97 protein-coding genes and 2 tRNA genes (1 of these 99 only partly in view) are annotated in these 115,343 nt (G+C 65.6%); 51 read left to right on the plus strand and 48 right to left on the minus strand.

The window, feature by feature from the left end; genetic code table 11:
* Together OCW50_RS05610 and OCW50_RS05615 are read right to left on the minus strand one after the other, a co-directional pair.
* A partial coding sequence (locus tag OCW50_RS05610) for a class I SAM-dependent methyltransferase (RefSeq protein ID WP_262296750.1) occupies positions 1–572 on the minus strand: 572 nt, incomplete at its 3' end.
* Between the two features lie 127 nt (positions 573–699).
* A complete protein-coding gene (locus tag OCW50_RS05615) occupies positions 700–1,284 on the minus strand; it encodes a hypothetical protein (RefSeq protein WP_262269217.1) in 585 nt (194 codons plus the stop codon).
* Between the two features lie 443 nt (positions 1,285–1,727).
* Here OCW50_RS05615 and OCW50_RS05620 point away from each other — a divergent pair, with 443 nt between their 5' ends.
* The 3 genes from OCW50_RS05620 (at position 1,728) to OCW50_RS05630 (ending at position 6,945) form a co-directional block, all read left to right on the plus strand.
* Positions 1,728–3,809, plus strand: coding sequence for a TonB-dependent siderophore receptor (locus tag OCW50_RS05620; protein ID WP_262296751.1), 2,082 nt, complete (start codon positions 1,728–1,730; stop codon positions 3,807–3,809).
* Positions 3,810–3,811: 2 nt separating this feature from the next.
* A complete protein-coding gene (locus OCW50_RS05625) occupies positions 3,812–5,092 on the plus strand; it encodes an MFS transporter (protein ID WP_262296752.1) in 1,281 nt (426 codons plus the stop codon).
* 317 nt (positions 5,093–5,409) lie between these two features.
* Positions 5,410–6,945 (plus strand): calcium-binding protein, encoded by a 1,536-nt coding sequence (locus OCW50_RS05630; protein ID WP_262296753.1) that lies wholly within the window; start codon positions 5,410–5,412, stop codon positions 6,943–6,945.
* Between the two features lie 103 nt (positions 6,946–7,048).
* Here OCW50_RS05630 and OCW50_RS05635 read toward each other — a convergent pair whose 3' ends face one another.
* The 10 genes from OCW50_RS05635 to OCW50_RS05680 form a co-directional block, all read right to left on the minus strand.
* The gene (locus OCW50_RS05635; protein WP_262297016.1) at positions 7,049–7,516 is read right to left on the minus strand and encodes a YbaK/EbsC family protein; all 468 of its coding nucleotides are present in this window, start codon (positions 7,514–7,516) and stop codon (positions 7,049–7,051) included.
* Between the two features lie 198 nt (positions 7,517–7,714).
* Positions 7,715–8,569, minus strand: a complete 855-nt coding sequence (locus OCW50_RS05640) for an oxidoreductase (RefSeq protein WP_262296754.1) — start codon at positions 8,567–8,569, stop codon at positions 7,715–7,717.
* Between the two features lie 116 nt (positions 8,570–8,685).
* The gene (locus OCW50_RS05645; RefSeq protein ID WP_262269238.1) at positions 8,686–9,594 is read right to left on the minus strand and encodes a cyclase family protein; all 909 of its coding nucleotides are present in this window, start codon (positions 9,592–9,594) and stop codon (positions 8,686–8,688) included.
* A 107-nt stretch (positions 9,595–9,701) separates the two neighbouring features.
* Complete coding sequence (locus OCW50_RS05650; RefSeq protein ID WP_262296755.1) at positions 9,702–10,691, minus strand: isoaspartyl peptidase/L-asparaginase family protein; 990 nt, start codon at positions 10,689–10,691, stop codon at positions 9,702–9,704.
* Between the two features lie 5 nt (positions 10,692–10,696).
* Positions 10,697–11,752, minus strand: coding sequence for a DmpA family aminopeptidase (locus OCW50_RS05655; RefSeq protein WP_262296756.1), 1,056 nt, complete (start codon positions 11,750–11,752; stop codon positions 10,697–10,699).
* Positions 11,752–12,648: a polysaccharide deacetylase family protein gene (locus OCW50_RS05660; RefSeq protein WP_262296757.1), complete on the minus strand. Its 897-nt coding sequence runs from the start codon at positions 12,646–12,648 to the stop codon at positions 11,752–11,754. The genes OCW50_RS05655 and OCW50_RS05660 overlap by 1 nt, the downstream gene beginning before the upstream one ends.
* A 49-nt stretch (positions 12,649–12,697) precedes the next feature.
* Complete coding sequence (locus OCW50_RS05665; RefSeq protein WP_262296758.1) at positions 12,698–13,453, minus strand: SDR family NAD(P)-dependent oxidoreductase; 756 nt, start codon at positions 13,451–13,453, stop codon at positions 12,698–12,700.
* Complete coding sequence (locus OCW50_RS05670) at positions 13,450–14,466, minus strand: ketopantoate reductase family protein (RefSeq protein WP_262296759.1); 1,017 nt, start codon at positions 14,464–14,466, stop codon at positions 13,450–13,452. Before OCW50_RS05670 ends, OCW50_RS05665 begins: the two co-directional genes overlap by 4 nt.
* Entirely contained in the window at positions 14,467–15,162 is a 696-nt protein-coding gene (locus tag OCW50_RS05675) for a creatininase family protein (RefSeq protein ID WP_262296760.1), read from the minus strand.
* Positions 15,149–16,234 (minus strand): GntR family transcriptional regulator, encoded by a 1,086-nt coding sequence (locus OCW50_RS05680; protein WP_262296761.1) that lies wholly within the window; start codon positions 16,232–16,234, stop codon positions 15,149–15,151. Before OCW50_RS05680 ends, OCW50_RS05675 begins: the two co-directional genes overlap by 14 nt.
* A gap of 96 nt (positions 16,235–16,330) precedes the next feature.
* On the opposite strand from OCW50_RS05680, the gene OCW50_RS05685 reads away from it, so the two are divergent.
* The 7 genes from OCW50_RS05685 to OCW50_RS05715 all read left to right on the plus strand — a co-directional run bounded on the left by OCW50_RS05685 (position 16,331) and on the right by OCW50_RS05715 (position 25,400).
* On the plus strand, positions 16,331–17,911 hold the full coding sequence (locus OCW50_RS05685; RefSeq protein WP_262269204.1) for an ABC transporter substrate-binding protein: 1,581 nt from the start codon (positions 16,331–16,333) through the stop codon (positions 17,909–17,911).
* Positions 17,912–18,058: 147 nt separating this feature from the next.
* A complete protein-coding gene (locus OCW50_RS05690) occupies positions 18,059–19,033 on the plus strand; it encodes an ABC transporter permease (protein WP_262269203.1) in 975 nt (324 codons plus the stop codon).
* A complete protein-coding gene (locus OCW50_RS05695; RefSeq protein WP_262296762.1) occupies positions 19,030–19,941 on the plus strand; it encodes an ABC transporter permease in 912 nt (303 codons plus the stop codon). Before OCW50_RS05690 ends, OCW50_RS05695 begins: the two co-directional genes overlap by 4 nt.
* Positions 19,938–20,957 (plus strand): ABC transporter ATP-binding protein, encoded by a 1,020-nt coding sequence (locus OCW50_RS05700; RefSeq protein WP_262296763.1) that lies wholly within the window; start codon positions 19,938–19,940, stop codon positions 20,955–20,957. Before OCW50_RS05695 ends, OCW50_RS05700 begins: the two co-directional genes overlap by 4 nt.
* Positions 20,909–21,913 carry an ABC transporter ATP-binding protein gene (locus OCW50_RS05705; RefSeq protein ID WP_262296764.1) on the plus strand — a complete coding sequence of 335 codons (1,005 nt, stop codon included), beginning with the start codon at positions 20,909–20,911 and terminating at the stop codon, positions 21,911–21,913. The genes OCW50_RS05700 and OCW50_RS05705 overlap by 49 nt, the downstream gene beginning before the upstream one ends.
* Before the next feature lie 18 nt (positions 21,914–21,931).
* Complete coding sequence (locus tag OCW50_RS05710; RefSeq protein WP_262296765.1) at positions 21,932–23,455, plus strand: carboxypeptidase M32; 1,524 nt, start codon at positions 21,932–21,934, stop codon at positions 23,453–23,455.
* A gap of 265 nt (positions 23,456–23,720) precedes the next feature.
* Complete coding sequence (locus tag OCW50_RS05715; protein ID WP_262296766.1) at positions 23,721–25,400, plus strand: methyl-accepting chemotaxis protein; 1,680 nt, start codon at positions 23,721–23,723, stop codon at positions 25,398–25,400.
* Positions 25,401–25,460: 60 nt separating this feature from the next.
* Here the strand turns inward: OCW50_RS05715 and OCW50_RS05720 are convergent, their stop codons facing one another.
* Genes OCW50_RS05720 through OCW50_RS05730 form a run of 3 tightly spaced genes read right to left on the minus strand, consistent with a single transcriptional unit; the run spans position 25,461 to position 29,441 of the window.
* Positions 25,461–26,558, minus strand: coding sequence for a DUF2218 domain-containing protein (locus tag OCW50_RS05720; RefSeq protein ID WP_315974398.1), 1,098 nt, complete (start codon positions 26,556–26,558; stop codon positions 25,461–25,463).
* Between the two features lie 17 nt (positions 26,559–26,575).
* A complete protein-coding gene (fhuB, locus tag OCW50_RS05725) occupies positions 26,576–28,531 on the minus strand; it encodes a Fe(3+)-hydroxamate ABC transporter permease FhuB (protein WP_262296767.1) in 1,956 nt (651 codons plus the stop codon).
* Between the two features lie 4 nt (positions 28,532–28,535).
* Positions 28,536–29,441, minus strand: coding sequence for an iron-siderophore ABC transporter substrate-binding protein (locus OCW50_RS05730; protein WP_262269236.1), 906 nt, complete (start codon positions 29,439–29,441; stop codon positions 28,536–28,538).
* Between the two features lie 533 nt (positions 29,442–29,974).
* Between OCW50_RS05730 and OCW50_RS05735 the strand changes: the two genes are divergently transcribed.
* Genes OCW50_RS05735 through OCW50_RS05745 form a run of 3 tightly spaced genes read left to right on the plus strand, consistent with a single transcriptional unit; the run spans position 29,975 to position 34,794 of the window.
* Positions 29,975–32,161 carry a TonB-dependent siderophore receptor gene (locus OCW50_RS05735; protein ID WP_373371313.1) on the plus strand — a complete coding sequence of 729 codons (2,187 nt, stop codon included), beginning with the start codon at positions 29,975–29,977 and terminating at the stop codon, positions 32,159–32,161.
* Positions 32,155–33,015, plus strand: a complete 861-nt coding sequence (locus OCW50_RS05740) for an ATP-binding cassette domain-containing protein (protein WP_262296769.1) — start codon at positions 32,155–32,157, stop codon at positions 33,013–33,015. Before OCW50_RS05735 ends, OCW50_RS05740 begins: the two co-directional genes overlap by 7 nt.
* Before the next feature lie 57 nt (positions 33,016–33,072).
* Positions 33,073–34,794, plus strand: a complete 1,722-nt coding sequence (locus OCW50_RS05745) for an ABC transporter ATP-binding protein (protein WP_262269195.1) — start codon at positions 33,073–33,075, stop codon at positions 34,792–34,794.
* 19 nt (positions 34,795–34,813) lie between these two features.
* Here the strand turns inward: OCW50_RS05745 and OCW50_RS05750 are convergent, their stop codons facing one another.
* From OCW50_RS05750 to OCW50_RS05795, 10 genes are all read right to left on the minus strand, one after another.
* Positions 34,814–35,284 carry an opioid growth factor receptor-related protein gene (locus OCW50_RS05750; protein ID WP_262296770.1) on the minus strand — a complete coding sequence of 157 codons (471 nt, stop codon included), beginning with the start codon at positions 35,282–35,284 and terminating at the stop codon, positions 34,814–34,816.
* A gap of 43 nt (positions 35,285–35,327) precedes the next feature.
* On the minus strand, positions 35,328–36,179 hold the full coding sequence (locus OCW50_RS05755; protein ID WP_262296771.1) for a sulfite exporter TauE/SafE family protein: 852 nt from the start codon (positions 36,177–36,179) through the stop codon (positions 35,328–35,330).
* A gap of 78 nt (positions 36,180–36,257) precedes the next feature.
* Positions 36,258–36,983, minus strand: coding sequence for a DUF1028 domain-containing protein (locus OCW50_RS05760; RefSeq protein ID WP_262296772.1), 726 nt, complete (start codon positions 36,981–36,983; stop codon positions 36,258–36,260).
* Positions 36,984–36,995: 12 nt separating this feature from the next.
* Positions 36,996–38,789: a gamma-glutamyltransferase family protein gene (locus OCW50_RS05765; protein ID WP_262269191.1), complete on the minus strand. Its 1,794-nt coding sequence runs from the start codon at positions 38,787–38,789 to the stop codon at positions 36,996–36,998.
* A gap of 28 nt (positions 38,790–38,817) precedes the next feature.
* A complete protein-coding gene (locus tag OCW50_RS05770) occupies positions 38,818–39,693 on the minus strand; it encodes an ABC transporter permease (protein WP_262269190.1) in 876 nt (291 codons plus the stop codon).
* A complete protein-coding gene (locus OCW50_RS05775; protein WP_262269189.1) occupies positions 39,690–40,637 on the minus strand; it encodes an ABC transporter permease in 948 nt (315 codons plus the stop codon). Before OCW50_RS05775 ends, OCW50_RS05770 begins: the two co-directional genes overlap by 4 nt.
* Positions 40,638–40,714: 77 nt before the next feature.
* On the minus strand, positions 40,715–42,214 hold the full coding sequence (locus tag OCW50_RS05780; RefSeq protein WP_262296773.1) for an ABC transporter substrate-binding protein: 1,500 nt from the start codon (positions 42,212–42,214) through the stop codon (positions 40,715–40,717).
* 42 nt (positions 42,215–42,256) lie between these two features.
* Positions 42,257–43,354: an ABC transporter ATP-binding protein gene (locus OCW50_RS05785; RefSeq protein ID WP_262296774.1), complete on the minus strand. Its 1,098-nt coding sequence runs from the start codon at positions 43,352–43,354 to the stop codon at positions 42,257–42,259.
* Entirely contained in the window at positions 43,354–44,412 is a 1,059-nt protein-coding gene (locus OCW50_RS05790) for an ABC transporter ATP-binding protein (RefSeq protein WP_262296775.1), read from the minus strand. The genes OCW50_RS05785 and OCW50_RS05790 overlap by 1 nt, the downstream gene beginning before the upstream one ends.
* Positions 44,402–45,178 (minus strand): FadR/GntR family transcriptional regulator, encoded by a 777-nt coding sequence (locus tag OCW50_RS05795; protein WP_262296776.1) that lies wholly within the window; start codon positions 45,176–45,178, stop codon positions 44,402–44,404. The genes OCW50_RS05790 and OCW50_RS05795 overlap by 11 nt, the downstream gene beginning before the upstream one ends.
* A gap of 308 nt (positions 45,179–45,486) precedes the next feature.
* Here OCW50_RS05795 and OCW50_RS05800 point away from each other — a divergent pair, with 308 nt between their 5' ends.
* The 10 genes from OCW50_RS05800 (at position 45,487) to OCW50_RS05845 (ending at position 58,577) form a co-directional block, all read left to right on the plus strand.
* The gene (locus tag OCW50_RS05800; protein ID WP_262296777.1) at positions 45,487–46,119 is read left to right on the plus strand and encodes an ANTAR domain-containing response regulator; all 633 of its coding nucleotides are present in this window, start codon (positions 45,487–45,489) and stop codon (positions 46,117–46,119) included.
* A complete protein-coding gene (locus OCW50_RS05805) occupies positions 46,116–47,417 on the plus strand; it encodes a CmpA/NrtA family ABC transporter substrate-binding protein (protein WP_373371326.1) in 1,302 nt (433 codons plus the stop codon). The genes OCW50_RS05800 and OCW50_RS05805 overlap by 4 nt, the downstream gene beginning before the upstream one ends.
* Positions 47,418–47,797: 380 nt before the next feature.
* Positions 47,798–49,090 carry a CmpA/NrtA family ABC transporter substrate-binding protein gene (locus tag OCW50_RS05810; RefSeq protein ID WP_262269182.1) on the plus strand — a complete coding sequence of 431 codons (1,293 nt, stop codon included), beginning with the start codon at positions 47,798–47,800 and terminating at the stop codon, positions 49,088–49,090.
* A 19-nt stretch (positions 49,091–49,109) separates the two neighbouring features.
* A complete protein-coding gene (gene ntrB / locus OCW50_RS05815; RefSeq protein WP_262296779.1) occupies positions 49,110–50,012 on the plus strand; it encodes a nitrate ABC transporter permease in 903 nt (300 codons plus the stop codon).
* Positions 50,013–50,024: 12 nt separating this feature from the next.
* Positions 50,025–50,819 carry an ABC transporter ATP-binding protein gene (locus tag OCW50_RS05820; RefSeq protein ID WP_262296780.1) on the plus strand — a complete coding sequence of 265 codons (795 nt, stop codon included), beginning with the start codon at positions 50,025–50,027 and terminating at the stop codon, positions 50,817–50,819.
* A 12-nt stretch (positions 50,820–50,831) separates the two neighbouring features.
* Positions 50,832–53,282 (plus strand): nitrite reductase large subunit NirB, encoded by a 2,451-nt coding sequence (gene nirB, locus OCW50_RS05825; RefSeq protein WP_262296781.1) that lies wholly within the window; start codon positions 50,832–50,834, stop codon positions 53,280–53,282.
* Positions 53,279–53,611, plus strand: a complete 333-nt coding sequence (gene nirD / locus OCW50_RS05830) for a nitrite reductase small subunit NirD (RefSeq protein ID WP_262296782.1) — start codon at positions 53,279–53,281, stop codon at positions 53,609–53,611. Before nirB ends, nirD begins: the two co-directional genes overlap by 4 nt.
* Before the next feature lie 9 nt (positions 53,612–53,620).
* On the plus strand, positions 53,621–56,281 hold the full coding sequence (locus OCW50_RS05835) for a nitrate reductase (protein WP_262296783.1): 2,661 nt from the start codon (positions 53,621–53,623) through the stop codon (positions 56,279–56,281).
* Entirely contained in the window at positions 56,253–57,728 is a 1,476-nt protein-coding gene (gene cysG, locus OCW50_RS05840; protein WP_262296784.1) for a siroheme synthase CysG, read from the plus strand. The genes OCW50_RS05835 and cysG overlap by 29 nt, the downstream gene beginning before the upstream one ends.
* 21 nt (positions 57,729–57,749) lie before the next feature.
* Positions 57,750–58,577: a uroporphyrinogen-III synthase gene (locus OCW50_RS05845; RefSeq protein WP_262296785.1), complete on the plus strand. Its 828-nt coding sequence runs from the start codon at positions 57,750–57,752 to the stop codon at positions 58,575–58,577.
* On the opposite strand, the gene OCW50_RS05850 is transcribed toward OCW50_RS05845, so the two are convergent.
* Positions 58,561–59,445 carry an SDR family oxidoreductase gene (locus OCW50_RS05850; RefSeq protein ID WP_262296786.1) on the minus strand — a complete coding sequence of 295 codons (885 nt, stop codon included), beginning with the start codon at positions 59,443–59,445 and terminating at the stop codon, positions 58,561–58,563. The genes OCW50_RS05845 and OCW50_RS05850 overlap by 17 nt on opposite strands.
* A gap of 342 nt (positions 59,446–59,787) precedes the next feature.
* Between OCW50_RS05850 and OCW50_RS05855 the strand changes: the two genes are divergently transcribed.
* Entirely contained in the window at positions 59,788–60,936 is a 1,149-nt protein-coding gene (locus OCW50_RS05855; protein ID WP_262269173.1) for an amidohydrolase, read from the plus strand.
* Positions 60,937–61,113: 177 nt separating this feature from the next.
* Here OCW50_RS05855 and uxuA read toward each other — a convergent pair whose 3' ends face one another.
* Positions 61,114–62,310, minus strand: a complete 1,197-nt coding sequence (gene uxuA / locus OCW50_RS05860; RefSeq protein WP_262296787.1) for a mannonate dehydratase — start codon at positions 62,308–62,310, stop codon at positions 61,114–61,116.
* Positions 62,311–62,378: 68 nt separating this feature from the next.
* Positions 62,379–63,107, minus strand: a complete 729-nt coding sequence (locus OCW50_RS05865) for a GntR family transcriptional regulator (RefSeq protein ID WP_262269171.1) — start codon at positions 63,105–63,107, stop codon at positions 62,379–62,381.
* A 123-nt stretch (positions 63,108–63,230) separates the two neighbouring features.
* Here OCW50_RS05865 and uxaC point away from each other — a divergent pair, with 123 nt between their 5' ends.
* From uxaC to OCW50_RS05895, 6 genes are all read left to right on the plus strand, one after another.
* On the plus strand, positions 63,231–64,634 hold the full coding sequence (gene uxaC, locus OCW50_RS05870) for a glucuronate isomerase (protein ID WP_262296788.1): 1,404 nt from the start codon (positions 63,231–63,233) through the stop codon (positions 64,632–64,634).
* A 50-nt stretch (positions 64,635–64,684) separates the two neighbouring features.
* The gene (locus tag OCW50_RS05875; protein WP_262296789.1) at positions 64,685–65,872 is read left to right on the plus strand and encodes an ABC transporter substrate-binding protein; all 1,188 of its coding nucleotides are present in this window, start codon (positions 64,685–64,687) and stop codon (positions 65,870–65,872) included.
* A 249-nt stretch (positions 65,873–66,121) separates the two neighbouring features.
* On the plus strand, positions 66,122–67,207 hold the full coding sequence (locus OCW50_RS05880; RefSeq protein ID WP_262269168.1) for an ABC transporter ATP-binding protein: 1,086 nt from the start codon (positions 66,122–66,124) through the stop codon (positions 67,205–67,207).
* Positions 67,207–68,118, plus strand: a complete 912-nt coding sequence (locus OCW50_RS05885; RefSeq protein ID WP_262269167.1) for an ABC transporter permease — start codon at positions 67,207–67,209, stop codon at positions 68,116–68,118. The genes OCW50_RS05880 and OCW50_RS05885 overlap by 1 nt, the downstream gene beginning before the upstream one ends.
* 5 nt (positions 68,119–68,123) lie before the next feature.
* Entirely contained in the window at positions 68,124–68,966 is an 843-nt protein-coding gene (locus OCW50_RS05890) for an ABC transporter permease (protein ID WP_262296790.1), read from the plus strand.
* A gap of 194 nt (positions 68,967–69,160) precedes the next feature.
* Complete coding sequence (locus tag OCW50_RS05895; protein WP_262296791.1) at positions 69,161–70,681, plus strand: mannitol dehydrogenase family protein; 1,521 nt, start codon at positions 69,161–69,163, stop codon at positions 70,679–70,681.
* 251 nt (positions 70,682–70,932) lie between these two features.
* Here the strand turns inward: OCW50_RS05895 and OCW50_RS05900 are convergent, their stop codons facing one another.
* The 3 genes from OCW50_RS05900 to OCW50_RS05910 form a co-directional block, all read right to left on the minus strand.
* Positions 70,933–71,355 (minus strand): SET domain-containing protein, encoded by a 423-nt coding sequence (locus OCW50_RS05900; protein WP_262296792.1) that lies wholly within the window; start codon positions 71,353–71,355, stop codon positions 70,933–70,935.
* Positions 71,356–71,528: 173 nt separating this feature from the next.
* Positions 71,529–71,915, minus strand: coding sequence for a response regulator (locus tag OCW50_RS05905; RefSeq protein WP_262296793.1), 387 nt, complete (start codon positions 71,913–71,915; stop codon positions 71,529–71,531).
* Positions 71,916–72,457: 542 nt separating this feature from the next.
* Positions 72,458–72,586, minus strand: coding sequence for a hypothetical protein (locus OCW50_RS05910; protein WP_262296794.1), 129 nt, complete (start codon positions 72,584–72,586; stop codon positions 72,458–72,460).
* A 216-nt stretch (positions 72,587–72,802) separates the two neighbouring features.
* Here OCW50_RS05910 and OCW50_RS05915 point away from each other — a divergent pair, with 216 nt between their 5' ends.
* Positions 72,803–73,957, plus strand: a complete 1,155-nt coding sequence (locus tag OCW50_RS05915) for a zinc-binding metallopeptidase family protein (RefSeq protein ID WP_262296795.1) — start codon at positions 72,803–72,805, stop codon at positions 73,955–73,957.
* Between the two features lie 224 nt (positions 73,958–74,181).
* On the plus strand, positions 74,182–74,769 hold the full coding sequence (locus tag OCW50_RS33180; RefSeq protein WP_315974399.1) for a cold-shock protein: 588 nt from the start codon (positions 74,182–74,184) through the stop codon (positions 74,767–74,769).
* A 665-nt stretch (positions 74,770–75,434) separates the two neighbouring features.
* On the opposite strand, the gene OCW50_RS05930 is transcribed toward OCW50_RS33180, so the two are convergent.
* Entirely contained in the window at positions 75,435–76,169 is a 735-nt protein-coding gene (locus tag OCW50_RS05930; protein ID WP_373371314.1) for a PhoH family protein, read from the minus strand.
* Between the two features lie 416 nt (positions 76,170–76,585).
* Between OCW50_RS05930 and OCW50_RS05935 the strand changes: the two genes are divergently transcribed.
* Positions 76,586–77,521, plus strand: a complete 936-nt coding sequence (locus tag OCW50_RS05935; RefSeq protein WP_262296796.1) for a ribokinase — start codon at positions 76,586–76,588, stop codon at positions 77,519–77,521.
* Here the strand turns inward: OCW50_RS05935 and OCW50_RS05940 are convergent.
* The 8 genes from OCW50_RS05940 to xylB form a co-directional block, all read right to left on the minus strand.
* Entirely contained in the window at positions 77,512–78,774 is a 1,263-nt protein-coding gene (locus OCW50_RS05940) for an AGE family epimerase/isomerase (protein ID WP_262296797.1), read from the minus strand. The two genes, OCW50_RS05935 and OCW50_RS05940, sit on opposite strands and share 10 nt — an antisense overlap.
* Before the next feature lie 17 nt (positions 78,775–78,791).
* Positions 78,792–79,742 (minus strand): carbohydrate kinase family protein, encoded by a 951-nt coding sequence (locus OCW50_RS05945; protein WP_262296798.1) that lies wholly within the window; start codon positions 79,740–79,742, stop codon positions 78,792–78,794.
* 54 nt (positions 79,743–79,796) lie between these two features.
* A complete protein-coding gene (locus tag OCW50_RS05950; RefSeq protein WP_262267915.1) occupies positions 79,797–81,401 on the minus strand; it encodes a ribulokinase in 1,605 nt (534 codons plus the stop codon).
* Between the two features lie 47 nt (positions 81,402–81,448).
* The gene (locus OCW50_RS05955) at positions 81,449–82,144 is read right to left on the minus strand and encodes an L-ribulose-5-phosphate 4-epimerase (protein WP_315974400.1); all 696 of its coding nucleotides are present in this window, start codon (positions 82,142–82,144) and stop codon (positions 81,449–81,451) included.
* A 76-nt stretch (positions 82,145–82,220) separates the two neighbouring features.
* Entirely contained in the window at positions 82,221–83,156 is a 936-nt protein-coding gene (locus OCW50_RS05960) for an ABC transporter substrate-binding protein (protein ID WP_262267914.1), read from the minus strand.
* Between the two features lie 131 nt (positions 83,157–83,287).
* Positions 83,288–84,319, minus strand: a complete 1,032-nt coding sequence (locus tag OCW50_RS05965) for an ABC transporter permease subunit (protein WP_262296799.1) — start codon at positions 84,317–84,319, stop codon at positions 83,288–83,290.
* The gene (locus OCW50_RS05970; protein ID WP_262296800.1) at positions 84,316–85,845 is read right to left on the minus strand and encodes a sugar ABC transporter ATP-binding protein; all 1,530 of its coding nucleotides are present in this window, start codon (positions 85,843–85,845) and stop codon (positions 84,316–84,318) included. The genes OCW50_RS05965 and OCW50_RS05970 overlap by 4 nt, the downstream gene beginning before the upstream one ends.
* A gap of 257 nt (positions 85,846–86,102) precedes the next feature.
* On the minus strand, positions 86,103–87,572 hold the full coding sequence (xylB, locus tag OCW50_RS05975; protein WP_262296801.1) for a xylulokinase: 1,470 nt from the start codon (positions 87,570–87,572) through the stop codon (positions 86,103–86,105).
* A gap of 183 nt (positions 87,573–87,755) precedes the next feature.
* Here xylB and OCW50_RS05980 point away from each other — a divergent pair, with 183 nt between their 5' ends.
* Complete coding sequence (locus OCW50_RS05980; RefSeq protein ID WP_262296802.1) at positions 87,756–88,472, plus strand: sigma-70 family RNA polymerase sigma factor; 717 nt, start codon at positions 87,756–87,758, stop codon at positions 88,470–88,472.
* Positions 88,473–88,672: 200 nt separating this feature from the next.
* The gene (locus OCW50_RS05985) at positions 88,673–89,104 is read left to right on the plus strand and encodes a hypothetical protein (protein ID WP_262296803.1); all 432 of its coding nucleotides are present in this window, start codon (positions 88,673–88,675) and stop codon (positions 89,102–89,104) included.
* Between the two features lie 24 nt (positions 89,105–89,128).
* On the opposite strand, the gene OCW50_RS05990 is transcribed toward OCW50_RS05985, so the two are convergent.
* Positions 89,129–90,298, minus strand: a complete 1,170-nt coding sequence (locus OCW50_RS05990) for an RtcB family protein (RefSeq protein ID WP_262296804.1) — start codon at positions 90,296–90,298, stop codon at positions 89,129–89,131.
* Between the two features lie 14 nt (positions 90,299–90,312).
* Positions 90,313–90,603: a hypothetical protein gene (locus tag OCW50_RS05995; protein WP_262296805.1), complete on the minus strand. Its 291-nt coding sequence runs from the start codon at positions 90,601–90,603 to the stop codon at positions 90,313–90,315.
* 191 nt (positions 90,604–90,794) lie between these two features.
* Here OCW50_RS05995 and OCW50_RS06000 point away from each other — a divergent pair, with 191 nt between their 5' ends.
* From OCW50_RS06000 to OCW50_RS06010, 3 genes are all read left to right on the plus strand, one after another.
* Entirely contained in the window at positions 90,795–92,504 is a 1,710-nt protein-coding gene (locus OCW50_RS06000) for an ArnT family glycosyltransferase (protein ID WP_262296806.1), read from the plus strand.
* A gap of 140 nt (positions 92,505–92,644) precedes the next feature.
* Positions 92,645–93,379 carry a glycosyltransferase family 2 protein gene (locus OCW50_RS06005; protein WP_262296807.1) on the plus strand — a complete coding sequence of 245 codons (735 nt, stop codon included), beginning with the start codon at positions 92,645–92,647 and terminating at the stop codon, positions 93,377–93,379.
* On the plus strand, positions 93,379–93,744 hold the full coding sequence (locus OCW50_RS06010) for a lipid-A-disaccharide synthase N-terminal domain-containing protein (protein ID WP_262296808.1): 366 nt from the start codon (positions 93,379–93,381) through the stop codon (positions 93,742–93,744). Before OCW50_RS06005 ends, OCW50_RS06010 begins: the two co-directional genes overlap by 1 nt.
* A gap of 366 nt (positions 93,745–94,110) precedes the next feature.
* Here OCW50_RS06010 and metC read toward each other — a convergent pair whose 3' ends face one another.
* Entirely contained in the window at positions 94,111–95,307 is a 1,197-nt protein-coding gene (gene metC / locus OCW50_RS06015; RefSeq protein WP_262296809.1) for a cystathionine beta-lyase, read from the minus strand.
* Positions 95,308–95,538: 231 nt separating this feature from the next.
* On the opposite strand from metC, the gene OCW50_RS06020 reads away from it, so the two are divergent.
* From OCW50_RS06020 to OCW50_RS06035, 4 genes are all read left to right on the plus strand, one after another.
* Positions 95,539–96,558, plus strand: coding sequence for an amino acid ABC transporter substrate-binding protein (locus tag OCW50_RS06020; RefSeq protein WP_262267902.1), 1,020 nt, complete (start codon positions 95,539–95,541; stop codon positions 96,556–96,558).
* Positions 96,559–96,693: 135 nt separating this feature from the next.
* Positions 96,694–97,905, plus strand: coding sequence for an amino acid ABC transporter permease (locus tag OCW50_RS06025; protein ID WP_262296810.1), 1,212 nt, complete (start codon positions 96,694–96,696; stop codon positions 97,903–97,905).
* A gap of 8 nt (positions 97,906–97,913) precedes the next feature.
* Positions 97,914–99,233, plus strand: a complete 1,320-nt coding sequence (locus OCW50_RS06030) for an amino acid ABC transporter permease (protein ID WP_262267900.1) — start codon at positions 97,914–97,916, stop codon at positions 99,231–99,233.
* Between the two features lie 78 nt (positions 99,234–99,311).
* Entirely contained in the window at positions 99,312–100,028 is a 717-nt protein-coding gene (locus tag OCW50_RS06035) for an amino acid ABC transporter ATP-binding protein (protein WP_262267924.1), read from the plus strand.
* Between the two features lie 62 nt (positions 100,029–100,090).
* Here the strand turns inward: OCW50_RS06035 and sseA are convergent, their stop codons facing one another.
* The 4 genes from sseA to OCW50_RS06055 form a co-directional block, all read right to left on the minus strand.
* Positions 100,091–100,945 (minus strand): 3-mercaptopyruvate sulfurtransferase, encoded by an 855-nt coding sequence (sseA, locus tag OCW50_RS06040; RefSeq protein ID WP_262296811.1) that lies wholly within the window; start codon positions 100,943–100,945, stop codon positions 100,091–100,093.
* 24 nt (positions 100,946–100,969) lie between these two features.
* Complete coding sequence (locus OCW50_RS06045; protein ID WP_262296812.1) at positions 100,970–101,692, minus strand: alanyl-tRNA editing protein; 723 nt, start codon at positions 101,690–101,692, stop codon at positions 100,970–100,972.
* A gap of 159 nt (positions 101,693–101,851) precedes the next feature.
* Complete coding sequence (locus OCW50_RS06050; RefSeq protein ID WP_262296813.1) at positions 101,852–103,330, minus strand: cryptochrome/photolyase family protein; 1,479 nt, start codon at positions 103,328–103,330, stop codon at positions 101,852–101,854.
* A gap of 90 nt (positions 103,331–103,420) precedes the next feature.
* Positions 103,421–103,495, minus strand: a tRNA-Asn gene (locus OCW50_RS06055).
* Between the two features lie 212 nt (positions 103,496–103,707).
* On the opposite strand from OCW50_RS06055, the gene OCW50_RS06060 reads away from it, so the two are divergent.
* The 5 genes from OCW50_RS06060 (at position 103,708) to OCW50_RS06080 (ending at position 109,750) form a co-directional block, all read left to right on the plus strand.
* Positions 103,708–103,781 (plus strand) — tRNA-Cys (locus OCW50_RS06060).
* Between the two features lie 22 nt (positions 103,782–103,803).
* Positions 103,804–104,466 (plus strand): protein-L-isoaspartate O-methyltransferase family protein, encoded by a 663-nt coding sequence (locus tag OCW50_RS06065; RefSeq protein WP_262267896.1) that lies wholly within the window; start codon positions 103,804–103,806, stop codon positions 104,464–104,466.
* 193 nt (positions 104,467–104,659) lie between these two features.
* Positions 104,660–106,069, plus strand: coding sequence for a TolC family outer membrane protein (locus OCW50_RS06070; RefSeq protein ID WP_373371316.1), 1,410 nt, complete (start codon positions 104,660–104,662; stop codon positions 106,067–106,069).
* A gap of 156 nt (positions 106,070–106,225) precedes the next feature.
* Complete coding sequence (locus OCW50_RS06075; protein ID WP_262267895.1) at positions 106,226–106,786, plus strand: PopZ family protein; 561 nt, start codon at positions 106,226–106,228, stop codon at positions 106,784–106,786.
* A 255-nt stretch (positions 106,787–107,041) separates the two neighbouring features.
* The gene (locus tag OCW50_RS06080) at positions 107,042–109,750 is read left to right on the plus strand and encodes a valine--tRNA ligase (RefSeq protein WP_262296814.1); all 2,709 of its coding nucleotides are present in this window, start codon (positions 107,042–107,044) and stop codon (positions 109,748–109,750) included.
* 316 nt (positions 109,751–110,066) lie between these two features.
* On the opposite strand, the gene OCW50_RS06085 is transcribed toward OCW50_RS06080, so the two are convergent.
* Complete coding sequence (locus OCW50_RS06085) at positions 110,067–111,413, minus strand: Nramp family divalent metal transporter (protein ID WP_262296815.1); 1,347 nt, start codon at positions 111,411–111,413, stop codon at positions 110,067–110,069.
* Positions 111,414–111,744: 331 nt separating this feature from the next.
* Here OCW50_RS06085 and OCW50_RS06090 point away from each other — a divergent pair, with 331 nt between their 5' ends.
* From OCW50_RS06090 to OCW50_RS06105, 4 genes are all read left to right on the plus strand, one after another.
* Positions 111,745–113,721: an acetyl-CoA carboxylase biotin carboxylase subunit gene (locus OCW50_RS06090; protein WP_262296816.1), complete on the plus strand. Its 1,977-nt coding sequence runs from the start codon at positions 111,745–111,747 to the stop codon at positions 113,719–113,721.
* A gap of 467 nt (positions 113,722–114,188) precedes the next feature.
* On the plus strand, positions 114,189–114,626 hold the full coding sequence (locus OCW50_RS06095) for a DUF1489 family protein (RefSeq protein ID WP_262267891.1): 438 nt from the start codon (positions 114,189–114,191) through the stop codon (positions 114,624–114,626).
* 27 nt (positions 114,627–114,653) lie between these two features.
* Complete coding sequence (locus OCW50_RS06100; protein WP_262296817.1) at positions 114,654–114,914, plus strand: hypothetical protein; 261 nt, start codon at positions 114,654–114,656, stop codon at positions 114,912–114,914.
* 80 nt (positions 114,915–114,994) lie between these two features.
* A protein-coding gene (locus tag OCW50_RS06105) for a hypothetical protein (RefSeq protein ID WP_173950363.1) crosses the window boundary here: on the plus strand, positions 114,995–115,343 show its 5' portion. Its footprint extends 8 nt past the window's final position; only the first 349 of its 357 coding nucleotides appear in the window; its start codon is at positions 114,995–114,997; the stop codon falls past the right edge of the window.

Raw genomic sequence — 115,343 nt, forward strand, 5'->3', positions numbered from 1 at the left:
CCTCCGCCCAACTTGGGTTTGCCTTTTTGCCCCCCCGAGGCTCTAGGCTTCATGAGAAGGGTGAACTCACTCATCCCATAGCCCTCGATGAGAGAAACTTCCGCGCCGAGACGCGACTCGCAAAAGGCGATCCACCGGTCAGGAGTCGTGCAGTATAGGCCCGGCCTCGCTTCCTGCCCGAACCCGGATTCATGAACGAAGTTCACTGCGTAGCCTTTACGGCTTGTCGCAGCGAGATGCAGCAACGTCGTTTCGATGACGTGCTCCCAGTTCGGGCGCGGCAGATCGAGCATGACGTTGAATATTCCGCTCGCGATGCTGTAATCCGCCGACCGTGGGCTTTCCCAGCCATGATGGAACCGGATCGCATCTCCTGACCAGCGCTTTCTTCCGCTGCGAACCATCGCGAGAGACACGTCGACTCCGAGATAATCGACGACATCCTCAGGATGATAGAGCGCGAGATAGTCGAGAAGCGCCCCATAGCCGCAACCGATGTCATTGATCGAGAATGGCGTGCCGAACTCGCAGACCTTTAGGAGCTTTCGAAAGCGCAGGGACTGCGTCGGCATGCAGCTCCAGTCGACGCCAAGAGGCGTCGGCCCGAAGCGGCGAAGCCTTCTCGTGTAATACGCCGCTACTTGCCCGTAACTCTCCTCAAGTCCGCCCGGCATCCCGTCCACCACGGAGTGTGGCCCTCTACGTCCGCCGGGGCGCCTTGCGGCCGGTCTTGCTCGCGGCCTTGGTCGCCTTGCTTGCGCGAGCGGGCGCCTTTCGCGCGGCTGACGTGCTTTGTCCCGTAATCCGGGGAGCGGTCTTTGGGAGCATCGGGATCGACACGACGATATGGTTCTGCTCGATGTAGAAGCGGCCCGTCGGGGCATTTCTCACAATGACTCTGCGCCCGTCCTCGCTGCGGGAGTCGTGCGCCTGAAACAGGACGGGCAGTGGCCTGCGCGACGCCAGGTTCTCGACCATCATGTCCATGATGCGGTCGTTGCCGTTGACCCCGGGCATATCCGATTCGTAAGCCCCAAGGTCGCCGATCAATTGCAGCCATCTGTTGCGCGCGCGCGGGTTCCAAAACCCACCGAGGTTGAGTACCGCGACGCAGTCCCGGAGAGAGCGGCCGCGCTGGAAAATTTGGAATTCTCTCTGCAACTCGGCCATTTCCTCAATGCCCCCAAAGGCTTCCTTCGGACCTTGAGACGGGCCGAAACGAAGGTTCATGAGGTCGAACAATCCCGAGATGAAGATATCGTCTTCTTTCATGATGCGGCCCATAGGTCCCTCCGATTCCGCAGTGAAGACTTGGCGTGAATGTGTTCACGATGTGGCATCGCATCAGTCGATAAAAGAAGTGTCAAGATTAAATAGCCGATAACCCAGAGGAATGGGAGTATTTATGAACAATCAATTCTGAAGCTGTGTCTTTCATGCCGCATTGGCTGGGACCGATGCGGAAGATCGTTGGCAATAAGCCGCCACGGCAAGGTGCCAAGGGGGCCGCGCCGCGAACCGATCGCGTCGGTACGATGCCAAGCCTCGCGTAAGCCACGTCCCGGTCCACGCAGAAGAGGGTATTGTCGCGTCTCGTGTATTCATAAGTTTAGAATCGTTCTATTGATTGATGTTTCGCATTAAAATAATTAAAAACTAAAGTATTTGACTCGCTCAGAAAAGCTCTGCTAGGCGGAAAACTCCATCGTGATTTGAAAGTTTCTGTCGTGAAATTCTCCCTTGCCTTGCTGACGTCCACGGCCATTATGTTGACTTCAGGTGATGCCTTCGCCCAATCGTCAGAGGCAAGTGCCATTCAGCTCGAGGAGGTCACGGTCGAAGGGAGCAGAAGCGGGCAACAAGGGGACCTCACCGCGAGCGGGTATGTCGCGACCGCGACCCGAAGCGCCACCAAGACGGACACGCCGATCCTCGAAACGCCCCAGTCGATCTCCACTGTCACGCAGGAGCAGCTCGAGGACCGCAAACCTCAGACTTTGCTCGATGCGGTATCCTACACGCCCGGGGTCAGAACCGGGGGCTATGGCTTCGATCCCCGATACGATGCCTTCTCCATCCGCGGCATCGATGTCACCTACACGGGTGTGTTCCGTGACGGCCTGCGTCAGGTCAACAGTCCAAATGGGCTGTTCCGCCTCGAACCTTATGGCTTGGAGGGAATCGCCATTCTGAGAGGGCCCGCGGCTTCCATCTATGGCCCGAGCAGCACGGGAGGCATCGTCGACCTGATCTCGAAGCGTCCGACGTTTCTCCCGTTCCGCGAGGTCGAGGTCCAAACCGGATCCTACGGGCGGCTGCAGGGCAACTTCGATCTCTCGGGTCCGGCCAATGCCGACAATACGGTCTTCTACCGGCTGACCGGGCTCGTGCGGGATGCGGGAACCGAGATCGATGCGGTCAAAGACGACCGGATCTTCATCGCGCCAGCCGTCACATGGAGGCCAAACGACGCCACAACGCTGACGATCCTTGGCGAATACATGGATTCGACGACGGGTGGCACAGCCGCCTATCTCAATGACTATGCGACCGATGCCGCCGGAAATCCGACCAGCCTTTCGATCGGCGCGACCCGCACATTCGCCGGGGACAGGCGCTACAACGATTTCCGGCAGCAACAGGGCCGGATCGGCTACGAGTTCGAACACCGCATCAACGACATGTTCACCCTGCGCCAGCGCACGCGGTTTTCCTCGCTCGGCACCAACCAGGAATACTACTATGGCGGGTCGGGCCTCACGCGCGAGAACAACTGGGGCATCGTGTCCGATACCCACCTGGAAACCCGCCTGAGAACCGGCGCTGCCGACCACACGATCTTGACCGGCTTGGACGTCAGCCGCCTCAGCTATGTCTCCAAGCAGGGGTTCGGCATCGTTCCCATCGGGTCCGACCCGTCGCTCAACTATCGCGAGGAGCAAACGCAGACACTCGCAGGCCTCTACATCCAAGACCAGGTCAAATGGCAAAACTGGCGTCTGACTCTTGGCGGTCGCCACGATTGGCTGTCGAGTGACTTCGACACCGCGGGACTCGAGTTCGACCAGAACGACAGCAAGTTCACGGGGCGCGCCGCTCTGGGCTATGTGACCGATTTCGGTCTCGCGCCCTATGTGAGCTGGGGAACATCGTTCACGCCCAATCCGGGTACGGTCCTCGGCGGAGCGGTGGCCGAACCGACGACGGGAGAGCAGGTCGAGGTCGGCGTGAAGTACGACCTGCCGGGGGTCAATGCCTCCCTTCGGGCGGCCGTCTTCGATATCCGGCAAGAGAATGCCGTGGTCTATCAGGTCATTGACGCCACGAACCGGCAGGTCCAGCTCGATCTGCGTTCCCAGGGCATTGAACTCGAGGGTGTCGCCTCTCTCGCCGACGGATTGAACGTCCAGGCATCGTACTCGTACATCGATGCCCGCATCGAGAAGCTGACCCCGGAAACAATCGGCAATCGGCTGACGAGCGTTCCCTATCATACGGCGGCGCTTTGGCTCGATTATACGGTCCAGGACGGGCCGGCGAGGGGGATCGGCATCGCCGGCGGGGTCCGCTATGTCGGCTCCAGCGCCGGGGACAACCTCAACCGCCCTGTCATCGAGAACGAGCCTCGCGCCTATATCGACGCTGCGATCCGCTACGATCTGGAGAATCTCGACCCCAGCCTCAAGGGCGTGCGCTTCCAGGTGAACGCAACGAACCTGCTCGACGAGGACGGTCAGGTCTGCACATCCAACTACTGCTACTGGGACGAGGGCCGCAAGGTGATCGCCAGCCTGCGCTACCGGTGGTGACGATGACTGCAACAGGAGTGCCGCTCAGCCGGAGTTCCGGCTCCCCGCTCGCCGTCATCCTTGCGATCGGAGGACTCTATGTCGGCCAGAGCATCATCGGAGGCGTGACCTTCAGTGCTCTTCCCACCGTGCTTCGTGACCGCGGGTTTCCTCTTGACCAGATCGGGCTGACCTATATCGCAGTTCTGCCTTGGGTGCTGAAGTTCCTCTGGGCTCCAGCGGTCGAGCGGTTTCGTCTGCCGCCCGCAGGGTCAAGCCGCTCACGATCCATCGTTCTGACCGGAGGGCTGATCTCCGGCATTTGCTTCCTCCTGGCAGCGTTCATCGGCCCGACCAGCTTCGTGCCGCTGATGGCCCTGTTCGTGGTCGTCGCCTTTGCCGCCTCGACGGCGGACATCGCATGCGACGGCCATGCCGTGGAAAGCCTTTCCATCCGATACCATGGCTGGGGCAACGCCGCACAGGTGGGAGGCGCGTATCTCGGCTCCGCGATCGGTTCCGGTCTTTTCCTTGTCCTTGTGGCGCAGTTCGATTGGCCGTTGGCCATGATCGCCATGGCGACGCTGCTCGTGCTGCTCGGTCTGCCCTTCGTCCTGTCACCCGCACCCATCCCGAACGGCGGGCGATCCCACCACCCCTCTCTGCGCGACGCGCTGAACCGCGCCGAGATGCGCAAGGGGCTCGGGCTCGCCGCTCTTTACGCGGTCTCGCAAAAGTGGGGCTTGGCGATGCTCGGGCCTTTCCTGATCGATTCCGGTCTCGATCTCGGCGCCCTGGGAATGATCAATGGAGCCGGAGGGATGATTATCGGATTCGGATGTGCGGTGCTGGGCGGAGGTCTGGTCCGACTCTGGGGCTCGCGATCCGTGATGATCATTGCGCTCGTCCTGCAGGCCATCGCCCTCTCCGGTCTTGCGGCCGTCGCCGTCACAGGAGGAGGCTCGCGCGGCCTTCTGCTCTGCCTCGCGCTCGCAAGTTCGTCCGCCATCATGGCGTTTGGGTTCGTGGCCCTTTATGCCCAGTTCATGGCGCTCGCGGACCCGCGTCAGGCAGGGATCGACTTCACGCTGCTGCAATGCATGGATGCGCTCGTCAGCATGGCCGGCGGCATGGGAGCGGGCTGGATCGCACAACATTACGGCTATGGTGCCTGCTTCGGGCTGTCCGCATTCCTCGCGCTGCTGGCAACACTGCCGGTGAGTCTCCTGAGTGCGAGGCCCAAGAGGCTGGAAGGGGCAACGACCCGTCATCAGCCCGGGCGTCCGCTCACGCAGCGATCCTGACGGCGAGCGCACCGCAACCTGGAGGCATGGTGCTGGAGGCCGTGCGACGATCCTTCGCAGACCCGGGGCGCCTGGGACCGCAAAGGTCCTGCGGGGCGCCGATTGCGCTTGGAGGATATTAGGACTAAATATCTCAACGAACCCTCCGGCCGAATTGCCGCTTCGGCAATGGCGATCAGCCTCAAAGACGACATTCGCCCCGTGTATCGGCAGAGCCGGCAAGAGGCCGCGTCGTTGTGCCCTCCAACCTGAAAGTCTCCCGGTAACGGACAATGGCGGTCGTTGCATTCTATAGCGCTCTGCGTCCGGGATTTCGCTTGAAGGATTTCTTCACGACCATTGTCGGAGAAGTCAGCATTGCAGCAGGGTCGAACTGGGAGACCGCCCGCTTCCAGGTGAATGTGGATCATGTGATGGTCGATGTTCTCTATGGAGATCCCGTCGTGTCTGAAGCGGGGGGACGGGTCGCCTCTATCGAATTCAGTCTGAACGGCAATCTCTGGCTGACTTATGGAGAACGGGGCGGCTTGCCTCTGTTCGAATATACCGGGCTTTCCAGCTTTCAGGAGCAAGGTGCTGCGGTTCTCGATGCAATCATGGCAGGCGCCGACCAACTCACCGGGTCTTCGAACGGTGATTATCTCGAGGGATTCGCCGGAGACGATCGACTCGACGGCGGAGCGGGTGCGGATACGCTGGACGGCGGATCCGGCAACGACACCTACTTCATCGACAGTCGGGACGATCGCATTTTCGAGGCTTCTGGCGGAGGCCGCGACATCGTGTGGAGCACCGTCAGCTACGCCCTGGCGGCGGATGTGGAGATCGAGGAACTGCGTGCGGCGGACGATGTGAGTTCCCTTTCTCTGATCGGCAGCGACTTCGCGAACCTGATCGTCGGGACCTCGGGTGACGACGAGCTCGATGGCAAGGGCGGCACCGACGTCCTGACCGGGCGGCAGGGAAACGATCTGTACATTGTCGACACTCCCTGGGATCTGGTCCGGGAAGAGATCGGCCAGGGATACGACACGGTCATCACGCAGGTCTCGTTCACCTTGAACGCCAATGTCGAAGTCCTGAAAGCCGCCGGCGGCTCCTCTCCCGTCTCTCTCGCAGGCAATGAGCTCTCGAACGAGATTTTCGGCAACAGCGGCGCCAACCTCATCCAAGGCTTCGACGGGGAGGACCGGCTTTACGGCGATGGTGGCGACGACATCATCGATGGGGGCCTGGGGCAGGACCTTCTGTACGGAGGAATAGGCAACGACCTGATGTCGGGGCAGGATGGGAACGACGTTCTCTACGGGGACACGGGCAACGACACGATGGATGGTGGTGCCGGCCATGACCGTCTCTACGGCGGTACGGACAGCAATTGGCTCATCGGACAGAGCGGCGACGATACCCTCTATGGAGGAGTGCACACCGATACCCTGCAGGGTGGCGAAGGAATCGATCGGCTTTACGGTGACGCCGGGAACGATCTTCTCGATGGCGGCGCCGGCAAGGACACCCTCGCCGGCGGTTGGGGCCGAGACACTTTCCTGTTCAGGAACGCGCTCAATGCCAAGACCAACGTGGATACGATCACGGATTTCAACGTGAAGGACGATACGATCCGTCTGGAGAACAGCATCTTCAAGAAGCTGCGGAAGACAGGCAAATTGCACTCGGACCATTTCACCGTCGGGAGCAATTCGCACGATGCCAATGATTACCTGATCTATAACAAAAAGAACGGCTCCCTGTCCTATGACGCAGACGGATCGGGATCCAAGGACAGACCCATCCTCTTCTTCAAGCTGAAGTCAGGTCTCGACATCACGGAGAAGGATTTCTTCGTCATTTAGAGCATCGGACGGACCCAGAGGGCCGCGTCAGCGACCCAGCGGGCCACGCTAGTGAAAAGTGGACCCGTGAACCGCCTGTGGCGCCGTCGCGCGAAGCCATTCGTCATTCCCTCGCTTGGCAGACATCCACCCAGTCGGCGCCGACGAGCTCAGCCATCCTTAAGGGGTTGATGCGGACGGCCGTATGGATCGAGCCGGCCGCCGGAACGACTTCTTCGAAAGTCTTCAGGGAAATGTCGCAATAGACCGGCAGCGGTGTTGCCAACCCGAAAGGGCAGACCCCGCCGACCGGATGACCCGTGAGAGCCTGAACCTGTTCGGCGTCCAGCATGGATGCCTTGCCGCCGAAAGTGGCCTTGACCTTGCGGTTATCCAGTCGAGCCGTGCCGCTCGTGACCACCAGGAAGCTCTTTTCTCCCACTCGCAGGGAGAGGGTCTTGGCGATTTTCTCCGGCTCGACACCGTGCGCCTCCGCCGCCTGAGCCACGGTGGCGGTGCTGGTCTGCATTTCGATGATTCGAAGGTCCGGTGCATGACGAGCCAGAAATGCACGAACGGATTCAAGGCTCATAGACAGGTACTCCATCGATGGAAGACGAGAGGACGGGCATGCCACAGCAAGACACCGGTCGCGAGATGCCAGGACAAGGGACGCTCGACCCGGCGCGTTAGAGCTGTTTCCACTGGCGTGGAATCACCTCTCGTCCTGGCTGTGCCGCATTTTTGACGGCGAACCGGATCCACTTCGCCGAAAAATGCTCTGGAATCTCTACCGGTCTCCATCGGGGTAGTCGGCTGAAAGGCTTGTCTCCGACCAAGCGTCGATCTCTGCGAGCGTCTCCTTCAGCTTCTCCCGAATGCCATCAAGCGCAATCGCGCCCAACACCAGGTGCTTGGGTGGATTGCTCGATTCGACCGCCTTGATGATGGCCTCGGCCGCCCGCACCGGATCGCCGGGCTGCTTTCCGCTGTAATTGGCCGTCGTTTCCAGGCGGACTCCAACCGTATCCCGGTAGTCTTCGAGGGTCGGCCGTCGCTGCTGGAGGGAGCGCCCGGCCCAATCGGTCCGAAAGGGTCCGGGTTCGACACACGTCACCTTGATCCCGAGTGGGGCGACCTCTTTGGCCAGGGCGTCCGACAGGCCCTCCACCGCGTGCTTTGTCGCGGCGTAATAGCCCGAACCAGGATAGCCGATGAACCCGGCTTGCGACGAGATGTTGACGATATGCCCACGCCGCCGGGCTCGCATGCCGGGCAGCACGGCACGGGTCATGGCCGCGAGGCCGAAGACGTTGGTCTCGAACTGGGCGCGGATCTCTTCATCGGTGCCCTCCTCGATGGAAGCCTGATATCCATAGCCGGCGTTGTTCACGAGCACGTCGATCGACCCGAAGCGCGCCTCTGCTTCGCTCACGGCGGCCTTGATGTCTTCATCGCTGGTCACATCGAGCGAGACGGCGAGAGCCTTGTCTTCATAGCCCCGGGTCAGATCCTCGACACGCCCGACGTCTCGCGCCGTTACCACGGCACGCCAGCCCCGCTTCAGCACCAATTGGGCGAGTTCCCGCCCGAACCCGGTGGAGCAGCCGGTGATGAACCAAACGGGATTCTCGGTGAGCGGCATGGATCATTCCTTCTGGAATCGGATCGATCGGGTGGGATATAGGAGCCTTCGGAGGAGAGGGAATAGCGCCGCGCATCGGGCCTGAGCGGCAGCCGGGCCGCCCGGGCGGACGGAGGTCACTTCCCTCCGGCCTGTGGGCGCATCACGCCTTTCTCGTCACGGCGCAAGGGTGCCGCTTGCTTCGGCAACGGAGCCCCGGGAGCATCCGCCACCGTCACGCCGTAGGGCCAGTCGGCAGGAGCGATGGCCACGTAGCGGGCATAGCCGCCCGTGCCGCCGAGGGGCTTGGCGAAGCCGATTGAGATCAGCGCTCCCGTCTCGGGAACCTTGTCCAGATTGGCCACCCCCTCCGCCTGTGTGAAATGGTTGTGCAGAAGCCAGGATTCGCCCTCCAGCGTTGGTGTCGTGTCGGTGTCGAGAGGCTCGTGTCCGTGAAACAGGATCTTGCGCTCCAGGTGCAGAAACTTGAGGGCGTCGAGGCTGACACCTGGATGGGGCTTGCTCGCGAAGCGGGCAGGGTCGCTCCAGCCCTTGTACCAATCGGACCGGACCATGACGACGGCGCCCTCGGGGATGCGGCCGTTCCTGGACTCCCAATCGCGAATATCCTCCAGACTCAGGTGGTATCCGGGGTCGGCTGCCACCTTGTCGTGGATCGGGATCACCACCAGCGGGCGAACCGCATAAGTGGCCGGCAGGTCGCTGATCGTTGCGCCATACTCGTCCCAGTGGGCGGGCGGGTCGAGCTGTGTCCCGTACTGGTCGGTCGTGAGCAGGTAGCCGGTCGCAACGAATCCGTGCTTGGCGTAGGTGTATTCCTCGCCCTTACGAACATAGTTCGGAATGTCGGCGCCTGCCGTCGCGGCCTTGAACTCCGCATGGCCGAATCCCGGCCAGACCGGTTGGGCAGGCGCGAAGGCGTGGGTGAGATCGATATGCTTGGCGCTTTTGATACTGTGTTCGTAGACCGGCCAGAGCCCCGTCTGCCCGGCGGGCTGCTGCGCGAAGGCAACGGATGAGATCAGAGTGCTTGTGAGGAAAACGGCCGCCGAGGCGTAGTTCGAGATCACGTCAGACTCTCCCTTGGCTATGCCTCGCCATCATTCATCCGCGAGCGCCCGAATTCAATGCCTCAGTTCCCTTGGTCGTTGGGATCAGAGACATCGACGAGCGGTTCGTCGTAGATCGCGGTCAGGAGCTTGCCGTCGCCTCTGACGATGCCCCGATACATTCCCGAGCAATTGAAGGGCAGGGACAGGTTGCCTGCACGATCGACCGCGATGATGCCGCCGGATCCGCCGGCCGGCGCCAGCATATCGATCACGACCGCGCGTGAAGCCTCTTCGAGGGACTGATCCGCATAGCGCATCCGGGAGGCGATCTCGTGAGCCGCCGCATAACGGATGAAGATCTCGCCATGGCCCGTCGCCGAGACGGCGCAGGTCTCGTTGTCCGCCCAGGTTCCGGCGCCGATGACGGGGCTGTCGCCGACACGCCCCGGAGACTTGGCCGTCATGCCGCCGGTGGATGTCGCCGCAGCGAGATTTCCGTTGCGATCGCGGGCGACTGCGCCAACCGTGCCATGCTTGCGCGACTCGTCGTGGTCGTCCGTTCCGCTGTGGCGCATGGCCAAAGTTTCCTGCAGGGCGTTCCAGCGCTGCTCGGTGTGGAAGTAGGATAGCTCCTCGAACGGGAGGCCCTGCCTGCGGCAGAATTCCATGGCGCTTTCGCCGATCAGGATGACATGGCCGGAATGCTCCATGACCGCGCGGGCGGCCAGGATCGGATTGCGCGGGCCGCAGATGCCCGCAACGGCGCCTGCGGCCCGGTCGCGGCCGTCCATGACGGCGGCGTCCATCTCCTGCTTGCCGGCCGACGTATAGACTGCGCCCCTTCCGGCATTGAAGAGAGGCTCGTCCTCGAGCGCCATCACGGCGGCCGAGACCGCATCGAGCGCACTGCCGCCGTCAGCCAGGACGACGCGGCCTGCATTCAATGCCCGGCGCAGGCCTGCGTGATAAGCGGCTTCGCGCTCGGGCGTCATCTTGCTGCGAAGAATGGTGCCTGCGCCCCCGTGGACCGCCAAGGCGAAATCGTTCTGGGTGGGTGCATTGCTTGTCATGGGAATCACGTTCCGGGAGAGGGTGTTGCAAGGGTGTCGAGCAGGCCCGGGCGGTGGTGGCCAGATCGGCCCGTCATGGAGCCTGCGGCAACCAGCGCGTCGAGGACAGCCTCCTGCGTGGTGTCGGCCATGGCTTGGAAGAGAAGGTCGATACGCTGCTCGTTCAGGATCCGGATCGCGACAAGATCCGCATTCTCGCCGTGACACAGAATGTTGCCGGTGGTGAAGCCGATTGCGATATCGCCGCTCCCATGGCCCCAGAAGGAGCCGAGCCGGGCCAGCCCCACGCCGGAGCGACGAAGGATCCGAGTGAGCTGTCGATCGCTGAGAGGAATGTCGGTCGCCGCCACGACGATGATGGAACCTTTCTCGGTTCGATCGCGGTCAGGAAGGGAGATGACAGGCGCTATGACCCTGCCGTCGGGCAGGCGCAGGTCGCCCGGCCGGCCGAAATTCGACAGAACGAGGACACCGAGGTGGAAACTCCGTCCGTCGATCTCGAGCCGGCGTGAGGCTGTGCCGACGCCGCCTTTGAATCCGAAGGTGCTCATCCCGCAGCCGGCGCCGACCGACCCGACTGCGACGTCCGATGAAGCGATGTCCAGAGCGGCTCGTGCATCATCCTCCGCAACGACGAGAGCCTGGATATCGTTCAGATAGCCGTCGTTGCACTCGAGCACGACCGGATTGACCGTTGATGTCTCCCTGCCGATATCCGGATTGCTCAAGATCGCGTGGCGCACAAGAGCCGTGCAGCAGGTTCCGACCGAGAGGGTGTTCGTGAGGAGAATGGGCGTTTCAAGGGCGCCCAGCTCTTCCACCTGCATCAGGCCTGCGCTCTTGCCGAAACCGTTCAGAACATGCGCCGCAGCGACCGGCTTCTGACGGTAGAGGTTCCCGCCATGCGGGATGATGGCCGTCACGCCGGTGCGGATGTCGCCGTCATTGATCGTACGATGGCCGACCTTGACGCCCGGGACATCGGCGATGCTGTTGAACGTGCCTGGGGGCAGATCGCCACAGGCGAGGCCAGCATCCCGAGCGCGATGAGCGCGATCCATCAGGGGCATTCCCCTCTGACAAAGGCGGCGATCTCCGCATGGGTGGCAATCCACACGTCCGGACGCTGCGTGATCTCCTCCAGGAGTTTCTCGAGGATCCAGATGCGCGACCGGTAGCCCGTGACATGCGGATGCATCGTCAGAAGGAAAAGGCCGCCCTCTTCGTAGGCCCGCTCGAACTCGCGGAAGAAGATGTCGTAGACAGCCGTCGGCGGGGTATGCGGACGCAGGCCGTTGAAGCGGTGCATGTTGAAGTACACCGCATCGTCGCGAATCCACTCCACGGGGAGCTCCACGATGCCGGTGGGCTCGCCCTTTTCCAGCAACTCGTAGGGGTCGTCGTCGGCCATCAGGGACGAGTCGTAGAGAAGACCGAGCTCCCGCTCGATCCGCAGCGTGCTCGGACTGAAATCCCAGGAGGGAGTGCGCAAGCCTACCGGCCGGACTCCCGTGATCCGCTCCAGGGTCTCGGCCGACCGGAACATGAGATCACGTTCGATCTCATAGGGCAGTTGGCTGTTCAATTCGTGGATCCAGCCATGAATGCCGATTTCATGGCCTTCCGCGACGACCCGCCGCTGCTCATCTTCGTACAGAAGGGCGGCCACGGCCGGGACGAAGAACGTCGCCTTCGCATCGTACCGGGCGAGCGCGTCGAGAATTCTCGGAACACCCTGGCGATTGCCGTACTGCCCCTGAGACATGCGGCCCACGGATCTGCCACCGTCGCGCAACTCGTTCGTTTCGTGGTCTGAATCGAAGGATAGGGCGACAGCGCAGCGGGCTCCGTTCTTCCATTTCGCTGGTTTCATGGACCTTCCGGCGCGCACATGCTCGACCTTGCTACGCCAGATCTGCTCGTCCCAGGTCCAGGGTTGGCTGCCACCATCATCCATGATTCTTCCTCGATATCCTTACTATAAACCTGCTTACCCTCGGCGGATCTCAGGAACGTCCACCGTCCGCCGAAATGATCTGGCCCGAGATCCAGGACGCGGCATCGGAGGCCAGGAACATGACGGCATTGGCGATGTCCTGCGGGTGACCCAGCCGACGCGTATGAATGCTCTCGACCAGCCGAGCCTGTCCCTCGGCGCCGTAGCTCTCCCATTGACGCTGGGTCGCCGGGTTGGACAGCACGAAGCCGGGAGCGACGCTGTTGACCGTGATCCCATAGGGGCCGAGCTCGAAGCTGAGTTGCTTGGTCAGGCCCACCAGGGCATGTTTCGACGCCGTATAGGCCTGGATGCCGGTCAGGCTCGGGCGCAGGCCCGCTCCGGACGAGATGTTGACGATGCGGCCGAACTTCTGGCGCTTCATATGCGGAGCGACAGCCTGCGAGCACCAGAAGGCGCCGTGTACATTGGCTTCGAAGAGGACAAGCCACTCATGCTCGCTGACCTCGTCAATCGGCTTCGCCACCTGGCCACGTACGCCTCCCGCGCAATTGACCAGAATGTCGATATTCCCCAGGCTCTCCGCCATGTCTTCGAACACACGGCCGACAGCGGCACGATCGGCCAAGTCGAGGACGCGCGTCGCCGCGGCGCCCGCTTCTGAAGCGATGCGCAATCCGGCCTCGTCCAGGTCGAGAGCCCAGACATGGGCGCCTTCCGATGCGAGGCATTGCACGATACTCCGGCCGATGCCCTGCGCCGCCCCGGTCACGGCGACCCGACGGTTGGTGAAATCCAGATTCATAGCGTCAGCATCTCGTCGAGAGTGGACCAGGATTGTTCTCTCCGCCCGTCCTCGATGTCATGGATCAGGTCGACGAGCCTGCCGATGGCAGGAGTCGCGATCCCGGCTTCGTGGCCGAGGGTCGCAATGATGGCGATCTGGGCGTCCACTTCGGTCTTGCGCTTGCGCACGGCGAGATCGCGCCAGATGCCGGAATGCGTCTTGGCCGTATGCCGGTTGAACTCCGCCATGTCGGCGACGGAGCGACGGGCAGCATCCTCGCCGGCTCCCGGCATGAAGGCGTCCGGGTTGAACCCGTTGAAGCCCAATGGCTTCACGCCGCGTGCGTTCGCAACCGCCATGACCTCCTGGCCAAGCCGACGGTAGACCGGAAAGTGCCGCTCGGAGGCAAGGTTCTCCGACATCGAGGCATTGGTCAGCGCCGTCGCAAAGAGCAGGGAGCCGTAGCCCAGTTTGCCCCAGAGATAGCCCCAGATGTTGTCGGTCAGGACAGCCTTCGGCTCGAAGATCGACAGAAGGCGATGGTATTCGCGCACGGCGGCGCCGGTCTGGCCGTCGAGACCGCCGACCGCAACCGCCGCCCGGTTGCCGAAAAGGATACGGCCCGGCTCGAGCCAGTCCGCGCCGAAATTGACGAAACAGCCGATGGTCCGCTCGGCTCCGATCTCCGCGGCGATGATGATCTCGTTCAGTCCGTTCTGCGCGGAGAGAACGGTGCCGCCTTCCGCAAGATGAGGCTTCAGCGTGCGGACGGCATCGCGCGTATGATGAGCTTTGACGGCAAGGATGATGCGGTCGAACTGGCCCGTGACGCCGTCGGGCGTTGCGGCTTTGACCGGTTGCCGAAAGGTTTCGACGGGACCCTCGATGAGCAGTCCGTCGGCATTCATGGCGTCCACATGCGGCTCGACGATATCCACGAGCAGCACGTCCTCGCCCGCGCGGGCCAGATAGGCTCCGAGCGTGCCGCCGATGGCGCCGGCGCCCCAGATCAGGATGGTGTTCCGGTTCATCTACCAAGTCTCAATAAGAGCGCGGGTTTCCTCGATCGCCACGGCCCAGATGGCGCTCATGTCTTCGTCCGAACGCTGGAAGTAGCCGCCGAAGTTTCCGTCCTGCAGGATCTCACGGACCCCCTCCGGGCCGAAGGTCCGCATCCGTTCGAGATCCACCATCGGCTTTTGATGCGCCGGTTGCTCGACACCGTCCAGACGGGTCCAGGGGAAGTTTTCCATCCAAGACGCATGGGAGGCAACCGGGTCGATCTGTTTCACTTTCTCGAGCGTGCGGGGCGCATTCCACCAGTTGTGGAACCTCACCCGACAATCCCGGTTCTCACCCATCCATTCGATGGCGGCCGTTTGGCCGGGCGCATTCCCGCCATGACCATTGACGAAGAGGATGCGGCGAAAGCCCGTGCGCTTCAGGGAATCGAGGATATCGGTGACGATGCGCAGATAGGTCTCGGCTTTCAGACAAATGGTTCCGGGATAGGCCATGAAGTATGGCGTGATGCCATAGGCCTGGACTGGGAACACCGGGACGCCGGTCGGTTCCGCGGCTTCCAGGGCCACGCGCTCCGCCAGGATGCTGTCGACGGACAGGCTCAGATAGGCATGCTGCTCCGTGCAGCCAAGGGGAACAATCGCGCGATCATCCGTCTTCAGGTATTCTTCGACCTGAAGCCAGTTCATCTCACTGATTTTCATGAAAGTTTTCCTCTTGCGAAACGATGGACGAGCGCAGCCGCTCGATTGCGGGAAGCAGGGTCGCACGGATGGCATGGGGGTCCGGCACGTAGCGGAACTCCATCGCGCGACGATTCGGCGGAAGCATGCGCCTGACGGTCGCTTCCGCACCGCTGGCATAGATCGCCACATCGACCTCGGACAGGAACGCTTCCAGATCCGGCGCCGTGATCAGGCGCACATCCACATCGGAAACATGAGGCGCGAAGCGCAGGACGCCGGGCTTCATCAGGGCAGTGAACTCGGGAAAAATCGACACGATGCCGATGCGGGCCATAGGGTCGATCATGGCCAGCTGCGCGCGCGTCTCTTCGGCTGGAATGAAACTCAGGCCGACGACCGGAACGCCCGTCGGAACGAGATGCTCGACCTCGCCGCGCCGATGCGCGAGGGTCACGCAGATATCGCAGGGCGAGGGGAAGGGCTCACCCGCGTGCAGGGCATCGACGGTCGTCACCGCGATCGTATCGCCCGCGCCGAGATAGTCCTGGATGCGGTTGGCGTATTGCTGAGTCGTCTCGACGAAGTTGCCCACCATGACGAGGCGCAGTGCCCTGGAGGGCGTCGGACCTCGCGCCGCGCGGGCATTGACCAGCGATGAAACGACGGAAGGAGCCAGTCCGAGCTGCTCCGCCTCCTGGAAGAGGCCCTCGATCCGGCGCTGGATCTTCCGGACGGCGCTCGACCGGAGGCCGTCGCTGTTGTGTCCGTCGCCCACATAGGTGCCCGCTCCAGGCTTTGCCTCGAGGAGACCCGCCTCACGCAACTCCCGGTAAACCGTCGCCACGGTCATGTGGGCGATCCCGGCCCGCTCCGCCAATTCCCGCACGGAGGGCAGGCGCTGTCCCGTCGGCAGTTCGCCCAGGGCAATGCCGAACTCGATCAGCCCACGCAGCTGGATGCCGAGCGGCACCGGCAGGGTGCGGTCGAGCGCTCCCGCAAGGCTGGCAAGGATCCGCTCATCGGGCGTCCGTTCCGAGTCGCTATAACGGGTGCCCTCATAAGCGTCAGATGTTGATTGAGGTTTGGGCAAGGCGCTGTTGACTTTTCTTAACCGAGTGACCTACCGTTCTAATCGATAAGAACACCTTGGACGAAAAGCCAGGGTCTTAGCAAGAGGGGAAGTGAAGTGAAACAAAACTTCAAGCTTGGTGGATCGCTCGCGGCGGCTCTCGTCCTTGGAACCGTTCTTTGCGGCTCGGTTTCCGCGCAGACGCTGACCATGGGACTGCGCGCAGGACCGGACTCGATCGACCCGCATTGGTCGACACTCGGCAGTCAGGCGGAAGCGCTGCGCCACATCTTCGATACGCTCGTGATGTCGGACGAGAACCTGGGCCTGAAGCCCGGTCTGGCGACCTCGTGGAAGCCCGTCGATGACACGACCTGGGAGTTCAAGATCCGCGAGGGCGTGAAATTCCACGACGGATCGGAGCTGACGGCCGAGGACGTGAAGTTCTCGATCGATCGCATTCCGGTCGTCACCGGCCCCATGAGCATGACGATCTACACGAAGCAGGTCGCGGAGACGAAGGTCGCCGACAAGTACACCTTGCACGTGAAGACCAAGGCTCCGGCGCCGACCCTTCCGAACGACTTCATCCGCCTCTTCGTGGTGTCGAAGAATGTCGGCATGGAGGCTCGCAACGAGCAGTTCAACTCCGGCAAGGCGGCGATCGGCACGGGTCCCTACAAGTTCGTGTCCTGGGAGCCCAAGGGCGATCTCGTCCTGGAGCGCTTCGACGGCTATTGGGGCCAGAAGCAGCCGTGGCAGAAGGTCGTCCGCAAGGAAATTCCGAGCGATCCCGCCCGCATGGCGGCCCTGAAGTCGGGTCAGGTGGACCTGGTCAACTACGTGCCGGCCACGGACTATGCTGCGATGCAGAAGGACAAGTCCGTCGACACCTTCGTCGCCGACTCGGTCTATTTTCTGAACATCACTCCGAACGTGAAGGAGACCCTCCCGAGAAAGGTGAAGGTCGACGGCAAGGAGATCGACGCGAATCCGTTGCGGGATCCCAAGGTGCGTGAGGCCATGGATCTTGCGATCGACCGCAAGACATTGGTGCGTGTCGTCCTGGAAGGCCTGGGTCGCCCGGCCAACCAGTTGATGCCCGCCAACTTCTTCGGCGGCAACAAGAACCTGCCCGAGCGTCCTTACGACCTGTCCAAGGCCAAGCAGCTTCTCGCCGATGCGGGCTATCCGAAGGGCTTCGAGATCGATTTCCACTGCACCAACAACCGCCTGCCGGGCGATGGCGCGGTGTGCGAGGCGCTCTCGCAGATGTGGGCCCGGGCCGGCCTGAAGGTGAATGCCAACGCGCTCAACGGCACCGTGTTCTTCCCGGCTCAACAGAAGGGGGAATTCTCGCTGTGGATGAGCGGCTGGGGCACGCTGACCGGTGAGGCGAGCTATACCTATGGCTCGCTCGTTCACACGGCGGACCCGCAGATCGGCCTCGGCGCGTTCAACAAGCAGGGTTACTCCAATCCGGAGGTCGACAAGCTGCTGGAAGAGGGCGCACGCACGATGGATGACCCGAAGCGCCGCGCCCTGTTCGAGAAGGTGACGGAGGTTTCCATGAACGATCGCGCGTTGATCCCGACCGTCCAGATCCAGACAGTCTGGGCGGCCAAGAAGGGCATGCTCACCATCCCGCCGCGGGTCGACCAGGAGACCCTGGCCTATGAGATCAAGCCGAAGAGCTGATCGTACTCACAGGCGGCCGGCAAATGCCGGCCGCCTTCCTTCGGGCGGATGCGGCATCCCCCGGCAACCCCTGATCGATGCTCACCACAGAGCGCCCGGCCCCTCGACCCTCACATCACAACATCCTGGCACCATGCAAGAGACAGCATGATTGGTTTTCTTATTCAGCGCGTCCTTCAGGCGCTCATGGTCGTGATCGCGATGTCCATCATCGTGTTCCTGGGCGTTTACGCGATCGGCAACCCGATCGACGTCATGATCGATCCTGCGTCCGACCAGGCATTGCGTGAGGCCCTGATCCGGCGCTACGGCCTCGACCTTCCCCTCTACGAGCAGTACTTCGTCTTCATGAGCAACATGCTGCATGGGGATCTGGGAGAGTCGTTCATCTACCGGCTGCCTGTTCTGAACCTGATCTGGTCGCGGTTCCCGGCAACCCTGGAGCTTGCGTTGACCGCGATGCTGATCGCCACCTGTCTCGGCATTCCGCTAGGCTTATGGGCGGGCTACAAGCCTGAGTCGCTCTCCGCCAAGGCGATCATGGCGTTCTCGGTTCTCGGTTTCAGCGTTCCGAGCTTCTGGGTCGGGCTTCTGCTCATCATGGCGTTCGCGGTCGAACTCGGCTGGCTGCCGTCGGGCGGCCGCGGCCCGACCACCCACGTGCTCGGCATGAACCTGTCGATCACCTCTCTGGAGGGATGGAGTTACATCATCCTCCCGGCCTTCAATCTGGCACTGTTCAAACTGGGGCTTCTGATCCGGCTCACACGGGCGGGCACGGCCGAAGTGATGAGCTCCGACTACGTGCGCTTCGCCCGGGCCCAAGGGTTGTCGGAGAGCAAGGTCGTCGGCCTTCACGTTCTCAAGAACATCTCGATCCCCATCGTGACCGTGTTTGGGCTGGAGCTCGGCTCCACGCTTGCCTTCGCGGTGGTGACGGAAACCGTTTTCAACTGGCCCGGCATGGGCAAGCTGATCATCGATTCCATCACCGTCCTCGACCGTCCTGTCATGGTCGCCTACCTCATCCTGGTCGTGTTCCTCTTCGTTATGATCAATCTTGTCGTCGATCTGGTCTATGGCCAGCTCGACCCGCGCATCCGTGTAAAGGCGGCGTCATGAGCAGTTCTTCCGCTCTCCCGTTACCCGCTGAGACCAGCTGGAGCCGGGTCTCCAACTTCTGGTCGGACTTCAGACAGAGCCCCGTCGCGGTCGCGGCCCTGATCGTGGTCGTGGTCGTGGTTCTCATGGCGGTTCTCGCGCCGTTCGTGACGCCGCAGGATCCCTACAACCAGGAGGCACTCGATCTCTTCGATGCTCGCCTCGAGCCCGGGGAAGTCGGATCCGGCGGTTACGTCCACTGGCTCGGAACGGATGCCGCGGGCCGAGACATCTTCTCGGCGATCCTCTACGGCCTGCGCACGAGTCTGATCGTGGGCGTGATGGCCGGCACGTTGGCACTCGTTCTCGGCACGACCGTCGGTCTTGTCGCGGCCTATTACGGCGGCCGCATCGAGGCGCTCATCATGCGCGTGATCGACCTTCAGCTCTCGCTTCCGGCGATCCTGCTCGCACTGGTTCTCGTCGCCATGCTGGGGCAGGGGCTCATGCAGCTCGTCGCCGCGCTCGTTGCCGCGCAATATGCCTATTTCGCCCGCACGACTCACGGGGCGGCCAGTGCGGAGAGGCGCAAGGATTATATCGAGGCGGCGCTCTCGACCCCGCTGCCGGCCCGCCACGTGCTGTTCCGCCACCTCCTGCCCAATGCGTTGCCGCCGCTGATCGTGGTCGCGACCGTCCAGGTGGCGAACTCCATCGCCCTGGAAGCGACGCTCTCCTTTCTGGGGCTCGGGCTCCCCATCACGCAGCCGTCGCTGGGCTCCCTGATCTCCAACGGCTTCCAGTTCCTTCTGTCGGGGCGCTACTGGATCTCCATTTACCCGGGGATCGCCCTGATGCTGACCGTCGTGGCGATCAATCTGGTGGGAGATCAGGTCCGTAACGTTCTGAATCCGAGGCGCAGCCGATGAGCGACGCGGTTCTTCGTGTCAAAGACCTTCAGACCCAGTTCCAGTCCCGGGCCGGAGCCCTGAAGGCCGTCAACGGCGTCAGCTTCGAAGTCGGGCGCGGCCGCATCCTCGGGCTCGTCGGCGAGTCCGGATCGGGCAAGAGCGTCACGGGCTACTCCATTCTCGGCCTGATCGAGCCTCCCGGCAGGATCGCGGGCGGTGAGGTTCTCCTGAACGGCAAGGACCTCACGCGCCTGAAAGGCGAGGCCATTCGCCAGGTTCGCGGTGCCCAGATCGCGATGGTCTTCCAGGACCCGATGATGACGCTCAACCCGGTCCTCAAGATCGGGACGCAGATGATCGCGGCGGTCAGGGCTCACGACAGGGTCTCGCGCAAGGCTGCCCGCGCGAGAGCACGCGACGCCCTCGCCAAAGTGGGCATTCCGAGCCCGGAGGAGCGTCTCGACGCCTATCCGCATCAGCTCTCCGGCGGAATGCGACAGCGGGTGGCCATCGCCATCGCGCTCCTGCACAGCCCCGCCGTCATCATCGCGGACGAGCCGACGACCGCCCTCGACGTCTCCATCCAGGGGCAGATCCTGGCGGAAGTGCGACGCCTCGCCGACGAGACCGGGACGGCTTTCGTGTGGATCACCCACGATCTCGCGGTGGTCTCGAGCCTGGCAGACGACATCTGTGTCATGTATGCCGGGAAGGTGGTGGAAAGCGGTCCGGCCGCCGAGGTGATCGCCTCGCCACGCCATCCCTATACGGCCGGTCTGCTCGCATCCGTGCCTGCGGAGCACGAACCTGGAACCAAGCTGCCTCAGGTTCCCGGATCGACTCCCGCTCTGGCCAACCTGCCACCGGGGTGCGCCTTCGCGCCCAGGTGCGCCAAGGCGGGACCCGCCTGCACGACGACACCGCCTGTCCAGACCTTCGAGGACGGACGCACCGCCCTCTGCCATTATCCGATCGAGCCCGTTTCATGCCAGCCGCACTCCTTGACGTCGAACACGTATCGAAGCGCTTCGTAAAGCACCCGAATCTCGGCGAGCGCATCGCCGGGCTTCTCGGTGCAGGACCGAAGGCCGAGACCGTGCGCGCGGTGACCAATGTCAGCCTCACGGTCGCAAAGGGCGAGGTCGTGGGCCTCGTCGGAGAATCCGGCTGCGGGAAATCGACCCTCGGCCGGATGATCGCCGGCATCTACACCCCGAGCGACGGCAAGATCCTGTTCGACAGGGCGCCGGTCGCGAAGTCGCAGGGACGGCGCACGCAGAAGCTGACGACGCGTGTCCAGATGATCCATCAGGATCCCTTCGCGAGCCTCAATCCGCGCATCCGGATCGGCGATACGGTCGCCGAAGGTCCGGTGGCGCACGGCATCGTGAAGCCCCGCGAGGCAGATGCCTATGTGGCGGATCTCCTCGGGCGTGTCGGCCTCGATCCCGGTTACCGCAGGCGGTTCCCGCATCAGTTCTCCGGTGGTCAGCGCCAGCGCATCGCCATCGCCCGCGCGCTTGCCATGAAGCCCGACCTTCTGGTCCTCGACGAGCCCGTGGCGTCTCTCGACGTCTCGATCCAGGCGCAGGTGCTCAACCTGTTCATGGATCTGCGTCGGGATCTGGATTTGACCGGGATCTTCATCAGCCACGATCTCGGTGTCGTGCGCCATGTGTCCGACCGGGTCGCGATCATGTATCTCGGTCGCATCGTCGAGATGGCGCCGACGTCCGAACTCTATGCGAGCCCGAACCATCCCTATACGCGCGCTCTCTTCGAGAGCGTGCCTCGCATCGGCGTGGGCCGGAAGGATTTCCGCCCGATCGCCGGCGAAATTCCATCCCCGCTGCACCCGCCGAGCGGATGCCACTTCCATCCGCGGTGTCCTTTCGCGGGCCCGCGCTGCAAGCGGGAGGCGCCCGCACTGACCGCGATCGCGCCTGGCCGGTCCTCCGCCTGTCATCTCAACACCGGCGGTACGGAATAATCGAGACGATCGAAAGACATGACCCAGCAAGCCTCCCTCGCGGCGCTCCAGGAGCGCGTTGCCGCCGTCAACGACGTCCTCAATGCGGTGTCGGTCCTCACCTGGGATTCCCGCACCATGATGCCGGCCGGCGGAGCGGAAACCCGTGGCCTTCAGATCGCGACGCTGACCCGGATCGCCCGCGATCTGCTTCTCGCGCCGCAGACCGAGAAGGCCCTGGAGGAAGCCGAGCGGGCGACGGAAGGCTTCGGAGAGGATGCCGCCGAACGACGCATGGTGCAGCAGACCCGCCATGCGGTGGAGCACCATAAGCGTGTTCCGGCCTCTCTGATCCAGGAGCGGGCGGCCCTTCGCACGGTCGCGCAGGCGGCCTGGATCGAGGCTCGCTCGAAGAGCGAGTTCACCCTCTTCTCGCCCCATCTTGCCAGGACCGTTGCGCTATCCCGCGCCTATGCCGACTGCATCGGCTGGGACGAGCATCCCTATGACGCGATGGTTTCGATCTACGAGCCCGGCGAGACGGCGGCGAGCCTAAAAAAGCTGTTCACCGCCTTGCGGGCCGGGCTGCTGCCTATCCTGGATGCCGCGAGGGCTCGTCCCCAGCCCCGCTCCGACTTCCTGTTCCGCGCGTTTCCCGAGGAGGGGCAGAGGGCCTTCGGGCTGAGCCTCGCCGAGAAGCTCGGCTACGACCTCCGGCGCGGGCGTCTGGACACCACCGTCCATCCGTTCGAGGTGTCGTTCACCCGCAACGATGTGCGGATTACGACCCGCTATAACCGCAACTACCTGCCTGCCTCCATTTTCGGGACCGCTCACGAGACCGGACACGGCCTTTACGAGCAAGGGGTCGATCCGGCCCATACCCGAACGGCGCTGGCGACCGATCTCGTCGGTCTCTATGCGGTCGGGGGAACGAGCTTCGGGGCCCACGAGTCCCAATCGCGTCTTTGGGAGAACCACATCGTGCGAAGCCGGACGTTCTGGCGCCGGCACTTCTCCGAGTTGCGGCAGCATTTCCCGGATCAACTCGGCGATGTCGGCGCAGACGAGTTCTATCGGGCCGTCACCCGCGTCGAGCCCGGCTTCATCCGGGTCGAGGCGGATGAGCTGACCTACGATTTCCATATCATGCTGCGCGCCGACATCGAATGCGCGCTCATGGACGGCTCGCTTCCCGTCGGCGATCTACCGGAGGCCTGGAACGCGGCCATCAGGCGTGACCTCGACCTTGTGGTTCCCGACGACGCCCGCGGAGTCCTGCAGGATGTGCATTGGTCCACCGGCTATATCGGCTCCTTCCCGACCTACACCATCGGAAATGTCATGGGCGCTCAGGTGATGGACACCTTGTGCAGCCGAAATTCGTCTCTCGGTGACGCGATCGAGGCAGGACATTATGCAGTCCTTGCGGACGAACTCCGCACCCGGATCTGGCAGCACGGTCGCCGGTTCACGCGCGACGAACTGCTGGAGCGCGAAACAGGTCGCCCGCTCGATCCGGGCCCGTACCTTCGATACCTGCGCGGCAAATACGGGGCTTGAGCGGTCCGTTGCCCGGCCCAGGCAAAGTGCATTATTCGGCGAAGTGGATCCGGTTCGCCGTTGAAAATGCGGTAAGCCAAAGAAGAGAGATGATTCCACTCGAGTGGAAACAGCTCCAGCAACACGGAGCAGACTCGGCCACGTTCCGAGAAACAGGTAAATATACTTATACTAAAGTAGGCCTGCATTAACCACACATCATGTATTGCGGAGCAAATCACAATAAACGTGGGGCTCCTCAGTGCTGAATAAGGTTACATTGTCCATGAAGATCATGGCACTCGTCGCCGTGATCATCGTCGCGACCGCCGGGACCATGTGGTTCGCGGCCTCGCGACAGGTCTGGTCCGATCTGGAGGCGCAGCAGCAGCAGAAGGCCGAGCAATACCTGCGCAGCCTTTCTCTGGTCTATGCCGCCCGGGTGTCCGGCGCCGAGGCCAAGATCGAGCAGGGACGGGTCGCCCGCGTCGTGAGCCCCTCGCTGGCCGAGTTCAAGGACTTCGCGGTCGTCGACGATTCGGTGTCCTATGTCGGCGGGAACGCCACGATCTTCACCTTCGACGCAGCTCAAGACGCGTTCATCCGCCGCGTGACGACCGTGAAGAAGGAGAACGGCGAACGGGCGGTCGGAACGGCGCTGGCTCCCGACAGCCCGGCCCAGGCTCATGTCCGCCGGGGAGAGGCCTATTATGGCCCGACCATGCTCTTCGGTACTCGGTTCTACACCGCCTATCAGCCGACCTTCGACAAGGCCGGCAAGGTCAACGGCATTCTTTATGTCGGCGTGCCGGTTGCCGATCTCCATGACGCATATTCTTCGACGATGGCGATGCTGACGATCGCAGCCGGTGTGACTGCCGCTCTCGCGTGCATCGGCGCCCTGCTGATCGCCACACGCCTCTTCCGGCCCCTGAAGGAGATCACTCTTCGTGTCGAGAGGCTGGCAGAGGGTGACCTGGACAGCGCCATCGGCCATCAGGATCGCGGCGACGAGATCGGTGCGGTGGCCAAGTCCCTGCAGGTCTTCAGGAACGCCTTGATCGCGCAGCGGCGGGCAGACGAAGCGGCGGCCCTGGAGCAGGAGGCCAAGACGCGTCGTGCTCAGATGCTGGACGAACTCACGCAGCACTTCGAAGGGAAGGTCTCGTCCCTGACCCGACGCCTGTCCGTCGCCGCATCCGACCTGGAGACCACCGCCCGATCCATGACGTCGGTTGCCGACAAGGCTACGCACCAGTCCGTGGGCGTCGCATCCGCCTCGCAGCAGACCTCCGCCAACGTGCAGACTGTCGCGGCCGCAACGGAGGAGCTGTCGATCTCGATTCGAGAGATCTCCGCCCAGGTCGCTCAGTCCTCGGGCATTGCGGAGCGAGCCGTGACCGACGCGCAGCGTACCAACGGAATCGTGCAGATGCTCGCGGGCTCCGCCGACAAGATCGGTCACGTGGTCCAGCTCATCAACAGCATTGCGTCCCAGACCAACCTGCTGGCCCTGAACGCGACCATCGAGGCTGCCCGCGCGGGCGAGGCTGGCAAGGGCTTCGCCGTGGTGGCCTCCGAGGTGAAGGAACTCGCCAACCAGACGTCGCGCGCCACCGAGGAGATCTCGGGCCAGATTGCCAGCGTTCAGCAGGTGACGGCCGAGGCCGTGCAGGCCATCCAGGCGATCGCCGGCACGATCGGCGAGATGTCCCAGATCTCGGTGGCGATCGCGGCCGCCATGGAAGAGCAGGGGGCTGCCACGGCCGAGATCTCGCGCAACGTCCAGGAAGCGGCCCGCGGCACCGAGGTCGTCACCGGCAGCATTGGGGAGGTTCGCCGGGCTGCTGGAGACACGGGAGCGGCTGCAACCCAGGTCCTCGCGGCTGCCCAGGAGCTGGCGCGGCATTCCGCCAGCCTCGGACAGGAGGTCGATCACTTCCTGTCCGGGGTCAAAGCGGCCTAAGCTCTCCTCGCATTCGCCGTCAAAGAGAGCCGCCGCGGAAGGATCTGCCGCGGCTCTCCGTCAATGCTCGACCTGATCGGCCGAATGGCCGGCGCGCCAATAGGCGACGACCTGGTGCTCCGAGGTCGGCATCTTCCATTCCTGGCGCAGGAGCCTCTTGAGGCATCGGCAGCTCTTCTGCTCGCAGCCGGCCCAGATGAAGCGGCGGCTCCCATCCGAGGGCACGACGATCGCCCGCAAGGCGTCCTCGATGAGCGACGTCGTTCCCGCGGGAGCTCCGTTCCGGTGCATCCAGCGGATGTCCAGCGCGGCCATGGAGCGGAGGGGCTGCTCCTCGCAGGCGTCGGCCACCTCGAGCAGCACGGTGGCTTTGCAGTCGGCGGGGAGCTCCGCCAAGATTCGGCTGATGGCCGGAAGGGCCGTTTCATCTCCCGCGAAAAGGTACCAGTCGGCCGGGGGCAATTCGCCGCCGCCAGGACCCAGGATTCCGACGACGTCTCCCGGGCGCGCCTGTGACGCCCAGGTCGACCCGGGCGTGCTGTCGCCTTCATGCAGGACGAAGTCGATCTCGATCTCGCTGCGCGCCACATCGATCTCGCGGATCGTATAGATCCGCATCACGGGTCGATCCTCCCCGCGCGGCCAGACGGGCCGACCATCTTCTCCCATGACGGGCCATGACGGAGCACGCCCCATGTGCGGAGGAAACAGCAGCCGAACATGCATCCCGCCTGTGGCAAAACGTGCGAGATCCCGTCCCTTGAGGCGCACGCGGCGCATCCGTGGCGTCACGTTGATCGCGCCGACCACCTGCATCTCCCGAAAATACGGGAGCGGCGTTCCGGCCTGGCCATCTCCCTCCCAGGCGATGCGCGGGCTCTCTCCCTCGACGAAGCCGAGGATGTGCTCCGCAAGGCTCCATTTGACATAGGCGAGACCGGTCGGATCGAGTCCTTCCGCAAGGAGGTAGAGAACGCTGTCGCGCGCCTCCACGGATGCAACGCCGTAGTCGAACTCCACTCTGGCGGAGCGTGCGGACCGGTCGACCCGTCCATGTTCGACGAAATGCTCGCAGAGCTTGTCCATGATCTCAACGGGGCATGCGAGCGTGACTGAGGCTTCGGCACGGAGGGAGGTCGATGTGGTCATATGGTCCATGGGCGGTTGGGCTCCATCTATCGGTTCCGGTGCAGGAGCCAGATCAGGTAAGGTCCCCCGATGAGTGACGCGAAGAGACCCAGCGGGACTTGATACGGGAAGGTCACGATCCTGGAGAGCCAATCGGCCCCGATCATCAGGCCTGCGCCGATCAGGACCGCCGCCATGGCCTGGTGGCGCGCGCGGCCGAAGCCGATCAGCCACGCCATATGGGGAGCGACAAGGCCGACGAAGCTCAACGGGCCGACGACGAGCGAGGAGGCGGCCGTCAGGCCGGCGGCGACGAGGGTGAGCGCCCCCCGGCTCGCGCGGACCGGCAATCCGATCGCACGCGCCTGATCGGGGCCGAGAGGCATGATTTCAAGCCATCGGACCATCAAAGGCAGGAGGCCGAGCAGGAATGCCGCCACCGTGACGGCGATCGTGGCCTCACCCCGGGTGATATGGTTCGTCGAGCCGCTGAGCCAGGCCAGGAGCTGGAAGGCGCGAACGTCGCCCGTGATCATTGCTGCGCTGACAAGGGCGTTGCAAAGCGCTCCGACGGCGAGGCCGCCGAGCAGGAGCCGTTCCGGATTTCGGTCCTGGCGATTTGCGACGAAAAGGAGCGCACCCAGCACGACGCCGACGCCCAGGGTCGCCCCGGCCAAGCGGGTGCCCATAGGGGCGTTCGATACCGTGAAGAGAACCGCAGCGAGCCCGATGCCCGCGCCGGCGCTCACGCCGAGGACTTCCGGACTTGCGAGAGGGTTGCCGGTCATACGTTGAAGGATCATGCCGGCGGCGGCCAGCATCCCCCCGGCGGCCGCGGCAGCAGCGATGCGAGGCGCGCGAAACGGAAGAAGGTCGGTGAGAAGCTGGCCGGTCGCCAAGTTCCAGCCGTCCGGTCCGCGCCCGACGAGCAGCGCCAAGGTGGTCATGGCGACGACAAGGAGCGTGAGCACCGCAAGCACGGGGGCCGGATACGCGATGCGCCGCGTGGGCGCGGGCTGCCCGGAAACCGGTGCCTGGCGCGACAGGTTGAGCCTTGGCAGCAGGTACAGGAGAAGCGGTCCTCCGAGGAGGGCCGTGGCGGCTCCGGTCGGCACCATCTCGGCCGATCCATGGGCGGCAAGTTGAACGAGTCCGTCCGTGAGCCACAGGATGACGGCGCCGATGAGCGGTGCGGCCACGAGAGTGTCGCGCTGGGTGCGGGCGCCGCCGAGCCGGGCGAGCGTCGGGGCCGCGAGCCCGACGAACCCGAGCACGCCGACCTCAGCCGTGACCGTGGTGGCGAGCCACACGGCGACAGCGAGGGTCGCAAGGCGCAATGCCGGAAGATTGACCCCGAGGCTGCGCGCGCTCGCGTCGGCGAGACCGAGAAGCTCCAGCGGCCGGATCAGAAGAAAACACGCCACGGAGGAGAACAGCAGTGTGACGGCAAGGGCCTGGGCCGGGCCCCAGCCTTGCTGGGTCAGCGAGCCGCTGCCCCAGATCAGGAGCGACATCATGTACTCGCCATGGGCGAGGATCAGCGTCGCACTCAGGGCCATGGCGATGAGAGACACGACCATACCGGCAAGAACGATGGTGATCGGCTCGAGTCCTCGCCGCCAGCTCAGGGCCATGAGCATGATCGCGACGGTCAGTCCGCCGACAAGAGCGACGGCCTCGCGCGACGTGTCCATGAGCGCGGGCGCGAACAGGGTGGCGGCCGTCATGGCGAATTGCGCCCCTGCTGAAATGCCGAGCGTCGACGGGTCGGCGATCGGATTGCGCAGGATCTGCTGCAGGAGGGCTCCGGACAGCCCGAGCGCGGCGCCCGACAACAGGGCAACGACCGCACGGGGGAGCACACTGTTGAAAAGAAGGATGCTGTCGAGATCGAAGCTCTGTCCGCTCGCCAGAGGGAGAAGGCGCAGGATCTGATACGCGCACAATCCCAGGGCGACGGCAAACACCGCGAACCATGCCAAGGTGAGCGGCCGATGCGTCATGCCGTCAACCAACGCCACCTCCGGCGCCGACGAGCGCGCCGGTCAGGAGACGCGCGAAACGGCGGGCCGCCGGAAGAGCGCCGAACGGGTTGACCGGTGGGAGCGCCACGACCCGCCCCTGCCGGACCGCCGGAAGCGCCTTCCACAGGGGACTGTCGCGCAGGGTGCCGTGCGCATCGGGAGGGATCGGAGAAACGATGACGATCCAGGCCTCGGGCATCTCGGCGAGAGCCTCGAGGGGTACCGGTGCCGCGGCGGCATAGCTGGTGGGCTTCGCCCATGCGTTCCTCAACCCAAGGCGCTGGAGAACGTCGCCGAACATGCTGTCATGGCCGAACGCCCTGAAGTGCCGGGCATCCCCCAGGTTGATGAGGAAAACGGATCGTGCGGTTCTCTCGGCAAGGCGGCGGCTGGCCTGCGCCAGCTCGAGGGACGCGGCATCGAGAGAGGACCGTGCCTGCACCTCCCGACCAAGCCGTTCGCCGAGCGCCATCGTGATCTGCTCGGCCGGTGCGTAGGGAGGGCGGCCGGGCTCGTAGACCGCGTAGGACGCCACGGGAGCGATCGTTTCGAGACGGTCCTGGATCCACGAGAACCAGTGCGAGCTGACGATCAGATCCGGATCGGACAGGCGCAGCATCTCGAAATTCGGTGAGCCGCGAAGACCCAGATCGGCAACGTGAGACGGCACATCCGGCTCGACGGCGACTTTGCGGAACTGGACGAGTTCGGTGGCGGCGACCGGCGTCACATCCAGGGCGAGCAAGGTCTCGAACATGGCCCAGTCCAGAACGGCGACGCGCTGGCGCGGCCGTGCTCTGACACCGCCTGCGAGGGACGAACCGATCGCGGCTCCGAGAAAGCGGCGTCGGCTCACCGTGAAGGCATTGTGACGGGAGGCGGGATGCATCGGCATGCGGCGAACCTGAACTCTCAAAGCTTGATCGGGTCGAATAATTTACTTCGAAATGACATTCTATACTTGCGTGGTTTAGCTCGCATAGGCTGATGACTTGACGCGGGGCTGTGTCGCGACGCGAAGCGCGAAGATCCGACCCGGCCGAGCAGCGCACGGGCGTCATGAACCGCGGCCTCGCTCCCGTCAATACATTTGTTCTGAAAACGTCAGTAAAACTATGAAGTTAGAATGATTCAAGACTGGCCCTTCACGGGCCTGTGCCTCTGCTTCCCTCGGTCGCGCGGTGCTGCAGCGCTCCGTCAGACACCTCCGGGAATGGCCGCATTGTCTGACGCCGCGACCCTAGACAAGATGGTAGTTTAGATCAATTTTAAATAGTATAGCATGAGTTTAAAATCTTTCTAAGTTGCTGTTTAGAGTATTTTTAAAACATAATTCTTGCCACAACTCAGTGGAACACATAGTCAGGCGACCGGGCCAGCGATCCCTCGATTGCGCCTGCATGGGAGACCCGGAGGTCTCCCATGCGATCGAAACCCCTGGGGACATCCATGAAGCGTCGTTGCGTATTGAGTATGGGGGTGAGCCTGGCCTCGCTCGCCATGATGGTGGCGTCGAGCGAGCAATCTGCGGCCCAGACCCGGCCGTCGTCAGGCGAGATCACCCTTGAGATGGTGACCGTCGAAGGGCAGGGCGGGAGCGCCACCGGGCCTGTGAACGGCTATGTTCCCACGCGCACCGCGACAGGCTCCAAGACCGACACGCCGATCGAGGAAATTCCGCAATCGGTGTCGGTCATCGGCCGCGAGGAACTGGAAGATCGCCAGGTCCAGAAGGTCGATGAGGCCCTCCGGTACACCGCGGGCGTGTTCGCGCAGCCTTACGGTCTGGATTCGGATACCGATTGGTTCTTCATTCGTGGCTTCGATGCGGGCCAGACCGGCGTCTTCCTGAACAACCTGCCGCTTTATCAATATGGCTTCGGCGGGTTCTATATCGACCCGTTCGTGCTCGAGCGGATCGAGGTGCTCAAGGGTCCGTCTGCGGCTCTCTATGGCGGATCCTCGATCGGCGGCATCGTCAATCTCATCAGCAAGCGTCCGACGACGGAACCGCTGCGCTACGTGGAGACGGGCGTCAACTCGTGGGGCAATGGCTATGCGGCCTTCGATTTCGGCGGCGCGCTCGACAAGGACAGGATCTGGTCGTATCGCCTGACCGGCAAGATGTCCGGCGGCGGCTGGGAAACGGAGAAGGCCGATGACTTCCGGGGCGTCATCGCGCCGGCGCTCACGTTCCGTCCCGACGCGGGCACGGAACTCACCGTGCTGGCGTCCTACCAGCATATGGACCTGATGCACACGGGTGGGTTCCTGCCTTATGTGGGCACCGTGGTGCTGGCGCCGTTCGGACGGATCTCCCGACGTTTCTACTACAGCGAGCCCGACATCGATCTCTATCGCCGCGAGCAGGCGATGATCGGCTACGAGTTCGAGCACGCGGTCGACGATGTCTGGACGCTGCGGCAGAACTTCCGGTACGCGCATACGGATTCGAAGGAACGCGGACCCTATCCCTTCGGCTATCTCGGAGGGGCGCCGGCCGGTCCGGATTTCCTGCTCTTCCGGGTCGGCTTCAATCACCACACGGTGGTGAACACGCTGTCGCTCGACAATCAGGCGGAAGCGAAGTTCGGCACCGGTCCGCTCGATCACACGCTGCTCCTCGGCCTGGACTACAAGTACTACAATATCGACCAGATCCAGGCGTCCGGCGGCGGCACGCCGATCAGCCCGGTGAACCCGCTTTATGGAGCGCTCCAGGGCCCGACGGTTCCCTATCTCGATCAGGACCTGACCGTGAATCAGGTCGGGTTCTATGCGCAGGACCAGATCCGCTACGGCGCCTGGATCGCGACGCTGAACGGGCGCTACGATCACGTCTCGACGAAGAGCACGGACACGGTCGGCGCCGCCAATTACAGCGACGAAGCGGGCGAGTTCAGCGGACGCGTCGGGCTGGGCTACGAACTCGCCAACGGGATGACGCCCTATGTCGCGGTCTCCCGCACCTTCAATCCAGTCATCGGCGCCGACTTCTTCGGTCAATCCTTCGCGCCCGAGACCGGACGGCAGGTCGAGGTCGGACTCAAGTACAAGCCGGCCTTCGCCGATGCCTTGATCACGGCCTCCCTGTTCGATCTCACGCGTCAGAACGTCAACACGACCGATCCGGAGCATTCATTCTTCGAAGTCCAGCTCGGCGAAGTCCGATCCCGCGGCTTCGAGCTCGAAGCGCAGGCCAACATCACGTCCGGGCTGAAGGCGATCGCGGCTTTCACGGCCTACGACATCGAAATCACCGAGGATACCAACCCGTTGCTGATCGGCAACCGCCCGAACGTCGTCCCGGAGATCCTGGCATCCGGCTGGCTCGACTACACGGTCCAGGACGGTTCGTTCAAGGGACTCGGCTTCGGTGCGGGTGTCCGCTATGTCGGATTCTCGTATGCCGACAACGAGAATAGCCTGAAGGTGCCCGCTGCGACCGTCTTCGATGCCGCCATCCGCTACACCCGGGACAACTTCACGGTGGCGCTCAACGTCAACAATCTGTTCGACAACGAATATGTCTCGTCCTGCGACACGCAGTACACGTGCAACTACGGGGCCGGGCGTGTCGCGACCCTCAAGGCGAGCTACAAATGGTGATCGATGGGGCGCCGCGGCAGGGCGTCCGCACCGGCACGCTGGAGCCGGGGAAGGATGACGGGCGCGGATCCCGCGTCGAGATTCCGTCCTTCGCGCTGACCGACGTGAGCTATGCCATCCCAGGGCGTACCCTGCTGCATCCCCTCACGCTGACCCTGCCCGGTCGGCGCGTCACCGGATTGATCGGTCACAACGGTTCAGGCAAATCGACACTGATCAAGCTGCTGGCCCGCCAGCAGGCGGCTTCCGGCGGTTCGATCGCGTTCGAAGGGCGAGACCTGACCCAGTGGGGCGAGCGGTCCTTCGCGAGACAGGTCGCCTACCTGCCGCAGCAGACGCCGTTGGCCTCGGGCATGCTCGTCAAGGAACTCGTCGCGCTGGGGCGCTATCCGTGGCATGGCGCTCTGGGCCGCTTCGGAACGACCGACCGCCGGAAGGTGAGCGAGGCCATGGCGCTCGCCGATGTGGAAGCATTGTCCGACCGTTTCGTCGACACTCTCTCCGGAGGAGAGCGGCAGCGGGTCTGGTTGGCCATGCTGGTGGCGCAGGATGCCCGCTTCCTGCTTCTCGACGAACCGATCTCGGCCCTCGATGTCGCCCATCAGGTCGAGGTGCTCGCGCTGGTCCGGCGCCTCTCACGCGAGCGTGGCCTCGGCGTGGTCGTGGTCCTCCATGACGTCAACATGGCGGCTCGCTTCTGCGACGAGATCCTGGCCCTTCGGGCGGGACGGCTGGTTGCCCGCGGCGCCCCGGGCGAGATCGTGACGCCCCGGCAGTTGCAGGCGATCTACGGTATCGCCATGGAGGTGTTTCCCCACCCGTCGACGGGCCAGCCGGTGAGCTTCGTCCGTTGACCGCGCCTCAAAGCGGGCGCTTGCTCTCTCCGGCCGGGGGCGGTAGCTAATCCTGCCATGCGACCGCTGCTCCATCGCTTTTTTGCCTATTACAGACCTCATCGCCGCCTGTTCGTGCTGGATTTCTCCTGCGCTGTGGCCTCGGGGCTGCTCGAGCTCGGCTTTCCGATCGCCGTCAAGCTGTTCATCGATACCCTGTTGCCGACCGGCCAGTGGGGCCTGATCGCGCTCGCCTCGGCGGTGCTGCTCGCCGTCTATGTCCTCAATGCCGGGCTGATGGCGACCGTGACCTACTGGGGCCACATGCTCGGCATCAACATCGAGACCGAGATGCGGCGCAAGGCCTTCGACCATCTCCAGAAACTGTCGTTCGGCTTCTTCGACAACCAGAAGACCGGGCATCTCGTGGCGCGCTTGACCAAGGACCTGGAGGAGATCGGCGAGGTCGCCCATCACGGGCCGGAGGACCTCTTCATCGCCGTGATGACACTGGTGGGCGCGTTCATCCTGATGTTCACGGTCAATGTGAAGCTCGCCCTCATCACGGCACTCGTGGTCCCGCTCACCGCCTGGCTCACGACCCGCTATGGCGGCCGCATGACCCGGAACTGGCAGGCGCTCTACAGCCGCGTCGGTGATTTCAACGCGCGCATCGAGGAGAATGTCGGGGGAATCCGCGTGGTTCAGGCCTTCGCCAACGAGGATCACGAGCGGCGGCTGTTTGCGGTCGACAACCAGAGCTATCGCAGAACGAAGCTGGAGGCCTACCGCATCATGGCGGCCTCCACGTCGCTCAGCTACTTGAGCATGCGCCTGATCCAGATGGTGGTCATGATGGCCGGCAGCTATCTGGTGCTTCGAGGCGAGCTGAGCGCCGGCGGCTTCGTCGGTTACCTGCTTCTGGTCGGTGTCTTTTTCCGGCCGATCGAGAAAATCAACTCGGTCATCGAGACCTATCCGAAGGGAATTGCCGGCTTCGAACGCTACATCGCCTTCCTCGATACCCGGCCGGATATCGCGGACCGGCCGGGCGCGAAGGACGTCGGCAAGCTCAAGGGCGACATCCGGTACAGGAATGTCCGTTTCGGCTATGACCTGGATCGCAGCATCCTCGACGGTCTCGATCTTTGCATCCGTGCCGGCGAAACCGTCGCTTTCGTCGGTCCGTCGGGCGCAGGCAAGACGACCATCTGCTCGCTGCTGCCCCGGTTCTACGAGATCGACGAGGGTGAGATCACCATTGACGGGATCGACATCCGCGACATGACCCTCCGTTCCCTGCGCGGCCAGATCGGCATCGTGCAGCAGGATGTGTTCCTGTTCGCCGGCACGATCCGCGAGAACATCGCCTATGGCCGGCTCGAAGCGACGGAGGCCGAAATCCTGGAGGCCGCCCGGCGGGCCCGGCTCGACGAGGTGATCGCCTCCCTGCCGAACGGCCTCGACACGATCATCGGGGAGCGGGGCGTGAAGCTGTCGGGCGGCCAGAAGCAGCGTCTCGCCATCGCCCGGATCTTCCTGAAGAATCCGCCGATCCTGATCCTCGACGAAGCCACGTCGGCCCTCGATACGCAGACCGAGCGGGCGATCCAGCAGGCGCTCGGCGAATTGTCGAAGGGGCGCACGACCCTGGTCATCGCCCACCGCCTCGCCACCATCGTGAACGCGGACCGCATCGCCGTGATCGATCGTGGCGTCATCGTGGAACAGGGCAGCCACGACGAGCTCCTGTCGAAAGACGGGATCTACAAGCGGCTGAGCGCGGCGCAGTTCGCCTGAAGCGAGACGATCCGGACGGTCAGGAGCCTGCTGCTTCGGACCAGTATGCGAGGCTGCGCCCGTTGACGGGCGAACCTGCCGCGGCGTTCATGTCAAGGACGGCGCTGTGAAAGCGCCGCGCTGCGCTCTGGCCGACGAGCAGCCTCAGGCTATGGATGATCCGGGTGATGCGCAGGTGATTGTGATCGAACGTGGTCAGCCACCAGCCCGTATCCCGATAGAAGCGGAGCATCCGTTCGCTTGCCCGTTTCAGGGTATCCTGCGCTTGCCCGTCGGCCCTGATCGCATCGATCTCGGCCTGGGTGAGGATGGGCGCTCCCGGTTGGGCGCCGCTGCGGGTCGGAAGCGGAAACAGCCACTGGATATAGTCGTGCACCTCCTCCAACCGCTCGTCGGAAAAGTCGAGCACGTCGGCTGCGAGGCGTCCACGACCGTCGCGCCCGGTTCCGGCCAGGAAGGCGAGGAGAGGCGCGGCCGTTGAGCTGCTCATTCCTTGACTCCGGTTCGAGAGGAGAGGGCGGTCATTCGCTGGCTCAACCAAGAAGGCTGGCGGCGAAACGCGCGCAGACCAGGAGCAGGAAAACCCCGAATGCCACCTCGAGGCGGCGCTTGGACAGCCGGTGCGCCAGGCGCGCGCCGATCGGGGCCATCCAGGTGCTTGTGGGGATGAAGAGCACCAGACCCAGAAGCGACACGTAGCCCAGTGCCAGCGGCGGCTGGAAGGCGATCACGTTCGGGTAATCGGCCATATGGGGCCAGCCGGCATAGATGTACCCGATGGCGCCGGGAATCGAGATCAGAATGCCGAGCCCCGACGAGGTCGCGACCGCCTGGTGGATCGGGCGATTGTAGAAGGTCATGAACAGGTTGGAGAGCTGACCGCCGCCGATTCCCATCAGGGCCGACAGAACGCCGATGATCCAGCCGTAGACTACCATGATCGGCTTGGCCGGCATGTCGAGGCCGAAGCGCCAGGTGTCCTTGCCGAAGAGCAGACGGATGGCCGAGATGCCGGCCACCACGACGAACACGGTCTTGAACAGGTCTGCCGGGGCGTAGCGGGCGACGATGCTGCCGACGATGACCCCGAGCACGACGGGCACGGCCCAGACCCGAAGGATCGACATGTCGACGGCGCCCTTGGCCTTGTGAGCGTTGAACGAGCGGATCGAGGTCGGGATGATGATGGCCAGCGAGGTGCCGACGCAGAGAGGCATGCGCACCTCCTCGGGCACCTCCAGGATGCGGAAGAGCTCGTAGAGGATCGGCACGGCGACCGCGCCGCCGCCGACGCCGAAAACGCCGGCGAGCAGCCCCGTGATGGCGCCCGCGGCCAGGAGCGCCACCACCAGCCAAGCGAGATCGAACAGGGGAATGCCAAACATCGAGAAGTCCATCGCAACGGAGTGAAAGCGCCGTAGGACCGGTTTGATCCTGGGCAGGGAGGCGAATTCAGGCCCGCCCTATGCTGAGGTGTTTGCCGCGAGCCGTTCCTGGTACGCGCGTGCCCGCTCGTCGATCCAGGATCGATCCGTGATGCCGGCGGGGTTGCTGCGGGTCGCCATGGCGTCCATGAAGGCGAGGAAGCGTTCATGGGCAACCCTGTAGAGGCGGCGCAGTTCGTCCAGGGGCTCCGGGTGGTCGTCTACGCGCAGATCGAGCACGGGATAGGGCTCGTCGCGCCAGATCCTGATGGCGGCCGATTGTTTGCCGCGCTTGTCGCCGCCCTGGGCCTGACCCGCGTCCAGGGCCGTCATGAGACGGTCCGCGAAGGTCAGGTCCAGGCGCCGCTTGTACGTCTCGAGCGTCGCCTCGATGACGGCCGGGCCGGCCAGCATGTTGCCCGCCACGGAGACGCCCTCATCCGTAAGGTGACCGCACCAGTCGATGCAGTCCTCTCCCGTATGGGCCGCCGTGCGCCCGGCCCGGTCGATGACGTGAAGCTGGCGCGAGCCGCGGCCCGGATCCTGAGCCGTGAGAACGGCCACGATCTCCTCGGCGCTCCGGCCCTCGGCCAGGAGCCTGATGCCGTCCGTCCCGTAAAGAGGGTTCACGAGCGCCTGCGTGGCGAGAGCACCGATGCGGGCCGCGCCGTGGGGACACAGCGCCCCCACGGCGAAGAACTTCGTGGTCACCGCAACGCCGAAGGCGCCGGTCTCGGGATCCTTGGCGATGATCGACCATGTCATGGCGTGTTCTCCTCAGCGGCCGACCGCATAAGCCTGCATGAGACGGGGCGTCGCCGCCCCGTGCAGCAGGCCATCCTTGTCGCGGCTGGCGGCCACAAGGCGCCCGACCGTCCAGGCCGGCGCCACCTCGACCTCGTGCCCGCGCGCCCTCAGGTCGTCGAGCACCTCCGCCCCGTAGGTCTCCTCGGCCATGAGGTGACCGGGCTTCTGCTCGCGCGGATAGAACGAGGAGGGGAAATGTGCCGTGTGCGACATGGGCTGGTCGATCGCCTCCTGCAGGTTCAGGCCGTGATGCGCATGCCTCAGGAAGAGGAGGAGCTGCCATTGCTCCTGCTGGTCGCCGCCCGGAGAGCCGAAGACCATGTAGGGCTCGCCGTCCTTCTCCGCGAGGGTCGGGGTGAGCGTGGTCCGCGGGCGCTTGCCCGGGGCGAGGCTCGCAGGCAGTCCCTCTTCGAGCCAGAACATCTGGGCGCGCGAGTTGAGCATGAAGCCCAGTTCCGGGACGACCGGCGAGGATTGCAGCCAGCCGCCCGACGGCATCGCGGCGATCATGTTGCCGAAGCGGTCCACCACGTCGATGTGCACCGTGTCGCCCTTGCGGGCCGACCGCATGGACTGGAGCGTCGGCTCTCCGCCGGACACCTTCCTGTCGGTCGTCGACAACTCGCGCAGCGCCTCGAGGGTCCGCTCCACCTGGGCCTCGTAGCCCTCGACCCGGCCGGGCCGCAGCTCCCGGGAGGCCTTGTCGGTGATGAGCTTCCGTCTTTCGTCGTTGTAGGCATCGGACAAAAGGGTACCGATCGGCACGTCGACGAAGTCGGGATCGCCGTAATAGGCCTCCCGGTCGGCAAAGGCGAGCTTCATGGATTCGACCACCGTGTGAATGAACTCGGCGCTGGTCGGGCCCATGGCGGCGAGGTCGAAGCCCTTCAAGAGGGCCAAGGTCTGCAGGAAGACCGGTCCCTGGCCCCAGGGGCGGATCTTGTTCACGCGGTAATTGTGGTACTCGTAGGTTTGCGGCGCATCGTAGGATGCCTGCCACTGGGCCATGTCGTCGGCGGTGAGGACGCCGCGATGGCGCGAGCCGCTCTGGTCCATGGCCTCCGTCCTGCGCACGAAGGCGTCGATGGCCTCGGCCACGAAGCCCTTGTAGAAGGCGTTGCGCGCGGCCTCGATCTGCGCCTCCCGGTCGCTGCCGCGGGCCTCGCCTTCCCGGATGATGCGCTTCCAGGTATCGGCGAGCTGCGGGTTGCGGAAGAGCTGACGGGGTTTCGGCACCTCGCCGCCGGGCAGGAACACGGCCGCCGAGGTCGGCCACTCGGTTTCGAAGAATTCCTTCAGCCCCTTGATGGTGTCCGATACGCGAGGCAGCAGGGGGTGTCCCTGCTCGGCATAGTAGATGGCGGGCTCCAGCACGTCCCGCAGCGACAGGAGGCCATGGTCGCGCAGGAGCAGCATCCAGGCGTCGAAGGCGCCGGGCACCACCGTGGCGAGAAGGCCGTTGCCGGGGATGAGCTTGAGGCCTTCGTTCTTGTAATGCGCGATGGTGGCGCCCTTCGGGGCCGTGCCCTGGCCGCAGAGCACCTCGACCTTCTTGGTCTTGGCCGAATAGAACACGGCCGGCACCTCGCCGGACGGCCCCACGAGATGCGGTTCCACGACCTGCAGGACGAAAGCGGAGGCCACGCAGGCGTCGAAGGCATTGCCGCCTTTCTCGAGCATCGACATGCCCGCCGCGGAGGCGAGCCAGTGGGTCGACGTGACGATGCCGAAGGTGCCGAGGATCTCTGGGCGTGTCGTAAACATGTCTGTTATCCGAAGTTGGCGGAGATTGTTATTGTTCGCGGGGATCGAGCGCGTCGCGCAGGCCGTCGCCGAGAAGGTTGAATCCGAGCACGATCAGGAAGATCGCCGAGCCCGGGAAGATCGACATCCACGGAGCCTGGTCCATGAAGTTCTTGGCCGTGTTGAGCATGGAGCCCCAGGAGGGATTGGGCGGCTGCTGGCCGAGGCCCAGGAACGAAAGGCTGGCCTCCGCGATGATGGCGGTCGCGATGGTGAGCGTTCCCTGGACCAGGATCGGAGGCAGCACGTTCGGCAGGACGTATCGCGCCATGATCCAGAAATCCGGCAGGCCGATGGCGCGTGCGCCCTCCACATAGTCCTCCGCCTTGACGGTCAGAACCTGCCCGCGGGTGAGACGGATGAAGATCGGCATGGCCGACAAGCCGATGGCGATCATCGCGTTGGTGAGGCTCGGCCCGAGGAACGCCGCCAGGGCAATGGCGAAGATCAGGAAGGGGATCGCCAGCATGGCATCCGTGGCGCGGGAGATCGCCGCGTCGATCCAGCCGCCGAAATAGCCCGCCACGAGGCCGAACGGGACCCCGAGCACGATGGCGATGGTCACGGAGACCACGCCCGCCATGATGGATGCCCGGGCCCCCCACAGCATGCGGGAGAGAAGGTCGCGCCCGAGCTCGTCCGTGCCGAACCAGAACAGGGCCGAGGGTGCCTTGCGGATGCTCGTGAAGCTCGGCTTGACGGGATCGTACGGTGCGAAGTACGGGCCGACCAGGGCGACGAGCACGAAGAACAGGACGATGACGGCGCCGAGCACGGCGCTCTTGTTCTTCAGGAACTTGGCCAGGACGCGGCTGCGCTTCTTCGGCAGTGCGACCTCGTCGGCGATTACGGCTGTGGCGGTCATGCGGCGTGCCTCAGGCGGGGATTGACGAGAACGTAGAGCACATCGGCGAGCAGGTTCATGAAGATGAAGCCCACGGCCGTGCAGAGCACGACGCCCTGCACCACCGCGTAGTCACGGTTGAACACGGCGTCGACGATGAGCTTGCCGAAACCCGGGATCGTGAAGATCTGCTCCGTGAGAACCGCGCCCGCGAGAAGCTCGCCGAACAGGAGCGTGGACAGCGTCACGATGGGAACGAGCGCGTTGCGCAGGGCATGCTTCAGGATGACCTTGCGCGACAGGAGACCCTTGGCGCGGGCGGTGCGGATGTAGTCGGACCGCATCACGCCCAGCATGGCGCTGCGGGTATGGCGCATGAGGCTCGCGGCCAAGCCCGTGCCGAGCACGAAGGCCGGCATGAGCATGGTCTTGATGTTGAGCCACAGATCCTCGGTCGGCGGCACGTAGCCGGAGGCGGGCAGGAGCTTCCAGCGGACCGAGATCAGCATGATGAGCATGATGCCGAGCCAGAAATTGGGAATCGACAGCCCGGACAGGGCAATGACGTTGGCCGTGTAGTCGACGGTCGTTCCCTTCTTCACGGCCGAGATGATCCCCGTAGGGATGCCGATGGCCAGGGCCACGATCATCGCCATGATGGCAAGCTCGATCGTCACCGGGAGCTTGCTCATGATGAGGTCGAGCACCGGGATGTCGGTGCGCAGCGAGATTCCGAGATTCCCCGTGAGCGCCGAGCCGATCCAGGCGAAGTACTGGACGGGGATCGGATCGTCGAGGCGGTACTTCTCGCGCAGATAGGCGAGCACCTGCGGATCGCGCTCTTCGCCCGCCATGGTGAGCACCGGATCGCCGGGCAGGAGCTTCTGCAGGGCAAACACCAGGAGCGACACGATGATCAGTGTCGGGATGGCAATCAGTATTCGTCGTCCGATGTAGCGCAGCATCAGCTCGTGGAACCCGTATCGAGGAAGGGCAGGGGCGTGCCCGGTCTTTCAGCCGGGCACGCTGTTCTCGGATGGCCTCAGGAGGCGAACTTCACGCCCTTCAGGCGGATCATGCCGTCGGGATAGGGCTTGAAGTTCTGAACTTTCTTCGTGTGAACGAAGGGCCAGGGCTGGTAGTAGGTGTAGATGATCGGCAGATCCTGCTTCAGGATCTCCTGAGCGGAGTCGTAGAGCTGCTTGCGCTTGGCCTCGTCGTTGGTGACGCGGGCGTCGTTCAGGAGCTTGTCGACCTGCTCGTTGCAGTAGCGGCCGTCGTTGAGGGCACCCTTGCAGGTGACGAACGGATGGATGTTGCCGTCGGGATCGACGCGGCCGGACCAGCCGATCACGTTCACGTCGAAATTGCCCGCCTGGGCTTCCTTCTGCATGGCGGCGAACTCGGTCGGACGCAGCGAGATGTCGAAGCCCGCCTCAGCCGCCATGGCCTGGATGATCTCGGCGATCTGCTGGGCGGTCGTTCCGGTGCCGAAGGTCAGCTCGAGCTTCACCCGGTCCACGCCGGCCGCCTTCAGGAGCTGCTTCGCCTTGGCGACGTCGCGCTCGTTCGCCTTGAACTTCGGATTGTTGTACGGGCTGGCCTCGGGGAAGGGCTGGCCGGCGGGCGGATAGATGCCCGCGCCCACGACTTCGTTGATCACGTTGCGGTCGATGGAGAGCTCCAGCGCCTGGCGGACGCGCTTGTCCTGTCCGAGGGGCGTCTTGGAGCGCTCGCCGTTGTTGGTGTTGATGGTCAGGCCCTGGTAGCCGATGCCGGAGACCGGCGCGAAGACGAGGCTCGAGTCGCCCTTCACGGCCGGAACGTCGCTCGGCGCCAGGCGTTCCAGCAGGTCGAGGTTTCCGGAGCGCAGGTTCGCGAGACGAACGGTCGTATCCGGGATCGGCTGGAAGATGACGCGTTCGAAGTTGTAGTTCTTGGCGTCCCAGTAATCGGCGAACTTTTCCAGCACGATGCGGTCGTTCTGCACGCGCTCGACGAACTTGTAGGGGCCCGAGCAGACGGGCTTCTGGCCGAAATCGGCCGAGGCCAGCGCCTTCGGCGACATGATCATGCCGGCGCGGTCGGAGAGCTGCGACAGCAGGGTCGCATCGGCCCGGGAGAGATTGACCTTCACGGTCAGGTCGTCCACGGCCTCGACATTGTCGACCGAGGTCAGCTCGCTCTTGCGAAGCGAGTCCGGCAGGGTGCGGGCGCGGTCGATATTGGCCTTCACGGCCGCCGCATTGAGGGGTTCGCCATCGTGGAACTTCACACCGGGGCGGAGCTTGAAGGTGAGCGACTTGCCGTCGTCGCTCCAGCTCCACTCCGTGGCGAGTTCCGGCGTGAACTTCAGGTCGGGCGTGATGTCGACGAGCTTGTTGCACAGGGACGTGAACACGATGCGCCCGACGAAGGTGCGCGCACGGTGCGGGTCGAGCACGTCGGGATCCTCGTTCAGGCCGATGCGCAGGGTCTGGGCGGAGGCTGCGGTGCTCATCAGGAGCCCGGCCGCCACGGCAAGGAGCAGTCTCTTCTTCATTCGGTTGTCCTCCAATCGTCCTCTGGGAGTCGTCCTCTGGATTCAGGCGCTCGTCGCGACGGGCTTATCCTGCCGTTCGCGCCAAGTTCGGTAGAGCGCGAGACGCCTGGCAAGCGCCGGGCTCGGCGGTGCGCTGATGGAGCCGGCGCCGGCGCCCTGGATCTCGCGCCAGAAATGGCACGCCACCTGCCGCCCGTCCGTCGCCGTTTCGAGAGCAGGGTGCTGCTCCTTGCAGACCGCGCGGGCATGGGGGCAGCGGGTGTGAAAGCGGCAGCCCGAGGGCGGCGCGGCGGGACTCGGAACGTCCCCCTGCAGCAGCGCCTTCGGCTGGCGGTTCGTCGGGCTCGGGATCGGGATCGCCGCGAGGAGCGCCTGCGTATACGGATGAAGCGGATTGTCGAACAGGGAGTCCGTGTCCGACAATTCCACGATCTCGCCGAGATACATCACCGCGACCCGGTCGCTCATGTGGCGGATGACGGCAAGGTCATGCGCCACGATGACGAGCGTGAGGCCGAAGCGGTCCTTCAGGTCTTCGAGCAGGTTGATGATCTGCGCCTGGATCGACACGTCCAGCGCCGATACGGGCTCGTCGCCGACGATCAGCTTCGGGTCGCCGGCAAGCGCCCTGGCGATGCCGATGCGCTGGCGCTGGCCGCCGGAGAACTCGTGCGGATAGCGATCCGCATGGGTCGGAAGCAGGCCGACCGTGCGCATGAGATCCGCGACGCGCTCCCGCTTCTCGCGGCCCTTGGCGAGGTTGTGAAGCCAGATCGGTTCGGCGATGATGTCGCCCACGTTCATGCGCGGGTTCAGGGAGGCGAACGGGTCCTGGAAAATGATCTGCAATTCGCGCCGGAGCCCGCGCAGTTCGCCCTTGCCCAGCTTGACGATCGAGCGGCCCTCGTAGCGGACGTCGCCCTCCGTGGCCTCGATCAGTCGCAGCAGCAGGCGTCCCAGGGTGGACTTGCCGCAGCCGGATTCGCCCACCACCGAGAAGGTCTCGCCGCGCCGGATGCCGAGCGACACGCCGTCCACCGCACGGACGACGGTCGGCGAGGACAGCAGACCGCCGCCCCCGAAATGCTTCTTGAGGCCGATGCCTTCGAGGATGATGTCGTCTGAGGGCACCATGCTCATCACGCGGCTCCGCGGTGAAGTTCGAGGGGGGCGTACCAGCACCGGGCCTGGTGGCCGGGCTTGATCTCGGCGAGGGGCGGGGGATCGTTGGCGCAATGGCTGTCCGAGAAGGGGCAGCGCGGCGTGAAGCGGCAGCCCTTGGGCATCAGCTCCGCCGGCGGCACCGTGCCGCGGATCGTGGCGAGGCGCCCCTGGCGACGGCCGAGCGAGGGGACCGATCCCATGAGGCCGATAGTGTAGGGATGCTGGGGGTCCTCGAAGATCGCGTCCACCGGGCCGCTCTCGACCACCCGTCCCGCATACATCACGGCCACCTCGTCGGCGACCTCGGCCACGACGCCGAGATCGTGGGTGATGAGGATCATCGCCGTGCCGGTCTCCTCCTGGAGGCGGCGGATGAGGGTGAGGATCTGGGCCTGGATCGTCACGTCGAGGGCGGTCGTGGGCTCGTCCGCGATGAGAAGCTGCGGATCGTTGGCGAGCGCCATGGCGATCATGACGCGCTGGCGCATGCCGCCCGACATCTCGTGCGGATAGGCGCGCAGTCGCTTTTCAGGAGCCGGGATGCGCACCTTCTTCAGCATGTCGAGCGCCCGCTCCATGGCCTCGGCCTTCGAGACCTTGCGGTGGCGGGCGATGCCCTCCGCGATCTGGTCGCCGATGGTGAAGGCCGGGTTGAGCGAGGTCATCGGCTCCTGGAAGATCATGGCCATGCGGTCGCCGCGCAGATCTGCGCGCTCGCGCTCGGTAAGGGTGAGAAGGTCCCGGCCGTCGAACCGGGCCGATCCGGCGACGATCCGGGCCGGCGGCGTCGGCAGAAGGCCCATCAGGGCCAGGGACGTCACGCTCTTGCCGCAGCCGGACTCGCCCACGATGCAGAGCGTCTTGCCCTTGCTGACGGAAAACGAGACGTCGTCGACTACGTTCACGCCCCTGGGCGCCCCGTCGAAGCGCACGGAGAGCCCCTGGACCGCGAGCAGCGGCGGCTCAGCCGCACGGGCGGCATTGCCCGAAGCGTGAACCTGCGCGGTCGAGTGTCTGGCCGCTTCATGTCCCATGGCGAATCTTGTCCTTGTTCTTGGCCGTCTCGGGGAATGTCGGAATATGTCCGTCGATGCGGTCGGGCAGGGGAGTCGTCATCACCTTGAGGAGACCGTCCCGGACCGATTCGAGATGCTCGCGCATCGCCTGCTCGGCCGCGTGGGCCTCGCGCTGGGCGATGGCGGCGATCACGCGGCGATGCTGTTCGACGTAGATCTTCTGGCGCTCGCTCGACCGCGCCCGCTCGCGCAGGATCTGCCAGGTCGTATCCTGGCGGATGCGGTCGACCATGTCGAAGATCGCTAAAAGAAGGGAGTTGCCGGCCGCCTCCGCGATGGTGCGGTGCAGGGCGCTGTCCCAGAGCTCGCGCCCGTCGGCGTCCGAACTCGAAGCGGCCTTCTCGGCCAGCCGGAGAAGACGCTCGATGTCGCCGTTCGTGGCCCGCATGGCTGCGAGCCGGGCGAGGGCGGGTTCGATTTCCAGCCGCACGTCCATCACCTCGAGCGGATGGGTGCGCTTGGCCAGCTCCTCCAGGTTGGTCGGGGTATGGGCCGGGCGCGGACCCAGGAAGGTTCCCTTGCCCTGGTGGCGCCAGATCCGTCCCTCGGCCTCGAGGACCTCGAGGGCCCGCCGCAGTGCCCGGCGGCCGATCCCGATCTGTGCCGCGAGAAGCCGCTCGGACGGAAGCCGCCGGTCTCCGTCGAGAGAGCTGGCGTCCAGGAGAGCCCGTAACCTCCCCAGGGCGAAGTTCGAACTGTCCAGCAATGAATCGACGTCTGTCATGGCGAGCGGGCCCGTGCGAACCAAACTTGCTGTTGGTACCCTATGGACGATCCGATGTTGCGCGGCGCCCCGTTTCAACGAAACAAGGCTAGCCCAGAGCCGAACCAATTTGCAACTGGTTCAGTGATGGTTCCTTAGTCAAAGAGCGACCGCCCTTTGACCACGGGGGCTGTTCGGGACCTTCGGCCCCGCGGGAGGCTTGGCCTTCAGGTGCCTAAACTTTGCGCAGGAACGGGCGGGTCGCCGGAGACCCGCCTATGGCGTGCCGCTTGGCCCGAAACTTGCATCTGCCTCCCGGTTGGATGGGCATGCGCAGCGAGAGCTTCCAGGACTTGACCAGAGACACACACACCGGTCAGCGGCCGCTTCGCGTTGCGATCATCGAGGAAAACGGCATCAGGGCGGCCATTCTCGTCGACGGCCTGCGCGAGGCGGGCATCAATGACGTGGAGGTCATCGACACGATGACCAACATGCTCCGGCGCCTGAGCACGGTCGATCCCGACGTGATCATCATCGGGATCGAGAATCCGAGCCGCGACGTCCTGGAGCAGATGTTTCAGGTCTCCAAGCTCGTGTCGCGTCCGGTGGCCATGTTCGTGGACCGCTCCGACGGGTCCATGATCCAGGCGGCCGTCGAGGCGGGCGTGTCGGCCTATGTGGTCGACGGCCTGCGCAAGGAGCGGGTGAAGCCCATCGTCGACATGGCGGTGAGCCGCTTCAACGCCTTCGACCGCCTGCAGCGCGAACTACTCGAGGCGCGCAGCGAGCTGGCATCCCGCAAGGTGATCGAACGGGCCAAGGGCATTCTCATGAGAACCAGGCAGCTTTCGGAGCAGGAGGCCTATGGCCTCCTTCGACAGACCGCCATGAACGAGAAGCGCAAGCTCGTCGACATCGCCCAGAGCGTCGTGACGGCGGCTTCCCTCCTGGAGAAATAAGCGTGTTGAATGTGGAACAGGCGGCGAGCGGCCCCATGCGCCAGGCCGGATCCGTGAACGAGACACCCTCGGGCACGAAGGGGCGCCGGGTCCCGGAGCGTCTCGTCCGGGTCGGGTTCATCCCCCTGGTCGACATGGCGGTCCTGGTCGCCGCCGCCGAGCAGGGCTTTGCCCGCCGCGAGGGTCTTCGCCTGCAACTGGTCAAGGACGTGTCCTGGTCCAACATCCGGGATCGCCTGGCGTTCCGCCAGTTCGACGTGGCGCACATGCTGAGCCCGATGCCGATCGCGTCCCAGCTCCACCTCGGGTCCAACCCGTATCCGTGCTTCACGCCCTTCGCGCTCGGGCGCGGCGGCAACGCGATCACGCTCTCGGTCGATCTCTATCGCGAGATGCAGGGGGTCGCCGGGCTCGACGGATCGGAGGACGCGCTCACCAACGGGCTGGCGCTCAAGCAGGTGGTCGAGCGGAGACGGCAAACCGGCCGGAAGCCCCTCGTCTTCGCCATGACCTATCCCTTCTCGTCCCATAACTACGAGTTCCGCTTCTGGCTCGCGGCCGCAGGCATCAATCCCGACGCCGACGTGACCATGACGGTCGTGCCGCCTCCGCTGACGGTCGATGCCATGACGGCGCGCGCCATCGACGGGTTCTGCGTCAACGCGCCCTGGAACATGATCGCGGTGGAAAAGGGCGTCGGTCGCATGGTGGCGACCAAGGCGGACATCTGGCCCTCCGCTCCCGAGAAGGTCCTGGGCGTCAGTCCGGAATGGGCGGAGGAGAACCCCGAGACCCTGTCGCGGCTCGTGGTGGCGCTCGATGCCGCGGCCCGATGGTGCGACGAGAGGCGCAACCACGGCGACCTCGCCGACATGATGGCCCGTCCCGACCATGTGGGGGCTCCGTCCGAGATGATCCGGCGGCTTCTCTCCGGCCAACTGACGATCGACCCCGACGGCAGAACGCGGCAGGTTCAGAGCTACATGACGTTCCACGACCGGAACGCCAATTTCCCCTGGCTCAGCCAGGCCCTGTGGATCTACAGCCAGATGGTCCGCTGGGGGCAGGTTCCCTACGACGAGGCGGGTTTGGCCCGGGTTCGCGCCGCCTATCGCCCGGAGGTGTACCGGCGGATCCTTGCGGCTTCGAGCGCGTCCGTCCCCGCCGGCGACAGCAAGGTCGAGGGCGTGGCGACGGAGCCGTTCATCGACGGGCGTCGCTTCTCGCCCGATGACATCCCGGCTTATGTGGCAGGCTTCGACATTCGGAACGGCCTCGGGTCCGGGGTTGCCGAATAGGCATTGCACCGCACACAACACAGGCGCAGTGCACAAATTATGACCTTGAGCACAATATGGGCAGTCTGTACCTTTTCTAAGTGAGAGACGGGCAGGACAACGAGGTCCGGGTCCCTCTCGACGAGGCCTGTCAACGATGACGGGCCGTTGATGCCTCTCGAAGGCGTTTCCCGACAACGACGTCGCCGGATCAGCTGTACCCGCGCCTGTGCGGCCTTCAGTTCATCTCGCGGCGTTTTTTGCGTTTCAGCCGGGTCGTGCAGACCCGGCAACAGGCGATCCGCGTCCGATCGAGCCTCGCGGCTTCCGGCGGATCGGCCACGACGAGGTTTCAATCGGTCCCGTCCGCGGGAGCTGACGACAGGAACAGGGGAAGCACGATGCCGACACCGAAGTTCACACGCCGAGACGCGCTGCGCGGAGCCGGCGCCGCCCTGACGCTCGCCGCCGCGAAGGCCGCCTTTCCGGGCGGCGCGTTCGCCCAGAGCGCCGAGCCGGAGACGAAGTCGGTGAAGCTCGGCTACATCGCCCTCACGGACGCGGCCGCCCTGATCGTCGCCAAGGAAAAGGGCTTCTTCGCCAAGCACGGCCTGCCCGACGCGGAGGTCCTGAAGCAGGCCTCCTGGGGTGCGACCCGCGACAACCTGGTGCTGGGCTCGGAGGCCAACGGCATCGACGGGGCGCACATCCTGACCCCGATGCCCTACCTGATCTCGACCGGCAAGGTGACGCAGGGCGGCGTGCCCACCCCGATGTACATCCTGGCGCGCCTGAACCTCGACGCGCAGGCGATCTCGGTCGCGGCCGAGTACAACGGGCTCAAGCTCGGTCTCGATTCCTCGCCCCTGAAGGAAGCCTTCGCGAAGAAGCGCGCCGCCGGCGGAGACCCGAAGGTCGCCATGACCTTCCCGGGCGGCACGCACGACCTCTGGATCCGCTACTGGCTCGCCGCCGGCGGCATCGATCCCGACAAGGACGTGTCCACCATCGTGGTGCCGCCGCCCCAGATGGTCGCCAACATGAAGGTCGGCACCATGGACGCCTTCTGCGTCGGCGAGCCCTGGAACGCGCAGCTCATCAACCAGAAGCTCGGATACACGGCGGCCAACACCTACGAGCTCTGGAACAAGCATCCGGAAAAGGCCCTCGGGCTGCGGGCCGCGTGGGTCGACAAGCACCCGCGCGCCGCCAGGGCGCTGCTCATGGCCGTCATGGAGGCGCAGGCGTGGTGCGACAGGCTCGAGAACCGCGAGGAGATGTGCAAGATCGTCGGCACCCGCGCCTGGTTCAACGTTCCGGTCGCCGACATCCTGCCGCGCCAGAAGGGCGAGTACGATTACGGCCTCGACGGCAAGGTGGTGAAGGACTCGCCGGGCATCATGAAGTTCTGGCGCGATCACGCCTCCTTCCCGTTCAAGTCGCACGACCTCTGGTTCATCGCCGAGAACATGCGCTGGGGCAAGTTCGAGACGAACACCGACGCAAAGGCGCTCGTCGACAAGGTCAACCGGGCCGATCTCTGGCGCGAGGCCGCGAAGACGCTCGGCGTCGCCGCGGGCGACATCCCGGCGAGCGACAGCCGCGGCAAGGAAGCCTTCTTCGACGGCAAGGTCTTCGACCCGGAGAACCCCCAGGCCTATCTCGCCAGCCTGCCGATCAAGCGCATCGCTTAAACCCTCGGAGAACCGGCTCATGGTCCATTCCGCCCGCGTCCTCGCTCTCCCGAACCCGAAGCCGACGCCGCCCGTCTCGAAGGCGGCGCTGTACCCCCTGGCGCCGAAGCCCGTCGGCGTTCCCGCGCGAGCCGTCCGCATCGGCAGGAGCATCGTCGCGCAGCTGGCCGCCCCGGTCCTGACCATCGCGTTCCTGCTTATCCTGTGGCAGATCCTGGCGTCGAGCCCCACCTCGGCCCTGCCGAGCCCGCTCAAGGTGATCGACGACAGCTGGGAGATCATCGTCAATCCCTTCAAGGTCGGCAACGGCATCGACCAGGGCCTGTTCTGGCATGTGACCGCATCCCTGGTCCGCGTCGGCTACGGCTATGCGCTCGCGGCCGTCGTGGGCATCGGGTTCGGCGTGCTTCTCGGCCAGTCGACGCTCGCCATGCGCGGTCTCGATCCGGTGTTCCAGGTGCTGCGCACCATCCCGCCGCTGGCCTGGCTGCCGCTGTCCCTGGCGGCCTTCCGCGACGGGCAGCCCTCCGCCATCTTCGTGATCTTCATCACCAGCGTCTGGCCGATCCTGATCAACACCTCGGTGGGCATCCGCAACATCCCGCAGGATTACCGCAACGTCGCGAAGGTCCTGCGCCTGTCGCCGATCGAGTTCTTCATCCGCATCATGGTGCCGGCCACCGTGCCGCACATGTTCACCGGCCTGCGCATCGGCATCGGCCTGTCGTGGCTCGCCATCGTGGCGGCCGAGATGCTGATCGGCGGCGTCGGGATCGGGTTCTTCATCTGGGACGCGTGGAACTCCTCGCTCATCTCCGACATCATCGTGGCCCTGGTCTATGTGGGCGTGGTCGGCTTCCTGCTCGACCGCTCCATCGCGGCCGTCGGCCATCTGCTCACCCGCGGCACCGCCGCGCAGTAAGGAGGCGCCATCATGGCCTATCTCACGATCGATCATGTCGGCATCTCCTTCCAGCGCGCCGGCGCGAGCACCGAGGTGCTGCGCGACGTGAACCTCTCCATCGACAAGGGCGAATACGTCTCCATCATCGGACATTCCGGCTGCGGCAAGTCGACGGTGCTCAACATCGTGGCGGGCCTCCTTGAGCCCACACAGGGCGGCGTGCTCCTGGAGGGCAGGGCGGTGAGCGGTCCCGGACCCGACCGCGCCGTCGTGTTCCAGAACCACTCGCTGCTGCCCTGGCTGACCGTGCGCGAGAACGTCGAGCTTGCGGTCAACAAGGTCTTCCGCGGGAAGAAGTCGAAGGCGGAGCGCCGCGACTGGACGCGCCACAACCTGGAGTTGGTCCACATGGCCCATGCGGAGAACAAGCGGCCGCACGAGATCTCCGGCGGCATGAAGCAGCGCGTCGGCATCGCCCGCGCGCTCGCCATGGAGCCGAAGATCCTGCTGCTCGACGAGCCCTTCGGCGCCCTCGACGCCCTGACCCGCGCGCATCTCCAGGACCAGGTCATGGAGATCCATGGCCGGCTCGGCAACACGATCATCATGATCACCCACGACGTGGACGAGGCGGTGCTGCTGTCCGACCGGATCGTCATGATGACGAACGGGCCGGCGGCCACGATCGGCGAGGACCTGAGGGTCGACCTGGCGCGCCCCCGCCGGCGCCTCGAGCTCGTGGGCAATCCCACCTACAACGACGCCCGTGCGGCCGTGCTGGAGTTCCTCTACGCGCGTCACCGGGCCCCGACCCTCGCAGCGTGAAGGAGAGCGACGATGCCCAAGAAGCTGGTCGTCATCGGCAACGGCATGGCCGCGGGCCGCGCCCTGGATGAACTGTTCGAGCGCGCGCCCGGAGCCTACGAGGTCACGATCTTCGGCGCGGAGCCGCGGGTGAACTACAACCGCATCATGCTCTCGCCCGTTCTGTCCGGCGAGAAGACCTACGAAGACATCCTGATCCACGACGACGCCTGGTACGAGGCGCATGGCATCACGCTCCATCGCGGCAAGCCGGCCGTGACGATCGACCGCCTGGCCAAGCGCGTGATCGCGGCCGACGGCACGGCCGCGGAGTACGACCAGCTCATCGTCGCCACCGGATCGATGCCCTTCGTGGTGCCGATCCCCGGCGCGACCCTGCCGGGCGTGGTCACGTACCGCGACCTGGACGACGTCAACACGATGCTCGAGGCGGCGCAGGGCGGGGGGCGGGCCGTCGTCATCGGCGGCGGCCTCCTCGGTCTCGAGGCGGCGGCGGGTCTGAAAGCGCAGGGCATGGAGGTCACGGTCCTGCACCTCATGCCGACCCTGATGGAACGCCAGCTCGACCCGTCCGCCGGATACCTGCTGCAGAAGGCGTTCGAGGATCGCGGCATCGCCGTGCGGTGCAAGGCCAACACCCACGCGATCCTCGGCGAGACCCGTGTGACCGGCGTCAGGCTCGACGACGGCACCGAGATTCCGGCCGACATCGTGGTCATGGCGGTCGGCATCCGGCCGAACGCGGCGCTGGCGAAGGAAGCCGGGATCGAGACCAACCGGGGCGTCCTCGTGGGCGACGACATGCGCACGAGCGATCCCGACATCTTCTCGGTCGGCGAATGCGTCGAGCATCGAGGGCTCTGCTACGGCCTCGTGGCTCCCCTCTACGAGATGGCGAAGGTCGTGGCGGCGCAGCTCGCCGGCGACGCGACGGCCGCCTATACCGGCTCTGTCACCGCCACCAAGCTGAAGGTCACGGGCATCGACCTGTTCTCGGCGGGCGATTTCAGCGAGGCCATGGACCGGCAGGAGATCGTCCTGCGCGATGCCGCGCGGGGTGTCTACAAGCGCCTCGTGCTCAAGGAGAACCGCATCGTCGGCGCGGTGCTCTACGGCGAGACCGGGGACGGGTCCTGGTTCTTCGATCTCCTGCGCAGGGAGACGGACGTCTCCGAGCTGCGCGACACCCTGATTTTCGGCCAGTCCTATGTCGGGGGCGTTCCCCTGGACCCTATGGCGGCCGTTGCAGCCTTGCCGGATGATGCGGAAATCTGCGGCTGCAACGGCGTCTGCAAGGGCAGGATCGTCCAGGCGATCAACGACAAGGGCCTCAGCACGGTCGGCGATGTGAGGGCGCACACGAAAGCCTCCGCATCCTGCGGCACCTGCACGGGCCTCGTCGAGCAGGTGATGACCCTCACCCTGGGAGACAAGTTCGCGAAATCGGCCGTCGAGCCCCTCTGCGGCTGCACCGAACTCGGCCATGACGACGTGCGCCGGCTCATCCGGGCGGCGGGGCTCAAATCGATCCCGGCTGTGATGCAGGAACTCGGCTGGAAGACCTCCTGTGGCTGCGCCAAGTGCCGGCCGGCCTTGAACTACTACCTCCTCTGCGACTGGCCGGAGGAATACGAGGACGACGGCCGCTCGCGCTTCATCAACGAGCGCGTCCACGCCAACATTCAGAAGGACGGCACCTATTCGGTCGTGCCGCGCATGTGGGGCGGCCTGACCAACCCGCGCGAGCTGCGCGCGATCGCCGACGTGGCCGAGAAATACAACATCCCGACCGTGAAGGTCACGGGCGGGCAGCGGATCGATCTGCTGGGCGTGCGCAAGGAGGACCTGCCGGCGGTCTGGGCCGATCTCAACGATGCCGGCATGGTCTCGGGCCATGCCTATGCCAAGGGCCTGCGCACGGTGAAGACCTGCGTCGGCAAGGAGTGGTGCCGGTTCGGCACGCAGGACTCCACCGGGCTGGGCGTCCGGATCGAGCGGTTCATGTGGGGCTCCTGGACGCCGGCGAAGGTCAAGATGGGCGTCTCCGGGTGCCCGCGGAACTGCTCGGAAGCGACCTGCAAGGATGTCGGGGTGATCTGCGTCGATTCCGGCTACGAGATCCATTTCGCAGGCGCCGCCGGCATTCACATCAAGGGCACGCAGGTGCTCTGCAAGGTGGCCGGGGAGGACGAATGCATCGAGGTGATCGCCGCCCTCACCCAGCTCTATCGCGAGCAGGGGCATTACCTCGAGCGCATGTACAAATGGGCCGACAGGGTCGGGGTGGATTCCATCCGCGCCGCCGTGGTGGACGATCTGGAGAAGCGCCGTGACCTCTACGGGCGCTTCGTGATCTCGCAGCGCGGTGCGCAGATCGATCCATGGGCCGAGCGGGTCGCGGGCCGGGATGCGCACGAGTTCAGGCCCATGGCGAACTTCACCCTGGCGGAGGCGGCGGAATGAGCGAATGGATCGATGTGGGCACGGTCGACGACGTGCCTCTCCTCGGATCGCGCGTGGTGCAGGCGCCGTCCGGCGACATCGCGGTCTTCAAGGCGGCGGACGGAACGCTCTTCGCCCTGCGCGACCGCTGCCCTCACAAGGGAGGGCCGCTGTCGCAAGGCATCGTGCACGGCCATTCCGTGACCTGTCCGCTGCACAACTGGGTGATCAGCCTGGACAGCGGCGAGGCGCAGGGGGCCGATCAAGGCTGCGCGCACAGGATCCCGCTGCGGGTCGAGGGTGGCCGCATCCTGCTCACGGCGTCCGCGCTCATGGCGCGAGCGGCCTGAGGGGGACGGATGGCGACCGGATCCCCGACCCGGACCACATGCCCCTATTGCGGCGTCGGCTGCGGCGTCGTGGCGACCCCGCAGGAGGACGGAACCGTCTCGATCGCGGGAGATCGGCGGCATCCCGCCAATTTCGGCCGCCTGTGCTCGAAAGGTTCGGCCCTGGGCGAGACGCTGAGCCTCGACGACCGTCTGCTCCATCCGGAGGTGAACGGACGGCGGGCCGGATGGGATGACGCGCTCGATCTCGTGGCGCGGCGTTTCTCGGAGACGATTGCCGCCCATGGGCCGGATTCGGTCGCCTTCTACGGCTCCGGGCAACTCCTCACGGAGGATTATTACGTCGCCAACAAGCTGATGAAGGGCTTCATCGGCGCGGCCAATATCGACACCAACTCCCGGCTCTGCATGGCCTCGTCGGTGGCCGGCCACATCCGGGCGTTCGGATCCGACACCGTCCCCGGCACCTACGAGGATCTCGAAGAGGCCGATCTCGTCGTCCTCGTCGGCTCGAACATGACCTGGTGCCATCCGGTCCTGTTCCAGCGGCTTCTGGCGGCGCGCGAGCGGCGCGGCACGACGATCGTGGTGGTCGATCCGCGCCGCACCGTGACGGCGGAGGCGGCCGATCTCCATCTGGCGATCGCGCCCAACTCCGACGTGGCGCTGTTCGCCGGCCTGCTCGATCACCTCGACCGGACAGGCCTGCGTGACCGCGACTACGTGGAACGTCACACCTCGGGTCTCGACGAGGCACTGGCGGCCGCGCGGCGCCGCGGCTTTCCGGGCGCCATGGAGGCGACGCGCCTTCCCGCCGAGCAGCTTCGCGCGTTCTACACGCTGTGGAGCCGCTCGGAGCGCGTCGTCACGGCCTATTCGCAGGGTGTCAACCAGTCGGTGGCCGGCACCGACAAGGTCAATGCCATCATCAACTGCCATCTGTTCACCGGCCGGATCGGACGGCCCGGCATGGGGCCGTTCTCCCTGACCGGCCAGCCCAACGCCATGGGCGGGCGCGAGGTGGGAGGGCTCGCCACCATGCTGGCCGCTCATCTCGACATCAACCGCCCGGACCATCGCGAGCTGGTGCGGTCCTTCTGGGGCAGTCCCGGGACCGCCGCCCGGCCCGGCCTGAAGGCCGTGGATCTCTTCCGCGCAATCGGCCAGGGGCGCGTCAAGGCGGTCTGGATCATGGGCACCAATCCGGCCGATTCCATGCCCGACGCCGATGCCGTCGAGGATGCCCTGCGCGCATGCCCGTTCGTGGTCGTGAGCGACGTCACACGGACCGACACCACCCGGCACGCCGATGTCCTCCTGCCGGCCGCCGCCTGGGCGGAGAAGAGCGGCACGGTGACGAATTCCGAGCGCCGCATCTCGCGCCAGCGCGCGTTTCTGAAGCCGCCGGGCGAAGCGCGACCCGACTGGCGCATCGTCTGCGACGTGGCCGCCCGCATGGGCTTTTCCGAGGCCTTCGACTACCGGTCGCCGGCGGAGATCTTCCGCGAACACGCGGCCCTGTCCGGGCTCGCGAACGACGGAACGCGCGACTTCGACATCTCCGCCTGCGCCGGGCTGAGCGAGAGCGCCTACGATGCGCTGGCGCCGGTCCAGTGGCCGCGCCGGCCGGGCGAGGGGCTCGACGGCACCGCGACGCGCTTCTTCGCCGAGGGCGGATTCTACACGCCCGACCGCCGAGGGCGCTTCGTCCCGACGCCGGTCGCGCCGCCGGAGGTCTCGGAGGAGTTCCCGGTGATCCTCAACACGGGCCGCATCCGCGATCAGTGGCACACCATGACGCGCACGGCGAAGACGCCGCGCCTGACGAGCCATTACGCGGAGAGCTTCTGCGAGATCCATCCGGAGGACGCCGAAGATGCCGGCATCGCTCCCGCCACCCTGGTGCGGATCGTCAGCCCGCAGGGCACGGCGGTCGTGCGCGCGCTGGTGACCGAGCGCCAGCAGAAGGGCAGCGTCTTCGTTCCCATGCACTGGACGGACCAGCACGCCGCGCAGGGACGCATCGGCGCGGCGGTTCTGCCGGCGGCGGATCCCGTCTCGGGGCAGCCGGGTCTCAAGTTCTCGCACGCGCGCATCGAACCTTGCGAGGTCGCCTGGTACGGCTTCGCGGTGGTGCGCAACAGGCCGGAGACGGTCCCGGCGGAGTACTGGGCGCTCGCCCGCACGGACGGGGGCTGGCGCATCGAGCTTGCCGGCGCCGCGCGGGCGCAGGACTGGGCCACGTATGCCGCCGCTCTGATCGGTCGCGGCGAGGATCCCGAGACGCTCTCCTACAGCGACCAGGACCGGGCGAGCTTCCGGCTCGCGACCTTCTCGGGCGATCGCCTGCTGGGCGCGCTGTTCATCGCCCCACAGCCGGTCGCCGTCTCGCGCACATGGGTGGTCGGGCATCTGGCGGCGCCGGCAATCCGTGGCGCGGAGCGCCTGCGCCTGCTGAGCGGGCGACCGGGTGCCGACCAGCCGGATCCCGGCCCGATCGTCTGCGCGTGCTTCTCGGTCGGAGCGAACCGGATCGCGGCCGCCGTCGCGGACGGCGCCGCAAGCGTGGACGCGGTCGGCGAGGCCGTCCGCGCGGGCACGAATTGCGGCTCCTGCCGCGTCGAAATCAGGAGGTTGATCGATGCTGCAACCCTTAAGACAGCCGTCTGAGGCGGATCCGGTCCGCCTCGGCCGGTTGGCCAAGCTGCCGGTCTTCTTCGACTTGAAGGACCGGCGCGCGGTCCTCGTCGGGGGATCGCCCGGCGCGGCCTGGAAGGCGGAGCTCCTCGCGGCCGCGGGAGCCCGCGTCGATGTCTACGCCCCGGACGTCTCCGCCGAGATGGACGCCCTGGTCGCGCGCGGCGCCGCCGACGGGGCTCTCGTCCTGCACCGCTCGGAGTGGTCCCTGGGCATCCTGGAGAATGCGGCCCTCGCGGTGGCCGATCTCGACCGCGAGGACGAGGCGGAGGCTTTCGCGGCGGCGGCGCGGCGAGTGGGCGTTCCGGTCAACGTGGTCGACAAGCCCGGCCATTGCGATTTCCAGTTCGGGTCCGTGGTCAACCGCTCGCCGGTGGTGATCGGCATCTCGACGGACGGCGCCGCGCCGATCCTCGGCCAGGCGATCCGCCGCAGGATCGAGACGCTGCTGCACCCCTCCGTGGCCTCCTGGGCGGCCTGCGCCAAGCACCTGCGCGAGCGCGTCATGGCGCGTCTCGCGCCCGGCATGACCCGGCGCGCCTTCTGGGAGCGCTTCGCCGATCTCGCCTTCCAGGGCCGGGAGCCGGACAGCTTCGGCCGCACCGTCGAGGCCGTGCTGGAGCAGATCGCCTGCGGGCCGGCGCAAAGGGTGGGGCGCGTGACCCTCGTGGGGGCGGGCCCGGGCGACGCGGAGCTTTTGACCCTCAAAGCCATGCGGGCGCTCCAGTCGGCCGACGTCATTCTCTTCGACGATCTCGTGTCCGAGGAAGTCCTGGAACTCGCCCGCCGCGAGGCGAAGCGCCTGATGGTCGGCAAGCGGGGAGGACGCGCCTCCTGCGCTCAGGGGGACATCAATGACCTCATGACCCGCCTGGCCCGCCAGGGAAAGCACGTGGTGCGGCTGAAGTCCGGCGACCCGATGATCTTCGGCCGCGCCGGCGAGGAGATCGAGCATCTCGAGAAGGCCGGCATTCCCGTCGACGTGGTGCCGGGCGTCACGGCCGGAATCGCGCTGGCGTCCGCGCTCGGCGTGTCGCTCACCCATCGCGACATGGCGCATTCGGTCCGCTTCGTGACCGGATGCGCGAAGACCGGACAGCTGCCGGCACGCCTCGACTGGCGCGGGCTGGCCGACCCGAACACCACGACGGTCTTCTACATGGCCGGCGGCACCGCGGGCGCGATCGCCGACCGGCTGATCGCGGCGGGCTGCTCGCCGGAGCTGCCGGCCGTCATGGTGGCGAATGTGTCCCGCGGCGACGAACGCTGGGCCGGCCCGCTTGCTGATCTCGGCCGGGCCAGCGCACGGCGCGACCCTTCGAAGCCCGTCATCATCGCGGTCGGCCGGGTCTTCCGGCGTGCGATCGAAGCCGCGCCGTCACGGCCCGGGCCTCATCGGATGCTGGACGCGACGGCCTGAGAGAACGATAAAGGCAGGATCATGCTGGATGGACGCCGCATCGCCGTACCCGAGAGCCGGGAGCTCGATCTGTTCACGCGGATGCTCGAACGGCATGGCGCCGTCGCGGTGCGCTGCCCGCTCGTGTCGATCCACGACGCGGAGGATCCGGCCCCGGTGGAGGCCTGGATCGACCGGCTGGTCCAGGGGATGCACGATGTCGTGGTTCTCTACACCGGGGAGGGCTTGTCGCGGCTTCTCGGCTTCGCGCGCCGCAGAGGCGTCGAAGCAGACGTGATCGCCGCGCTGGGCCGGACGTGCAAGGTCGCCCGCGGGCCCAAGCCCGCGAAGGTCCTGCGCGGCATCGGCCTCGCGCCGGACGTGATGGCCGAGGAGCCGACGACGGCCGGGCTGATGACGACCCTGTCGGGCCTGTCCGTCACGGGCAGGCGCGTCGGCGTGCTTCTGTATCCGGGCGGCGAGGAGGCCCTGCCGGCCTTCCTCGAAGCCGCCGGCGCCATGGTCGATCCGGTCCTGAGCTATCGCTATGCCTCGCACGAGGAGGACGAACGGGTCGTCGCGTTGATCCGGGAACTCGCGTCCGGCACGATCGACCTGATCGCCTTCACGAGCTCGGCCCAGGTGCGGCGGCTCAAGGAGGTCGCGCGCCGGTTCGGACTGGACCCGGACCTCGACGCGGCCATGCACGCGACCCTGGTCGCGGCCGTCGGGCCGGTCACCGCGGAGGCGGTCGAAAAGGCGGGATGGCCGGTCGATGCGATGCCGCAGGACAGCTACCATCTCAAACCGCTCGTGATGGCCTTCGGGCGCAGACTGTCCCGGGCGAGCGGCGTCAGCGCTCCCGCGTGATCCCGTCCCCGGCCCGCAGCAGGGCCTGCAGACCCTCCCGATAGGTGGGATAACGCAGAGCCACGCCGAGCTCGGTCTTGATGCGCGTGTTCCGGACGCGCTTGTTGTCCGAGTAGAAGGAGCGCGCCATCGGGGTCTGGTCGGCGTCTTCGAACGCCACCTCCGGGGGCGGGTCGCGCCCGAGGAGTTGCGCCGCATAGGCGATCACGTCCTGCGGCGGACCCGGCTCGTCGTCCGCGACGTTGTAAACGGCGTTGCGGTGCGGGCGCTCGATGGAGGCCATCAGCACCTGGGCGATATCGGCCGTGTGGATGCGGTTGAAGACCTGGCCCTTCTTGACGATGCGCTTGGCGCTGCCGTCGGCGATCTTCACCAGGGCGTTGCGGCCCGGTCCGTAGATGCCGGCGAGGCGAAAGACGTGCACGGCGAAGGGCGCGCGCTCGCCGAGGGAGAGCCACTGCTCCTCGGCGGCGATCCGGTGGCGCGAGCGGATCGTGGCGGGGTTGGGCGCCGTCGATTCGTCCACCCAGGCGCCGTCCGCGTTGCCATAGACGCCGACCGTGGACAGGTAGCCGACCCAGCGCAGGTTCGCCGCCGCCGCGATGGCGTGAGAAAATTGCTCCAGCACCGGATCCGTCTCCCCAAGGGGAGGAATCGAGACGAGAAGCGCATCGGCCCGGGCGATCCGATCGGGGATGACGGGATCGAAACCGGCGCCGTCGAAACGGCAGGCCTGGATGCCGTCCGCCGCCATGGCCCGAACCTTCTCCGGCGACCGGACGGTGCCGCCGATCGCGGTGAACCGGTCACGATAAAGGCCGATGAACTGGCGGACGGAGTAGCCGAGACCGAAAACGAACAGGTTCATGAGACGACGGATCGATGAAACGGGAGGGGGCGTCGCAAGGACCCTAGCGCATCGTACGGAAAAGTGGACCCACTTTTCACGTCCGATGCTCTGGCCCGGGCGGGCCGCGCCAGCAATCGTGCATGCTCACCACCGTCATGATCGGCACAGGGCCGGCGACGACGTGAGGGTGGGGTGGACAGCCGCCGAAGACGCCGGAACCTCCTGCCCGTCTTTCGCACCCGACTTTTCGGCAGCTTGATCCGGGCCCGTTCTTCGGGCCATAACATGCGGCCGAAACAGGCCGGGCTGTCGTCGGTCGAGCGGCTGTGCTCCCATCGAGCCCCAGCAGGGAGGCGATCCATGGTTTTGACCAACGAGGACATGGTCGATCTGGTGGCTTTTCGGCGCGCGCTCCACCGCATGCCGGAACTCTCCCGCGAGGAGGTCCAGACGGCCCGGGAGGTGCGGGCGTTTCTGGCCCAGACGCGCCCCGACCAGATCATCACCGGCCTTGGCGGCCATGGGATCGCGGCGGTCTACCAGGGCAGGGCGCCGGGCCCGGCCGTCATGATCCGCTCGGAGCTCGACGGGCTTCCGATCGAGGAGATCTCCGACGCGCCTCACCGCTCGGCCGCCCCCGGCAAGGGACATCTGTGCGGGCACGATGGACACACGGCCATCCTGGCCGGCCTGGCGCGCGCGCTCGGACGCCAGCGGCCGCAGCGCGGCCGCGCCATCCTGCTGTTCCAGCCGGCCGAGGAGGACGGCTCCGGAGCCGCGGCCGTCGTGGCCGACCCGCGCTTTCGCGAGATCAGCCCGGATTTCGCGTTCGCCCTGCACAATCTCCCCGGTCTGCCCTTCGGCCATGTCGCGTTGGCGGAAGGGCCGGTCAATTGCGCGTCGCGGGGCATGCGTATCGTCCTGAACGGCAAGACCGCCCATGCGTCCATGCCCGAGACGGGGCTGTCGCCCGTGCCCGTCGTCGCCGAGCTGATGCCGGCGCTCACGGGGCTGGGTCATGGGGGGCCGCTGGACGACGGCTTCGCAATGGTCACGGTGACTCACGTGAAGATCGGCGAGCCGGCTTTCGGCGTCGCCCCGGCGCGGGCCGAGATCTGGGCGACCCTGCGCACGATGACCGATGCCGGCATGGAGGATCTGTGCGTGAGCGCCGAGCACCTCGTCCTGAGCGCCGCGCGCAACCGGGGGCTCAGCGTCGAGATCTCCCACGACGACATCTTCCAGCACTGCGAGAACGCGCCGGAAGCCGTGGCCCATCTCCGCCGCGCGCTGGACGAAGAGGGCGTTCCGCATGACGAGGGCGAGCTCCCGCTGCGGGCCTCGGAGGATTTCGGACGCTTCGGTCAAAGGGCGCCGGCGGCCATGTTCTTCCTCGGAGCCGGCAGGGACCACCCGAGCCTGCACAATCCCGACTACGACTTCCCCGACGACCTGATCGGGATCGGCGCGCGCGTGTTCATGCGGACCTTGCGGAACCTGCTCGGGTAGGTTCGGCACGGGGTCGCAGGCTTCACGCGGCTGCTCTCCAGCCGGCCGTAACATCTCCCCGTCATGGCCGGGCTTGTCCCGGCCATGACGGGGAGATGTTACCTCGACCTCTGGAGCACGATCCTAAAGCATCGGACCCAAAAGTGGACTTGCACTTTTGGGATCCAATCCGATGCTCTAAAGCGGCAGGCCGCGCACGGCGGAGACCGCCTGCATGACGCCGCGCAGCTCGGCCAGGCCTCTCATCCGTCCGATGATGGGATAGCCCGGATGGGTGGGACGGCCCACGTCGTCGAGAAGCTCGTGCCCGTGGTCGGGGCGCATGGGAATGCGCCAGTGCGGATGGCCGGCTTCCTTGCGACGCTTCTGCTCCTCGAGCAGCACCGTCACCAGAGACACCATGTCGGTGTCGCCGCCCAGGTGGTCGGCTTCCATGAAGGAGCCGTCCGGGTCCTTGGCGACGTTGCGCAGATGCGCGAACCAGATCCGGTCCGAGAAGCGCTTCGCGATGGCCGGCACGTCGTTGACCGGATTGGCCCCGAGCGACCCGCTGCACAGCGTGAGCCCGTTGGCGGGGGAATCGGCCGCCTCGAGGATGAAGGCGATGTCGTCCGCGTTGGACACGATGCGGGGCAGGCCCATGAGCGGGCGCGGCGGATCGTCCGGATGGATGCACATCCGGATCCCGACCTCTTCCGCGGTCGGGATCACCTCGCGCAGGAAGCGGGCGAGGTTCTCGCGCAGGGCCGCCGCGTCGATGTCCCGGTAGCGGTCGAGCATGACGCGCAGGCCCGGAACGTCGTAGCGGTCGTAAGCGCCGGGCAGGCCCGCCATGATGTTGGAGAGGAGCTTGCGCCGGTCGGCTTCCGACGAGCGCAGATGCCATTCCTTGGCCCGGGTCAGTACGTCGGGCGCGTAATCCGCCTCCGCGCCCGCACGCTCCAGCATGAAGCAGTCGAAGGCTGCGAACTCATGGATATTGAAGCGCAGGGCCGTGCCGCCGCCGGGAAGCGGGTAGGCGAGCTCGGTGCGGGTCCAGTCGACCACGGGCATGAAGTTGTAGCAGATCGTGGTGACGCCGCATTGCGCGAGGTTGCGCATGGACTGGCGGTAATGGTCGAACAGGCTCGTCAGGTCGCCTTCGCCGATCTTGATGCGCTCGTGGATCGGCAGGCTCTCGACCACGCTCCAGCGCAGGCCGAGCGACGGATCGGCGGCAATGAGCGCTTTCCGCTTCTCGATCTCCTCGACGCTCCAGATCACCCCATAGGGGATCTGATGCAGGGCGGTGACGATCCCGGTCGCGCCGGTCTGCCGGATGTGGGAGAGCTGTACGACGTCGTCGGGGCCGAACCAGCGCCAGGTCTGTTCCATGATTGCCTCTCAAAGCTGGGGCCGAACGGGGGCGTCGGCGGAGGGTGCGGATTCTTGTCTGGAGGGTGTCACGCGCTGAGCACCTCCGGCAGGGCATCGGCCTCGGGCTCGAAGAGATCCGGGTGCTTCGCGGCCAGCTCCGGCAGGGAGCGCAGGATCTCGCTGAGGTGCTGCTGCATGGCCCTGTCGGCCGCTACGGGATCGGCCGCCTTGATGGCGTCGACGATCTCCGCATGCTGCGCGACGATGAGATGGCGCGGAGTGGCCTGCTTCACGTCGAGGTAGCGCACCCGGTCCATCTGCGGCTTGACGTCCTCGATCATGCGCCACGCGGCCGGACGTCCGGCGGCCTCCGCCAGGAGGCGGTGGAACTCCTCGTCCAGCGCCATGAAGTCGTCCGACGAGGTGGCCCGCTGGGCGCGCCGCTGCCGGGTCAGGCTGGCGTTCAGCTCCGCGATCAGAACGGGAGAGGCTTTCAGCGCCGCCTCGCGAACGACCGCGCATTCGACCGCGACGCGGATGAAGCGGGCATCCTCGACCGCCGCGCGCGAGATCTTGACCACCTGCGTGCCCCGCTGCGGCAGAACGCGAACGAGGCCGGCCTCGCTCAGCTTGATGAGGGCTTCTCGGACGGGCGAGCGGCTCACGCCGAATCGCTGCGCCAGGTCCTGCTCCGACAGCATCTCGCCGGGCGCGATCTTCATGCTGACGATGGCCTGGCGAAGGGCGCGCGCGACCTGCCGGGCCATGGGCTCCCGGCTGAGATCGAGCTTCGCGAGGGTCGGTCTATTGGTCATAAGTGGCACACTACCATACTAGTAGACCATTGCAAAGGATCGTGGATCGTTTTAAGGTTTGCTCAATGAGGCGCTCGCAGCCGGCCCGGGAATGGGCCCGGACGGAGCCCGAGGGAGTACGCCATGCTGATCCATCCGGACCGGCTGTTTCCTGTCGATTCCGCCAGCCGCGAGGTGGCGCGCCGGCTCTATGCGAAGGTCCGGGATCTTCCGATCGTCTCGCCGCACGGCCATACGGATCCGCGGTGGTACGCGGAGAACGAGCCGTTCCCGGATCCCGCGACGCTCTTCGTCATCCCGGATCACTACGTGTTCCGCATGCTTTACAGCCAGGGCGTGCGCCTGGAGGAGCTTGGGCTCCCGGCGAAGGACGACAGCGCGGTGGAGCGCGACCCGCGGGCGATCTGGCGGCGGTTCGCGTCGCATTATCACCTCTTCCGCGGCACGCCCACACGCCTCTGGCTCGATCATACGTTCGCGACCCTGTTCGGCTTCACCGAGCGCCTGTCGGCCAAGACCGCAGACGCCTATTACGACCGCATCGACGCGGCCCTGCGCACGCCGGAGTTCCGCCCGCGCGCGCTGTTCGAGCGCTTCCGCATCGAGGCGATCGCCACCACGGAGAGCCCGCTCGATCCGCTCAAGCACCACGAGGCCATCCGGCGCTCGGGCTGGTCCGGCCGCGTGGTGACGGCCTACCGCCCCGACCCGGTGATCGATCCCGAATTCGAGGGCTTCCGCGAGAATCTCGCGCGCTTCGGGGAGATCACGGGCTGCGACACGTCCACGTGGAGCGGCTACCTGGATGCGCACCGCAGGCGGCGCGCCTTCTTCCGCGATTACGGCGCGACCTCCACCGACCACGGCCACCCGACCGCCCGCACGGCGGATCTTTCACCGGCCGATGCGGAGGCGCTGTTCCGCCGGGTCGCGTCCGGCGATGCCGGGCCCGAGGATGCGGAGCTGTTCCGCGCCCAGATGCTGACCGAGATGGCCGCCATGAGCGTCGAGGACGGCATGGTCATGCAGCTCCATCCGGGCTCCTTCCGCAACCACAACGCGGCCCTGTTCCGCCGCTTCGGCCGCGACATGGGGGCGGACATTCCGCTGCAGACGGATTACGTCCGCGCCCTGAAGCCGCTGCTCGACCGCTTCGGCAACGAGCCCGGCTTCACGTTCATCGTCTTCACCCTCGACGAGACGAGCTATTCGCGCGAGCTCGCGCCGCTCGCGGGCCATTATCCGGCCCTCAGGCTGGGTCCGGCCTGGTGGTTCTTCGACTCGCCCGAGGGCATGCGGCGCTTCCGTGAGCTCACGACCGAAACCGCCGGCTTCTACAACACGGTCGGGTTCAACGACGACACGCGCGCCTATCTGTCGATTCCCGCCCGGCACGACGTGGCCCGCCGGGTCGACTGCGCCTCTCTCGCCACCCTGGTGACGACGCACCGCCTCGACGAGGACGAAGCGCACGAAATGGCCTACGATCTCGCCTATCGCCTCGCCAAAGAGGCCTACAAGCTGTGACACGGGACATGGCCGACCATGAGCCATGTCGCACAGAACGGGAGGAAGACATGACGAACCTGATCACCAGGCGGACCTTCGTCGGCGGTGTCGCCGGCTCCGCCGGCGTTGCGACCCTCGGCGGAAAAGCTTTCGCGCAGGCGACCCTGCCCACGAGTCCGGTGACGCTCAACATCATCGACGTGGCCGGCAACCTGGCGCTGACCCAGAAGGCGATCGAGAACTACCGCAAGGCCAAGCCCAACCTGGTCTCGCGCATCACCTTCACCAAGGCGACGGCGCCGGAGCTCGCCGGCAAGATCAAGGCCCAGCAGGATGCGGGCCGGGTCGACATCGACCTCGTGCTCACCGGCACGGATGCGCTCTCCGCCGGCATCGAGCAGAAGCTGTGGGTCGACCTCGTCCCCGGCCAGGCGAACTCCCTGCCGAAGCTCGACGACATCTATCTCGCGCCGGCCGCCAAGATGCAGGGTCTGGCGAAGGGGCAGGGCGTGGTCGTGACCTACTACCCGTCGGGCCCGCTCCTCGAATACATGCCCGACAAGGTCAAGACCGTGCCGACCACGGCCGAGGAGCTTCTCGCCTACACCAAGGCCAATCCGGGCCGCTTCCTCTATGCGCGCCCGGCGAATTCCGGCCCTGGCCGCACCTTCATCATGGGCCTGCCCTACATCCTGGGCGACAGCAACCCGCAGGATCCGGCCAAGGGCTGGGACAAGACCTGGGCCTTCCTGAAGGAGCTCGGCCAGAACATCGAGTACTACCCGTCCGGCACCGGCGCGGTGATGAAGGAGCTCGGCGAAGGCTCCCGCGACATGACCGTGTCGACCACGGGCTGGGACATCAACCCGCGCGTCCTCGGGGTCGTGCCGAAGGAGGCCAAGGTGGCGGCGCTCAAGGGCTTCCACTGGGTGTCGGACGCGCATTACATGTGCGTGCCCAAGGGCCTGCCGAACGAGAAGCTCGCGGTGCTGCTCGATCTCATGAGCTTCCTGCTCACCAAGGAGCAGCAGGCCTACACCTTCGACGAGGGCTACTTCTATCCGGGCCCGGCCGTGAAGGGCGTGACCCTCGACATGGCGCCCGCCGAGAGCCAGGCGGCGATCAAGGAATTCGGCCGTCCGGAATACGAGAAGTGGATCGCCGAGAACCCGATCGAGCTTCCGCTCCAGCCCGACCAGATGGTCGTCGCCTTCCGCCTGTGGGACGAGCAGGTCGGCGGCGGCAAGCGTAAGTAAGACGTCCAGAGCAAGAACAAGGACAGGTCGTGTCGCGGTTGAGGTTTCCTGCCATCCCCGGCGGCTGTGATGCGGGGATCGCCATCCTCTCGACGTCATCACCGGCCTCGTGCCGGTGATCCCGATCCGCAAGGCGCAGCGCCTTTCAGCATGGGGATGGCCGGCACAGGGCCGGCCATGACAGGAGGATGGCCTGCGAATGGCGGTGACACTCGAACCGATACACGACCCAAGAACCAAGGACCCGCGATGACCATTGCCCTTTCCCAGTTCGACGAAGTCCGGCTCGATCGCGTGAGCCGCGACTTCGGGGCGCTCAACGCCCTGCGCGACATCTCCCTGACGATCCGCCGGCGCGAGTTCATCGCCCTGCTCGGCCCGTCGGGCTGCGGCAAGTCGACGACGCTGAACTGCATCGCGGGTCTCCTGCCTGTGACCGGCGGGGCGATCTGGCTCGACAAAAGCCGGGTCGACACCCTGCGGCCCGAGGAGCGCGGGTTCGGGATGGTGTTCCAGAACTACGCGCTCTTTCCCCATCTCAACGTGCGCCAGAACATCGGCTTCGGGCTCAAGATGCGCGGGACGCCGAAGGCCGAGATCGACCGAAAGGTGGACGAGGCGCTCAACCTGGTGCGCCTCAAGGGCCAGGAGAACAAGCTGCCGGGCCAGCTCTCCGGCGGCCAGCAGCAGCGCGTGGCGATCGCCCGCGCCATCGTGATCGAGCCGCCGCTCGTGCTGATGGACGAGCCGCTCTCGAACCTCGACGCCAAGCTGCGCCTCGAGATGCGCGCCGAGATCCGGCGCATCCACAACGAGCTCGGGGCCACGACCATCTACGTGACACACGACCAGGACGAGGCCCTGTCGCTCGCCGACCGCATCGTGGTGCTGCGCGACGGCGTGGTCCGGCAGGTCGGCACGCCCAAGGAGCTCTACGAGGCCCCGTCCCATCTCGACGTGGCCGACTTCATGGGCTTCCGCAACAAGCTGAAAGGTCGGGTCGTCGGCGCCGAGGGCGGCCGCGCCGTCCTCGACGTAGAGGGGGCGCGGATCAGCGGCGTCGCCCGCGAGACCCTGTCCGCCGGCGCCACGGCCTTCGCGGCCATCCGGCCGGACGACCTCATGGTCGGGGAGGCGGGGCCGAACGCCATCGCGGTGACCGTCGACACCATCGAATATCGCGGCCGCGAATTCGTCGGCACGGCCCATTCGGCCGGCGGGCTCGATTTCGTGTTCCGGTCGCACCAGCCGGTCGAGCCCGGTTCGCAGGTGCATCTGCGGGCGGATGACGGGCGTGTCCTCGTCTTCGCGGAGCCGATCCAGGGGAGGCAGTGATGGACGCCCTTGCTCCCGCGACTCCCGTCGAGCACGGCCCGAGCCTGCGCCAGCGTCTCGCCGCGCGCGGCTTCGACGCGGTGACGCTGCTCGTCGTTCCGGCGGCGATCTTCAGCCTGCTCCTCTTCGTCTACCCGTTCGCGTTCGGGTTCGTGCTCTCCTTCGAGCCCAAGGCCGGCGGCGACTGGCTCGCCAATTACAAGCGCTTTTTCTCGGACCCGTTCCTCTACGACACGATCGGCAACACGCTCCGGCTCGCGATCCCCGTCACGCTGATCAACCTGCTGCTGGCAGTGCCGATCGCGTTCCGCGTGCGCCTGATGCGGCGCCAGCGCCTCCTGACCACGATCCTCGTCCTGCCGATCACCCTCGGCACCGTGCTCGTGGCCGAGGGCCTCTTGAACTATCTCGGGCCGCAGGGCTGGTTCAACCGCACCCTGATCACCTTCGGGCTCATCTCGCAGCCCCTGAAGCTCGTGCATAATTACTGGGGCGTCTTCGCCTCCCTGGTGATCACCGGCTTCCCGTTCACCTTCCTGCTGACCCTGTCCTACGTGACCGGCATCGACCCGGCCCTCGAGCAGGCGGCCGCGACCCTGGGCGCCAGCGCCTGGCAGCGCTTCCGCCACGTCTACCTGCCGCTCCTGATGCCGGGCTTCGCCATCACGTTCTGCCTGTCCTTCGTGCAGGCCTTCTCGGTCTTCCCCTCGGCGGTGCTGCTGGGCGAGCCCGCGGGCGTCACCCGGGTGATCTCGATCGCCGCCGCCACGGCGGCCTTCGAGGAATACGACTACTCCATGGCCTCGGCGATCGCGATGATCATGGGCTTCGTGCAGCTCGCCATCGTGGTGGCGGTGCTCGCCTCCCGCGGGTTGTTCTACCGCGGTCCTGCCTCCGGCGCGAAAGGGTAAAGCCGATGATCCGCGACACCACACTCGGGTCCAAGCTCTGGGCCGCGGCCATCTGGTTCCTGGTCGGCTTCTTCGTCATCAACCTGTTCGCCATGATCGCCACCGTGGTGACGAGCTCGTTTGCCACGCGCTGGCTCGGCACGTGGCTGCCGGTGGGCTTCACCACGCGCTGGTATTCCTCCGCCTGGAGCGAGTTCCAGCTCTGGGACGTCCTGATGGTGACCTTCCAGGTGATCGCCGCCGTGGTGTTCATCTCGGGAGCCCTCGGGGTGACCGCCGCCTATGCGCTCGCCCGGCGCGAATTCGCCGGAAAGCGGCTTCTCATCCTGCTCTTCCTGCTGCCGCTGATGATCCCGCCGATCACCTTCGGCATCCCGCTCGCGACCGTGCTCTACCAGACCGGCCTAGCGGGCACGTTCTGGGGCGTGGTGGCGGCCAACCTCGTGCCGACCGTTCCCTTCGTCATCCTGGTCATGATCCCGTTCATCGAGCAGATCGACCCGAAGATCGAGGCGGCGGCCCGCGTCTTCGGCGCCAACACCTTCAAGCTCTTCGTCCACGTGCTCCTGCCGCTGCTCCTGCCGGGCATCCTGGCGGCGCTGCTGCTGGTGCTGGTGCGCACCATCGCCATGTTCGAGCTCACCTTCCTGGTGGCCGGCCCGACGAGCCAGACCCTCGTGGTGGCGCTCTATTACGCGGTCTTCGCGGCCGGGGTGCGCGCCGTGCAGTCGATCGACGCGATGGCGGTGATCTACATGGTCACGACCCTCGTCTGGCTCATCATCGCGCTGCGCTTCGTCAACCCGACGCAGATCGTCACCCGGGCGAAGCAGCAGCCGGCGCATTGACGGGGCGCCCGGGTTCCCAGGATCACCGTCCCGGTGACACACTCGACGTCATGGCCGGCCTTGTGCCGGCCATCCCAATCGGAAGAGCACGGCGCATTTCAGGATCGGGATCACCGGCACGAGGCCGGTGATGACGTGGTAGGATTGCAACGACCCGGCGCCACCCTCATCTGGAACGAACCCCCGAGGACACGATGTCAGACCGCTTGAACGACGATTCTCTCGCCGATCTGCCGGAGGGCGTTCGCCGCCCGGCCTACGACCGGAGAGCGGTGAAGACCGGGATCGTGCATCTGGGCGTCGGGGCCTTCCACCGGGCCCATCAGGCGGCCTACACGGACGACGTGCTCGCCCGGGATCCGCGCTGGGGCATCGTGGCCGCCAGCCTGCGCAGCCCGGACACCTACGACGCCCTCCAGCCGCAGGACGGTCTCTACACTCTTTCGGTCCGCTCGCAGGACGGCGAGGCGCTGCGGATCGTCGGGTCGGTCCGGCGGGTCGTCGTGGCGCCTCGGGCGACGGAGGAGCTCCTCGACGCGATGGCCGATCCGCAGACCAGGATCGTCACTCTGACGGTGACCGAGAAGGGCTATTGCCACGATCCGGCGACCGGCGTCCTGAACGAGGCCCATCCCGACGTGGTGCATGACCTCGCCTACCTGAAAACGCCCCGCTCGGCACCGGGCTTCATCGTCGAGGCGCTGCGCCGCCGGCGGCGGGCGGGGATTGCGCCCTTCACGGTTCTCACCTGCGACAACCTTCCCTCGAACGGCCGCACCGTGAAGCGCGTGCTCACCCGCTTCGCCGAACTGGTCGATCCCGATCTCGGCCGCTTCGTGGCCGAAGAGGTGTCCTGCCCGTCGACCATGGTCGACCGGATCGTCCCGGCGACGAACGATCAGGACCGGGAGCGCATCGGACAGGCCCTGGGTGTCGAGGACGCCTGGCCGGTCGTCACCGAACCCTTCACGCAATGGGTGATCGAGGACCGGTTCCCGCAGGGCCGCCCGGCCTGGGAGATCGCGGGCGCGGAGTTCGTCGCCGACGTGGAGCCCTATGAGCACATGAAGCTCAGGCTGCTCAACGGCAGCCATTCGACGCTCGCCTATCTGGGCTATCTCGCGGGCTACGAGACGGTGGCCGACACCATGGCGGATCCGGCCTTCGCGCGGCTGATCGAGGGGCTCATGGACGAGGAGGTCACGCCGACCCTGCACATGCCGCCCGGTGCCGATCTGTCCGCCTACAAGCGGGCGCTCGTCGCCCGGTTCAAGAATCCCGCCCTGAAGCACCGCACCTGGCAGATCGCGATGGACGGCTCGCAGAAGCTGCCGCAGCGGCTCCTGGGGACGGTCCGAGATCGTCTCCAGGGTGGCGCTTCCATCGCACGCCTGTCCCTCGGGGTGGCGGCCTGGATGCGCTATGTCACGGGTGTCGACGAGACGGGCGCGCCCATCGACGTGCGCGATCCCATGGCGGCGCGGCTCCGCGCGCTGGCCGACCGGGCAGGGCCCTCGGCCGAGGGGCTGGCCGGCGCCCTGTTCGCCGTGCGCGAAATCTTCGGCGACGACCTGCCGAAGGACCCGCGGTTCACGGGAGCCGTGACAGCGAACCTGGGGCGTCTCTTCGAGAAGGGCGCCGGGCGCACCGTTGCGGAGTTCGGGGCGGAGCACGGGAACGACTCCTCTTCGTCATCACCGGGCTCGTCCCGGTGATCTCGCCTGTCTGAAGCGCCGTGCCTCACCGTATCGGGATGGCCGGGCCTGTCCCGGCCATGCCGTGGCGTGTGTCAGTGCCGGCGAGCGCGTCGAGGGAGGGGAGACCGACGGTCCGAGGAGTGAGCCTAAAGCATCGGACCCAAAAGTGGATTTGCACTTTTGGGATCCATCCGATGCTTTCTTCTTGAATGAGAGCATCGGTCAGAACGGAAAACCGGATCCACTTTTCCGTCCGATGCTCTAGGCCTTCAAACACCCGCCTGCTTCGCGCGCTTGCGCTCGCAGGACTGGCACTTGCAGCCCATCGGCTTGATGAAGGTCTCGAAGTAGTTCTTGCCGTAATTGTAGGTGATCTCGTCGCCCGGCTTGATGCGCTTGATCGCCTTGATGCGGATCCGGCCCCGCGACACCGTCGCCTGGGCGTTCGGGCGGCAGCCGTGATTGATGTAGCGGGCGGTGTTCCACCGCGGCGACCCGTCGATGGTCCAGCGGCTGCTGACCTCGAACAGATAGCGCGTGTTGCGCCGGCGCTGGACTTCCTCGTTCGTGATCCTCGGTCCGACATACTCGATGATGAAGGAGCCCTTCTCGATCACGTCGGTGGCGAACAGGCCAAGGCCGGTCGGCGACCGCCCGATACGAAAGGGACCTTCCGGCGACTTGGATTTCATGAATGCGGACGCTCCAGGGGACTCGAGTGCTCAATAGCCGCAAACGCGGAGCGATGAAATTGGGTCGCCGGCCGATCTTCTCCAGGTCCAGACGACGATGATGGCACCGTTGCCCGGTGGAGGGATGCGTCCGCACGCCGTGAGGACGGCGTGTTCTGGTCCGGGCGACCGCGTCAGGCGATTTCCGTCGCGTCGGAGGTGCCGGCCAGCGTCGCCCGGAGCGTGTCGGCGAAATTGTCGTAGGAGAACGGCTTCGACAGGGCCGGGCATTCTCTGAACCGCTCGGGGAGCGAGCGGAAGTCGTAGCCGGTCGAGAAGATGAACGGGATTCCGCGGAAGCGCAGGACGTCGGCGACCGGGAAGACCACCGTTCCGTCCACGTTGATGTCGAGGATGCCGATATCGATATCCGCCTGGAGCGCCAGGGTCAGGGCATGGTCCAGGCGCGCCGCGGGGCCCACGATCTCGCAGCCGAAATCGAGAACCATGTCCTCGATCAGCATCGAGATCATCGCCTCGTCCTCGACGATCAAGACCCGCTTTCTGCGACCCTCGAACATAGCCCCTCCAAGCCACATTGCTTCTGACACTGCGCCTTGCGACGTCGTTAAGCGAATCAGATGCAACAACTATAATCGACGGTTTGATGCGCCTTCACTATCTTAGGTTAGTATGACCCAAGAAAGCATCGTAATGCGGCCGAGGCAGCGAAGTAAAGGCCTCGTCGTGCGACCGGTTAGACCGCTTTCTGGTGTGCGATTGCTGAGCGAAGGACTGGCGAACCCTTGTGCCGGGCCGTTCCATGGACCGCATGTTCTGCGCATGAGCCCGCCCCGATGTCGAACGGCCGGGAGCCGCAATCCCGTCGCGCGAATTCATGCCGGACAATGGGCCGGTCGGTGAGCCGCCCGGCGCTTTCCGAGGCCGTTATTCCGGGCTGGCCTCACGACAACGTGACGCGAGAGGAAGCCCCTCGGCCGGCGGCGACGGGAAATGATTTGAAACTCTGTATCATCGAAGGCCGGTCGGGGATGCTCGGCGGCCGATATCGGCACCCGCGGCGCCCGCCCGGACCGCGTTCAGGAGTGGAGCGAGCGCACGCTCAGCGCCGCAGCAGCCTCTCGATCAGGGCATCTGCGGCATGGCTGGTCAGACCCCAGGCAACGGGCCGTTCCCCGAGATAGACCGTGAAGGTTCCGTCCTGCGTCGCCTGCTTGGCAACATGTGTCATGGATCATCCTGTTTCTGAAGAGCCCGGACGATGGGACCGTTGTCTTGGCATGATGAAATGAGAGGCTTCATGCAGGAAGCTTAAATTATGAGCAGTGACGGGCCGATGACGGTGCAAGGACCTGCGAACCAACGGGCTCGCGGACCGTTGCCGTGAACATGCCGTCGGTCCCCATTGGTCCGGATGAGGCGGATCCGGCAAGCAGCAGGTCGCTCCATGAAGCTCTTCGAATGTCAGGCCTGCGGTCAGCCGCTCTATTTCGAGAACAGTCGCTGCGAAAGCTGCGGCCGCCGGCTCGGGTACCTGCCGTCGATCCATGAGATCAGCGCTCTGGAACCCGACCGGGAGGCGGGCTGGAAGGCTCTGGCCCGGCCCGACATGCCTCTGCGCTTCTGCGCCAACGCGGAGCACAATGCGTGCAACTGGCTGATCTCCGCCGAGGCGGATGAGATCTACTGCCGGGCTTGCCGGCACAATCGCACCGTACCGGACCTTTCGCTCGAGCGGAACCGGGAGCGCTGGCGCCGGCTCGAGATCGCGAAGCGGCGTCTGTTCTATACGTTGCTGAGGCTCGACCTGCCGCTGGCGACGCGCCGCGAGGACCCGCAGGGACTGGCATTCGATTTTCTCGCGGACCCTGCCGAGAACTCTCCTGAAGGTCCTTCGATCCTGACCGGGCATGACAACGGCCTGATCACCATCAACATCGCCGAGGCGGACGATGCCGAGCGGGAGCGGCGACGCCACGGGATGGGGGAGCCCTACCGGACCCTCCTGGGCCACTTCCGGCATGAGATCGGCCATTATTACTGGAACGTCCTGGTCCGGAACGATCCCAGCCTGGACCGATTCCGCCAGGTTTTCGGAGACGAGCAGCGCGACTACGGCGAGGCCTTGCGGGTCCATTACGCCCGGGGGCCGAAAGAGGACTGGCAGGAGGAATTCGTCAGTGCCTATGCAGCCTCCCATCCCTGGGAGGATTTCGCCGAGACCTGGGCGCACTATCTCCATATCGTCGACACCCTGGAGACCGCGAGCGCCTTCGGATTGAAGGTGCGGCCGGGAATCCGCCGCGGCGCCGAACTGGCGGCGGAAATCGATTTCGACCCGCATCGCGAGACCGACCTGAACCGTCTGATCACCGCCTGGCTGCCCCTGACCTTTGCCGTGAATTCCCTGAACCGCAGCATGGGGCAGCCCGACCTTTATCCCTTCGTGCTCGCGCCGGCCGTGATCGCCAAACTCGGCTTCATCCACGAGCGCATCCACGCCTGGAGCGGCCGCGGGCCAGGGGAAGGGGAAGGCGACCGGATCCTGAAAGCCGTGATCGGAGGGCTGAATTCTCGCGTCGGCGCCCCACAATCCGCATGACACGCCCTTTTGAGACCTTGCATGAAATGTCTAGGTGTGAGTAGTTATTTTCTTGCCCTCAATGGTTGGGGGCGTTACGCCTATAGCGTTTACGAAACTTGAGACTTTAGAAGGCAGTCCTGATGGGCCGGGGAAATGATCACCGTGATCGCCGACGTCAATTTGGCGGTCAACCCGAAGATCACTGGGGCGATTTCGCTCCACCAACATCTTATGAACGGCCCATGCGGCAGCAGACATCCTATGGCGCTCCAGCCTCCGGACCGGAGACCGAAGCGCGGGTGAAATGGTTCAACCCTGAGAAGGGATTCGGTTTCGTCGAAATGACCGATGGGTCGGGCGAGGCCTTCCTGCACGTCCGACAGGTCGAGGCCGCGGGTTATTCCGCGCTCGAGTCGGGCACGACCCTGGTCATCCGGGTCGGCGCCGGCCAGAAGGGCCCGCAGGTCCAGGAAATCGTCAGCGTCGACGCGAGCACGGCCGAGCCCGAGCCGCCGCGCGGGGCACGCGCGCCGCGCCCGATGCGGTCGGGTGGTCCCGGCCAGTCCGGTGGCGGTTTCGGCCGCCCCGGCGGTGGGCCGAGCGCACGCCCGGTCAGCGGTCCGCCGGAGGTGCCGGCCACCGTCAAGTGGTTCGATTCCGTGAAGGGCTACGGCTTCGTCTCCGTCGAAGGCGAGAGCAAGGACCTGTTCCTGCACATCTCCGTCGTGGAGCGCGCGGGCCTCGGCCAGCTCGAGCAGGGGCAGGCGGTCCGGGTGGCGATCGTCGAGGGCCGCAAAGGCCCCGAGGTCGGCGCGATCGAGCTCGCCTGAAGCACCCCGCCGTCCGCGATATCAGAACCGGGTCAGCTTCCGCTCATTTGGGCGGAGAGGGGCCCGGTTTTCGCGTGGATAAAGCGCCATCCTGCGCGGGCACGGTCGAGGGGATCCCACGAGCGAGGTCGCTTCCGAGATCAATCCCTTCTAGAGCATCGGACGGACCCAGAGGGCCGCGTCAGCGACCCGAAGGGCCACGCCAGTGAAAAGGGGACGCCACTTCTGGGATCGGCCCAATGCTCCACTCTCGGCTGGCGCATCGTTGAGTATTGATCCGAAGGGCCGCACGATGCGCTCGGCGGTGTTCCGATCGCGTTCACCCGGACAAGCCCGGTAACAACACCCTCCCACGTCATGGCCGGCCAGTGATCACGCGCTTCTCGCCGGCCATCCCGATTCGGAAAAGCGCGGCGCCTCTCGGAAGCGGGATCACCGGGACGAGCCCGGTGATGACGTGGAGGATGATCCTCGCTGTGGCGTGACCTTTCCCACGTCATGGCCGGCCTTGTGCCGGCCATCCCGATCTTTTGGGGCGCCGCGATCCACCGTATCGAGATCACCGGGACAAGCCCGGTGATGACGTGGAGGGTGACCATTGTGGTGGCGCGACCCCTCCACGCGTCATGGCCGGCCTTGTGCCGGCCATCCGATCGTCCGATGCGCTAGCAATGGACCTCTTCGAAGGCACGCACCCACATCTCGCAGACGCCGGACCGGACGATCTCATTGAGCGTGAACTCGACGATCGGGACCGGGAGCATCTGGGACTTGATCAGATGGATGACCGTGCGCAGGCCTGAGGTCTCACGCAGATCGCACTGGCTCACATCCCCATTGATCACCACGGTGCAGTCCTCGCCGATGCGGGTGAGGAACGTCTTCATCTCGGCCGGCGTGGCATTCTGCGCTTCGTCCAGCAGGATGAAGGCGTCGCGCCAGGATCGCCCGCGCATCACCTCGAAGGGCACCATCTCGATGTCGCCGTTCTTGACGGCGATCTCGTAGGCGGCCGCGCCGATCCGCTCCTTGATCGCCTCGATCACCGGCGCCGCCCAGGGGCCGAATTTCTCTTCGAGACTGCCGGGAAAAAAGCCGAGCGAGCGGCCGCTCGGGACATTGGGGCGGGTGAGGATGATCTTCCGGATGCGCCGCTGGCGGAAGAGATCCGCCGCATACGTGGCTGCGATCCAGGTCTTTCCGGTGCCGGCCGGGCCGAGAACCACGACCTGGGCACTGTTCTTCAGAGCGTCGAGATACTCATCCTGGGTTGCATTGAGCGGCTTGATGGGAGGGAGGCTGCGCTCAGCCTGGAATTTCGATCCCGTGAGGTCGAAGACCTGCGCTGTTTCGAGGGAGCGGCGGGTCTTGCGTCTCTGCTTCTCATGATGCTTGCTCAATGACCAACTCCGGGTTTTGAAACTGCGCACAGAGACCTATCCAGGCGCCGCGCAGAGGCGTCCGGGGGAACTTGCAGGAGAGGGGTGGATGCGTGAGCGAGTCGTTGCGGGCGGTGGATTTCCGCGATCCGGACGGTGAGGATCAACCTGCCTGCCCATCAAAGCCTGTTCTTCTAGCTGCCAGTGGCAAACTATCTTTGATTCTGATGACAGTTTACCGCTGCTACGCCTACCTGCGAGTCAAATGTTGAGGCAGCCTGCTTGGTTCCGGGGCATAATCCCTCTGTGGTGTGCAGGGGGGAAATAGCTGTGGATGGCTCGATGGGGTCCCGTCAGGAGCGGTCCTTCGCTGCGGATGCTCGCCATTTCGACCCTTCGAATGGTAAGGAAAGCGCCTGAAAAAAAGGCATTAGGGCATGATCATCATCTTCGGCTCGATCAACATGGACCTCGTCGCGCGGGTTCAGCGCATCGCCCGTCCGGGCGAGACCGTCCTGTCGCGCCGGGCGGACAGCTTCTTCGGCGGCAAGGGGGCCAATCAGGCCGTCGCGGCAGCCCGGGTCGGCCGCCGCGGGGGCATGCCGGTCGCCATGGCGGGCGCCGTCGGCAACGATCCCTTCGGAATGGCCTGCCTCAAGAACCTCGAGGCGAACGGGGTTGAGGTCAGCGCGATCAGGGTCACCGAGGAGCCGACCGGCTGCGCGTTCATCACCGTCGACGAGACGGGAGAGAACGCCATCACGGTCGCCAGCGGCGCCAATATGGCGCTGCGTTCATCCGATCTGTCCGATTCGCTCCTGTCGCAGGCCTCCGTTCTGGTGCTCCAGATGGAAGTGCCGGTCGCCGACAATCTCGACGTCGCCGCGCGGGCGCGCCGCGCCGGCGTCAAGGTGGTCTGGAACTTCGCGCCGGTCCCGGCCGTCGGGGAGCGCACGGCCATGGCCGAACTCCTGGCCGTGACGGACGTGCTTGTGGTGAACGAGCACGAGGCTCTCTCAATCGCCGGCATCGTGGGCGACGGCGCAGGCGACGATTTCCTCCAGGCCGGATCGGAGATCGCCGGGTCGTTCGGGCCGACCTGCATCGTCACGGCCGGTGCGCGCGGCGCCTACGCCATCACGCCGGACGGCGCCCGGACCCATGCGACGGCACGCCCGATCACGCCGGTCGACACGACCGGAGCGGGAGACACCTTCGTGGGTGTTCTCGCCAACGGACTGGCCGAGGGACTGGAGACCGGCCGGGCAATGGAGCGGGCGTGCGCCGCCGCATCCCTGTCCTGCCTGACGGCCGGCGCCCAGGCGGGAATGCCCCGACGGGAGGATCTGGAGCGGCACCTCGCTCAGGGCTGAGAAACGGCGCTGCTCTCGGGAATGACCTTGGTCAGGCTGCCGGTCGCCGGGAACAGGGGAATCAGGCAGGCCTGCAGGGCGTGGTAGAGATCGGGCTTGCCGGTGAACAGGGTCGTTCCCGGCTTCAGGTTTTCCGTGAGCTCCGGACGCCATCCGCCCTGGCGCCGGTCGATCAGATGGCGATCGGCGAAGCCCCAGAGGGCGCGGTACCACTGCTCGTGGAAGTCGCTCGGGCTGTGCTCGTTCAGGAAGGCGGCCGCGCCGATGGCCTCGGCGCAGGGCCACCACAGCTTGTGCGGCAGCCTCGGCTTGTCGTCCCAGTCCAGGGCATAGAAGAAGCCCCCCTTGTCCTTGTCCCATCCGAGCTCGATGGACTGCCGGAACAGTTCACGGGCGGCCTCCGGCATCCAGGCATGGCGCCTGCCCCCAAGCGTCCAGAGCTGGAGGACGAGACGGGCCCATTCGAGCCAGTGGCCCGGCGTGGTGCCGTAGGGTCGGAACACGTCGTACCCGCGATAGTCCTTGTCCAGGCTCCAATCCGCATGGAAGTGCTCGGCGACACGATAGCCGAGAGAAGCGGCGTGACGGCCGATGATCAGCCCGGCGATCCGCTCCGCCTTGTCGAGATAGGCCCGGTCGCCGGTCGCCTCGAAGGCCGCCATGAGCGACTCGGTGAGGTGCATGTTGGAGTTCTGGCCCCGATACTGGCTCAAAGGCTGCCAGTCGCGGGAGAACTCCTCCGTCACGGCGCCGTGCTGCTCCTCCCAGAATCGCTCGTCGAGAACCCGGGTGATGTCCTGGAGCAGACGATCCGCCAGGGGATGACCGACGACCTTGGCGCTCGAGGCCGCCAGCAACACGAACGCATGCCCATAGGCTTGCTTCGTGTCGTCCTGAGGACCGTCGTTATCGAGTGACCAGACATAGCCGCCGTCCCGGGCGTCGCGATGGGCATTCCAAAGGTAGTTCATGCCGTGATCGACGATCGCATCGCATCCGGGCCGGCCGAGCAGGGTGCCGATGGCGAAGCAATGCACCATGCGGGTGGTGTTGTGGATCTGCCTGACCGGATTGGCCGTCTCGATCGGCTGACCTGCATCGTCGAGATCGAAGAAGCCGCCGGCCGGGTTGATGATGCCGCGCTCGAAGAATGCGAACAGATGGTCGGCCTGCTCGAACAGCCATGTCCGGTGGAACCGGTTGGAGCGCCAGGTCGGGCCGACGGGAGGGAGGACGGGCTGGGATATCGTCATGACGGGTTCCGTTGTGATCAGGCGCGGGCCGCCATGAATTGTTCGACCTCCGCCCAGGAGGGCGGATTGGCACCGCGGCGAGTGCAGACGATCGCCGCCGCGGCGGCGCCGAAATCGAGGGCTGCCGTGACTTGCGCGTCGGTCAGTCCGGCGATTCCGCCGGGCGTGAGCAGGTTGTTGGCGTCGAGCCAGGAGAGAAGACCGGCGTGGAACGTGTCGCCGGCACCGACCGTATCGACCACGTCGATCCTGGGAGCGGGGCGCTCCGCGATCCTGTCGCCGAAGGCCGCCAGAGGCCCCTTCTCGCCGCGGGTCACGATGACGAGCTTGGGGCCGCGCTGGAGCCAATTCCGGGCCGCGCCCGCGAGATCCTGGGTCGAGTAGAGGATTTCGATGTCTTCATCGCTCGCCTTCACGATATCGGCATGGGCGAGCAGGCGCTCGAAGCGCTCGCGATAGGCCTTGAGGTCCCCGACGACGCGCGGCCGGACGTTCGGATCGAGCGAGATCACACGCGTCCCGGCCTCCCGGCGGAGCAGGGTTTCGATGGCGCTCGCGATCGGCTCGACGCCGAGGGCATAGGAGCCGGCCGCGATGGCGCTCACATCCGCCGGCAGTTCGGCGGGAAGAGCCTCGGGCGTGAGAGCCCGGTCGGCACTGTTGGGCGCGTAGAAGGAATATTGCGGCTGCCCCGACCCGTCCGTCGCCACGACGCTCAGCGTCGTGTAGTTCGGGCAGCGCTGGATGTAGTCCGGACTCACCCCGGATTCGGCGAGCTTCTCGGCCAGGAACGTGCCGAACACGTCGTCCGACAGGGTGGACAGGAAGCCCGACGGACGCCCGAGCCGTCCGATGCCGATGGCCACATTGAAGGGCGATCCGCCGGCCACAGCCTCTGCCGGAAAGCCGGTCTGAGAGGATGCCCCGATGAAGAGGTCGATCAGGGCTTCGCCACATACCAGGATCATCAAAAGCCTCCGAACAATACCCTGATGACAGTCATGAACGCCTGCCATGCCCGATCAGGGATCGGGCATGGCATCCGGCGGAACGGGCTCCGAAGGAAGAGCCGCGATCCGCTTGAGGTCGCGCAATATATGATCCAGCGAGACCGGTCCAGAGACGCCCCCGAAGCCGAAATAGAGGGTCCGGTAATGGGCGAAGAGCTGCTCGTAGATCGCGTGGGCTGCCGGGTCCGGCTCGAAGGCGCGGAAGGGCAGGCAGATCGCCTCCTGGGCGCTGTCGAGATTAGGATGCGATCCGGCCGCGAGGCTCGCGAAGATGCTCGAGCCGAGACCCGTCGGGATGCCGTTCGGCACCAGCACGGGCCGGCCGAGCACATTCGCATAGACCTGGTTCAGCACCGCATTGTGCTGCGGGATTCCGCCCGCATTGATGACCCGCTCGACCGGGACCCCGCCCTCGGCCATGCGCTCCAGGATGATGCGCGTATGGAAGGCGGTGCCTTCGATAGCGGCAAAAAGCTCGTCCTGCGCGGTGTGCAGCAGGTTCCAACCCAGGGTGATGCCGCCGAGATCGGCCTTCACGAGAACCGTCCGGTCGCCGTTGTCCCAGGTCAGGCGCAGCAGGCCGGTCTGACCGGCCCGGTACTGCTCCAAGCCTTTCGACAGCTCCTTGACGTTGGTATTGGCCCGCCGGGCGATCGCCTCGAAGATGTCGCCCGTGGCCGAGAGCCCCGCCTCGATGCCGACGAGCCTGGGGTCGACGCTGCCGGGTACGACGCCGCACACGCCCTCGATCAGGCTCGTATCCTCGGCTATCGCGATGATGCAGGTCGAGGTGCCGACCACGTTGACCACGTCGCCGACCCGGCAGCCCGCCCCGATGGCGTCCCAATGGGCGTCGAAGGCTCCGACGGGAATCGGGATGCCGGGCTTCAGGCCGAGCCGCTCCGCCCAGCCAGGGGTCAGGTGCCCGGCCACGACGTCGGACGTGACGTAGTCGCCGGCGAGCTTCTCGCGGATGCCGTCGAACAGCGGATCGACCTTGGACAGGAAGTCCTGCGGCGGCAGGCCGCCCCAGCGCGGGTTCCACATCCATTTGTGGCCCATGGCGCAGATGCTGCGCTTCAGGCGAGCGGGATCGGTCACGCCGGTCAGGGTGGCGGCGACCATGTCGCAATGCTCCAGCGCCGTCACGAGCCGGTCGCGCTTGTCCGGGTTGTGGCGCAGCCAGTGCAGCAGCTTGGAGAAGCCCCATTCGTGGGAATAGACGCCGCCGCACCACTGGATGGCTTCGAGGCCCTCCTGATGGGCCAGGCGGGTGATCTCCTCGGCCTCGGATTTCGCCCGGTGGTCGCACCAGAGGTAATATTCGTCGAGCGGCTCCAGTCCCTCGCCCACCATGACCACGCTGGACCCGGTGGTATCGATGGCAAGGGCCGCGACGTCCTCGCCGTTCACGCCGGCCGACTCGAGAGCGCCGCGCATGGCGCGGGCGAGCGCGTCCATGTGGTCTGCATGGGCCTGGGTGGCGTAGTCGGGGTTCTCACGCCTGCGATGAAGCGGGTACTCGGCCGTCGCGAGGCCGAGGGGGCCTTTCCGATCGTCGACGAGGGTGACCCGGACACTCAGGGTGCCGAAATCGACACCGGCTACGACGGCCATCTGTATCTCCCGAAGCGGGGTGTTGGTGGTTGTAACAGGGTGCGAGGCTACTTCTCGGCCTGGCCATAGGTCGCCGTCGCGCCGTGCTTGCGGAAATAGTGCCGGTCGAGGAGCGCCTGGGAGACCCCGGGCGCGTTCGGCTGCAGCGAAAACGTGTACATGGCCATGCGGGCGACCGCTTCCAGAACGACCGCGTTGTGAACGGCATCGTCCGGCGTTCTGCCCCAGGCGAAAGGCCCGTGGCCGGCCACGAGGGCGGCCGGCACCTCCATGGGGTCCCGGTTGCCGAAAGTGTCCGTGATGGCCACCCCCGTGGCGCGGACGTAATCGTTCTTGATCTCGTCCGCCGTCAGCTCCCGGGTGACCGGAACCGGCCCGTAGAAATAATCGGCATGAGTGGTGCCGAGCGGCGGGATCGGGCGGCAGGCCTGGGCCCAGGCGACCGCATGTTCGGAATGCGTATGCACCACGCCGCCGATCTGCGGGAAGGCCTTGTAGAGATGGATATGGGTGTCGAGGTCCGAGGAGGGGCGCAGCTCACCCCAGACGACCTTGCCGTCGAGATCCGTAACGACGAGGTCGTCGGCCTTCATGCGCTCGTAGGGCACGCCGCTCGGCTTGATGACCACGAGGTTGTCCTCGCGGCTGATGCCGCTGACGTTGCCGAACGTGTAGAGGACGAGCCCGCGGCGCACCACTTCGAGATTGGCCTCCAGAACCTGCTCGCGCAGCTGCTTCAACATCGGGATGCCTCCTGATAGCCCATGAACGGAAAAGGCGGCCACGGCTCGCGCCGTGGCCGCCGAATGTCAAGGAAAATCAGCGGACGGCCTGCCAGCCCTTGTAGTCCTTGATGTTGTCGGCGGTGATCAGCTTCGGCTCGAGCAGCACGACGTTCTTCTCGGGCTTCTTGCCGTTCACGATGCCGACCGCGAGCTCATAGGACTGGGCCGCCATGATGTACGGGTCCTGCGAGGCCGAAGCCTTGATCAGGGAGTTGCCCGACTTCAGCTCGGTCTCGATGTCCGGAGCGCCGTCGACCGCCGTGATGATGAACTCGTTGCGGTTGAGCTGCTTGGCCGCTAGGTTGATGCCGATGGCGGTCGGATCGTTGATCGCGAACACGGCGTCGATCTTCGGGAAGCGGGTCAGCAGGCTCTGGCCGACGGCGAAGCCGCCCTCACGGGAGCCCTTGGCGTCCTGATTGTCCGAGAGAACCTTGATGTCCGGGAACTTGGCGAAGACGTTCTTGCAGCCCTTCACGCGATCCGTGATCGACGAGACCTGCGGGCCGTTCACGATGAGGACGTCACCCTTGCCCTTGAGATGGTCGGCGATGTACTGGCAGGCGAGCTCGCCCGCCTTGACGTTGTCCGTCATCACCGTGACGTCGGCGCCTGCGGCCGCCACGTCGAAGGCGGCCACGACCATGCCGCCCGCCTGGGCGCGCTTCACCGACGGCTCGATCGCCTTCGGGTCGACCGCGTTGATCATCACGATGTCCGTTCCGGCCGCCGTGAAGTTGTCCATCTGGGTGAATTGCTTGTTCAGGTCGTAGTCCGCCGACACGGACGTGATCTTCGCCCCGGGGGTGATCTCCTTGGCCTTGGCTTCGATGCCCTTGATGGTCGCGACGAAGAACGGGTTGCCGAGCAGGCCGACCGAGATGCCGACGTTCTTGACGTCCTTGGCGTAGGCCGGGGCGGCCAGGCCCGCAACGATGGCGAGGCCGAGTGTGAGACGGGAAACAGCCATTGATTCCTCCAAGTGTCCTTTGCAAGTGTCCTTGTACGGGTGTCTTATGCTCCGCGCCCCCCCGGAGCCTGTGCTCGTCGTCCGGGGGATCGCTTATACGAGCGCCCGGGACGGGCGCTGGTATTCCTTGATCAGGTGCGCGCCGATCCCTTGAGGCGGTAGCGGTCGAGTGCCACGGCCCCGATGATCACGAGCCCCTTGATGATGAACTGCCAGATGTCGGAGACGCCCACCAGGATCAGGCCGTTCGACAGGATGGCGATGATGAGCGCGCCGATGAGGGTGCCCCAGATCGATCCGATGCCGCCGACGAAGCTGGTGCCGCCGAGGATCACGGCCGCGATGGCGTCGAGTTCGTAGGACTGCCCGAGCTGCAATCCGTTCGCGGCGAAGAGGCGCGCCGCCGACATGACGCCGCCGAGACCCGCCGCGAGTCCCGAGAAGGCATAGACGAAGAGCAGCACCGCCCAGACCTTGATGCCGGTCAGGCGGGCCGCGTCCGGGTTGCCGCCGACCGCGTAGATATGGACCCCGAGCACCGTCCTTCGGAGGATGAACCAGGAAATGATCACGACCGCGAAGGCGATCCACACGAGCCAGGGCAGGCCGAACAGGGTGCCGTTGCCGATGAACGCGAAGGGGAGCTGCGGGTTGAACTGGGTCGTGTCCCCGCCGAGAAGGCGAGCGAGACCGCGCACGGCCGTCAGAGAGCCCAGGGTGACGATGAAGGGCGGCAGCTTGGCGAAGGCGATGAGCGCGCCGTTCACCAGGCCGAGCCCCAAACCCGCCAGTAGGGCCGCGGGAATCCCGAGCATGCCCCAATCCGGGATCAGGGAGCCCAGGATCGCCACCATGGCGGAGGCGGCCAGGATCGAGCCGACGGACAGATCGATGCCGCCGGTCAGGATCACGAAGGTCATGCCGGCTGCCAGCACGGTGTTGATCGAGGCCTGCTGCATGACGATCGACAGGTTCTGGAAGCTCAGGAACCGACCGGACATGAGCTCGAACACGATGCCCAGGATGATGAGCACCGGCAGCATGCCGATGGCCTGCAGGGTGGAGCGCCAGGCAAGCCGGCGCTGAAGGCTTTGCGACGCCGCATCGGCGCCTTTGACTCCGGTCGCTTGCATGCCGGCGCTGGACTCGTTCGGGGATGTCATTCGGCCGCTTCCCTTACACCTGTCGCGATGGTGATGATGTTTTCCTGTGTCACGGGCGGGTGGCCGGCGCCGCCGACCTCGCCGGCGAGCCGGCCTTCGCGCATGACGAGGACCCGGTCGCAGATGCCGACGATCTCCGGCAGCTCGCTGGAGATCACGATGACCCCGACGCCGTTGCGGGCCAGGCTGTCGATCAGGCGGTAGATCTCCGACTTGGCCCCGATGTCGACGCCGCGCGTGGGCTCGTCCAGGATGAGGACCTTCGGCTTCGTCTCGAGCAGGCGCGACAGCAGAACCTTCTGCTGGTTGCCGCCCGAGAGGCTGCCGACCGGCACCACGTCGCCCGCGACCCGAATGCCGAGAGCGCGGATCGCCGCTGCCGCCCTCTGCTTGGCGGTTTTCAGGTTCAGCACGCCGCCCGCGCGCGCGTCGCGGCTCAGCACGTTCACGTTCACGTTGTCCCGAACCGTGAGGTCGAGGAAGAGGCCGAGATTCTTGCGATCCTCGGTCAGGTAGACGACACCGGCCTCGATGGCGTCCTCCGGCTCGGCGATCGAAAGGCGCTTGCCTTCCAGGAAGACCTCGCCGGTCGTGCGAGGGTCGGCGCCGTAGATGAGGCGCGCGAGTTCGGTGCGGCCCGCCCCGACGAGGCCCGCGATCCCGAGAACCTCGCCTTCATGCAGCTCGAACGAGCAATCGTGCACCCGCACCCCGTCGCCCATGCTGCGAACGGCGAACATCACGGGGCCGCGGCTCTGATGGGCATCGTGCTCCTTCTTGTAGAAGGAGGACAGGTCGCGACCGACCATCATCTGAACGAGGCGCTCGGCCGAGATCTCGTCGCCCACGAGCGTGCCGACATAGGAGCCGTCGCGAAGCACCGAGACGCGCTCGGCCAACTCGTAGATCTCAGCCATCCGATGGCTGATATAGATGATGGCGAGCCCTTCCGCCCGCAGCTGCCGCACGAGAGCGAACATCGCCTCGGTCTCGCGGGAGGAAAGGGAGGTCGTGGGCTCGTCCATGACCAGAATGCGGGAATTCGCGATGAGCGCCCGGGCGATCTCCACGAGCTGCCGCTCGGCCATGGACAACTCGCTGACCTTGGTGGTCGCCTTGAAGTGCACGCCGAGACGTTCCAGCACCGTCTGGCAGGCCTTCTCCATGGAGCGCCGGTCGACCATGGGGCCGGACGTATGCTCCCGCCCGAGCAGCATGTTCTCCGCGACGCTCAGGTTGGGGGCGAGGGAGAGCTCCTGATAGATGATGGAGATGCCGTGGTGGCGCGCCGTCAGCGGTCCGTCGATCGTGACGGGTTGGCCGTTGATGCGGATCTCCCCGCCCGAATCGGCCTGATAGGCGCCGGACAGGATCTTCATCAGCGTCGATTTGCCGGCGCCGTTCTCTCCCATCAGGGCATGGATCTCGCCGGGATACACGGTGAGGGAGACGTTCGAGAGGGCCTTCACGCCCGGGAACGTTTTGGAGATGTCCTTCATCTCGAGGATCGGAGCGGATCCTGTCATGGGCGTTTCCCTAAAGGCGCTTTATTCAAGCGGCAGTTTTCAGCCTTGAATTCTGAAGACTCTATCATGCCAAAAGTTGGACCGGATCAGAAGGGATTGTGACTGCCCTAAATGCTTCATTTCAATCGGGTTTCAATCCCTCCTTTTGAGCCGTGCACGACAGCCCACAACTTTTCGCGCGCGTCGCCCTTCGAGCATCCGCTGGAAAGGACCTGAAAGCTATAATGTAGCGTAAGCGGCGCGTGCTGGACCCGCCGTCACAGTCGCATGAATTCCGGCTTCAAGGCCCGATACAGGCCGCGGAAAGCCTCGATCCTCGGACCGTAGAGTTCGACCAGGCGCGGGTCGGGCTCGATCGTCGCGAGGACATCGGGCGGCGTGCAGACGGCCTGAGGCTCTTCCCCGGTCACGGCCAGCCGCGCAAGGCGGGCGGCGCCGAAGGCCGGTCCCTTGTCGCTGCCCTGGTAGCGCAGCATGGGGACGTTCAGGACGCTCGCGAAAATCCTGGCCCAGAAGACGCTTCGGGATCCGCCGCCGATCATGCCCGCATAGGCGAGGGGCGTCCCTGCCTGCTCGAGGCATTGCTTCGCGTCGGCGAAACTGAACGCGACGCCTTCCAGGATCGCCTGCACCAGATCGGTCTGGTCGGTCCGGGGCGAGAGCCCGAAGAAGACGCCGCGTGCATAGGGATCGTTGTGCGGGGTCCGCTCACCGGCAAGGTAGGGCAGGAACAGCACCGAGGACGGCTTGCTGTAAGTGGCTTCGGTTTCGCCGAGCAATTCGCCGATGTCCCTTTTCAGGACATGGGCGCCCCATGCCAGACAGCTTGCCGCGTTCAGCATGGCGGCCATCTGAAACCAGCGTCCCGGCACCGCGTGACAGAAGGAATGAACCACGGCCTCGGGCGCCGGGCTGAAATCCCGGGTGGTGACGAAAAGCTGCCCGGAGGTCCCGAGCGAGATGAACGCCGACCCATCCTCGATGGCGCCGAGGCCGACGGCGCCGGCCGCCGCATCGCCCGCGCCGCCGGCCACGATCACGTCGCTCCGCAGGCCCCAATGCCGGGCGACGTCGGCCAGGACCGTGCCCGAGGGCTGCGAGCCTTCGACGAGCCTCGGCATGTGATCGCGGGTCAGGCCCGTCGCAGCCAGTGCCGCATCCGACCAATCGCGCTTGGCTTCGTCGAGCCACCAGGTGCCGGCTGCATCGGACATCTCCGTCGCGATCTCACCGGTGAGCTTGAAGCGTATGTAATCCTTCGGCAGCATCACCTTGCGGACGCGGCGGAACACCTCCGGTTCGTGCCGGGCCAGCCAGGCGAGCTTCGGAGCGGTGAAGCCGGGCATCGGGATCACCCCCATGGCCTGCGAGAGCTCGGGATGCTGCTCTGCCAGTTCCTGCGCCTCCCGGAACGAGCGGCCATCGTTCCAGAGGATCGCCGGACGGAGGGGACGATCGTTTTCGTCGAGCAGCACGGCCCCGTGCATCTGCCCCGAGAGGCCGATGCCGCGGATATCCGCCAGGGCCGTGGCGGCTTCGGCCTGCAGCCGATCGAGCGCGGATCGCACGGCCGCCCACCAGGTGTCGGGATCCTGCTCCGACCAGAGATCGTGCGGTCTCGAGACCTTCAGGGGAACGTCGGCTTCCGCAACGGCGGACTGCGCATCGTCGACGAGAATCGCTTTCACCGCCGAGGTGCCGACATCGATGCCGAGGTAATGAGCCACGCCGCATGCTCCTTGGATGGTTGCCGGCCTTCGTTTGGCCGCATGTTCGAACGAGCATATAACGCAGCCTGGGCGCTTAGGCATACAGGGGATGAGATCCAGAGGCGTGGCCATGAAAAAATCTCATGGTCGAAATGCCGCTCGGATATTTAAATGGCCGCGGCACGCACCAGATAGTTCCGCATGCCAGAGAATCTCAAAAACCAGTCCGAGTTCACCCATCCCGACGCGCCGACCTCGGCGGCTGCGCTGAGCGCTGCCGTGCGGCTGCATCTGGGGAAGCAACTGCGTGCCCTCTATGGTGATCCCACGGAGGAGAAGCTGCCGCGCGACCTCGCCCGTCTTGCCGATCGCGTGGCCCAGGTTATTCGTGCTCACACCGAGCCCGTCGACCAGGAGTTCATCAACGGCGTCATGGATGCCTTGCCGAACCTGCGCGCCTTCGCTCTCTCCCTGACCGGCAAGGTCGATCAGGCGGAGGACCTGGTTCAGGACACCGTGCTCAAGGCCCTGACGAAGCAGGACACCTTCGAAGCCGGGACGAACCTGCAGGCGTGGCTCTTCACCATCCTGCGCAACGGATTCTACTCGACCCACCGCAAGACCAGCCGCGAGGTCGAGGATGGGGACGGGACCCATGCGGCCAGCATGATCGCGATCCCCGACCAGGAGGACAAGCTGGCGCTTCAGGACCTCTCGAGCGCGCTCGAGAAGCTGCCGCAGGAGCAGCGCGAAGCGATCATTCTCATCGGCGCCGAAGGGATGTCGTACGAGGATGCCGCCGAAGCCCTCGGCGTGAAGGTCGGCACGATCAAGAGCCGGGTCAATCGAGCCCGCAACCGGCTCGCCGAGCTGATGGGAACGAGCCGCGCGGAGCACGACCACTCGGCCGTCCTCTGATCCGGCAGAGCCAGCCGAGGACCTTCGGCTGGCCCGAGACGCCGGGGAGGCCAGAGGGTCCTGGACGTGGTGCCTGGCCTCGACGGTGCCTAAAATATCGGCGGCCGCATTCCGTTCCGTTTCGAACTTTTCCACAGGCTTCAAGGTTGAGCTTGTAGCTGGTGGGTGCTCGAAACCGCTCTTCTGCCAAGGAGGGGAGCATGGAACACAGGCCTCTGTCCGAACTCAGTAGCGTCGCCGACCTGAAGATCCCCGGGGATGTCCAAGCGCCGGTCCTGTCGAAGCGGGAGCGTCTCGACCGTTGGGTCGAACTGCTGGAGCAGGAGCCCGACCGTATCCTCCGGACCCTGGACGAGATCGAGTGGAAACCGAAGGCGCAGCGTCGAGCGTTGCGCGCCGACGGCTCCGCCCTGACGGTCGCCTATGCCGATCCCGTGCTCCGCAGGGCAGGGCTCCTGAGCGACAGGTTCGGGGATGCCGTCGATTTCTTCGAGGTCTCGGAGCACGACGCCCATATCGTGCTCTGCTCCTGCCATGGCGGCGAGTCGATGCGTGCGGATGAAGCGGCGCGCCGGGTGCGCGGCATCCGCTCCCCCAGTCTCTGGGCGCTCTACTTCGGCTGGTTTCGATAGCGTCTCGGCCGCCCTGGTTCTGGATCAATCCTTGTAGGGATCGAACTCGCCAGGGCCGGCCATCGCGACGGCGAAGGGCCGGAGCCTGCGCTCCACCGCGATCGTGCCTCGGTGATAGGCGAGCACATCCTCGAGGCGCCGGTAGACCATGGGGCTCTCATCCACATCGCCTCCGCGCAGGAGAATGCCCTTTTCGCGCAGCCAGGCGTCCATCTCGTCGCGGGTGAACCGGGGAGGGCGGACCCATTCTCCCGCCTTGTTCTTCTTGCCCTTCGCGTCCATGCGGCCGAAGAGGCGTCCTGCCCCATGCACCGTCGAATAGAGGCTGTCGGCGCTCTCCCTCCCGTCGATTCCGTGCAGGATGACCGCGTTGTCGCCCATGGATCCGCCAACGAAGCCGCGCTGCCCGGGAAACGCCGGCGTCGCGCCCTTGCGGACGACCCAGTATTCCTTGCCGCCGTGGCTCTCCCGCCAGACGAAGTTGTGGTGATTGTGCACCGTGTCGGTCACCCGACCGCCGATGATCCGGCGCACGCGCTCGACCACCCATTCCCGACCGGCATAGGCATAGAGCCCACCGAGCGTCACGCCGGCGATGTAGCTGCGCCCGATCTCGCTGTCCTGGTGGACGAGGGCGGGATCGACCTCCATGCCGTCCTTGGCCCCGCCGAGAGCGAGGTGCTTGGTGGTGATCTTGTGGCCGAGACCGCGGGAGCCGAAATGGACCCCGATCCAGACGAAGCCTTCCTCGTCCTCGAACAGGTCGACGTAGTGATTGCCCGAGCCCACCGTCCCGAGCTGTCCGGCGGCCAGCGTCTTGAGATCCCGGACACCGGCTTCCTCCCAGAGAGGGGATTCGAACAGCTCATGGTCGACCGTGACGGCGTTTTTCTGGCCGATCCCGAAGCTGATGGCACGGCCGATGTCGGCCAGGATGCGCCCCGCCTGGCCGGCGATGTCCTCGTAACGGGTGTCGAGCCGGACAGCCATGTTCCCGCAGGCGATATCGAACCCGACCCCGCTGATGGAGACATGCTCCTCATAGGCGATCACCCCGCCGATGGGATGCGCGTAGCCGAGGTGTCCGTCCGCGCAGAGCACGCCCCTGGCGGCGCTCCCGACCTGCATGCAGCGGTCCAGCTGCCGGATGGTCTTCTCGTCATGCTGGCCGTAGATTCGGGTCTTCGCCGTCACGATCGGTCTCCGGGTCAGGGGCGGTTGTACCGCTCGCGCAGGCGCTCGATCTCCCGCTGGAGGGCATCGAGGCCACGCGCAACGTCCCTGCCCATGTTCTCGACGACTCCCGTTCCCGCGGCCACGTCCGGGCAATCCAGCGTCCCGTCCCGTCGGTGCCGGGGCGAGATGCCCCCTTGAGGGGTGAGCAGGTAGGCGCAGCCCGTATCCTCATCCCGCCAGACGACGGGCTGGTCGAGAGCGGCCACCGGGGTGGCCGACAGAACAAGGATGGACAAGGCGCAGCAGCGGCGAAACATGATCACGGCGAGACCCCCGGAACGAACCCCTCCCTCCATGGAATGCCGGCCCGCCGGCCCGTGTTCCTCCCGGCCTGCCCGCTACCATCCGTCAATTTGACTTCCCCTCCGGTTTAGAGGACATCACGCGGTTTGATGGACCTGTGCCGATGGGATATCCCGTCAGAACGCAGGCGTGCCCGCCCCCGGAGTCATTGATGGACGGTTCTGTCCCCCAGCCGCGGAGTTCATTGCGCTCTCTCTCCGTGGCCCAGTTCACGAGTGTCGTGGAGCGGAGCCATGCCCGGCTCTGCGCCGTTCTCGTCCTGCTGTCGCTCGTCTGCTTCCTGCCGGGCTTCACAACCCTTCAACCCATGGATCGGGACGAGCCGCGCTATGCCCAGGCTTCCAAGCAGATGCTGGAATCCGGCGATCTCGTGGACATCCGCTTCCAGGACGAGGCCCGGCACAAGAAGCCGGTGGGGATCTACTGGATGCAGAGCGCCAGCGTCGCCATCGGGCAGGTGCTGGGCGTGCCGGAGGCGCGGACCACCATCGCCCTCTACCGCATCCCGTCGCTTCTCGGGGCGATTGCGACGGTCCTGCTGACCTACTGGGCCGCCCTGGCCTTCTTCGGGCGACGAGGGGCGTTCCTGACGGCAGCCCTGATGGCGACCTGCGTGATTCTCATGGTGGAGGCGCGCCTCGCCAAGACGGACGCCATGCTGACCGCCTGCTCCGTGGCCGTGATGGGTGGTCTCGCGAGGGCCTATCTGAGCCGCGGCGCCGGGGTTCTGCCCCGGAGAGCCCTGCTGATCTTCTGGGCCGGTTTCGCCTTGGGGATCCTCATCAAAGGTCCGCTGGTCATCATGTTCGCGGGATTGGCCGCGGCGGTCCTCGCCTACAAGGAGCGCTCGGCGCGTTGGCTTCTCACCCTGAGGCCCTGGCTCGGCGCCGCCTTCACGCTGGCGGTGGTGCTGCCGTGGTTCGTCGCCATCGCGCTCAAGACCGGCGGCGCCTTCTATTCCGAGGCGGTCGGCCACGACATGCTGGGCAAGGTCGGGACGGCGCAGCGGTATCACTGGGCCCCGCCCGGCTTCTACCTGATCTCCTTCTTCGCGACGTTCTGGCCGGGCGCCATCCTGGCAGCCATTGCGGTGCCCTTCGCCTGGAAGCATCGCCGGGAGGAACCGGTCGCCTTCGCGCTTGCCTGGATCGTCCCGTCCTGGATCGTCTTCGAGGCCGTGCCGACCAAGCTGCCGCACTACACGCTGCCTCTGTTGCCGGCGGTGGCCATCGTCACAATCATGGCCATCTCGCGCCATTTCGTGGGTCCGCATCGGCCTGCGGCCAAGCTGGCGACCGTGATGATCCCGTTCATCCCGGTCGGCCTGACCGTCGGCCTCTCGGCGGTCGGCTGGTCGTTCGACGGGATGCTGCCCTTCCGGGCTCTCCCGTTCCTCGTAATCTCCTCCGTTCTCGCCCTCTGGGCGTGGTGGCTCTTCGTCAAGAGCCGGCTGGTGCCGACCCTGTGGGCCGGGTTCATCTCGGCGGCCTTTCTCGCGATCGGGGTTTTCGGGTTCGCGCAGCTCGATCTGCGCTCCCTCAAGATCTCGGACCGGCTGGCCGAGGTCGCCCGCAACCTGCCTTGCGAGAACCCGCAGGTCGCGACCCTCGGCTACCGGGAACCCAGTCTCGTCTTCCTGACCGGGACCAACCTCGACATGGTCGAGACGGGACCCGAGGCATCGGCGTTCCTGCGGCAGGGCGGGTGTCGGGTCGTTTTCGTGGAGAAGCGGTACGAGACGGAGTTCCGGGCGGAGAACGCGCGCCTGAAGCAGCAGCCCGCCCTCTCGACCCGGATCCAGGGATTCAATATCAACAGCGGGCGGCGGGTCGATATCGCGGCTTATGCGACGGGCTTCTAGCGCATCGTGCGGAAAAGTGGACCCGGTTTTCCGCATAAACGATGCGCCGGCCAATAGTGGAGCATCGGACCCAAAAGTGGGTCCGATGCTCTAGTCCAGATGGCGATTGTGAAGAGGCGGCCAGTGATGGCCCGTAACGGATGACTGACCTTTCTCCCGGGCCCCGCATCAGCGTCGTGGTGCCCGTCAAGAACGAGGCGCTCAACATTCTCCCGCTGGTAGAGGAGATCGAGCGCGCCTGCGCGCCGCTCTCGCCCTTCGAGGTGATCTATGTGGATGACGGCTCGACCGACGAAACCGGGGACGAGGTTCTGAAGGCCCGGACCACACGGCCCTGGCTGCGCCTCGTCCGGCACGAGGCGAGCTGTGGGCAGAGCGCCGCGGTCCGGACCGGCGTCCACGCGGCCCGGGGGGCGATCGTCATCACCCTCGACGGGGACGGGCAGAACGACCCTGCCTTCATCCCCCGGCTCGTGGCGGCCCTCGATGACCCTCAAACGGCCCTCGTTGCCGGCCAGCGGGTCGGACGGAAGGACGGCACCTACAAGAAATGGCAGTCCCGGATCGCCAATGGGGTGCGGGGGAGGATCCTGAAGGACGGGACGCGCGACACGGGCTGCGGCCTCAAGGCCTTCCGGCGCGACGTCTACCTGCGGCTGCCCTATTTCGACGCCCTGCACCGCTTCATGCCGGCCCTGGTCAAGCGTGAAGGGTACCGGATCGCCCATGTGGACGTGGTCGACCGGCCCCGTCATGCCGGCCGGTCGAATTACGGGATGTTCGACCGGCTCTGGGTCGGCATCCTTGATTTAGCCGGAGTCTGGTGGTTGATCCGCCGCCGCCGCCGCGTTCCCGCTGCTCAGGAAATCGTCTGATGTTGATGCGCCTTTCACACGATCTGGGACTTTATTTCTATGACCTTGTCGTCGCCCGGTTCGATCTTTGGGCGGCCTTCGGCGTTCTGGCCCAGTTCGTCTTCGGGGCCCGGTTCCTCGTGCAGTGGATCGCCAGCGAGAAGGCGGAAAAGAGCGTGATCCCCGTCGGGTTCTGGGTGCTGTCGATCTCCGGTGGCCTGATGACCCTGGTCTACGGCTTCGCCCGCAGCGACATCGTCATCATCCTGGGCCAGGCCTTTTCGATCTTCATCTACATTCGCAACCTGATGCTCATCGCGAAAGAGAAGCGAAAGATTGCCGCTACGGCGGTTTCGGGGTCCCAGGCGCAGGCTCCGGCCGCCTAGCGCACCGTGCGAAAAAGTGGGCCCGGTTTTTCGCCCTCAACGATGCGCCGGCCAAGAGTGGAGCATCGAACAATCGGGATCACCGGGACAAGCCCGGTGATGACGTGAGAGGGTGGCATGAGGCGGTGACAACACCCTCCCCACGTCATGGCCGGCCTTGTGCCGGCCATCCCGATCGGAAGAGCGCGGCGCCTCTCGCATCGGGATCACCGGGACAAGCCCGGTGATGACGAGGGGGTGACCATCCGGCCGAACGATCAGGACAGGGGCCCGAACGATGCGCGGCTTAAGGATGTGAGGATCGGACCCAAGCGTGGTCCCACCGTTCACGTCCGATGCCCTAAGCGCGCCTGAGCCCGAGAAAGCCTAGGCTGCCTTGGCGTCCGTCTCGCGGAGGCGGGTAAACCCGGCATCCAGGTCCCGCTTCAGGTCCTCGAGATCCTCCAGGCCGATGTGGAAGCGCAGGGCGTGACCGCCGGGCTCCCATGTGGTTGCCGTGCGATAGGCGGCGCAGTTGAAGGGGATCACGAGGCTCTCGAATCCGCCCCAGGAATAGCCCATTCCGAACAGCGACAGGCCGTCGAGCATGGCGGCGAGGGCCCGGTCCGAGCAGGGCTTCAGGATGATCGAGAAGAGGCCGGATGAGCCCTTGAAGTCCCGCTTCCAGATCTCATGACCCGGATCGGTCGCGAGGGCGGGGTGGAGGACCCTTGCCACCTCCGGGCGGGTTTCGAGCCAGCGGGCCATCTCGAGCGCTTGGCTCCCGTGCTCCCTCAGGCGAAGGGCCATGGTGCGCAGGCCCCGCAGACCCAGGAACACGTCTTCCGGTCCGGGGCACATGGCAAAGGAGTCGTAAGTCTCGCGCAGGCGCTTGAAGCAACGGTCATTGGCCGAGACCATGCCGAGCAGCAGGTCCGATCCGCCGCTCAGGTACTTGGTGCCGGCCTCAATGGCCATGTCCACCCCGCGCTCGTGCGGCGGGAAGAGCAGGGGGGTCGCCCAGGTATTGTCCATGAGGACGACGGCCCCATGACGGTGCGCCACCTCGGCGATGGCGGGGATGTCCTGCATCTCGAGGGACTGGGAGCCGGGAGCCTCGGTGAACACGGCCGTGGTGTTCGGTCGGATGAGAGCCTCGATCCCGGGGCCGATCTGCGGGTCGTAATAGGTGGTTTCCACACCAAAATTCTTGAGCACGCCGTTGCAGAATTGCCGGGTCGGCAGGTAGACCGAATCCGTCATCAGCAGATGGTCGCCGGCCTTCAGGCATGACATCAAGGCCACCGTGACGGCAGCGAGCCCCGATGGGGCAAGCACGGTTCCGGCGCCGCCGGTCAGTTCCGTCCAGGCGACTTCAAGGGAGTTGGTGGTCGGAGTCCCTTTCGTCCCATAGGAATACCGCCCGCGCCGGTGCAGCAGATCGTCGGTGGTCGCGTACAGCACGGTCGAGCCGCGGTAGATCGGCGTATTGATGAATCCGTGCTGCTCGAACGGCTCCCGCCCGGCATGCACGAGGCGGGTTCGTTCGGATAGGTTTTGGGGCTTTGGAGGGAGTTTTGACATCGCTTCAAGGGCTTGCTGAGGAGATTCCGATCTGAGACCGGGCCGCTCCTGCCGTCAAGTCAGGCAAGAAATGCCTTCCATCAAGACTTGACCAGTGATTAATCATGGAATGTGATGGATCTCGATGCCGTCTCAGCCGAGGCGGCGTAGACCGGTCTATCCGGGGCCCGGCTGGGGGGTCATAACCATAAGCGGCCGAGCCATGTGGAACTATTGGGAGAAGATACAAACATGAAAAAGGCTCTCGTATCGATTGCCTTCGGCCTGACAGCCAGCCTGCTCGCGACGGGCGCTTCCGCCCAGGCGACGCTCAACAGCGTGAAGCAGAAGGGCTTCCTGACCTGCGGCTCGAACACGGGTCTCGCCGGTTTCGGCCAGCCGGATGCTCAGGGCAACTGGACCGGACTCGACGTCGATTTCTGCCGCGCCATTGCGGCCGCCATCTTCGACGATCCGACCAAGGTTCGCTTCATTCCGCTCGCCGCCAAGGACCGTTTCACGGCCCTCCAGTCCGGCGAAGTGGACGTGCTGTCCCGCAACTCCACCGTGACGATGTCGCGCGACACGCAGCTCGGCCTCGACTTCCCTGCCATCAACTACTTCGACGGCCAGGGCTTCATGGTCCGCAAGAAGCTCGGCGTTTCCTCCGCCAAGGAGCTGAACGGCGCCTCGATCTGCACCCAGCAGGGCACCACCACCGAGCTCAACCTCGCCGACTACTTCCGTGCCAACAACATGAAGTACGAAGTGGTGGCTTTCGCGACCTCGGACGAGACGTTCAAGGCCTATGACGCCGGCCGCTGCGACGCCTTCACGACCGACGCTTCCGGCCTCTACGCCGAGCGCCTGCGCGCCTCGGCCCCGGACGATCATATCGTTCTGCCGGAAATCATCTCGAAGGAGCCGCTCGGTCCGGCCGTCCGCCATGGCGACAACCAGTGGGGCGACATCGTCCGCTGGACCCACAACGCCATGCTGAACGCCGAAGAGCTCGGCGTGACCAAGGCCAATGTGGACCAGATGAAGACCTCCGAGAACCCGGAGATCAAGCGTCTTCTCGGTACGGAAGGCAAGTTCGGCGAGGCCGTGGGCCTGACCAACGACTGGGCCGTGCGCATCATCAAGCACGTGGGCAATTACGGCGAGGTGTTCGAGAAGAACGTCGGCGAAGGCTCGCGCCTGAAGATCAAGCGCGGTCAGAACGCCCAATGGACGAAGGGCGGCCTGCAATACGGCATCCCGATCCGCTAAGCTGTTGACAAAGGGGCGTCCGGACAATCCGGGCGCCCTTCTCAGACACGAACAACAAAAAGCCGCCCGTTCGTGGTATCCTGGATGCCGTGATCAGGGGAGGACGGCAGGATACAAATAAGAAGCCGTCAGAGGATGAACTCAGTGCAGACCGCTGTCAGTCAGACATCGCCCCCCAAAAAATCGTTTCTATACGATCCCAAAGTCCGTGGGATTTTCTATCAGGTCGTTCTCGTCCTCGCGATCGTCTACCTTTTCTACGTCGCCGCGACGAATGCCGTCGAGAACCTGCAGCGCGCCAAGATCGCCTCCGGGTTCGGCTTCCTCAACAACACGGCGGGCTTCGACATCAGCCAGACGCTGATCCAGTTCAGCGCAGCCGGCGGGACCTACGGCGATGCGTTCATCGTCGGCCTCCTGAATACCCTGCTCGTTTCCGCCATCGGCATCTTCTTCACCACGATCCTCGGCTTCTTGATCGGCATTGCGCGCCTGTCCAAGAACTGGATGGTGGCCAAGGTCGCCATGGTCTATGTGGAGGTTCTGCGCAACATCCCGCTGCTGGTGCAGTTGCTGTTCTGGTACATCGCGGTCCTCGGGACCCTGCCGCAGCCGCGCAACTCCCTCGAGATGGGCGCCGGCTTCTACCTGAACTCCCGCGGCCTGTTCATGGCCAAGCCCATCTGGGGAAGCAATATCTCGGTTGTCGTTGCGGCTCTCGTGATCGGACTTGTCGGGACCTTCGTGTACCGCCGCTGGGCCCGCAGGCAACAGGAGCAGACCGGACGGCAATACCCTGTCGGCAAGGTCACCCTGGCCTTGCTCCTCGGCCTGCCGGTCCTGACCTGGATCGTGCTTGCCGTGGCGGGGGCCAACCCGATTACCTTCGAATTGCCGCGCAAGGGGACGTTCAACTTGACCGGCGGCATGCAGATCCTGCCGGAATTCGTGGCGCTTCTCCTGGGCCTCGTCACCTACACGGCCGCCTTCATCGCCGAGGTGGTCCGCGCGGGCATCCTGGCCGTGTCGAAGGGCCAGTCGGAGGCGGCAGGCTCCCTCGGCCTCACGCCGGGACAGACCCTGCGCCTGGTGGTGATCCCCCAGGCCATGCGGGTCATCGTCCCGCCGCTGACCAGTCAATACCTCAACCTGACGAAGAACTCCTCCCTGGCGGTCGCCATCGGGTATCCCGACCTGGTTCAGGTCTTCATGGGAACCGTGCTGAACCAGACCGGCCAGGCCATCGAGGTGGTCGTCATCACCATGGGCGTCTACCTGACGATCAGCCTCGTGACGTCGTTCATCATGAATATCTACAACCGCCGCGTGGCGATCGTCGAGCGGTAGGAGATCGCATGAGCACCGCCGTCGACATTCCCCGTTTCGTCCGCGCCAAGCAGGTGGAGGCGCTGCCTCCGCCCAACCTGGCCCGCGGTCCCATCGCGTGGGTTCGGGAAAACCTCTTTTCCGGCCCCTTCAACACCATCCTGACGCTGGTGGTGTTCTACCTCCTGTACGTCGCCGTCCCGCCCCTGGTGAGGTTCCTCTTCATCGATGCGGTGTGGACCGGCACCGACCGGGCAGCCTGCCGGGCGGATACGGGCGGCAGCGAAACCGGCGCCTGCTGGGCCTTCATCTGGGACAAGATCAACTACTTCATCTACGGCTCCTATACGGTGTCCGAGCGCTGGCGGGTCGACATCTTCTTCGCCCTTCTGGCCATCGGGGTCGCCTGGCTGCTGTGGCTCCGGGCGCCGCGCCGGGATCTCGGAGCGGTCTATTTCTTCTGGATCTTCCCGGTCGTGTCCTACGTGCTCCTGACGGGCGGCAATGCCGATCTCGGCCTGCGCTTCTGGATAGGGTTCGCGATCTTCGGCGCGCTGGTGATCGCCCTGTTTGCCTTCTTCGCGGCACTGCTCAAGACCGCCATGCGTCCCGCCCTCATCATGGGCGGCGGCATCGTCGCGGTGATCGGCATCACCTTGGCCGTGGTCGATGTGGATTTCGGCCTCGCCCATGTGCCCACCTCCCTGTGGGGCGGCATCCTGGTGACGCTCCTCGTCGCGACGGTGGGCATCGTGGTCTCGCTGCCCTTCGGCATTCTCCTTGCCCTGGGGCGGCGTTCCAAGCTCCCCATCGTGCGCATGGCCTCGGTGATCTTCATCGAGTTCGTCCGCGGCGTGCCGCTGATCACGGTGCTGATCATGGCCAACACCATGCTGCCGCTGTTCCTTCCCGGGGACATGACGGTGGACCGCCTGCTCCGGCCCCTCATCGGCACTGCGCTCTTCGCCTCCGCCTACATGGCCGAGGTGGTCCGCGGCGGCCTTCAGGCCATGCCGAAAGGGCAGTACGAGGGCGCGATGTCGCTGGGCCTGAACTATCCGCAGATGATGACCCTCATCATCCTGCCTCAGGCCCTGCGGATCGTGATTCCGGGCATCGTGAACACCTTCATCGGCCTGTTCAAGGACACGTCCCTGGTGGCCATCGTGGGCATCTTCGATCTGGTGAAGACCATCGAGGCCTCCCGGATCGATCCGAACTGGGCGGCTCCGACCATCGGCATCACGGGCTATGCCTTCGCGGCTCTGTTCTACTTCATCTTCTGCTTCGGCATGTCCCGGTACTCGCTGGGAGTCGAGCGGCGCCTTGCGGCTGGTCAGAAACGGTAAACACACATGGCAACGACACTTTCATCCCAAACCATCCGCTCCGTCGACGTCGACCCGAAAGCCGAGGCCGCGGTGCAGATGATCGACGTGCACAAGTGGTACGGGGAGTTCCACGTCCTGCGCGACATCAATCTCAACGTGCGGCGCGGCGAGCGGATCGTGATCTGCGGTCCCTCGGGCTCCGGCAAGTCCACGATGATCCGCTGCATCAACCGCCTGGAGGAGCACCAGAAGGGCCGCATCATCGTCGACGGCACGGAGCTTACCAACGATCTCAAGCGCATCGACGAGGTGCGCCGCGACGTGGGCATGGTGTTCCAGCACTTCAACCTGTTCCCGCACCTGACGATTCTCGAAAACTGCACGCTCGCTCCGATCTGGGTGAAGAAGATGCCCAAGAAGGAGGCGGAAGAGATCGCGATGCATTACCTGAAGCGGGTCAAGATCCCCGAGCAGGCGAACAAGTATCCCGGCCAGCTCTCCGGCGGCCAGCAGCAGCGTGTGGCGATCGCCCGCTCCCTGTGCATGAGCCCGAAGATCATGCTGTTCGACGAGCCGACATCGGCGCTCGATCCCGAGATGGTGAAGGAGGTGCTCGACACCATGGTGGGACTGGCCGACGAGGGCATGACCATGCTCTGCGTCACCCACGAGATGGGCTTCGCCCGCCAGGTGGCCGATCGGGTGATCTTCATGGATTACGGACAGATCGTCGAGATGAACACGCCCGACGAGTTCTTCAGGAATCCGCAACACGAGCGGACCAAGCTCTTCCTCTCGCAGATCCTGCATTGAGCGGATGGTGAGAAACGAAAAGGCCCCGGCAATCTCCGGGGCCTTTTTTCATGGCTGCCTGTTCAGCCTTTCGTTCCCGGCCCTGTCGCAATCGGCAGGTCGTCCCGCGCACCCCACTCGGACCACGAGCCGTCGTAGATGGCATCAGCGGGCCGCCCCAGGGTTTCGAAGGCCACCGAGAGGATTGCGGCCGAAACGCCTGAGCCGCAGCTCGCGATGATCGGACGTTGAAGATCCAGGCCGGCGTCACGGGCGGCCTGCGCGATGCTCGCGCTGTCCTTCAACCGACCATTGTCCACGATGTCGCTCCAGGGCAGGTTCGCGCTGCCCGGAATGTGTCCCGCCTTCAGACCGGGCCGAGGCTCGGGCGCCTCTCCTCTGAAGCGATCCGCCGCGCGGGCATCGACGACCTGTGCCGAGCCGGACTGAATCGCGTCCTGCACGCGCGCGACATCCGCGACGGCCGAAGCTGAGAAGGAAGGCGTGAAGGTCCTGGGCGGGCGCGGCTCCTCCGGGCCTGTCTCGATCGCTCGTCCTTCCGCTTTCCAGGCAGGGAAACCACCATCCAGAATCGAGACGTCACGGGCGCCGAACACCTGGAACATCCAGCGGACCCGCGGGGCCGAGAAGAGGCCCAGGCCGTCATAAACCACGACGGTCGTATCCTGGCTGATCCCCATGGCGCCCGCAGCCTTGGCGAAATCCTCCGCCGAGGGGAGCATGTGGGGCAGGGCCGAGGACCGATCCTTGACCGTGTCGATGTCGAAGCGCACGGCACCCGGAACATGGCCGGCGAGGTACTCGGCCTCGGGGTCGCGGTTCTGGTTCGGGAGATACCACGAGGCGTCCACGACCACGAGGTTCGGATCATTCAGGTGCTCCTGCAGCCAGGAGGTCGAAACGAAAGGCTGGGACATGGCAAAACTCCTTGTCATAGGGGCTCAATCGACCAGCGACATGCGAACGCGGCGGTTCTGCTTGCCCTTCTTCTCGATGTCGGTGACCGCGACCGTGCCGATCTCGCCGGTGCGGCGCACATGGGTGCCGCCGCAGGGCTGGAGGTCGATCCCCTCGATCTCGACCAGACGGACACGGCCCGACCCGCGGGGCGGCTTGACCGACATGGTCTTCACGAGCCCCGGATTCGCATCGAGCTCCTCGTCCGTGATCCACCGCTCCGTGACCGGCGCGTCCTGGGCCACGAGTGCGTTCAGCTTCTCCGTGATCTCCGCCTTGGCGAGGCCGGCATCCGGGATGTCGAAGTCGAGCCGCCCGTCGCCGTCGCCGATGGCGCCGCCCGTCACCGGGTAGGGAAGGACGACGCTCAGCAGGTGCAGGGCCGTATGGACGCGCATGCGTTTGAGGCGCCGCGGCCAGTCGAGCTGCAGCCGGACGGCGTCACCCTCGGAGAACCGGGAGGCTGCCTCCTGTCCGACCAGATGCACGACCTGCGAACGGTCCGGGCCATAGACCGTGTTCGTGATCGGGAAAGTATCGCCGTCGGCATTCACGATGGAGCCGGCGTCCCCCGGCTGTCCGCCGCCTTGAGCGTAGAACACCGTGCGATCGAGGATGACGCCGCCCTCGGGCGTCGTCCCGAGGACCCGGGCCTCGCAGGAGGTGGCATAAGCGTCGTCGCGATAGAGCAGCTTGGTCGCAGTCATGATGGTCTCGGGGTTGGGCGGGGCGGATCGTTCGGGTTGGAAAGCGACCGGGATGCTGACGTCAAGGAGCCGGGCGGGTCAAGCTCCCTTGGCGCCAGCTTCTTTGGCGCCAGCTCCCTTGGCGCCAGCTTCTTGGGCGCAAGCCTCCCTTGGCCAAGGTCACGAATCGAGCTCGCTCCCACCGCGAAGGCTGCGGAAGGCCTGCAAGGCTCGTTCGCGCGCCGGGCCGTGCGGGATGACCGGGTTCGGGTAGGTCTCGCCCGGCCTGATCCCGGCCGCATGGAGAATGTCGGGGGGCGCGTCCCAGGGCCGGTGGATGAACCCCGCGGGCAGCTCGGCGAGCTCGGGCACGAAGGAGCGGACGTAGTCGCCGCCCGGGTCGAATTTCTCGCCCTGGGCGACCGGATTGAAAATGCGGTGGAAGGGCGCCGAATCGGGCCCCGATCCCGCAATCCACTGCCAGCTGAAGGCATTGTTGGCGGGATCGGCATCGACCAGGGTGTCCCAGAACCAGGCCTCGCCCCGGCGCCAGTCGGTCACCAGGTGTTTCACCAGAAACGAGGCAGCGATCATGCGCACCCTGTTGTGCATCCAACCCGTCTGCCAGAGCTGGCGCATTCCGGCGTCGACGATCGGATATCCCGTCCGACCCTTCTGCCAAGCTCTCACCGCCTGCGCATCGTCGTTCCAGGGAAAGCGGTCGAACCGGCCGCTATGCGGTCGATCGGGCATGTGAGGGTGGTAGTGGAGCATCTGGTGGCTGAAGTCGCGCCAGACGATTTCGCTCAGATATTTCTCCGCGTCCCGTGCCAGGCCGGGCTCGCGCGCGGCTTCCGCCGTCACGCCATGCCAGATCTGGCGGGGGCTGATCTCACCGAAGCGCAGATGCGGGGAGAGGCGCGACGTGCCCTGAACCGACGGGCGGTCCCGGCTATCCGCATAACCTTTCAGGCTCTCACGGCAGAAGCGCTCGAAGCTTTCCCGCCCCGCCCGTTCGCCCTGGCGCCACTCGGCGCGCAGCCCCCCGGCCCAGTCGGGGGATGAAGGTTCGAGGCTCAGCGTGGCGAGAGGGACGGCGGCATCCAGGAGGGCCGAGGGCCACGTCCCCCCGGCGATCCGCTTCGGAGCCGGCAAGGGAGCGGGGACGGAACGGGCCATGACGGCCCTAAGATAGGGGGTGAAAACCTGAAACGGCTTCCCGGCTTGGTTGGCGATCGTCCAAGGTTCGTGCAGGAGCCGTCCGTTGAAGCTGTGGGCTCGCACGCCGAGATCCGTCAGGCGCTCCTTGATCGTGCGGTCGACGGCGATCTCGGCCGCGCCATAGCGCCGGTTCCAAAAGATCGCCGAGGCCCCCGTTTCGACCGCGAGCCTGCCGACGATCGACAGGGCCGACCCCTTGAACAGGAGAAGCCGGGATCCGGCCCGATGGAGAGCCTCGCCGAGGGCTGCGAGAGAGCCGTGCAGCCACCAGCGCGCGGCGGCGCCGAGGGGACGCAGCCCGTCGGAGTCGTCGTCCACGACCGCGAAGCATAGAACCTGCGATCCCGTCGCGACGGCCGCCGCGAGGGCAGGGTGATCGGCCAGGCGATGGTCGTCGCGAAACCAGACCAGGACGGGAGCTTGTGAATCGGTGCTCATGGCAGCGGATCATAGCCAAGGTTCGAGCCTGGAAAAGACTGAGCCGGACGCCGTGCACGCTGAGGTCGAATGCGGGAGAGACGGGAAGGTTGGCTCCGGCGGTAGGATTCGAACCTACGACCAACGGATTAACAGTCCGCTGCGCTACCGCTGCGCCACGCCGGAATAAGCCATACCTTTCCAAGAAGCCTTATCGCTCAGCTTCTTGAGCGCCGCGGAGGTCCGTGGGACATGTCCGCCGGCGAGGTGGGAGGCATATAGCACGGGTTTCCGCGGTTGCAAGCGCATTGTTGTCCGGCGGGCATGAAAAGGGGCTGTTGCTCTTTGGGGGGATGGTTGCTATGGAGCACCCGTCGCGTTCGCGGCACGCCCCGGATGGCCTCGTGGCGGAGTGGTTACGCAGAGGACTGCAAATCCTTGCACCCCGGTTCGATTCCGGGCGAGGCCTCCAACGAATTCTGAAGGCACGATCCATGGTCGATTTCACACAAGCGCGCCGCATGATGGTTGATGGCCAGCTGCGCACTTTCGATGTGAACGACATGCCTCTCCTGGATGCCATGGACAGCGTTCCGAGAGAGCTCTTCGTGCTCCCGGGCCGCGAGAGTCTTGCCTATATCGACCAGGACATCCTCGTGAGCGACGGCGGCGAGAGCCGCTACATGCTGTCTCCGATGATCCTGGGTCGCATGATCCAAGCGCTCGAGATCGATCCGGGCGACAATGTTCTCGATGTCGCCGGGGGGCGCGGCTATGCTTCCGCGGTCTTCCGCGCGCTGGGTGCTCGGGTGACCCTCCTTGAGTCGGACGAGAGCCTTGCCGCGGCTGCCCGGCAGTGTCTCGGTGCCGCCGGATGCGACGACGTTGCCGTCGCGACCGGGGCGCTGGAGCAGGGCTATGCCGCCCACGCGCCCTTCGATGCCATTCTCGTGAACGGCTCGGTCGAGGTCCGCCCGGACGGGCTCCTCCGGCAGCTCGGCGAGGGTGGTCGTCTGGTCTGCGTGAAGGGGCGCGGACGCGCTGCCCGGGCGACCCTCTACGTCCGCAGCGGAGATGCGATCGGAGAGCGTAGCCTTTTCGAGGCCGCAGCGCCCCTGCTGGCGCCCTTCGTTCAGCCGGCCGGCTTCACGTTCTAATTCCTTCCAGATCCTTAATTTCAGCGGTTCGGCAGTGTCGCTTTTTTGCGCCACTCCCAAGCTAAAATCGAGACGGCCCCAACGCGTTGTTGCCGACTCTGTTCCCTTGGGTATTGTTGCGCTTTGAGTCGCAGTGGTTTCTGAAATCGGCGTCTCTTGCGGATATTCCGTTTGGGTCGCTAGGCAGGTGCGCGTGAAGAATAAGCATTCCAAGAAGACGTATCGCTGGCTCTGTGGGGTGATGACCTCGGTGTTCGTGCTGATGGGCCCGGCCGGGGCTTCGGCTGAGACCTTGGAAGGCGCCCTGGCCCGCGCTTACGGCAACAATCCGGACCTGAATGCTCAGCGTGCCAACGTCCGCGCGACGGATGAAACGGTCGCCCAGGCGAAGTCCGGATATCGGCCGATCGTCAACGGAACGGCCGATGTCGGCCGAACCTGGGCCTCGGTCGAGCAGCCCTCGTCCCGCTTCTCGCCGAATACGACGACCCAGAGCGCCCTCAACCCGCGCGGGTTCGGCGTCGAGGTCAACCAGACGATCTTCGATGGCTACCGGACGCAGAACCGGGTCCGCGCCGCGGAATCCTCGGTCCTCGGCTCGCGCGAAACCCTGAACAGCAGCGAGCAGAGCACCCTGCTCGATGCGGCGACGGCCTATATGGACGTGCTGCGGGATACGGCCATTCTCGACCTCCAGCGCAACAACGTCGAAGTCATCGACGAGCAGTTGCGCCAGACCCAGGACCGATTCAACGTCGGCGAAGTGACCCGGACCGACGTCGCCCAGGCGGAAGCCCGCCTGGCGGCCGCGCGGTCCGAGGCCAGTCTCGCCGAGGCCACCCTGCGCAACAGTATTGCGACGTATCGCCAGGTCGTGGGGGTCGAGCCCGCGCAACTGGCGCCCGGGCGTCCCTTGGACCGTCTGACCCCTCGGACGGTCGACGCGGCCCTCAAGATCGGCCTGAACGAGCATCCGGCCATCAAGGCGCGCCAGCATGCGGTCGACGTGGCCGAGCTGCAGGTGAAGATCGAGGAGGGCGCCCTTGCCCCGCAGCTGGGCGTCGTGGGTGCCGTCGACCAGCGGTATGACCGGAATACGGGAGGCGATGCGTCCCTGTCGGCCTCGGTGGTCGCGCGGCTCACGGTGCCGATTTATGAAGGCGGTCAGGTTTATGCCGCGACGCGTCAGGCCAAGGAAGTGGCCGGACAGCGCCGGCTCGAGGCGGATTCGGTCCGCGATCAGGTCCGCGCCGCGGTCAGCTCCTCCTGGGGGCGGCTGGAGGCAGCCCGCGCGCAGATCGTCGCCGCGCAGGCTCAGATCGACGCCGCCGAGACGGCCCTGAGCGGCGTGCGCGAGGAGGCCCGCGTAGGCCAGCGGACGACCCTGGACGTCTTGAACGCGCAGCAGGAATTGTTGAACGCCCGCGTCAATCTCATCACGGCTCAGCGCGACCGGGTGGTGGCTTCATACAGCCTGGTCAACGCCATGGGACGCCTCAACTCACGGGCGCTCGGGCTCAAGGTCAATCATTACAGCCCGAAGATCCATTACGATCAGGTCAAGGATCTTTGGGTCGGCACAAGTACGCCCGACGGTCGTTGATAAGTTTCGGGGCCAGAACCAAAAAGTTCTGGCCCCGCTTGTTTTCTTTAAGGTTGCGTAAAATACTTCATTTGCATTCTTTTGAATGTGATTCTTGCGTATTTTGATTTGGATGCGGTAATGGGTTCTGCGAGCCTGAAAGTTAACGAGCCATCGATGGAAGACATTCTGGCTTCCATCCGGCGCATCATCTCCGACGATGAGGCGCTGCAATCCCCCGAGCCGGAGGAACCGGCATCCTCGCCTTTGAAGAACGTTCTCGACATTGCCGAGATGCACATGTCGCCGCTGATCGCGCCCGGCCCCAACGAGTCGGTGCTCGGGCCCTGGAGCCGCGGCGAGGCTCTGCTGGACGAGGGGCCTATGGACGTCCGGGAGGCGGAGCATCTGCACGGCGATCATGACCCCGGGCAGCCCGCAGCGGCGCCGGTCCAGGGTGCGGTTCCGGAGGCGTCTCCCCGGCCGGCCGCTCCCATCATGCTTCCCCAGTCGGCGACCGCCGACCGTCTCCTGTCCAAGGAGGCCAGCGCGGCGGTTTCCGGCGCTTTCGACCGGCTCGGCGCTTCCGTGAGGCCAAGTCAGCCTCAGACCGTGGAGGATCTCATGAAGGAGATGCTGCGGCCCATGCTGAAAGCATGGCTCGATGACAATCTTCCTTCCGTGGTCGAGCGCCTGGTGCGAGGCGAGATCGAGCGCGTGACCCGCTCGCGAGGCTAGAGCCTCGGACCCAAAAGTGGACACCACTTTTGGGATTCATCCGAGGCTCCCTCTCTTGACCGGCGCATCGGATGAGGCGGAAAACCGGGTCCACTTTTCCGTCCGATGCGCTAGAACCGTGTCCCGGCCTGAAAACCGGGGCCCTTTTCCGTGCGGCGGGTCCAGATTGCCGCGCCTCTGTTGACTTCGTCCCATCCGTCCGGTTTGTAGCCGTCTTGCTCGCGCGGTATTCGCGCCCAGAGGCCGGTACTCATCATGATGGACAAGACGTTCGATCCCACCTCCGTCGAAGCACGCATTTCCTCCCTTTGGGAGGAGGCTGACGCCTTCAAGGCCGGCCGCGCGGATCGCCGGGACGCGGAACCCTACACGATCGTCATCCCGCCGCCCAACGTGACCGGCTCGCTCCACATGGGGCATGCCCTCAACAATACGATCCAGGACATTCTCTGCCGTTTCGAACGCATGCGGGGCAAGGACGTGCTCTGGCAGCCCGGCATGGATCATGCGGGTATCGCCACGCAGATGGTGGTCGAGCGCAGGCTGGCCGAGCGCCAGATCCAGCGCCGCGACCTTGGCCGTGAGGAGTTCGTCAAGCGCGTCTGGGAGTGGAAGGAGGAATCCGGTGGCACCATCGTGCGCCAGCTCAAGCGCCTCGGCGCCTCCTGCGACTGGTCGCGCGAGCGCTTCACCATGGACGAGGGCCTGTCCCGCGCCGTCCTGAAGGTCTTCGTCGACCTCTACAGGCAGGGCCTGATCTACAAGGACAAGCGCCTCGTCAACTGGGATCCCAAGTTCCAGACCGCGATCTCGGACCTGGAGGTTCAGCAGGTCGAGGTGAAGGGCCATCTCTGGCACATCCGCTACGCCATCGAGGGAATGCCGGATCGCTCCATCACGGTCGCGACCACGCGCCCGGAGACCATGCTCGGCGACGTGGCCGTGGCCGTTCATCCCGATGATGAACGCTACAAGGATCTCGTGGGCAAGTTCGCTATCCTGCCGCTGGTCGGCCGACGCATCCCGATCGTGGCTGACGACTATTCCGACCCCGAGAAGGGCACCGGCGCGGTGAAGATTACGCCCGCCCACGACTTCAACGATTTCGAAGTGGGCAGGCGCCACAAGCTGCCGCTCATCAACATCTTCGGGACCGAGGCGCAGCTCGAGCTCGCCGGCAACGACGCTTTCCTGGAGGGCCTCGAGCAAACCGGTGACCTGAACGCCGTGCTGGCTCTCGACGGTCTCGACCGCTTCGAGGCGCGCAAGCGGATCGTCATCATGCTGGAGGAGCGCGAGCTTCTGGTCCTGATCGAGCCGCACGCTCATACCGTGCCGCATGGCGACCGCTCCAACGTGGTGATCGAGCCCTACCTCACCGACCAATGGTACGTGAACGTGAAGCCTCTGGCCGACAGGGCGCTCGATGCGGTGCGCAAGGGCCAGACCAAGTTCGTGCCTGAAAGTTGGGAGAAGACCTATTTCCAGTGGCTCGAGAACATCGAGCCCTGGTGCGTCTCGCGCCAGCTCTGGTGGGGTCACCAGATCCCGGCCTGGTATGACGATCAGGGCCATGTCTACGTCACCATGAGCGAGGAGGAGGCGAGGGCCGAGGCACGGGCGAAGAATGGGCGGGATGTGCCGCTCAGGCGCGACGAGGACGTGCTCGACACCTGGTTCTCGTCCGCATTGTGGCCGTTCTCGACCCTGGGCTGGCCGGACGATGCGCCGGAGCTAAAGCGCTACTACCCGACGAACACGCTCGTCACCGGCTTCGACATCATTTTCTTCTGGGTCGCCCGGATGATGATGATGGGCCTGCACTTCATGGAAGAGGTGCCCTTCGACACGGTCTATATCCATGCCCTCGTCCGCGACGAGAAGGGGGCGAAGATGTCGAAGTCGAAAGGCAACGTCATCGATCCGCTCGACGTGGTGGAGCAGTACGGGGCCGATGCGCTGCGCATGACGCTCACGTCGATGGCCGCGCAGGGGCGCGACATCAAGCTGTCGGTTCAGCGGGTCGAGAACTACCGCAACTTCGCGACCAAGATCTGGAACGCCGCTCGATTCGCCGAGATGAACGAGTGCAGACGCGTTGCCGGCTTCGATCCGAAATCCGTCAAGGAGACGCTCAACCAATGGGCGCTCAGCGAGTGCGCCAAGGCCATCAACGAGGTTGCGGCGGGAATCCAGAGCTACAAGTTCAACGAAGCGGCCGGCGCGGCCTACCGGTTCGTCTGGAACGTGTTCTGCGACTGGACGCTCGAACTGTCCAAGCCCGTCCTGCAGGGCGCGGATTCGCCGGCCAAGGACGAGACGCGCGCCACGATCGCGTTCATCCTGGACGAGATCTGCAAGCTTCTCCACCCCATCATGCCGTTCCTCACGGAAGAGCTGTGGGAGGTGAAGGGGCAGGAAGGGCCGAAGCGCGAGACGATTCTGGCTCTCGCTCCCTGGTCGAACCTCGATGATCTGATCGATCCCCGGGCCGAGGCCGAGATCGGCTGGGTGGTGGACCTCGTGACCGAGATCCGCTCCGCCCGTTCGGAAACGAACGTGCCGGCCGGCGCGCAGATTCCCCTGGTCCTCGTGGCGTCGTCGGGCGACGTGAGGGCGCGCGCGGGACGCTGGGGCGACATCGTCAAGCGCCTGGCCCGGATCTCCGAGATCTCGTTCGCCGATGCGGCCCCGAAGAGCTCGATCCAGCTCCTCATCCGGGGCGAGGCCGCGGCCCTGCCGCTCGAGGGCGTGATCGATCTCGATGCGGAGCGGGCGCGCCTCGCCAAGGAAATCCAGAAGCTCGACGTGGAGGTCGGCAAGATCGACGCAAAGCTCGGGAATGCGGATTTCATCAAACGCGCCCCCGAGGAGGTCGTGGAGGAACAGCGCGAGCGCCGCGACGAGGCGCTGACGCGCAAGGCGAAGATGGAAGAAGCTCTGGGACGCCTCAAGGACGCTTGAGGAAGCCTGCTCCACGGACCCAGCATCACCGGCCCGCGCCGGTGATGCCGATCCCACAAGCGCGAGAGCATTTTTCGGCGAAGTGGATCCGGTTCGCCGTTGAAAATGCGGCAAGCCAAAGAAGAGAGATGATTCCACGCCAGTGGAAACCGCTCTGGAGCATCGATCGGGATGGACGGGACCAACCCGGCCATGACGCTGTGGCGGATCATGCCCGAACCGAAAGCAAGGGGAAGGTGACAAGCCGGGTCGGAACCATGGATCTCCTTCACCCGATGCCCCGGTCATGTTCGCAAACAGCCGCCGCCTGGGGGACTCACCCGGTCACGAAATCCACCAAGAGCTTCACGTTGAGCGCCACGATGACCGCCGCGATCAAGCCGGCGATCGCGGTGAGCCATCGCGGCGTGACGAGGGCGCCCATCTTGGCCCGGGAGGCCGTCATCGTGACGAGCGGGATGACCGCGAACGGGAGCTGAAGGCTCAGGATCACCTGGCTCAGGATCAGCAGTTTCGCCGTCCCGCCCTCTCCGTATGCGATGGTGACGCCGGCGGCCGGGATGATGGCGATGCCACGGGTGATCAGGCGGCGCAGCCAGGGCGCCATCTCGAAGCTGATGAAGCCTTCCATGACGATCTGGCCGGCCATGGTGGCCGTCACCGTGGAGTTCAGTCCGCAGCAGAGCAGCGACAGGCCGAAGAGCATGGGCGCGATCGCACTGCCGAGGATCGGTTTGAGCAGCGTGTGGGCCTCGCCGAGCTCCGCGATCTCGGATCGGCCGGTGTGATGGAAAGCCGCCGCCGCCAGGATGAGCAGAGATGCGTTGATGGTGAGGGCGAACATCAGCGCGATGGTCGAGTCGAGGGTTGCGAAGCGCAGAGCCTCGCGCCGCTCGGACAGGGTGTCGCCATAGGCGCGGGTCTGCACGATGCCCGAGTGCAGGTAGAGGTTGTGCGGCATCACCGTCGCGCCCAGAATGCCGAGGGCGAGGTAGAGCATGTCGGGATTGGTGACGATCTCGGTCGTGGGAGCGAAGCCGGCGATGACGCCCGCCCAGTCCGGATCGGCCATGGCGATCTGGACACCGAAGCAGATGGCGATCACGCCGAGCAGCGTGATGATGAAGGCCTCCACCCACCGGAAGCCGAGATTCTGCAGATACAGGATCAGGAACACGTCGAGCGCCGTGATGATGACGCCGATTTCGAGCGGGACCCCGAACAGAAGATTGAGGCCGATCGCCGTGCCGATCACCTCCGCGAGGTCCGTCGCGCAGATGGCAAGCTCCGCCAGCGCCCACAGGAGCCAGGCGACCGGCTTCGGATAGGCGTCCCGGCATGCCTGAGCCAGGTCGCGGCCCGTCGCGACCGCCAGCCTGGCGCAGAGGGATTGCAGGATGATCGCCATGATGTTGGAGATCAGCGCCACCGACAGCAGGGCGTAGCCGTATTTGGAGCCGCCCGCGATGGAGGTCGCCCAGTTGCCGGGATCCATATAGCCCACGGCGACCAGATAGCCCGGCCCCAGGAACGCCGCTGCGCGACGCCATACCGATCCCGGCCTCACGGCGATCGAGCGGTTGACCTCCGGCAGGGAGGCAAGGTCCGACGATCGCCGCCACGCGGCCTTTTGCACGAGGGACACGGGAGCGGGCTGGTCCATGGCGACTTTCTGCAGTTGCAAACGATTTGCAATAAGAAGCTAGCGTGTGTGCCTGGCCGCGGCAAGAGGAGAATCGCACGAAGTTGAACCGAGGGCCGTTCTCCCGCGAAAAAGAGCCTGCCCGGATGCCTCCGGTCTCGGTCCTGCGTTTCGGGCGTGACAACGCCCGCGAGGTTTGCTCTAGAGCCTCGGACGTGAAAAATGGACCCACTTTCGGGATCGATCCCGATGGTCCACTCTTGGCTGGAGCATCGTTCGGGGCGGCCCTCTGGGTCCGCACGATGCGCCAGGTCTTGCAAAACCAGACGGGTCAGCCGGAACAGGGATGGAAATGCTCGAGAGTGTCCTGATCGCCAACCGCGGCGAGATCGCGTGCCGCATCATCCGCACCGCCAAGCGCCTGGGCATGCGGACCATCGCGGTCTATTCGGAAGCCGATGCGGAGTCGCTCTTCGTTCAGATGGCGGATGAGGCCTATCTCATCGGACCAGCTCCCGCCCGCGAGAGCTATCTGCGGACCGACGGGATCATCGACGTCGCCAAACGCACCCGGGCCGCCTCCATCCATCCCGGGTACGGCTTCCTGTCCGAGCGGGCAGAGTTCGCCGAGGCCTGCGCGGCGAACGGCATCGTGTTCGTCGGACCGCCGGCCTCCGCGATCAAGGCGATGGGGCTCAAGGACGCCGCGAAGGCTCTGGTCCAGCAGGCGGGCGTCCCGGTCGTGCCGGGCTATCACGGCTCCAGGCAGGATCCGGATTTCCTGCGGCAGAAAGCCTATGAAATCGGGTATCCGGTCCTGATCAAGGCGGTTGCGGGCGGCGGCGGCAAGGGCATGAGGCGCGTCGAGAAGGCGGCCGACTTCGACGCCGCGCTGGAGAGCGCCCAGCGCGAGGCGCAGAATGCCTTCGGGGACCCGCGCGTGCTGGTGGAGAAGTACGTCCTCTCGCCGCGCCATATCGAGATCCAGGTCTTTGCCGACGGACACGGCAACGTGGTGCACCTCTTCGAGCGCGACTGCTCGCTCCAGCGCCGCCACCAGAAGGTGATCGAGGAGGCCCCGGCTCCCGGGATGACGCCGGAGATGCGCCAGGCCATGGGGCACGCGGCCGTCGAGGCGGCCCGGGCCGTGGGCTATGTCGGGGCCGGAACCGTCGAGTTCATCGCCGACGGTCGTGAGGGGCTGCGCCCCGATCGCTTTTATTTCATGGAGATGAACACCCGCCTCCAGGTGGAGCACCCGGTCACGGAGCTGATCACGGGGCTCGATCTCGTCGAACTCCAGTTTCGCGCCGCGTCGGGCGAGGTCCTGCCGTTTTCGCAGGAAGACCTCGCCATCGACGGCCATGCGGTCGAGGCGCGTCTCTATGCGGAGGACCCTGAGAAGGAATTCCTGCCCTCCACAGGAAAACTTTGGGCGCTGGAATTTCCGGAGCATGACGGAATCCGCATCGATACGGGTGTCGAGGCCGGCGCCGAGGTCACGCCTTACTACGATCCCATGATCGCGAAGGTCATCGCGCACGGTGGGAGCCGACTCGAAGCCCTGGACAGGCTCGCCGCCGCGCTCGGCAAGACGGTCGTTGCCGGGCCCAGGACCAACGCGGCTTTCCTGAAGAAGCTCTGCGAGGCCGAGGGGTTCAGGGCAGGCCGGTTCGACACGGGGTTCATAGACCGCAATCTCGCGAGTCTCGGGGTCGGACCGCAGCCCGTCGACGAGATCGCCGTGTCGTTCGGGGCGTCGGCGCTGATCTCACGGGAGATCGAGCGGTTGCGCATGGCCGAGCTCCAGAAGAGCGACGAGCCCTCGTCGCCATGGTCCATGCCGGACGGATTTCAGCTCCTCGGCATTCGCAGCGTCGGCGTGCCTCTGCGCGTGGACGGGGAGCGCGTCGAGGCGCGCGAGGTCTTCAGCCGCGAGCATCGCGGTGCGAGCACCGTCGCGTTCGGCGCGAGCGATCCCTGGGCGGTCGAGGAGATCGACCAGGAAGTGGACGCACCGCACGGCGTCTACATCATCCGCAACGGACGCCAGACGCTCGTCCAGCCGTATGATCCCTTCGATGTCGACCTCGAACACATGGACGAGGGCGGCACCGTCAAGGCGCCGATGCACGGCAAGCTCGTCGCGGTCTTCGTGCAGCCTGGTGACCGGGTCGAGAAGGGGCAGCGCCTCGCCATCGTGGAAGCGATGAAGATGGAGCATGTGCTGGTCGCGTCATCGGACGCGGAGGTGGCGGAGATTGCCGCCGAGCCGGGGACGCAGGTGGCGGAAGGGGCGCGACTGATCGTGCTCAAGACGGAGGGCTAGCGCACCGTGCGAAAAAGTGGACCCGGTTTTTCGCCCTCAACGGTACGCCAGCCAGGAGTGGAGCATCGGACAATCGGGATCACCGGGACGAGCCCGGTGATGACGTGGAGGGTGACTATTGCAGTGGCGCGACCCTTCCCACGACCCTCCCCACGTCATGGCCGGGCTTGTCCCGGCCGTCCCGATGCGGAAAAGCGCCGCGCCTCGAACAATCGGGATCACCGGGACAAGCCCGGTGATGACGGGGTGGTGGATCGGCCGAGCGATCAAGACAGGGGCCCGAACGGTGCGCCGCTCAAGGGCTCGAGCATCGTGCCGCCCTCCGGGTCCGCTCTCAACGATGCTCTCATCCAAGGAGAGTGCATCGGATCCGATCTCGAAAGGGGAGACCACCTTTCACGTCCGATGCTTTGGCCTGCGTCGCACCGCCGGATGACAAACCCGCGGGCGCATGGTTGAAAAGAGACATGGCACTGCACCTGATCAAGCTCTGCGTCGGTTGTGACTCGATTACGGATCTCGAGGAGTGGATCGAGGAGAACCGTGCGCTCCACCGGCGGCTCGGGCGCGAGTACGAGCAGACGCACACGACCCGGATGGTGCCCAAACGGGTCGACGAACTGCTGGATGGCGGATCCCTGTTCTGGGTGATCAAAGGGCAGGTCGCGGCCCGTCAGAGGCTTCTGGACGTCCGGCCGTTCACGGATGCGGACGGAATCGGCCGCTGTCGCCTGGTGCTGGACTCGGCCGTCATCGCGGTCGAGCCCCGTCCGTTCCGGCCGTTTCAGGGCTGGCGATACCTGGTCGCGAAGGACGCCCCCCGCGACATCGACCTGAAAGCGGGCGATCTTGCCAGGATGCCCGAAGACATGCGGCGCGAGCTGGCCGAGCTGGGCCTGCTCTAACCTATGTGAATCCGTGGGGATGTCCTGATGAGGATCCAATCCGTCGCTGCCGTCATCCTGATCGCCGCGAGCAGTCCTGCCCTTGCGAAAGAGTGCCGCATGCCCGACCCGGCGCCGGGCGCCCGCCCGGAGCTGCCTCCCGAGTGCAGGGCGCGTCTCGAGGGCCGGCCCGTGAAGGCCGAAAAGCCCGATTCCGTCAGCGCGAACCAGGGCTTCATCAATCTGGGCAACGGAACCCAGGTGCGGCTCGGCGGTCGTGTCCGGACGGAAGTCATGGGTCGCTATTGAACTTTTTTGCCGGGGATCTTCTTGGAACCCCGCCGGCTCGAACAGCATTGGCTCAGCAGTACAGTTGAGTGGAGGTTCCGATGCTGATGTGTGCATCCGAAGGCCGGCACTGGCGCTACGAAGTCTGCGAGCATGATGACGGCTATCTGGTCCAGATGCGCGACCTTGCCACCGGCGAGCTCGATGAGGAATTTTCCACCATCTTTCGCACCTTGCCCGTGGCCTTCGCGTATGCCGAGATGTCGGCCGCCTACGAGCGCTATGCCGCTTCGGAACTCGAACAGGCGGAAGACGAGCAGATCGAGATCGACGTGGAGGCGACGGAGCGTCATTTCATCGACCTGAGCGATCGTCTGCACGATTCCGGCATCAATGGCATCGTGGTTCAGGCCTGGGAGCGGGAGAGCCAGCGCAGCCGAGCCGGCCTGC

This window comes from Microvirga sesbaniae, assembly GCF_025460805.1.
GTDB lineage: Bacteria > Pseudomonadota > Alphaproteobacteria > Rhizobiales > Beijerinckiaceae > Microvirga > Microvirga sesbaniae.

Bases quoted from the DNA above. Each gene is read 5' to 3' on its own strand.
- OCW50_RS05875 (WP_262296789.1), top strand. From the start codon at position 64,685: ATGACGAACCTGATCACCAGGCGGACCTTCGTCGGCGGTGTCGCCGGC.
- OCW50_RS05710 (WP_262296765.1), top strand. From the start codon at position 21,932: ATGACCCAGCAAGCCTCCCTCGCGGCGCTCCAGGAGCGCGTTGCCGCC.
- OCW50_RS06095 (WP_262267891.1), top strand. From the start codon at position 114,189: ATGGCACTGCACCTGATCAAGCTCTGCGTCGGTTGTGACTCGATTACG.
- OCW50_RS06005 (WP_262296807.1), top strand. From the start codon at position 92,645: ATGACTGACCTTTCTCCCGGGCCCCGCATCAGCGTCGTGGTGCCCGTC.
- uxuA (WP_262296787.1), bottom strand. From the start codon at position 62,310: ATGGAACAGACCTGGCGCTGGTTCGGCCCCGACGACGTCGTACAGCTC.
- OCW50_RS05850 (WP_262296786.1), bottom strand. From the start codon at position 59,445: ATGAACCTGTTCGTTTTCGGTCTCGGCTACTCCGTCCGCCAGTTCATC.
- OCW50_RS06065 (WP_262267896.1), top strand. From the start codon at position 103,804: ATGGTCGATTTCACACAAGCGCGCCGCATGATGGTTGATGGCCAGCTG.
- OCW50_RS05650 (WP_262296755.1), bottom strand. From the start codon at position 10,691: ATGACAAGCAATGCACCCACCCAGAACGATTTCGCCTTGGCGGTCCAC.
- uxaC (WP_262296788.1), top strand. From the start codon at position 63,231: ATGCTGATCCATCCGGACCGGCTGTTTCCTGTCGATTCCGCCAGCCGC.
- OCW50_RS05935 (WP_262296796.1), top strand. From the start codon at position 76,586: ATGATCATCATCTTCGGCTCGATCAACATGGACCTCGTCGCGCGGGTT.
- nirB (WP_262296781.1), top strand. From the start codon at position 50,832: ATGCCCAAGAAGCTGGTCGTCATCGGCAACGGCATGGCCGCGGGCCGC.
- OCW50_RS05955 (WP_315974400.1), bottom strand. From the start codon at position 82,144: ATGTTGAAGCAGCTGCGCGAGCAGGTTCTGGAGGCCAATCTCGAAGTG.
- OCW50_RS05985 (WP_262296803.1), top strand. From the start codon at position 88,673: ATGGAACACAGGCCTCTGTCCGAACTCAGTAGCGTCGCCGACCTGAAG.
- OCW50_RS06035 (WP_262267924.1), top strand. From the start codon at position 99,312: ATGATCGACGTGCACAAGTGGTACGGGGAGTTCCACGTCCTGCGCGAC.
- OCW50_RS05895 (WP_262296791.1), top strand. From the start codon at position 69,161: ATGTCAGACCGCTTGAACGACGATTCTCTCGCCGATCTGCCGGAGGGC.
- OCW50_RS05910 (WP_262296794.1), bottom strand. From the start codon at position 72,586: ATGACACATGTTGCCAAGCAGGCGACGCAGGACGGAACCTTCACGGTC.
- OCW50_RS05705 (WP_262296764.1), top strand. From the start codon at position 20,909: ATGCCAGCCGCACTCCTTGACGTCGAACACGTATCGAAGCGCTTCGTA.
- OCW50_RS05740 (WP_262296769.1), top strand. From the start codon at position 32,155: ATGGTGATCGATGGGGCGCCGCGGCAGGGCGTCCGCACCGGCACGCTG.
- OCW50_RS05755 (WP_262296771.1), bottom strand. From the start codon at position 36,179: ATGTTTGGCATTCCCCTGTTCGATCTCGCTTGGCTGGTGGTGGCGCTC.
- nirD (WP_262296782.1), top strand. From the start codon at position 53,279: ATGAGCGAATGGATCGATGTGGGCACGGTCGACGACGTGCCTCTCCTC.
- OCW50_RS05885 (WP_262269167.1), top strand. From the start codon at position 67,207: ATGGACGCCCTTGCTCCCGCGACTCCCGTCGAGCACGGCCCGAGCCTG.
- OCW50_RS05940 (WP_262296797.1), bottom strand. From the start codon at position 78,774: ATGACGATATCCCAGCCCGTCCTCCCTCCCGTCGGCCCGACCTGGCGC.
- OCW50_RS05810 (WP_262269182.1), top strand. From the start codon at position 47,798: ATGCCGACACCGAAGTTCACACGCCGAGACGCGCTGCGCGGAGCCGGC.
- OCW50_RS05700 (WP_262296763.1), top strand. From the start codon at position 19,938: ATGAGCGACGCGGTTCTTCGTGTCAAAGACCTTCAGACCCAGTTCCAG.
- OCW50_RS06020 (WP_262267902.1), top strand. From the start codon at position 95,539: ATGAAAAAGGCTCTCGTATCGATTGCCTTCGGCCTGACAGCCAGCCTG.
- OCW50_RS05665 (WP_262296758.1), bottom strand. From the start codon at position 13,453: ATGAATCTGGATTTCACCAACCGTCGGGTCGCCGTGACCGGGGCGGCG.
- OCW50_RS05675 (WP_262296760.1), bottom strand. From the start codon at position 15,162: ATGAAAATCAGTGAGATGAACTGGCTTCAGGTCGAAGAATACCTGAAG.
- OCW50_RS05775 (WP_262269189.1), bottom strand. From the start codon at position 40,637: ATGCTGCGCTACATCGGACGACGAATACTGATTGCCATCCCGACACTG.
- OCW50_RS06000 (WP_262296806.1), top strand. From the start codon at position 90,795: ATGGACGGTTCTGTCCCCCAGCCGCGGAGTTCATTGCGCTCTCTCTCC.
- OCW50_RS05785 (WP_262296774.1), bottom strand. From the start codon at position 43,354: ATGAGCATGGTGCCCTCAGACGACATCATCCTCGAAGGCATCGGCCTC.
- OCW50_RS06075 (WP_262267895.1), top strand. From the start codon at position 106,226: ATGGAAGACATTCTGGCTTCCATCCGGCGCATCATCTCCGACGATGAG.
- OCW50_RS05865 (WP_262269171.1), bottom strand. From the start codon at position 63,107: ATGACCAATAGACCGACCCTCGCGAAGCTCGATCTCAGCCGGGAGCCC.
- OCW50_RS05760 (WP_262296772.1), bottom strand. From the start codon at position 36,983: ATGACATGGTCGATCATCGCCAAGGATCCCGAGACCGGCGCCTTCGGC.
- OCW50_RS05715 (WP_262296766.1), top strand. From the start codon at position 23,721: ATGAAGATCATGGCACTCGTCGCCGTGATCATCGTCGCGACCGCCGGG.
- OCW50_RS05655 (WP_262296756.1), bottom strand. From the start codon at position 11,752: ATGGATCGCGCTCATCGCGCTCGGGATGCTGGCCTCGCCTGTGGCGAT.
- OCW50_RS06025 (WP_262296810.1), top strand. From the start codon at position 96,694: ATGAACTCAGTGCAGACCGCTGTCAGTCAGACATCGCCCCCCAAAAAA.
- OCW50_RS05640 (WP_262296754.1), bottom strand. From the start codon at position 8,569: ATGCCGCTCACCGAGAATCCCGTTTGGTTCATCACCGGCTGCTCCACC.
- OCW50_RS05845 (WP_262296785.1), top strand. From the start codon at position 57,750: ATGCTGGATGGACGCCGCATCGCCGTACCCGAGAGCCGGGAGCTCGAT.
- OCW50_RS05970 (WP_262296800.1), bottom strand. From the start codon at position 85,845: ATGACAGGATCCGCTCCGATCCTCGAGATGAAGGACATCTCCAAAACG.
- OCW50_RS05880 (WP_262269168.1), top strand. From the start codon at position 66,122: ATGACCATTGCCCTTTCCCAGTTCGACGAAGTCCGGCTCGATCGCGTG.
- OCW50_RS05790 (WP_262296775.1), bottom strand. From the start codon at position 44,412: ATGGGACATGAAGCGGCCAGACACTCGACCGCGCAGGTTCACGCTTCG.
- OCW50_RS05765 (WP_262269191.1), bottom strand. From the start codon at position 38,789: ATGTTTACGACACGCCCAGAGATCCTCGGCACCTTCGGCATCGTCACG.
- cysG (WP_262296784.1), top strand. From the start codon at position 56,253: ATGCTGCAACCCTTAAGACAGCCGTCTGAGGCGGATCCGGTCCGCCTC.
- OCW50_RS06050 (WP_262296813.1), bottom strand. From the start codon at position 103,330: ATGAGCACCGATTCACAAGCTCCCGTCCTGGTCTGGTTTCGCGACGAC.
- OCW50_RS05795 (WP_262296776.1), bottom strand. From the start codon at position 45,178: ATGACAGACGTCGATTCATTGCTGGACAGTTCGAACTTCGCCCTGGGG.
- OCW50_RS05625 (WP_262296752.1), top strand. From the start codon at position 3,812: ATGACTGCAACAGGAGTGCCGCTCAGCCGGAGTTCCGGCTCCCCGCTC.
- OCW50_RS05820 (WP_262296780.1), top strand. From the start codon at position 50,025: ATGGCCTATCTCACGATCGATCATGTCGGCATCTCCTTCCAGCGCGCC.
- OCW50_RS05855 (WP_262269173.1), top strand. From the start codon at position 59,788: ATGGTTTTGACCAACGAGGACATGGTCGATCTGGTGGCTTTTCGGCGC.
- OCW50_RS05900 (WP_262296792.1), bottom strand. From the start codon at position 71,355: ATGAAATCCAAGTCGCCGGAAGGTCCCTTTCGTATCGGGCGGTCGCCG.
- OCW50_RS05945 (WP_262296798.1), bottom strand. From the start codon at position 79,742: ATGATCCTGGTATGTGGCGAAGCCCTGATCGACCTCTTCATCGGGGCA.
- metC (WP_262296809.1), bottom strand. From the start codon at position 95,307: ATGTCAAAACTCCCTCCAAAGCCCCAAAACCTATCCGAACGAACCCGC.
- OCW50_RS05780 (WP_262296773.1), bottom strand. From the start codon at position 42,214: ATGAAGAAGAGACTGCTCCTTGCCGTGGCGGCCGGGCTCCTGATGAGC.
- OCW50_RS33180 (WP_315974399.1), top strand. From the start codon at position 74,182: ATGCGGCAGCAGACATCCTATGGCGCTCCAGCCTCCGGACCGGAGACC.
- OCW50_RS05670 (WP_262296759.1), bottom strand. From the start codon at position 14,466: ATGAACCGGAACACCATCCTGATCTGGGGCGCCGGCGCCATCGGCGGC.
- OCW50_RS06080 (WP_262296814.1), top strand. From the start codon at position 107,042: ATGATGGACAAGACGTTCGATCCCACCTCCGTCGAAGCACGCATTTCC.
- OCW50_RS05635 (WP_262297016.1), bottom strand. From the start codon at position 7,516: ATGAGCCTTGAATCCGTTCGTGCATTTCTGGCTCGTCATGCACCGGAC.
- sseA (WP_262296811.1), bottom strand. From the start codon at position 100,945: ATGTCCCAGCCTTTCGTTTCGACCTCCTGGCTGCAGGAGCACCTGAAT.
- OCW50_RS05770 (WP_262269190.1), bottom strand. From the start codon at position 39,693: ATGACCGCCACAGCCGTAATCGCCGACGAGGTCGCACTGCCGAAGAAG.
- fhuB (WP_262296767.1), bottom strand. From the start codon at position 28,531: ATGACGCATCGGCCGCTCACCTTGGCATGGTTCGCGGTGTTTGCCGTC.
- OCW50_RS05745 (WP_262269195.1), top strand. From the start codon at position 33,073: ATGCGACCGCTGCTCCATCGCTTTTTTGCCTATTACAGACCTCATCGC.
- OCW50_RS05965 (WP_262296799.1), bottom strand. From the start codon at position 84,319: ATGACATCCCCGAACGAGTCCAGCGCCGGCATGCAAGCGACCGGAGTC.
- OCW50_RS05980 (WP_262296802.1), top strand. From the start codon at position 87,756: ATGCCAGAGAATCTCAAAAACCAGTCCGAGTTCACCCATCCCGACGCG.
- OCW50_RS05720 (WP_315974398.1), bottom strand. From the start codon at position 26,558: ATGGACCATATGACCACATCGACCTCCCTCCGTGCCGAAGCCTCAGTC.
- OCW50_RS05730 (WP_262269236.1), bottom strand. From the start codon at position 29,441: ATGCATCCCGCCTCCCGTCACAATGCCTTCACGGTGAGCCGACGCCGC.
- OCW50_RS05950 (WP_262267915.1), bottom strand. From the start codon at position 81,401: ATGGCCGTCGTAGCCGGTGTCGATTTCGGCACCCTGAGTGTCCGGGTC.
- OCW50_RS05615 (WP_262269217.1), bottom strand. From the start codon at position 1,284: ATGGGCCGCATCATGAAAGAAGACGATATCTTCATCTCGGGATTGTTC.
- OCW50_RS05960 (WP_262267914.1), bottom strand. From the start codon at position 83,156: ATGGCTGTTTCCCGTCTCACACTCGGCCTCGCCATCGTTGCGGGCCTG.
- OCW50_RS05690 (WP_262269203.1), top strand. From the start codon at position 18,059: ATGATTGGTTTTCTTATTCAGCGCGTCCTTCAGGCGCTCATGGTCGTG.
- ntrB (WP_262296779.1), top strand. From the start codon at position 49,110: ATGGTCCATTCCGCCCGCGTCCTCGCTCTCCCGAACCCGAAGCCGACG.
- OCW50_RS05660 (WP_262296757.1), bottom strand. From the start codon at position 12,648: ATGGATGATGGTGGCAGCCAACCCTGGACCTGGGACGAGCAGATCTGG.
- OCW50_RS06010 (WP_262296808.1), top strand. From the start codon at position 93,379: ATGTTGATGCGCCTTTCACACGATCTGGGACTTTATTTCTATGACCTT.
- OCW50_RS05915 (WP_262296795.1), top strand. From the start codon at position 72,803: ATGAAGCTCTTCGAATGTCAGGCCTGCGGTCAGCCGCTCTATTTCGAG.
- OCW50_RS05890 (WP_262296790.1), top strand. From the start codon at position 68,124: ATGATCCGCGACACCACACTCGGGTCCAAGCTCTGGGCCGCGGCCATC.
- OCW50_RS05835 (WP_262296783.1), top strand. From the start codon at position 53,621: ATGGCGACCGGATCCCCGACCCGGACCACATGCCCCTATTGCGGCGTC.
- OCW50_RS05695 (WP_262296762.1), top strand. From the start codon at position 19,030: ATGAGCAGTTCTTCCGCTCTCCCGTTACCCGCTGAGACCAGCTGGAGC.
- OCW50_RS05750 (WP_262296770.1), bottom strand. From the start codon at position 35,284: ATGAGCAGCTCAACGGCCGCGCCTCTCCTCGCCTTCCTGGCCGGAACC.
- OCW50_RS06100 (WP_262296817.1), top strand. From the start codon at position 114,654: ATGAGGATCCAATCCGTCGCTGCCGTCATCCTGATCGCCGCGAGCAGT.
- OCW50_RS06090 (WP_262296816.1), top strand. From the start codon at position 111,745: ATGCTCGAGAGTGTCCTGATCGCCAACCGCGGCGAGATCGCGTGCCGC.
- OCW50_RS05800 (WP_262296777.1), top strand. From the start codon at position 45,487: ATGCGCAGCGAGAGCTTCCAGGACTTGACCAGAGACACACACACCGGT.
- OCW50_RS05735 (WP_373371313.1), top strand. From the start codon at position 29,975: ATGCGATCGAAACCCCTGGGGACATCCATGAAGCGTCGTTGCGTATTG.
- OCW50_RS06030 (WP_262267900.1), top strand. From the start codon at position 97,914: ATGAGCACCGCCGTCGACATTCCCCGTTTCGTCCGCGCCAAGCAGGTG.
- OCW50_RS06045 (WP_262296812.1), bottom strand. From the start codon at position 101,692: ATGACTGCGACCAAGCTGCTCTATCGCGACGACGCTTATGCCACCTCC.
- OCW50_RS06085 (WP_262296815.1), bottom strand. From the start codon at position 111,413: ATGGACCAGCCCGCTCCCGTGTCCCTCGTGCAAAAGGCCGCGTGGCGG.
- OCW50_RS05905 (WP_262296793.1), bottom strand. From the start codon at position 71,915: ATGTTCGAGGGTCGCAGAAAGCGGGTCTTGATCGTCGAGGACGAGGCG.